The sequence below is a fragment of the Marinomonas sp. genome (genome assembly GCF_039940335.1).
Classification (GTDB): domain Bacteria; phylum Pseudomonadota; class Gammaproteobacteria; order Pseudomonadales; family Marinomonadaceae; genus Marinomonas.
Genome location: NZ_JBDVGW010000013.1, coordinates 346,029 through 461,371, shown reverse-complemented (window position 1 = coordinate 461,371; position 115,343 = coordinate 346,029). Strand labels below are relative to the sequence as shown.

Annotated in this window: 112 protein-coding genes and 5 tRNA genes (2 of these 117 cut by a window edge); 78 read left to right on the top strand and 39 right to left on the bottom strand. The window is 44.7% G+C overall.

Annotation, left to right across the window (positions count from 1 at the left end):
• From ccmE to ABJF92_RS11805, 9 genes are all read left to right on the top strand, one after another.
• Positions 1-196, top strand: the final stretch of a protein-coding gene (gene ccmE / locus ABJF92_RS11845; protein ID WP_446815997.1) for a cytochrome c maturation protein CcmE. Its footprint begins 230 nt before the window's first position; only the last 196 of its 426 coding nucleotides appear in the window; its start codon lies beyond the left edge, outside the window; it ends in the stop codon at positions 194-196.
• Positions 197-258: 62 nt separating this feature from the next.
• Positions 259-2,208: a heme lyase CcmF/NrfE family subunit gene (locus ABJF92_RS11840; protein ID WP_446815996.1), complete on the top strand. Its 1,950-nt coding sequence runs from the start codon at positions 259-261 to the stop codon at positions 2,206-2,208.
• Positions 2,201-2,713, top strand: a complete 513-nt coding sequence (locus ABJF92_RS11835) for a DsbE family thiol:disulfide interchange protein (protein ID WP_446815995.1) — start codon at positions 2,201-2,203, stop codon at positions 2,711-2,713. The genes ABJF92_RS11840 and ABJF92_RS11835 overlap by 8 nt, the downstream gene beginning before the upstream one ends.
• Positions 2,706-3,125 carry a cytochrome c-type biogenesis protein gene (locus ABJF92_RS11830; RefSeq protein WP_446815994.1) on the top strand — a complete coding sequence of 140 codons (420 nt, stop codon included), beginning with the start codon at positions 2,706-2,708 and terminating at the stop codon, positions 3,123-3,125. Before ABJF92_RS11835 ends, ABJF92_RS11830 begins: the two co-directional genes overlap by 8 nt.
• Positions 3,122-4,303 (top strand): tetratricopeptide repeat protein, encoded by a 1,182-nt coding sequence (locus ABJF92_RS11825; protein ID WP_446815993.1) that lies wholly within the window; start codon positions 3,122-3,124, stop codon positions 4,301-4,303. Before ABJF92_RS11830 ends, ABJF92_RS11825 begins: the two co-directional genes overlap by 4 nt.
• A 64-nt stretch (positions 4,304-4,367) precedes the next feature.
• Entirely contained in the window at positions 4,368-5,417 is a 1,050-nt protein-coding gene (gene zipA, locus ABJF92_RS11820) for a cell division protein ZipA (protein ID WP_446815992.1), read from the top strand.
• Between the two features lie 77 nt (positions 5,418-5,494).
• Positions 5,495-7,531, top strand: coding sequence for an NAD-dependent DNA ligase LigA (gene ligA, locus ABJF92_RS11815; RefSeq protein WP_446815991.1), 2,037 nt, complete (start codon positions 5,495-5,497; stop codon positions 7,529-7,531).
• Positions 7,532-7,768 carry a YheU family protein gene (locus tag ABJF92_RS11810; protein WP_446815990.1) on the top strand — a complete coding sequence of 79 codons (237 nt, stop codon included), beginning with the start codon at positions 7,532-7,534 and terminating at the stop codon, positions 7,766-7,768. It begins immediately after the preceding gene.
• An 80-nt stretch (positions 7,769-7,848) separates the two neighbouring features.
• Entirely contained in the window at positions 7,849-8,295 is a 447-nt protein-coding gene (locus tag ABJF92_RS11805; RefSeq protein WP_446815989.1) for a DUF302 domain-containing protein, read from the top strand.
• Between the two features lie 84 nt (positions 8,296-8,379).
• Here the strand turns inward: ABJF92_RS11805 and cysE are convergent, their stop codons facing one another.
• Positions 8,380-9,210, bottom strand: coding sequence for a serine O-acetyltransferase (gene cysE, locus ABJF92_RS11800; protein WP_446815988.1), 831 nt, complete (start codon positions 9,208-9,210; stop codon positions 8,380-8,382).
• Between the two features lie 105 nt (positions 9,211-9,315).
• On the opposite strand from cysE, the gene ABJF92_RS11795 reads away from it, so the two are divergent.
• Positions 9,316-9,645 (top strand): hypothetical protein, encoded by a 330-nt coding sequence (locus tag ABJF92_RS11795; RefSeq protein ID WP_446815987.1) that lies wholly within the window; start codon positions 9,316-9,318, stop codon positions 9,643-9,645.
• A 78-nt stretch (positions 9,646-9,723) separates the two neighbouring features.
• On the opposite strand, the gene mnmC is transcribed toward ABJF92_RS11795, so the two are convergent.
• Together mnmC and ABJF92_RS11785 are read right to left on the bottom strand one after the other, a co-directional pair.
• Positions 9,724-11,733, bottom strand: coding sequence for a bifunctional tRNA (5-methylaminomethyl-2-thiouridine)(34)-methyltransferase MnmD/FAD-dependent 5-carboxymethylaminomethyl-2-thiouridine(34) oxidoreductase MnmC (mnmC, locus tag ABJF92_RS11790; protein WP_446815986.1), 2,010 nt, complete (start codon positions 11,731-11,733; stop codon positions 9,724-9,726).
• Positions 11,723-12,274 carry a peptidylprolyl isomerase gene (locus ABJF92_RS11785; RefSeq protein WP_446815985.1) on the bottom strand — a complete coding sequence of 184 codons (552 nt, stop codon included), beginning with the start codon at positions 12,272-12,274 and terminating at the stop codon, positions 11,723-11,725. The genes mnmC and ABJF92_RS11785 overlap by 11 nt, the downstream gene beginning before the upstream one ends.
• Before the next feature lie 90 nt (positions 12,275-12,364).
• Here ABJF92_RS11785 and ABJF92_RS11780 point away from each other — a divergent pair, with 90 nt between their 5' ends.
• Positions 12,365-12,646, top strand: a complete 282-nt coding sequence (locus ABJF92_RS11780) for a SelT/SelW/SelH family protein (RefSeq protein WP_445975195.1) — start codon at positions 12,365-12,367, stop codon at positions 12,644-12,646.
• Positions 12,647-12,694: 48 nt separating this feature from the next.
• Here the strand turns inward: ABJF92_RS11780 and ABJF92_RS11775 are convergent, their stop codons facing one another.
• Complete coding sequence (locus ABJF92_RS11775) at positions 12,695-12,997, bottom strand: YciI family protein (RefSeq protein ID WP_446815984.1); 303 nt, start codon at positions 12,995-12,997, stop codon at positions 12,695-12,697.
• Positions 12,998-13,108: 111 nt separating this feature from the next.
• On the opposite strand from ABJF92_RS11775, the gene ABJF92_RS11770 reads away from it, so the two are divergent.
• The 6 genes from ABJF92_RS11770 to ABJF92_RS11745 all read left to right on the top strand — a co-directional run bounded on the left by ABJF92_RS11770 (position 13,109) and on the right by ABJF92_RS11745 (position 18,463).
• Positions 13,109-13,960 (top strand): PHP domain-containing protein, encoded by an 852-nt coding sequence (locus ABJF92_RS11770; protein ID WP_446815983.1) that lies wholly within the window; start codon positions 13,109-13,111, stop codon positions 13,958-13,960.
• A gap of 84 nt (positions 13,961-14,044) precedes the next feature.
• A complete protein-coding gene (locus ABJF92_RS11765; RefSeq protein WP_446815982.1) occupies positions 14,045-14,665 on the top strand; it encodes an L-threonylcarbamoyladenylate synthase in 621 nt (206 codons plus the stop codon).
• Positions 14,666-14,769: 104 nt separating this feature from the next.
• Positions 14,770-15,672, top strand: a complete 903-nt coding sequence (gene rluB, locus ABJF92_RS11760) for a 23S rRNA pseudouridine(2605) synthase RluB (protein WP_446815981.1) — start codon at positions 14,770-14,772, stop codon at positions 15,670-15,672.
• A 41-nt stretch (positions 15,673-15,713) separates the two neighbouring features.
• The gene (locus tag ABJF92_RS11755) at positions 15,714-16,169 is read left to right on the top strand and encodes a DUF1499 domain-containing protein (RefSeq protein ID WP_446815980.1); all 456 of its coding nucleotides are present in this window, start codon (positions 15,714-15,716) and stop codon (positions 16,167-16,169) included.
• A 48-nt stretch (positions 16,170-16,217) separates the two neighbouring features.
• Positions 16,218-16,946: a response regulator gene (locus ABJF92_RS11750; RefSeq protein WP_446815979.1), complete on the top strand. Its 729-nt coding sequence runs from the start codon at positions 16,218-16,220 to the stop codon at positions 16,944-16,946.
• 5 nt (positions 16,947-16,951) lie between these two features.
• Positions 16,952-18,463 carry an ATP-binding protein gene (locus tag ABJF92_RS11745; RefSeq protein WP_446815978.1) on the top strand — a complete coding sequence of 504 codons (1,512 nt, stop codon included), beginning with the start codon at positions 16,952-16,954 and terminating at the stop codon, positions 18,461-18,463.
• A gap of 26 nt (positions 18,464-18,489) precedes the next feature.
• Here the strand turns inward: ABJF92_RS11745 and ABJF92_RS11740 are convergent, their stop codons facing one another.
• On the bottom strand, positions 18,490-19,416 hold the full coding sequence (locus tag ABJF92_RS11740) for a LysR family transcriptional regulator (RefSeq protein WP_445975187.1): 927 nt from the start codon (positions 19,414-19,416) through the stop codon (positions 18,490-18,492).
• A gap of 88 nt (positions 19,417-19,504) precedes the next feature.
• The gene (gene argF / locus ABJF92_RS11735; protein WP_446815977.1) at positions 19,505-20,410 is read right to left on the bottom strand and encodes an ornithine carbamoyltransferase; all 906 of its coding nucleotides are present in this window, start codon (positions 20,408-20,410) and stop codon (positions 19,505-19,507) included.
• A gap of 228 nt (positions 20,411-20,638) precedes the next feature.
• On the opposite strand from argF, the gene grxD reads away from it, so the two are divergent.
• The gene (grxD, locus tag ABJF92_RS11730) at positions 20,639-20,968 is read left to right on the top strand and encodes a Grx4 family monothiol glutaredoxin (protein WP_446815976.1); all 330 of its coding nucleotides are present in this window, start codon (positions 20,639-20,641) and stop codon (positions 20,966-20,968) included.
• 54 nt (positions 20,969-21,022) lie between these two features.
• On the opposite strand, the gene ABJF92_RS11725 is transcribed toward grxD, so the two are convergent.
• Positions 21,023-21,970, bottom strand: coding sequence for a LysR family transcriptional regulator (locus ABJF92_RS11725; protein ID WP_446815975.1), 948 nt, complete (start codon positions 21,968-21,970; stop codon positions 21,023-21,025).
• A gap of 111 nt (positions 21,971-22,081) precedes the next feature.
• A complete protein-coding gene (locus tag ABJF92_RS11720; protein WP_446815974.1) occupies positions 22,082-22,963 on the bottom strand; it encodes a LysR substrate-binding domain-containing protein in 882 nt (293 codons plus the stop codon).
• A 395-nt stretch (positions 22,964-23,358) separates the two neighbouring features.
• Here ABJF92_RS11720 and ABJF92_RS11715 point away from each other — a divergent pair, with 395 nt between their 5' ends.
• Complete coding sequence (locus ABJF92_RS11715; protein ID WP_446815973.1) at positions 23,359-23,964, top strand: YitT family protein; 606 nt, start codon at positions 23,359-23,361, stop codon at positions 23,962-23,964.
• Positions 23,965-23,993: 29 nt separating this feature from the next.
• Here ABJF92_RS11715 and ABJF92_RS11710 read toward each other — a convergent pair whose 3' ends face one another.
• Positions 23,994-25,235 carry an SO_0444 family Cu/Zn efflux transporter gene (locus ABJF92_RS11710; protein WP_446815972.1) on the bottom strand — a complete coding sequence of 414 codons (1,242 nt, stop codon included), beginning with the start codon at positions 25,233-25,235 and terminating at the stop codon, positions 23,994-23,996.
• A complete protein-coding gene (zntR, locus tag ABJF92_RS11705; RefSeq protein ID WP_446815971.1) occupies positions 25,219-25,686 on the bottom strand; it encodes a Zn(2+)-responsive transcriptional regulator in 468 nt (155 codons plus the stop codon). The genes ABJF92_RS11710 and zntR overlap by 17 nt, the downstream gene beginning before the upstream one ends.
• Before the next feature lie 252 nt (positions 25,687-25,938).
• On the opposite strand from zntR, the gene ABJF92_RS11700 reads away from it, so the two are divergent.
• From ABJF92_RS11700 to ABJF92_RS11655, 10 genes are read left to right on the top strand one after another with little or no spacing between them, the layout of a single operon-like run.
• On the top strand, positions 25,939-27,711 hold the full coding sequence (locus ABJF92_RS11700; RefSeq protein ID WP_446815970.1) for an ATP-binding protein: 1,773 nt from the start codon (positions 25,939-25,941) through the stop codon (positions 27,709-27,711).
• Positions 27,708-29,066, top strand: a complete 1,359-nt coding sequence (locus tag ABJF92_RS11695; RefSeq protein WP_446815969.1) for a cobyrinate a,c-diamide synthase — start codon at positions 27,708-27,710, stop codon at positions 29,064-29,066. The genes ABJF92_RS11700 and ABJF92_RS11695 overlap by 4 nt, the downstream gene beginning before the upstream one ends.
• Before the next feature lie 9 nt (positions 29,067-29,075).
• Entirely contained in the window at positions 29,076-30,227 is a 1,152-nt protein-coding gene (locus tag ABJF92_RS11690; protein ID WP_446815968.1) for a cobalt-precorrin-5B (C(1))-methyltransferase, read from the top strand.
• Positions 30,224-31,003 carry a precorrin-6A/cobalt-precorrin-6A reductase gene (locus ABJF92_RS11685; protein ID WP_446815967.1) on the top strand — a complete coding sequence of 260 codons (780 nt, stop codon included), beginning with the start codon at positions 30,224-30,226 and terminating at the stop codon, positions 31,001-31,003. Before ABJF92_RS11690 ends, ABJF92_RS11685 begins: the two co-directional genes overlap by 4 nt.
• A 16-nt stretch (positions 31,004-31,019) precedes the next feature.
• Positions 31,020-31,658, top strand: a complete 639-nt coding sequence (locus tag ABJF92_RS11680; protein WP_446815966.1) for a precorrin-8X methylmutase — start codon at positions 31,020-31,022, stop codon at positions 31,656-31,658.
• Positions 31,658-32,980: a precorrin-6y C5,15-methyltransferase (decarboxylating) subunit CbiE gene (gene cbiE / locus ABJF92_RS11675; RefSeq protein WP_446815965.1), complete on the top strand. Its 1,323-nt coding sequence runs from the start codon at positions 31,658-31,660 to the stop codon at positions 32,978-32,980. Before ABJF92_RS11680 ends, cbiE begins: the two co-directional genes overlap by 1 nt.
• Positions 32,980-33,726, top strand: coding sequence for a precorrin-2 C(20)-methyltransferase (gene cobI / locus ABJF92_RS11670; RefSeq protein ID WP_446815964.1), 747 nt, complete (start codon positions 32,980-32,982; stop codon positions 33,724-33,726). Before cbiE ends, cobI begins: the two co-directional genes overlap by 1 nt.
• Positions 33,723-34,532, top strand: coding sequence for a cobalamin biosynthesis protein (locus ABJF92_RS11665; protein ID WP_446815963.1), 810 nt, complete (start codon positions 33,723-33,725; stop codon positions 34,530-34,532). Before cobI ends, ABJF92_RS11665 begins: the two co-directional genes overlap by 4 nt.
• Entirely contained in the window at positions 34,517-34,813 is a 297-nt protein-coding gene (locus ABJF92_RS11660; protein ID WP_446815962.1) for a YkgJ family cysteine cluster protein, read from the top strand. Before ABJF92_RS11665 ends, ABJF92_RS11660 begins: the two co-directional genes overlap by 16 nt.
• Positions 34,814-34,834: 21 nt before the next feature.
• A complete protein-coding gene (locus ABJF92_RS11655) occupies positions 34,835-35,170 on the top strand; it encodes a thioredoxin family protein (protein ID WP_446815961.1) in 336 nt (111 codons plus the stop codon).
• Here the strand turns inward: ABJF92_RS11655 and ABJF92_RS11650 are convergent, their stop codons facing one another.
• Positions 35,171-35,410: a hypothetical protein gene (locus ABJF92_RS11650; protein WP_446815960.1), complete on the bottom strand. Its 240-nt coding sequence runs from the start codon at positions 35,408-35,410 to the stop codon at positions 35,171-35,173.
• Positions 35,411-35,618: 208 nt separating this feature from the next.
• Here ABJF92_RS11650 and ABJF92_RS11645 point away from each other — a divergent pair, with 208 nt between their 5' ends.
• Complete coding sequence (locus ABJF92_RS11645; protein WP_446815959.1) at positions 35,619-36,545, top strand: N-acetylmuramoyl-L-alanine amidase-like domain-containing protein; 927 nt, start codon at positions 35,619-35,621, stop codon at positions 36,543-36,545.
• A gap of 5 nt (positions 36,546-36,550) precedes the next feature.
• Here ABJF92_RS11645 and ABJF92_RS11640 read toward each other — a convergent pair whose 3' ends face one another.
• Positions 36,551-36,970, bottom strand: a complete 420-nt coding sequence (locus ABJF92_RS11640; RefSeq protein WP_446815958.1) for a DUF2721 domain-containing protein — start codon at positions 36,968-36,970, stop codon at positions 36,551-36,553.
• 282 nt (positions 36,971-37,252) lie between these two features.
• Between ABJF92_RS11640 and ABJF92_RS11635 the strand changes: the two genes are divergently transcribed.
• Complete coding sequence (locus tag ABJF92_RS11635) at positions 37,253-38,839, top strand: ABC-F family ATPase (protein ID WP_446815957.1); 1,587 nt, start codon at positions 37,253-37,255, stop codon at positions 38,837-38,839.
• A gap of 60 nt (positions 38,840-38,899) precedes the next feature.
• Here the strand turns inward: ABJF92_RS11635 and ABJF92_RS11630 are convergent, their stop codons facing one another.
• Both ABJF92_RS11630 and rarD read right to left on the bottom strand, forming a co-directional pair.
• Complete coding sequence (locus ABJF92_RS11630; RefSeq protein ID WP_446815956.1) at positions 38,900-40,528, bottom strand: methyl-accepting chemotaxis protein; 1,629 nt, start codon at positions 40,526-40,528, stop codon at positions 38,900-38,902.
• A gap of 159 nt (positions 40,529-40,687) precedes the next feature.
• Positions 40,688-41,545 (bottom strand): EamA family transporter RarD, encoded by an 858-nt coding sequence (gene rarD, locus ABJF92_RS11625; protein ID WP_446815955.1) that lies wholly within the window; start codon positions 41,543-41,545, stop codon positions 40,688-40,690.
• A 254-nt stretch (positions 41,546-41,799) separates the two neighbouring features.
• On the opposite strand from rarD, the gene ABJF92_RS11620 reads away from it, so the two are divergent.
• The 11 genes from ABJF92_RS11620 to ABJF92_RS11570 all read left to right on the top strand — a co-directional run bounded on the left by ABJF92_RS11620 (position 41,800) and on the right by ABJF92_RS11570 (position 52,886).
• Entirely contained in the window at positions 41,800-44,217 is a 2,418-nt protein-coding gene (locus ABJF92_RS11620; protein WP_446815954.1) for a putative bifunctional diguanylate cyclase/phosphodiesterase, read from the top strand.
• A 27-nt stretch (positions 44,218-44,244) separates the two neighbouring features.
• Positions 44,245-45,180: a 2-hydroxyacid dehydrogenase gene (locus ABJF92_RS11615; RefSeq protein WP_446815953.1), complete on the top strand. Its 936-nt coding sequence runs from the start codon at positions 44,245-44,247 to the stop codon at positions 45,178-45,180.
• Positions 45,181-45,233: 53 nt separating this feature from the next.
• Positions 45,234-45,581 carry a 5-carboxymethyl-2-hydroxymuconate Delta-isomerase gene (locus ABJF92_RS11610; protein ID WP_446815952.1) on the top strand — a complete coding sequence of 116 codons (348 nt, stop codon included), beginning with the start codon at positions 45,234-45,236 and terminating at the stop codon, positions 45,579-45,581.
• A gap of 47 nt (positions 45,582-45,628) precedes the next feature.
• Entirely contained in the window at positions 45,629-46,594 is a 966-nt protein-coding gene (locus tag ABJF92_RS11605) for a phospholipase A (protein ID WP_446815951.1), read from the top strand.
• A gap of 73 nt (positions 46,595-46,667) precedes the next feature.
• A complete protein-coding gene (locus ABJF92_RS11600) occupies positions 46,668-47,252 on the top strand; it encodes a hypothetical protein (RefSeq protein ID WP_446815950.1) in 585 nt (194 codons plus the stop codon).
• Positions 47,253-47,403: 151 nt separating this feature from the next.
• Positions 47,404-47,919, top strand: a complete 516-nt coding sequence (locus tag ABJF92_RS11595; RefSeq protein WP_446815949.1) for a phosphatase PAP2 family protein — start codon at positions 47,404-47,406, stop codon at positions 47,917-47,919.
• The gene (locus tag ABJF92_RS11590; protein WP_446815948.1) at positions 47,916-49,010 is read left to right on the top strand and encodes an MJ1255/VC2487 family glycosyltransferase; all 1,095 of its coding nucleotides are present in this window, start codon (positions 47,916-47,918) and stop codon (positions 49,008-49,010) included. The genes ABJF92_RS11595 and ABJF92_RS11590 overlap by 4 nt, the downstream gene beginning before the upstream one ends.
• A 292-nt stretch (positions 49,011-49,302) precedes the next feature.
• Positions 49,303-49,986 (top strand): GTP cyclohydrolase I FolE, encoded by a 684-nt coding sequence (gene folE, locus ABJF92_RS11585; RefSeq protein ID WP_446815947.1) that lies wholly within the window; start codon positions 49,303-49,305, stop codon positions 49,984-49,986.
• A gap of 85 nt (positions 49,987-50,071) precedes the next feature.
• Entirely contained in the window at positions 50,072-50,350 is a 279-nt protein-coding gene (locus tag ABJF92_RS11580; protein WP_446815946.1) for a hypothetical protein, read from the top strand.
• A gap of 64 nt (positions 50,351-50,414) precedes the next feature.
• Positions 50,415-51,611 carry an MFS transporter gene (locus ABJF92_RS11575; protein ID WP_446815945.1) on the top strand — a complete coding sequence of 399 codons (1,197 nt, stop codon included), beginning with the start codon at positions 50,415-50,417 and terminating at the stop codon, positions 51,609-51,611.
• 72 nt (positions 51,612-51,683) lie between these two features.
• Positions 51,684-52,886, top strand: coding sequence for an MFS transporter (locus tag ABJF92_RS11570; RefSeq protein ID WP_446815944.1), 1,203 nt, complete (start codon positions 51,684-51,686; stop codon positions 52,884-52,886).
• Here the strand turns inward: ABJF92_RS11570 and ABJF92_RS11565 are convergent.
• Positions 52,883-53,806 (bottom strand): AraC family transcriptional regulator, encoded by a 924-nt coding sequence (locus tag ABJF92_RS11565; protein WP_446815943.1) that lies wholly within the window; start codon positions 53,804-53,806, stop codon positions 52,883-52,885. The two genes, ABJF92_RS11570 and ABJF92_RS11565, sit on opposite strands and share 4 nt — an antisense overlap.
• 200 nt (positions 53,807-54,006) lie before the next feature.
• Here ABJF92_RS11565 and exaC point away from each other — a divergent pair, with 200 nt between their 5' ends.
• Positions 54,007-55,524, top strand: coding sequence for an acetaldehyde dehydrogenase ExaC (gene exaC / locus ABJF92_RS11560; protein WP_446815942.1), 1,518 nt, complete (start codon positions 54,007-54,009; stop codon positions 55,522-55,524).
• Positions 55,525-55,607: 83 nt separating this feature from the next.
• Here exaC and ABJF92_RS11555 read toward each other — a convergent pair whose 3' ends face one another.
• Both ABJF92_RS11555 and ABJF92_RS11550 read right to left on the bottom strand, forming a co-directional pair.
• Complete coding sequence (locus tag ABJF92_RS11555) at positions 55,608-57,155, bottom strand: alanine/glycine:cation symporter family protein (protein WP_446815941.1); 1,548 nt, start codon at positions 57,153-57,155, stop codon at positions 55,608-55,610.
• Between the two features lie 11 nt (positions 57,156-57,166).
• Entirely contained in the window at positions 57,167-57,607 is a 441-nt protein-coding gene (locus ABJF92_RS11550; RefSeq protein WP_446815940.1) for a universal stress protein, read from the bottom strand.
• A 449-nt stretch (positions 57,608-58,056) separates the two neighbouring features.
• Between ABJF92_RS11550 and ABJF92_RS11545 the strand changes: the two genes are divergently transcribed.
• The 4 genes from ABJF92_RS11545 (at position 58,057) to ABJF92_RS11530 (ending at position 63,054) form a co-directional block, all read left to right on the top strand.
• Entirely contained in the window at positions 58,057-59,439 is a 1,383-nt protein-coding gene (locus ABJF92_RS11545) for an L-serine ammonia-lyase (protein ID WP_446815939.1), read from the top strand.
• A 344-nt stretch (positions 59,440-59,783) separates the two neighbouring features.
• The gene (locus ABJF92_RS11540; RefSeq protein ID WP_446815938.1) at positions 59,784-61,355 is read left to right on the top strand and encodes an inorganic phosphate transporter; all 1,572 of its coding nucleotides are present in this window, start codon (positions 59,784-59,786) and stop codon (positions 61,353-61,355) included.
• Between the two features lie 221 nt (positions 61,356-61,576).
• Entirely contained in the window at positions 61,577-62,347 is a 771-nt protein-coding gene (locus ABJF92_RS11535) for a hypothetical protein (protein WP_446815937.1), read from the top strand.
• 86 nt (positions 62,348-62,433) lie between these two features.
• Complete coding sequence (locus ABJF92_RS11530; RefSeq protein WP_446815936.1) at positions 62,434-63,054, top strand: LysE family translocator; 621 nt, start codon at positions 62,434-62,436, stop codon at positions 63,052-63,054.
• 1 nt (position 63,055) lies between these two features.
• Here ABJF92_RS11530 and ABJF92_RS11525 read toward each other — a convergent pair whose 3' ends face one another.
• Together ABJF92_RS11525 and ABJF92_RS11520 are read right to left on the bottom strand one after the other, a co-directional pair.
• On the bottom strand, positions 63,056-65,011 hold the full coding sequence (locus tag ABJF92_RS11525; protein ID WP_446815935.1) for a DNA topoisomerase III: 1,956 nt from the start codon (positions 65,009-65,011) through the stop codon (positions 63,056-63,058).
• 85 nt (positions 65,012-65,096) lie between these two features.
• Complete coding sequence (locus tag ABJF92_RS11520) at positions 65,097-65,306, bottom strand: hypothetical protein (RefSeq protein WP_446815934.1); 210 nt, start codon at positions 65,304-65,306, stop codon at positions 65,097-65,099.
• 192 nt (positions 65,307-65,498) lie between these two features.
• On the opposite strand from ABJF92_RS11520, the gene ABJF92_RS11515 reads away from it, so the two are divergent.
• Positions 65,499-66,119: an FKBP-type peptidyl-prolyl cis-trans isomerase gene (locus ABJF92_RS11515; protein ID WP_445975144.1), complete on the top strand. Its 621-nt coding sequence runs from the start codon at positions 65,499-65,501 to the stop codon at positions 66,117-66,119.
• Positions 66,120-66,187: 68 nt separating this feature from the next.
• Here ABJF92_RS11515 and ABJF92_RS11510 read toward each other — a convergent pair whose 3' ends face one another.
• The 9 genes from ABJF92_RS11510 to ABJF92_RS11470 all read right to left on the bottom strand — a co-directional run bounded on the left by ABJF92_RS11510 (position 66,188) and on the right by ABJF92_RS11470 (position 75,167).
• A complete protein-coding gene (locus ABJF92_RS11510) occupies positions 66,188-66,604 on the bottom strand; it encodes a GNAT family N-acetyltransferase (RefSeq protein WP_446815933.1) in 417 nt (138 codons plus the stop codon).
• A gap of 10 nt (positions 66,605-66,614) precedes the next feature.
• Positions 66,615-67,820, bottom strand: coding sequence for a JmjC domain-containing protein (locus ABJF92_RS11505; RefSeq protein WP_446815932.1), 1,206 nt, complete (start codon positions 67,818-67,820; stop codon positions 66,615-66,617).
• Positions 67,821-67,902: 82 nt separating this feature from the next.
• Positions 67,903-69,276, bottom strand: coding sequence for an adenylosuccinate lyase (purB, locus tag ABJF92_RS11500; protein WP_446815931.1), 1,374 nt, complete (start codon positions 69,274-69,276; stop codon positions 67,903-67,905).
• 149 nt (positions 69,277-69,425) lie between these two features.
• Positions 69,426-71,645 (bottom strand): NADP-dependent isocitrate dehydrogenase, encoded by a 2,220-nt coding sequence (locus ABJF92_RS11495; RefSeq protein WP_446815930.1) that lies wholly within the window; start codon positions 71,643-71,645, stop codon positions 69,426-69,428.
• A gap of 282 nt (positions 71,646-71,927) precedes the next feature.
• Positions 71,928-72,560 carry a high frequency lysogenization protein HflD gene (hflD, locus tag ABJF92_RS11490; protein ID WP_446815929.1) on the bottom strand — a complete coding sequence of 211 codons (633 nt, stop codon included), beginning with the start codon at positions 72,558-72,560 and terminating at the stop codon, positions 71,928-71,930.
• 23 nt (positions 72,561-72,583) lie between these two features.
• On the bottom strand, positions 72,584-73,705 hold the full coding sequence (mnmA, locus tag ABJF92_RS11485; RefSeq protein ID WP_446815928.1) for a tRNA 2-thiouridine(34) synthase MnmA: 1,122 nt from the start codon (positions 73,703-73,705) through the stop codon (positions 72,584-72,586).
• 68 nt (positions 73,706-73,773) lie between these two features.
• A complete protein-coding gene (locus ABJF92_RS11480; RefSeq protein ID WP_446815927.1) occupies positions 73,774-74,175 on the bottom strand; it encodes an NUDIX domain-containing protein in 402 nt (133 codons plus the stop codon).
• On the bottom strand, positions 74,108-74,818 hold the full coding sequence (locus ABJF92_RS11475) for a pseudouridine synthase (protein ID WP_446815926.1): 711 nt from the start codon (positions 74,816-74,818) through the stop codon (positions 74,108-74,110). The genes ABJF92_RS11480 and ABJF92_RS11475 overlap by 68 nt, the downstream gene beginning before the upstream one ends.
• Before the next feature lie 97 nt (positions 74,819-74,915).
• On the bottom strand, positions 74,916-75,167 hold the full coding sequence (locus ABJF92_RS11470; RefSeq protein WP_446815925.1) for a cold shock domain-containing protein: 252 nt from the start codon (positions 75,165-75,167) through the stop codon (positions 74,916-74,918).
• A gap of 322 nt (positions 75,168-75,489) precedes the next feature.
• Between ABJF92_RS11470 and clpS the strand changes: the two genes are divergently transcribed.
• Together clpS and clpA are read left to right on the top strand one after the other, a co-directional pair.
• On the top strand, positions 75,490-75,837 hold the full coding sequence (gene clpS / locus ABJF92_RS11465) for an ATP-dependent Clp protease adapter ClpS (protein ID WP_446815924.1): 348 nt from the start codon (positions 75,490-75,492) through the stop codon (positions 75,835-75,837).
• A gap of 21 nt (positions 75,838-75,858) precedes the next feature.
• Entirely contained in the window at positions 75,859-78,120 is a 2,262-nt protein-coding gene (gene clpA, locus ABJF92_RS11460) for an ATP-dependent Clp protease ATP-binding subunit ClpA (protein WP_446815923.1), read from the top strand.
• 75 nt (positions 78,121-78,195) lie between these two features.
• On the opposite strand, the gene infA is transcribed toward clpA, so the two are convergent.
• Both infA and aat read right to left on the bottom strand, forming a co-directional pair.
• Positions 78,196-78,414 carry a translation initiation factor IF-1 gene (gene infA / locus ABJF92_RS11455; protein ID WP_012070936.1) on the bottom strand — a complete coding sequence of 73 codons (219 nt, stop codon included), beginning with the start codon at positions 78,412-78,414 and terminating at the stop codon, positions 78,196-78,198.
• A gap of 259 nt (positions 78,415-78,673) precedes the next feature.
• Complete coding sequence (aat, locus tag ABJF92_RS11450; protein ID WP_446815922.1) at positions 78,674-79,639, bottom strand: leucyl/phenylalanyl-tRNA--protein transferase; 966 nt, start codon at positions 79,637-79,639, stop codon at positions 78,674-78,676.
• A gap of 306 nt (positions 79,640-79,945) precedes the next feature.
• Here aat and ABJF92_RS11445 point away from each other — a divergent pair, with 306 nt between their 5' ends.
• The 7 genes from ABJF92_RS11445 (at position 79,946) to cobA (ending at position 88,241) form a co-directional block, all read left to right on the top strand.
• Positions 79,946-80,806 (top strand): hypothetical protein, encoded by an 861-nt coding sequence (locus ABJF92_RS11445; protein ID WP_446815921.1) that lies wholly within the window; start codon positions 79,946-79,948, stop codon positions 80,804-80,806.
• A gap of 123 nt (positions 80,807-80,929) precedes the next feature.
• Positions 80,930-83,707: a DNA translocase FtsK 4TM domain-containing protein gene (locus tag ABJF92_RS11440; protein WP_446815920.1), complete on the top strand. Its 2,778-nt coding sequence runs from the start codon at positions 80,930-80,932 to the stop codon at positions 83,705-83,707.
• A 30-nt stretch (positions 83,708-83,737) separates the two neighbouring features.
• Positions 83,738-84,352: an outer membrane lipoprotein chaperone LolA gene (gene lolA, locus ABJF92_RS11435; protein ID WP_446815919.1), complete on the top strand. Its 615-nt coding sequence runs from the start codon at positions 83,738-83,740 to the stop codon at positions 84,350-84,352.
• Entirely contained in the window at positions 84,352-85,707 is a 1,356-nt protein-coding gene (locus ABJF92_RS11430; RefSeq protein WP_446815918.1) for a replication-associated recombination protein A, read from the top strand. Before lolA ends, ABJF92_RS11430 begins: the two co-directional genes overlap by 1 nt.
• Complete coding sequence (gene crcB, locus ABJF92_RS11425) at positions 85,704-86,075, top strand: fluoride efflux transporter CrcB (protein ID WP_446815917.1); 372 nt, start codon at positions 85,704-85,706, stop codon at positions 86,073-86,075. Before ABJF92_RS11430 ends, crcB begins: the two co-directional genes overlap by 4 nt.
• A gap of 67 nt (positions 86,076-86,142) precedes the next feature.
• A complete protein-coding gene (gene serS, locus ABJF92_RS11420; protein ID WP_446815916.1) occupies positions 86,143-87,444 on the top strand; it encodes a serine--tRNA ligase in 1,302 nt (433 codons plus the stop codon).
• A 53-nt stretch (positions 87,445-87,497) separates the two neighbouring features.
• Positions 87,498-88,241, top strand: a complete 744-nt coding sequence (gene cobA / locus ABJF92_RS11415; RefSeq protein WP_446815915.1) for a uroporphyrinogen-III C-methyltransferase — start codon at positions 87,498-87,500, stop codon at positions 88,239-88,241.
• Between the two features lie 44 nt (positions 88,242-88,285).
• Here cobA and ABJF92_RS11410 read toward each other — a convergent pair whose 3' ends face one another.
• The 6 genes from ABJF92_RS11410 to hpf all read right to left on the bottom strand — a co-directional run bounded on the left by ABJF92_RS11410 (position 88,286) and on the right by hpf (position 90,852).
• On the bottom strand, positions 88,286-88,606 hold the full coding sequence (locus ABJF92_RS11410) for a TusE/DsrC/DsvC family sulfur relay protein (protein ID WP_446815914.1): 321 nt from the start codon (positions 88,604-88,606) through the stop codon (positions 88,286-88,288).
• Positions 88,607-88,610: 4 nt separating this feature from the next.
• Complete coding sequence (locus ABJF92_RS11405) at positions 88,611-88,892, bottom strand: DsrH/TusB family sulfur metabolism protein (RefSeq protein ID WP_446815913.1); 282 nt, start codon at positions 88,890-88,892, stop codon at positions 88,611-88,613.
• A 2-nt stretch (positions 88,893-88,894) separates the two neighbouring features.
• Positions 88,895-89,242 carry a DsrE family protein gene (locus ABJF92_RS11400; RefSeq protein ID WP_446815912.1) on the bottom strand — a complete coding sequence of 116 codons (348 nt, stop codon included), beginning with the start codon at positions 89,240-89,242 and terminating at the stop codon, positions 88,895-88,897.
• Positions 89,243-89,245: 3 nt separating this feature from the next.
• Positions 89,246-89,638 carry a sulfurtransferase complex subunit TusD gene (gene tusD / locus ABJF92_RS11395; protein WP_446815911.1) on the bottom strand — a complete coding sequence of 131 codons (393 nt, stop codon included), beginning with the start codon at positions 89,636-89,638 and terminating at the stop codon, positions 89,246-89,248.
• A 97-nt stretch (positions 89,639-89,735) separates the two neighbouring features.
• The gene (locus tag ABJF92_RS11390; protein WP_445975120.1) at positions 89,736-90,395 is read right to left on the bottom strand and encodes a Bax inhibitor-1/YccA family protein; all 660 of its coding nucleotides are present in this window, start codon (positions 90,393-90,395) and stop codon (positions 89,736-89,738) included.
• 145 nt (positions 90,396-90,540) lie between these two features.
• Positions 90,541-90,852, bottom strand: a complete 312-nt coding sequence (hpf, locus tag ABJF92_RS11385) for a ribosome hibernation-promoting factor, HPF/YfiA family (RefSeq protein ID WP_446815910.1) — start codon at positions 90,850-90,852, stop codon at positions 90,541-90,543.
• Positions 90,853-91,087: 235 nt separating this feature from the next.
• On the opposite strand from hpf, the gene ABJF92_RS11380 reads away from it, so the two are divergent.
• The 12 genes from ABJF92_RS11380 to ABJF92_RS11325 all read left to right on the top strand — a co-directional run bounded on the left by ABJF92_RS11380 (position 91,088) and on the right by ABJF92_RS11325 (position 99,331).
• On the top strand, positions 91,088-91,912 hold the full coding sequence (locus ABJF92_RS11380; RefSeq protein ID WP_446815909.1) for a DnaT-like ssDNA-binding domain-containing protein: 825 nt from the start codon (positions 91,088-91,090) through the stop codon (positions 91,910-91,912).
• Complete coding sequence (locus ABJF92_RS11375; protein WP_446815908.1) at positions 91,848-92,633, top strand: replication protein P; 786 nt, start codon at positions 91,848-91,850, stop codon at positions 92,631-92,633. Before ABJF92_RS11380 ends, ABJF92_RS11375 begins: the two co-directional genes overlap by 65 nt.
• 110 nt (positions 92,634-92,743) lie before the next feature.
• The gene (locus ABJF92_RS11370) at positions 92,744-93,385 is read left to right on the top strand and encodes a response regulator (RefSeq protein WP_446815907.1); all 642 of its coding nucleotides are present in this window, start codon (positions 92,744-92,746) and stop codon (positions 93,383-93,385) included.
• 16 nt (positions 93,386-93,401) lie between these two features.
• Positions 93,402-95,225: an excinuclease ABC subunit UvrC gene (gene uvrC / locus ABJF92_RS11365; protein WP_446815906.1), complete on the top strand. Its 1,824-nt coding sequence runs from the start codon at positions 93,402-93,404 to the stop codon at positions 95,223-95,225.
• Between the two features lie 41 nt (positions 95,226-95,266).
• Complete coding sequence (gene pgsA / locus ABJF92_RS11360; RefSeq protein ID WP_446815905.1) at positions 95,267-95,827, top strand: CDP-diacylglycerol--glycerol-3-phosphate 3-phosphatidyltransferase; 561 nt, start codon at positions 95,267-95,269, stop codon at positions 95,825-95,827.
• A 96-nt stretch (positions 95,828-95,923) separates the two neighbouring features.
• Positions 95,924-95,998 (top strand) — tRNA-Gly (locus tag ABJF92_RS11355).
• Between the two features lie 23 nt (positions 95,999-96,021).
• Positions 96,022-96,095 (top strand) — tRNA-Cys (locus ABJF92_RS11350).
• A 10-nt stretch (positions 96,096-96,105) separates the two neighbouring features.
• Positions 96,106-96,192, top strand: a tRNA-Leu gene (locus tag ABJF92_RS11345).
• A 408-nt stretch (positions 96,193-96,600) separates the two neighbouring features.
• Positions 96,601-97,326 carry an outer membrane protein gene (locus tag ABJF92_RS11340; RefSeq protein WP_446815904.1) on the top strand — a complete coding sequence of 242 codons (726 nt, stop codon included), beginning with the start codon at positions 96,601-96,603 and terminating at the stop codon, positions 97,324-97,326.
• A gap of 329 nt (positions 97,327-97,655) precedes the next feature.
• Positions 97,656-98,162 carry a hypothetical protein gene (locus tag ABJF92_RS11335; RefSeq protein ID WP_446815903.1) on the top strand — a complete coding sequence of 169 codons (507 nt, stop codon included), beginning with the start codon at positions 97,656-97,658 and terminating at the stop codon, positions 98,160-98,162.
• A gap of 123 nt (positions 98,163-98,285) precedes the next feature.
• On the top strand, positions 98,286-98,714 hold the full coding sequence (locus ABJF92_RS11330; protein ID WP_445975103.1) for an acyl-CoA thioesterase: 429 nt from the start codon (positions 98,286-98,288) through the stop codon (positions 98,712-98,714).
• Between the two features lie 221 nt (positions 98,715-98,935).
• Positions 98,936-99,331 (top strand): hypothetical protein, encoded by a 396-nt coding sequence (locus ABJF92_RS11325; protein WP_446815902.1) that lies wholly within the window; start codon positions 98,936-98,938, stop codon positions 99,329-99,331.
• 160 nt (positions 99,332-99,491) lie between these two features.
• Here ABJF92_RS11325 and ABJF92_RS11320 read toward each other — a convergent pair.
• Positions 99,492-99,576: transfer RNA gene (locus tag ABJF92_RS11320), tRNA-Leu, on the bottom strand.
• 69 nt (positions 99,577-99,645) lie between these two features.
• Positions 99,646-100,872: an EAL and HDOD domain-containing protein gene (locus ABJF92_RS11315; protein WP_446815901.1), complete on the bottom strand. Its 1,227-nt coding sequence runs from the start codon at positions 100,870-100,872 to the stop codon at positions 99,646-99,648.
• A gap of 171 nt (positions 100,873-101,043) precedes the next feature.
• Here ABJF92_RS11315 and ABJF92_RS11310 point away from each other — a divergent pair.
• The 7 genes from ABJF92_RS11310 (at position 101,044) to ABJF92_RS11280 (ending at position 112,875) form a co-directional block, all read left to right on the top strand.
• Positions 101,044-101,119 (top strand) — tRNA-Ala (locus ABJF92_RS11310).
• 102 nt (positions 101,120-101,221) lie between these two features.
• Positions 101,222-104,581, top strand: a complete 3,360-nt coding sequence (gene recC / locus ABJF92_RS11305; RefSeq protein WP_446815900.1) for an exodeoxyribonuclease V subunit gamma — start codon at positions 101,222-101,224, stop codon at positions 104,579-104,581.
• The gene (gene recB / locus ABJF92_RS11300) at positions 104,581-108,270 is read left to right on the top strand and encodes an exodeoxyribonuclease V subunit beta (protein ID WP_446815899.1); all 3,690 of its coding nucleotides are present in this window, start codon (positions 104,581-104,583) and stop codon (positions 108,268-108,270) included. The genes recC and recB overlap by 1 nt, the downstream gene beginning before the upstream one ends.
• Positions 108,257-110,170, top strand: coding sequence for an exodeoxyribonuclease V subunit alpha (gene recD, locus ABJF92_RS11295; protein ID WP_446815898.1), 1,914 nt, complete (start codon positions 108,257-108,259; stop codon positions 110,168-110,170). The genes recB and recD overlap by 14 nt, the downstream gene beginning before the upstream one ends.
• A gap of 209 nt (positions 110,171-110,379) precedes the next feature.
• Positions 110,380-111,387, top strand: a complete 1,008-nt coding sequence (trpS, locus tag ABJF92_RS11290; protein ID WP_446815897.1) for a tryptophan--tRNA ligase — start codon at positions 110,380-110,382, stop codon at positions 111,385-111,387.
• Between the two features lie 13 nt (positions 111,388-111,400).
• The gene (locus ABJF92_RS11285; protein ID WP_446815896.1) at positions 111,401-112,264 is read left to right on the top strand and encodes a Tim44 domain-containing protein; all 864 of its coding nucleotides are present in this window, start codon (positions 111,401-111,403) and stop codon (positions 112,262-112,264) included.
• Between the two features lie 104 nt (positions 112,265-112,368).
• Entirely contained in the window at positions 112,369-112,875 is a 507-nt protein-coding gene (locus ABJF92_RS11280) for a chemotaxis protein CheW (RefSeq protein ID WP_445975095.1), read from the top strand.
• Positions 112,876-112,946: 71 nt separating this feature from the next.
• Here the strand turns inward: ABJF92_RS11280 and ABJF92_RS11275 are convergent, their stop codons facing one another.
• Positions 112,947-114,245 carry an inosine/guanosine kinase gene (locus tag ABJF92_RS11275; RefSeq protein WP_446815895.1) on the bottom strand — a complete coding sequence of 433 codons (1,299 nt, stop codon included), beginning with the start codon at positions 114,243-114,245 and terminating at the stop codon, positions 112,947-112,949.
• Positions 114,246-114,327: 82 nt separating this feature from the next.
• Here ABJF92_RS11275 and ABJF92_RS11270 point away from each other — a divergent pair, with 82 nt between their 5' ends.
• On the top strand, positions 114,328-115,095 hold the full coding sequence (locus tag ABJF92_RS11270) for a HesA/MoeB/ThiF family protein (protein WP_446815894.1): 768 nt from the start codon (positions 114,328-114,330) through the stop codon (positions 115,093-115,095).
• Between the two features lie 153 nt (positions 115,096-115,248).
• Positions 115,249-115,343, top strand: the start of a protein-coding gene (trxB, locus tag ABJF92_RS11265) for a thioredoxin-disulfide reductase (RefSeq protein ID WP_446815893.1). The gene runs 859 nt beyond the window's last position; the window shows 95 of its 954 coding nt (coding positions 1-95); it begins with the start codon at positions 115,249-115,251; the stop codon falls past the right edge of the window.

Sequence of the window (115,343 nt, the reverse complement as noted above, 5' to 3'; positions counted from 1 at the left end):
GGTAACGGATTTTAAACACCAGCTTAGTATTCGTTATCAGGGGATACTGCCAGATCTTTTTCGAGAAGGGCAGGGCATTGTGGCTCAAGGAATATTAACAAAAGAGGGGGTATTGGAAGCGCAACAAGTATTAGCTAAACATGATGAAAACTATATGCCCCCTGAAGTCACCGAAGCGTTGCAAGAAGCGAAATAAAAAATTGTTATATTTAAAAAGGTCGAAAATCGACATATTGTATTTTATCCATTAGGCAACCCATGATACCGGAAATAGGTTTTTTCTCTTTAATACTGGCATTGTTTTTTAGTCTGAGTTTGGCGATCTTGCCCATGCTGGGTTATTACTTAAAGCAAGAGGTATTACAAGCCAGCGCGCCCCCTTTAACTCTCATTGTGGGCGGCTTGGTAGCACTAAGTTTTTGCATTCTTGCTTGGGCTTTTTTGACCGATGACTTTTCGGTTTTATACGTCAGTTTAAATTCCAACAGTCAGCTGCCAACGGCTTATAAATTCAGTGCCTTATGGGGGGGGCATGAAGGTTCCTTATTGCTATGGGTGCTGGTGTTATCGGCTTGGAGCTGTGCTGTTGCATTAAGATTAAAGTCTTTGCCTGCAGAAATGGGCGACGTTGTACTAGCGGTGCTAGGTATGATCACCTCTGGCTTTTTATGCTTCTTGATCTTTACCTCATCTCCCTTCACACGAATTTTGCCCGACAGTCCACTGGATGGCAGCGACCTAAACCCTTTGTTACAAGACTTTGGCCTGATTGTTCACCCACCCATGTTGTATATGGGCTATGTAGGATTTTCTGTTGCTTTTGCGTTTGCTATAGCCGCTTTGATTACGGGGCACTTGCATGCTCAATGGGCTCGCTGGGTTAGACCTTGGACAAGCAGTGCTTGGGCGTTTCTCACCCTTGGTATCGTGCTGGGAAGCTGGTGGGCATACTACGAGCTTGGCTGGGGAGGGTGGTGGTTTTGGGACCCCGTCGAGAATGCTTCTTTCATGCCTTGGTTGGCTGGTACGGCTCTGTTGCACTCGTTAGCGGTTACCGAAAAACGGGGTGTCTTTAAGAGCTGGACTCTGCTGTTGGCCATTTTTACGTTTAGTTTATCCCTATTAGGAACCTTTTTAGTTCGATCAGGCATTTTAACCTCTGTGCATGCCTTCGCAGCGGACCCAAGCCGAGGCACTTTTATTCTCGTCTTGCTAGTGTTGTTTATTGGTTCGAGTCTGGTGCTCTATGCCGCTCGGGCCAACCAAGTTCGCTCACAAGTAGCCTTTGGTTTCTCGGGTCGAGAGGCTTGGCTGCTATTGAATAATATCCTATTAACGGTATTAACCTTAACCGTGCTTTTAGGAACCTTGTATCCGCTGGCGTTTGATGCCTTAGATCTAGGCCGAATTTCGGTAGGGGCGCCTTATTTTAATACTGTATTTACCCCCATTGCCTTGCTGCTGATGGTGTTTATGGCCATAGGTCCTTTATCCAAATGGCATAAGACTCAGCCGAAACTATTGCTTAAATCTATAACAGTCGCTGGAATTATCGCCCTGATTCTTACCGTAGGGACGGCCTACTTTTATGATTTCTCTTGGCTTGGTGGCATCAGTGTCTCTGTGGTGTTTTGGGTTACTCTCTTAAGCGCTAAAGACTGGTTGCAGAAGGTAACAGCTGGGCATAAAGGTATTGTCTATCGTGCCCGGCATTTACCCGCCAGTTATTACGCTATGTTGATTGCTCATTTGGGTATGGCGGTAAGCTTGTTCGGAATCATTATGGTCAGCCTAAACAGCGAACAGTCGATAGTACGTTTTAGTGTGGGAGACACCACGAGTCTTGCTGGTTACGAGTTTCATTTTGATGGTTTAGCGCAAATTAAAGGGGCGAATTATCTATCGGAGCGGGCGCAAATTTCTGTCTATAAAAACGGCCTGGAAGTTGCGATTATGCACCCTGAAAAACGTTTTTTTAGTACCCGTCAGCAAGTCATGACGGAAGCCGCCTTAGACCCAGGCTTTACCCGAGACCTATATGTATCTCTTGGTGAAAAACTGGAAGACAATGTATGGGGGATGCGTATTTATGTTAAATCCTTTGTCCGTTGGATTTGGTTGGGTGGACTCATGATGATGCTAGGGGGATTTTTAGCTGCGATCGATAAACGCTATCGCCTTGCTAAAGGGGGTAATCATCATGGCTAGAGTATTACGCTTCATTCCCTTATTGATATTTATCGGCTTGGGTTCGGTTTTTTATGTGCAACTGGATAAAAATAGCCAGTATGTACCTTCCGCTTTAATAGGGAAAACGGTACCGGAGTTTACCCTTGTGGATCTTTATTCGAATGAGTTGATCCGCAATGCGGATTTACCTAAGACATCTTATATTATTAATTTTTGGGGTACATGGTGCCCAGCCTGTCATATTGAGCATCCTTTCTTAGTGGCATTAGCAAAACAAGGCGTTACCATTATTGGCATTGATTATAAAGATGAAGCAGTTGCTGCTAGGGAATGGCTTGAGGAAAAACAAAACCCGTATCAGCGAGTACTAATGGATGAATTGGGTGATTTTGGCTTGGATCTTGGGGTAACAGGTGCCCCAGAAAGTTTCATTGTCAATGCTCATGGGGTGATTACTTATCGTCATCAAGGGGTGATTAATGCCTCTAACTGGCAAGAAATTAAGCGGTACTTAAATGAATAGAGGGTTGTGTTTTATTTTAGTGTGTTGTGCTTTTTTTGCTTTCCAGCTTAAAGCTGAGGCGGGAGATTGGCAGAGCTTTAGTTCAAGTTTGCATGAAACCCGCTACCAGCATTTGATTGAAGAGTTACGTTGTCCTAAATGTCTAAATCAAAATCTTGCGGATTCAACGTCAGGTATTGCCGTCGATCTTCGTCACCAGGTTTATCAAATGATAGAGGGAGATAAAACTGACCAAGAGATTATTGATTACATGGTGGCGCGTTACGGAGAGTTTGTTTTATATCGCCCAGTGAATAACCTGACAACCTACGCTTTGTGGTATGGCCCTTTTATCTTGTTACTGATCGGTGGTGTGGCGTTCTTTTTGGTCATAAAACGCAGTCGGAGTCGTCAAGGGAGAAGAGACTCATGATCATTGCTTACGTTCTCATGGCCTTACTGATTATAGTAAGTGTTGGTTGTTTACTGAGGGCTTTATCTAAAGCTAGCAATAATGGTCAAAGTGAATCGCAATCAAAGCATGAGCGTGCCATTAAAGACAGTATTATCGAGGAAGAGCAGCGTGGGCGTTTAAGTCAAGATGAGCGCGAGCGACTTTTATTAGATCTTGAGTATGAGAACGCTCTTCAAACTCAGCATAAAATTAGATTCAAGGCAGCAAAGCCAAAGAGTTTGCAGTTGATCTGGTTAACAGTACTAGCGTTTATAGTGCTGGGTAGTACGGTGATGTATCAGCACTTAGGCTATAGCAAAGAAGTTGTTTTTCATCAGCAACTTGACGCTAACCGCCTAACCCCTGAAGCGGTGCGAGACTTTATCCAATATCGTAGTCGCCGTTACGATCGCGCGGCAGATTGGTACTACGAAGCTACAGATTTCATGAGCACGGAAGACTACCCATTGGCGGTCGCTGCCTTTGAGCAAGCTCTCAAGAAATTGCCTGCCAATGATGAAGGCCGTATCACCTTAATGGCGGAATATGCTCAAGCGATCTTTTACGCACAAGATAACCAAACCAGTCCAAAGCTGGAGGGAATTGTCGAAGATATCCTCGAGCAAGAGCCTGCTCAAGCCACGGCTTTAGGCCTAAAGGGTGTCATAGAGTTCGACCAAAAAAATTACTTGGCGGCGGTGCTCGCCTGGCAAGAAGCCATACGTTATAACAGTGACTCTATGGAAAGGTTAGCCTTGCTGTCGGGTATTAAAACGGCTCGAGAGTTAGGTAGCATTAGTTATCAGACTGCTCCCGCTATTATTACTGACAGCTTATTGGTGAATTTAGACTGGGACTCTCAAGCGATTCAATGGCATGAACAAGATGTTTTGTTGGTGTATGCCTTGGCGGAAGGAGAGGCAATGCCCATTGCCATACAGAGGGTAATGGCGTCCGAGGCGGATAAACCGATTTTATTAACCAATTTAGATACATTAATGCCAACGGTGTCTTTAGCGAATGTAGAAAATGTTGATTTGGTGGTGAAATTATCCAATTTGAATGAAAAAGATCTCACAAAGGGTCAAATAATTGGTATAAAAAGCCATGTAAAACCCAATAGTAAGCAGATTTTTGTAATCAAGCTCGGCTTATAATTGAAACCTGAGCCGCTTCGCTTGATAATAACAGCAACTTTATTGATGTAAGTCGGAAAATGTAATGGAATTTAGTTTACGTGAGTGGCTAATCTTAATTGGTGTTGTCATTATCTTGGCCATTTTGGTTGATGGATTTCGCCGTTATAAAAAAGGTCAGGCTCTAGCACAGGAGCCTGATGATGATTTTGTTGACCCTGATGAACTCATCAAAGAGGCGGTACTCAAACGTGAGCTACCTAATGGTGGTGCAAGACCCTTGCGCCCAAAGCCAGACTCTACCAGTCCTACCAATAACGCTTTCGAAAATGCTCGTAAAACTGCGAATGCACCGTTAACTGAAATGCCCCATAAGGTGGATGCCGGACCGACGCTAGATCGTGGTGAAGAAATGCATCTTGATGAGCTGGCTTCTCTTGTGCCTGATCGAGACTATGGATCAAACGATGTGGCTTCTCAAGACTATTCTGATACCGAATATGATGGCTACAATAGTGTCGATGACTTTGATGCGGAACTAGATGGTGAGTATGAAGAGGCTGAGTCTACCGATATAACGGCCACCGTACCTCATTCTGACATGGACTATGAACGCAGCTATTCTTCTGTGGATATTGACCAAGTAACACCTCAAGGTGTGTTACTTGAAGAGAATGAGCGTGAAGAAGAGGACGAAGCAGAAATTGAAGAAGTCATCGTCATCAATATCTTTGCTCCCGAGGGTGCCGCTTTTTCCGGAATGGAGTTGCTGCAATTGGTCTTGAACTGCGGTATGCGTTATGGCGATATGGACATATTTCATCGTCATGAAGATGGCTTCGACCGTGGTCGAGTGCAGTTCAGTATGGCGAATGCAATTGAACCGGGTACTTTTGATCTGGATACCATGGGTGAAAAAGACTGTCCTGGTGTTAGTTTCTTTATGGGCTTGCCTGGTCCGAAAAATAGCATGAAGGCTTTCGACTTTATGTTGGAAACGGCGCAAACCATCGTAAGAAATCTAGGTGGTGAGCTAAGAGACGAAAGACGCAGTCCAATGAGCGACCAAACCATTGCCCATTGTCGTCAAAGAATACGCGATTTTGAACGCCGAAAATTGACCCGCCGTAAATAAAAAATCTCTATTAAATCTGGGCCCTACGGGGCCTTGATTGTTTATACCTATTATTACCACCCCTGTTTGAGTGTTTTATGAGTCAAGATACAGACAAGTTATATCAGCAAATGTTGACGTTAATTGAGCAACTAAATGACTACAGTTATGCCTATCATGTAAAAGATCAACCAAAAGTACCTGATGTCGAGTACGACCGTTGTTATCTTGAGTTGCAAGCCATAGAACAGCAGCACCCAGAATGGTTACAGAATAACTCACCCACTCAGCGGGTGGGTGAAAAGCCGGATAATGGTTTTGTTAATGTGGCTCATAGCGTTCCTATGTTGTCGTTAGATAATGCGTTTGATAACCCAGCCTTAGAAGATTTTGACCAGCGTATTCGCAAACTTTTAAATACCGATAAAGTGCAATACTGCTGTGAGCCGAAATTAGATGGAGCAGCCATTAGTTTGCGCTATGAAGATGGTGTCTTGGTGCGAGGCGTGACGAGAGGTGATGGGCTATCAGGGGAAGATATTACCTCCAATATTAAAACCATTCATTCTGTGCCATTGAAGCTTCGCACTAAAAATCCCCCGGCTGTGGTAGAGGTGCGTGGTGAAATTTATATGCCTAAAGAAGGCTTTGAAAAGCTGAACAAACTAGCCCTGGAGAAGGGCGAAAAAATGTTTGTTAATCCGCGTAATGCGGCAGCAGGTAGTCTACGTCAACTAGACCCTAAAATTACCGCCGCACGCCCTTTGGTGATGTGTGCGTACTCTATTGGTTACGCAGAAGGCTGGCAACAGCCTGAGAGTCATTATGATGGTCTAGTGCAGTTAGGTGATTGGGGCTTTCGAATTAACGATCTGATGATGCAGGTTGAGGGAGCGCAGGCTTGTATCGACTATTACGACAAGCTTAACGAGCTACGAGGCAGCCTGTCTTACGATATTGATGGTATTGTCTATAAAGTGGATCAAATTGCCTTACAAAACCAATTAGGCTTTATTGCACGAGCGCCGCGCTGGGCCATTGCACGAAAATTTCCAGCCCAAGAGGAAATAACGCAAATTGAAGATGTGGACTTCCAAGTGGGTCGAACTGGTGCTATTACGCCAGTTGCCCGTCTAAAACCAGTCTTTGTCGGTGGCGTTACGGTTTCTAATGCCACTTTGCACAATAAAGATGAAATTGCTCGCCTTGGTATCGAAGTAGGTGACTGGGTTATTGTGCGCCGTGCTGGTGACGTTATTCCGCAGATTGTTCAGGTGCTGACTGAACGTCGCCCAGAACAAACCAAAGCGGTAAGCTTCCCCGATGCCTGTCCTGTTTGTCAGTCAGGTTTAGAGCAAGTGGAAGGGGAAGCCGTCATTCGTTGCACAGGAGGGCTAGTATGTGGCGCTCAGCTAAAAGAGTCTCTTAAGCATTTTGTGTCGCGTAAAGCCTTAGACATTGATGGTTTGGGCGATAAGCTAATTGAGCAATTGGTAGATCAAGGCTTAGTGAAAACCCCAGTCGACATCTTCACTCTGGACAATAAGAAAGACAGCTTGCTAAACATGGAGCGCATGGGGCAAAAGTCTGTTGAAAAGTTACTGGCTTCAATTGATAAAGCGAAACATACCCAGTACAACCGCTTTGTTTACGCCTTAGGCATACGCGAGGTAGGAGAAGCCACTGCCCGAGCCTTAACCAAGCATTTTGATGCGCTTGATGAGTTACTAACAGCAAACCCAGAAACACTGATAGAGGTGGATGATGTGGGTCCTGTGGTGGCACAACATGTTAGCTATTTCTTTGCGCAAGCGCAAAACATCGACACCATTCAAGGCTTATTAAGAGCAGGGGTTGAGTGGCCGAAAAAACAGCAGTTACCCGAAAGTGAGCAGCCTTTGTTGGGCAAGATCTACGTGGTGACAGGCTCACTAAGTCGCTTTAGTCGTGATCAAGTAAAAGACAAGCTTCAGCAGCTAGGGGCGAAAGTCAGTGCTTCGGTATCGGCAAAAACAGACTGCTTGGTGGCGGGTGAAAAAGCTGGATCAAAACTGGCCAAAGCGCAAAATTTGGATATTCCTATCATGGATGAAGAGGCCGTTATTGCAATGCTCACTGAACTAGGAGCCATTTAATTGGATACTTTAATCCCTTACGACAGTATTAATCCGGATACGCTCATGACCATCTTAGAGGACATAGTAACCCGAGATGGCACAGATTATGGTGATTATGAGCTGTCGAGTCAGCAAAAGTGTCAACAAGCTCTGAATAGCTTAAAAGCGGGTGATGCGGTACTCTTATTTGATACGGAAAGTGAAACCATTAAACTCTTACCGAAAAGTGAATTAGCGGCCTATGATAGATTTTGAGGCTGAGACGTGTTTTATAAGGAATGCAAAGTAAGCATTAATAACGTCACATGAGTGACCTAAGAGCAATGGAGTGAAGTATGTTTAGACTTTGTATCGTTGGTGTGATGCTGTGTGCATCTTTTGCAAGCCAAGCCGCAGAAGGTGTTTTGTCTATTAAAAGCCAATACTCAGTGCAAGAAACAGCCGATAAATTTGTGAGCTTAGCCGAATCTAAAGGCCTCAATGTGTTTGGCCGTATTGATCATAGCAAAAACGCGGAGCAAGCGGGCTTGTCTCTTCGACCGACCCAAGTGATTATTTTTGGTAACCCAAAAGTAGGTACACCGTTAATGCAATGCGCCCAAAGTCTGGCCATCGATTTGCCACAAAAAGTGTTGGTTAGCCAAGATGAAAATCAACAGGTTTGGTTATCTTACAACGATCCGCAGTATTTAAAGCAGCGTCATGATATTAAAGGCTGTGACCCAGTGATCGAGAAAGTATCACAAGTATTGAGTGGTCTAGGGAAGGCCAGTGTGCAATAAAATATTGCTGATGAGAAGATAAAAAAAGAGAAAGTCCTATGGCTTTCTCTTTTTTATGAAGGCTACTTTCTTTTTTTATGAAAGTTATTTGTCGCTGCATTCACGCAAGCAGTGATTGATATTATGATCCATCGCCAAAGCAGGTTCTTGTTCCGTATTGTGGCCAACGACTTTAGCGGGAACACCCGCTACGGTGGTGTGATGTTCGACCGCTTCAAGCACCACACTGCCCGCGCCGACTTTGGCACCAACCCCCACTTCAATATTACCCAAGATCTTCGCGCCGGCACCAATCAGTACACCGGAGCGGATTTTAGGATGACGATCTCCGTGTTCTTTCCCTGTACCGCCTAGGGTGACGGATTGTAGGATAGAGACATTGTCTTCAATAACACAGGTTTCCCCCACCACAAGACCCGTAGCGTGATCGAGCATGACGCCACCCCCTATGGTTGCTGCTGGGTGAATGTCCACACTGAAGGCCATCGACATCTGACCTTGCAAGTACAGAGCGAGACTCTTACGGTTATTTTTCCATAACCAATTCGCTACTCGATAGGTTTGCAGGGCGTGAAAGCCTTTAAAGAAAAGTAACGGTGTAGTAAGTGTCTCGCAAGCCGCATCACGGTCTTTAATGGCCACAATGTCTTGCTCGATAAAACTGACAATATTAGAGGCTTCATCGGCCATAGCCTCTTCAAAGACTTCGCGTAGAACCATAGCGGGAATGGAAATACTGTCGAGCTTACTGGCCAGTAAAAAACTTAAAGCGGAACAGAGGCTATCATGGCGTAAAATAGTGGTATTAAAAAAACTTGCTAAGATAGGCTCATCTAGGGCAAGCTTTTGGGCTTCTTGTTGGATACTTTGCCATAATGTACTAGCGGCCGTGACAGGGTTTTTTAGATGACTCAAGAGACTATTTACCTCAGTGGATTTTTGTCTAAGAATGTAGGTTATAAGGATCACAACAAACAATACAAGGGGCAATGTTAATTTTGCTCAATATTTGGAGATGTTATGACTCAAAAAAACGTGGCTGAAGCGTTAAATGTATTTTATGAACTAAAAGCAGCCCTAGAAAACGCTTACTGGGAAACCAATGATATCAATCAGAAAGATCGCTTCTTTTCAATGAAGTCCATGTTACAGGATGAACTGGATGAGTTGCATAAACTCAGCCTACAAGACCATAGCTACCCCTATGAAGCGATTAATCCAAGTGTGCCGAGACTGAAAGTTAGGTTGCAATCTTTGTTGGAAAACCTGGACAATATTGTTTATCGCCCAGAATCATTCCAAAGTTTGGCGGAGCTTATCCCTAAAACAACGGATCTATTTGATGCCTAATGGCTTGGTTTAGTAGGACGATCAGCACACTCATACCTTGTCGATAAAAGTGTGCCTCAATCGTCCTCAATGAGTTATTTAAGTCATCTTGTTTTGCTTTAATTGTCGTATGACAAAGCGGGTAGGATGCAATTTATAAGCAATCTCTTGCTCCAGCGGTGATGGTGTGCCAGCCACTAAATCCGCCAGATAGACTCCGCTCAATGGTGTGGAAATCAAGCCTCTCGAACCATGTCCTAAATTTAAATACAGACCTTCATCTTGCTCGCAAACATCATCTGTTTGCCACTTGGCATTTCGTGTTAAAGGCTGATAGATCTCCACTAGTTTTCGCTGCTGAAAGCTAGGGCCCACTATGGGGGCATAATCACTCACAGCACAACGGAACGACACTCGCCCTTGGCAATCTTTGAGGGCAAAACTGTCGTCAGCGACTTGCAGCATACGGGTCAAAATTTTCAGATTTCTTTGATGGCCTTCTTCACGTATCGCTTCCTCCTGATCATGCAAATCGTAGGTCGCACCAAAATGCAGGGTGTTATCTAATAGAGGAGAAGCATAACCAAGTTCACACAATACCTTATCGAGCTTTTGGGCCGTTTCCACACTGGCAGGCTGTGTTTGTAAATTGGCTTTATTAAAGTCGATAAAAGAGACTTGCCCTCGAATGGGGTGGATGGGCATTTTAGGGCTAAATTTCAGCTGGTTAGAATCGTTAGCAGTGCACAGAATAACATGAGAAAAGTGCTCTTGCTGCTCAGCTGAGTGAGCCAGCCAACGCTTGGATAAATCCGTGCAAGCCGCTACTTTCTCAAGGTCAGTTAGCTCACGGTTAAGTACAACACTAATGTTTTCGTGGGCCAGTAATCGTTCGCATAAATCCTTAGGTTTTACCCAGCCGGATAAAGGCAACAATAAACTGCCCGGACGCTCAGGGTATTTTTTAAGTATGTTTTCTGGGTAGAGCTTGGCTTGAATCAGCTTTTCAAACTTATCGGCTTCTTGTGAGTTTTTAGGAATCTGTACTAAACCGCATTGTTGCCAAAATGCTTGCCCATCCTCTGTACTTAACTGATTGTACAAGCGGCTAGCGTACAAATAAGCACTGAGATAAAAGCGATTGATTGGTGTGTCTTGTGAGGCTAGCTTAGGGTAAAGCATTCCCTGAGGGTTGCCTGAGCCAGCATTTGCTATGCTGCTGGCTTTCTCCCAAACGCTTACCTTAAAACCACGCTTAGCGAGTGCGTAGGCAGTATTGGCGCCAGCTAAACCTGAGCCGACTACCAATACCCTTGGAATCTCTAACTCGTCATTATGGCGGACATTAAACCAAGCTTGTCCTTGCGTCATGCGTTTGGTGAAAGGCTGATCGTCATGGTTTAACTCACCTATGGCCATTTCTCGCTTAATGCCAAAGGCTTTAACTTTACGAACGTCAAAGCCCACGTTCTGTAAGCCTCTGCGCACAATACCGGCAGCGGTGAAGGTAGAGAAACTGGTTCCCTTATGGCTTAGGCGTCGTATGTGCTGGAACAATAAATCCGACCACATTTCGGGGTTTTTACTGGGGGCAAAGCCGTCTAAAAACCACGCATCCACATTGGCGTTTAATTGCTCAAAACCACTGGCAGCTTCGCCAAACCAAAGGGTTAGTTGGATGCGGCCTGCGGCGAGTTCGATGCGATGAAAGCCGTGACAAACGTCTGGATAGGCTTGGATCAAAGCGTCGCTGTATGCTTTAAGGGAAGGCCACATGGCCAAGGCTTTACTTAAAGCGGCTTTGCTTAAGGGGTATTTTTCCACAGAGATAAAATGCAGGGTTTTATCCGCTGGGCTTTGTGCCTCAAAGGCTTGCCAAGCGCATAGAAAATTCAGTCCTGTACCAAAGCCTGTTTCCGCAATCGTAAAATTCGCTTGGGTAAGTGTCTGCCAGCGCTGATAAAGCTGATTGTGCTGTAAAAAAACATAACGTGTTTCTTCCAATCCAGACTCTTTGTCAAAGTACACATCATCAAATTGACTGGAATGGGGAGCACCATCTTCGCCCCAGCTTAACGCTGGGGCAGATAAGGAATAACTAGTTAACACGCGTAATACTCTCGATAACCACAGGTTCGCTCGGCACATTTTGATAAGGGCCAACGTTACGTACAGTCACCCCTGCAATACTATCAACCACTTCTAGGCCACTGATTACATGTCCAAAAGTTGTGTAACCTGCGCCGCCACGAGCACCGTGGTTAAGAAAAGGGTTATCTACATGGTTTATAAAGAATTGTGAGGTGGCACTGTCTGGGGCTTGGGTGCGAGCCATAGCAAGAGTGCCGCGATTGTTCGCTGGGCTATTGTAGCCTTCATAGGCAATTGGCTGGTGAACATCCTTACGGCCTAAGTTGCTGTCAAAGCCACCCCCTTGGATCATGAAACCACGAATGACGCGGTGGAAAATTGTACCTTCATAAAAACCTTCATCCACGTAGCGCAAGAAATTAGCAACGGTATTTGGTACAACTTCGTCGTACAATTCGACACGAATGTCGCCTTTATTGGTGGTGATATTGACCTCTGTAGCTTGGGCGAATCCACTTAGAGCCAAGAGAGCAGAGCATGTGATTAAAAATTTGCGCATAATAGACTTCCTAGTTAAATCAATTTACTAATAGTATTGGCTGACTTATGGACTGCCAAGTCGTTTTAAACATTATCGGAGAACTCCCCTGTGCGAACCGCTCAAGTAGAAATCGAATATTGTACCCTATGTCGTTGGATGTTACGCGCTGCGTGGCTGTCTCAGGAGTTACTCACCACCTTCGATGATGACATTAAAAGTGTCACACTACTGCCGACCCAAGGAGGGATTTTTAAGGTGCGAGTAAATGGTGAAGAAATCTGGTGTCGTAAAAAAGAAGAAGGTTTTCCCGAGGCGAAAGTTCTGAAGCAACGTATGCGAGATGTCATTGACCCTGAGCGTGATCTTGGTCATTCGGACGTAAAAGCCTAAAAAATTAAGCCCTCTTAAGCCAAAGGCGGAGGAGGGCTTTAAGTCTCATTAGTTAGGAAAAACTTGTTTAAAAGGTTTTACTTCAACCGATGCGTAGACCCCAGCGCTAACATAAGGGTCAGCGTCCGCCCAAGCCTGTGCATCTTCTAGACTGGCAAATTCTGCAACCACCACGCTACCATTAAAGCCTGCTTCCCCAGGGTTGTCCGAATCGATCGCTGGGTTTGGCCCTGCTAGTACTAAACGGCCTTGGTCTTGTAGGCTTTGTAATCGTGCTAAATGCTCAGGGCGAGCCCCTAGGCGGGCGCTAAGGCTATCTTTGATATCTTGTCCAACAATGGAGTACAGCATGCTTATTCCTTATTTACGGGTAGAAAATCGAATAGTATTTTCATATAAAAACTAATTTATGTATGCTGGGATTATGATAACCACCAATCCCCTTAAAGAACAGCCTACTTTATGCCTGAAACCGAGCGTTACCGAAAAGTCGATTTACATTCACATTCCGTTTGTTCAGATGGGCGTTTAACCCCTACTGAATTAGTAGATTTAGCAGTAGAACAACAAGTTAGTTTGTTTTCTCTGACGGATCATGACTCTATCGCTGGGTTAGAAGAAGCAAGACAAAGGGCGCAACAAAAAGGCTTAGTTTTTATTAATGGCGTGGAGCTATCCACCCAATGGAAAGGCATTCCTTTACATATGGTGGCGCTGGACTTCGACCTTGATAATCATATTTTGCAGCAACTGGTGGCTAACAATCAGCAGGTGCGAATGGGTAGAGCGCGAAGCATTGCGGATTTGTTGATCAAAAAAGGCTTGCCGGATTTATTCGACGAAGCGGTTGAGCGGGCCGGTAAGAGTCAAATAGGACGCCCCCATTTTGCCAGTTTATTGGTCGAAAAAGGTTTTGTTAAAGATGCCAATAAAGCCTTTGACCGATACTTAGGAAATAAGCATCTAGGCAAACTACGAGATGTTTGGCCTGAGCTTGAGACGGTTTTAAGCGCTTTAGCGGATCAAAATATGGCGCTCGTGTTGGCTCACCCTAAACGTTATCCATTAACCGTCACAAAGCTAAAGCGCTTGCTGGCGGATTTCAAACAGTGGGGCGGTAATGGGATGGAAGTTGCCTCTGGCAATGAGCGACCTGACCATGTGCGTTTATTGGAGCGTTTGTCGGTAGAATTTGGCTTAAAGGCCTCTGTGGGAAGTGACTATCATGGCCCATTTGGCCCTTGGATGCAGGTGGGAAAGTATACCCAGATTCATGAAACCAGTGTGCAACTGGTATGGCAAAATTGGCATTAGTACTCACAGATCGGCATGTAATTTGCGTACTAATAAAGCTTTATACGTTATGATCAGCGGATTGCTTATCAGGAGAGACCTTTCGTGAGCCAGTTTTTTCAAATACACACAGAAAACCCTCAAACGCGCCTAATAAAGCAGGCCGCAGAGGTGATTCGCCAAGGTGGTGTGATTGCTTACCCAACGGATTGTGGGTATTCATTAGGTTGTCATCTCGGGGATAAAAGTGCCTTAGAGCGCATACGTGCTATTCGGCGATTGGATGACAAACACAATTTCACTTTAGTCTGTCGAGATTTGTCGGAAATCTCCACTTATGCACGTTTTGATAATCGCCTTTATCGATTGCTTAAAAACAATACGCCAGGGCCTTATACCTTTATTTTTAGCGCGACTTCTGAAGTGCCTAGACGCCTGCTGCACCCGAAGCGGAAAACCATCGGTATTCGTATTCCAAATAACCGCATAGTGTCGGCGTTATTGGAAGAATTAGGTGAGCCGATTATGAGTGTTTCGCTGATTCTTCCAGGGGAAAACGACACCATGACGGACCCTTATGATATTCGAGATACCCTAGAACACGCCTTAGATTTAGTGATAGACGGTGGTTACTGTGGTATTGAACCCACCACAGTGATAAAAATGGAAGCGGATAATATCGAAGTGTTGCGTGAAGGGGCTGGAGATATCACACCATTTACATGAAATGGGCAATATTCTGGTATTAAGGGCGGCCTTGAGCGCATATAATGTCCCCTTTATAGATATTTAAAATAGGTTGCTGAGAAGCATTCCCCGAAGAGGTTGTAATGGACGAGAAATTACAAAAAGTTTTAGCGCGAGCGGGTCAAGGTTCCCGTCGTGAAATGGAAGCCCGTATCCGTGAAGGCCGTGTATTGGTCAACGGTGAGGTCGCCACCTTAGGTGATCGTGTAAGTTTAACGGATGAAATCCAGTTGGACGGTTACCCTGTGAAGGTGACAGAAGCAGGCGAAGGTCGCCGAGTGATCATTTATAACAAACCAGAGGGCGAGGTATGTACTCGTAAAGACCCAGAAGGTCGCCCTACTGTGTTTGATCGATTGCCTAAGTTACGCGGTGAGCGCTGGATAGCGGTAGGCCGATTGGATATTAATACCTCAGGTTTGTTACTTTTTACAACGGACGGTGAGTTAGCCAATCGCTTAATGCACCCATCCACCGAAATTGATAGAGAATACCTTGTGCGCGTCATGGGTGAAGTGACCGAAGAGCACACCACGGCCCTTAAAAAAGGCGTCATGATGGATGATGGTCTGGCCAAGTTTACCGATATTGTTGATGGCGGCGGCGAAGGTATTAACCGTTGGTTCTATGTTTGCCTAATGGAAGGCCGCAACCGTGAAGTACGCCGTTTGTGGGAGTCCCAAGGGGTAAAAGTAAACCGCTTGAAGCGTGTGCGTTTTGGTCCAGTATTCCTGCCGTCTAAAGCGAAAGTTGGACGCTGGGTAGAAATGGAAGAATCTGAAGTTAACTCTTTGTGTGCCATGGTGGATTTGAAAGTTGCTGCCATTAAGCCAAAAACACAGCAACAAAAGCTGGAAGTGAAACGCTCTAAGAACAAAACATCCGCTGGTGGTGCGGGTGCTCGTCGCCCTAAAGGGTTTGATTGGCAAAGTAATGATAAGCAAGAATTTAAACCTAAGAAACCGGGCAAAAGATCGTTCCGTTAATTGTTAGTCTAGGTAGTTGATAAGTTAGGAGAAGTATTTACATGGTTAGAGGAATAGCCTTTTTTATTGCGCTTTTAGTGGTTGGTTTTTTTGCCTATGTTCACTACTACAACGAGCAGCCCAATGATCTAGGTGTCACCGATGGTCTGTTAAAAGCTTGTCCTACTTCACCTAATTGTGTGTCGAGCCAGGCAGACAGAAGTGATGAAGTGCACTATGTTGAGTCAATTATCTATCGAGAGAATCGTAAAGATGTGCAATTATCTCTCGAATCATTTTTGTTAAACCAAGGTAACGCTCGTGTTGTGAGCAGCACTTTAGGGTATGTTCACCTGGAAATAAAAAGTAAGTACATTGGTTACATCGACGATGTAGAGTTTTATTTGCCTGAGGCAGACAGTGTTATTCACGTACGTTCAGCTTCTAGAGTGGGCTACTCAGATGTAGGTGTAAACCGAGAGAGAGTAGAGCAGGTTAGGGCTTTTCTGGCACAATAATACTGCTGGCGATGATTTTAGACCCAGATAGAAGATTAAGGAAGTCTAATGAATTTGGATGAAAAACAGTCAATTTTGATCGTGGAAGACGATGAACGTCTTGCTTCATTGACTCAAGAATATTTACAGAAAAATGGCTATACAGTGGATATCGAAGCTGACGGCCGTAAAGCAATTAGCCGTATCGTTGCAGAAAAACCTTCTTTGGTTATTTTGGATTTGATGTTACCGGGTGCAGATGGTTTTACCGTATGTCGCAATGTACGTAATGACTATCAAGGTCCTATCTTGATGCTAACGGCCAGAAGTGATGATGTAGACCAGATTCTAGGCCTAGAAATTGGCGCTGATGATTATGTTGCCAAACCTGCCAAACCTAGAGTCTTACTTGCTCGTGTGCAGTCTCTATTGCGCCGTAGTAGCCAAGACGTAGAAGTGAGTGCTGGCAATAGCAAAGATGAGCCAAACCTAACATTTGGTAACCTGACAATCGATAGTTCTCGTCGTGAAGCTTGGCTATTGGACGAAGAAGTCGAACTGACCAGTGCTGAATTTGATCTGTTATGGCTATTGTCTAGCAATGCAGGCCGCACTATGAGCCGAGAAGAAATTTTCGGTGAGTTGCGAGGCATTGAATACGACGGTCAAGACCGCTCTGTTGATGTTCGTATTTCTCGTATTTCTCGTATTCGCTCAAAAATCGGTGATGACCCAATTCATCCTCGCCGCATTAAAACGATTCGTAGCAAAGGTTACCTATTCGTTAAAGAGATATAGTCTTTATGCGAGTGGAAATTTGGCGATTGTATCGCCACTTAATAATAACCGGCGGCATCATAGCGATTTGTTGTTACATCGCTATGATGCTGTTCGAGCGTCGAATCAATACAATTCGTGTTGAGCGGTTGTTGTGTGTGGATGCACACGTTAGTTCTGCTATGTTGTTATCGGGTATCGAGTTCGATGCTCATTTGTCACAATTTAGCTGGACGCTTCATGTCTCCGAGCCATCTGTAGCTCAAGCCGTTCAAAATATTCACACGCATCAGTTAATTGCCCATCTAGAAAACAGCTACCAATCTATTGTTGGTCCTAAAGAGGCGCCCCTAGTAGAAGGGGAGCTTAATAGTGTTAAAAGCATTCTTTATCTTGAGTCCTTGTTGCTTAAGTTACTTAACTCTAGCGAATTGAGCTATGCCCAGAAACTGGATTTGCTGAGCAAGATACCTTGTGTGACGGTAAGTCTATTTGAAACACAAGCACCAGATGGTGTCATGAATGGCACATTATCCAGCGGAGCATCAGCTGGTGAAGGGGCTTTTATTTGGTCATCTGAAGGGGTAAGTCATCTGGTTTCCGTGGAAATCTATCACCCCGGTATTTCTTTTAAGTACATTGTTGTGTTCGTGGTGGTGATTGCTTTGCTTGCCATGTTGTTGGTTATTTGGCGCGAGCTTTTAGTTTTGGATCGGAAACGCCAAAGCTTCGAAAGCATTACTCGAGAAATCGCTCGTGGTCGCAGTGCGGTAACGGAAGAAGTGGCTGACAGCAGTGGTACATTGAAAGAGCTGGCCTATTCGTTTGACTCTATGTCCTCCCATATACAGCGCTTATTGAAAGTGCAACGAGAGATGATAAACGCCATTTCTCATGAGCTGCGCACACCCATCGCTCGTCTTAGATTTGGGCTGGAAGTGTTAAAAGATGATGTAGATGAGGCCGCTGTTACTACCATAGATGGGTTAGAAGGCGACGTCGAAGAACTTAATACGCTGGTGGATGAGGTGCTGACCTACGGTAAGCTTGAAGATGGTTCTTTGGCGCTACATTTTGCCAGTGTCAGTATCTACCACATAGTGGAAGAGATTCTGGAGCATAATAAAACCTTGCTCCAACATCTTGCACTGGAAGTTAACGTTCCTGAAGATGTAAACGTCAATGCCGATGAACACCATTTGCGACGAGCCCTGCAAAATCTTATTTTGAATGCGTCCAAATACGCTTCCAGCAAAATCTCCATCAGCTTCACCTTAGATGAAGAGCGCTGGCAACTGGATATTGAAGATGATGGCCCAGGCATTCCGTTTGAAGACAGAGATAAGGTATTTATACCCTTCCATCGTTTAGATAACAGCCGTACCCGTGCCTCGGGAGGTTATGGATTAGGTTTGGCAATTGTTCAACGGATTGCCTTTTGGCATGGTGGGGCTGTGCTAATTGATGAAAGCGAATCTGGCGGTGCCAAATTTAGTCTGATTTGGTCCCGTAAGCAGCATCAAAACTCCGTGTCTTAACACTGTTATAAGGTTTTAGCTGCGGTTTATAAATCCGCAGCTAAAATCCCTTTCAGGTTCTTAAAGCAGGTTTTAGACGCTGTGTTAATCAGGTCGTCCATGTAGGCGTTATTACGCTGATCTTTGCGAATGGCTAGGTAGAGCTTACACCAAACCCCTTCTTCCCCCAGTGACTTAGTAATGACATATTGGCGATTGGTGTATTCCGTTAGTGCCCAATTTGGCAAGCAGCTTACCCCTCGACCACTGGCAATCAGTTGCATCATCATTAAGGTCAATTCGCTATGACGTATTTTGGCTGGTGATACCCCAGCTGGAGTAAGAAAGTGCTTAAAAATATCCAAGCGTTCAGTTTCTACCGGATAGGTGATCAAGGTTTCATTGGCAAAATCTTCTGGTGTTAGAAATTCTTTTTTCGCCAGCGGATGGTGGCGGGATAAAGCCACTTGAGATTCGTATTGGAACAGAGGAATGTATTCGATATTGGGCAAATCTTGCGGGTCTGAAGTCACCACTAAGTCCAAGTCACCTCGTGCAAGCGCCGGCAGCGGCATAAAGTTAAATGCCGTTGATAGGTCGAGTTCAACATCTGGCCAGTGCTCACGGAAATGGTCTATGGTCGGCATCAACCACTCATAACAACTGTGACACTCGATGGCGATGTGTAGGCGGCCACTTTCACCTTCAGCAAAGCGTTGAATGTCTCTCTGGGCGGAGCGAAACGACAATAATACGTCATCTGCTAGTTGCAGTAAGCGTAATCCTGCGCTGGTGAAGCGTACCGGCTTGGTTTTGCGAATGAATAAAGGACAGCCCAGTTTCTCTTCTAAATCTTTGAGTTGGTGGGAGAGGGCAGATTGTGTGAGATGCACACGTTCTGCAGCTTCCACTAAGCTGCCAGTCTCTCTTAGGGCGGTTAAGGTCTTTAGGTGGCGAACTTCAATAATACTCATAATGATTCACTTTACGAGAGTTTCCTTCAATATAGAATCAACAAAAAAGCCCGTGACAGTGCGTCTTACGGGCTTTTTGGATTATAACTTATTTCGTTAGCAAAAACTCAAGCAAGGCTTTTTGAGCGTGCAAACGGTTTTCTGCTTCATCCCACACGACAGAATCTGGGTCATCCATCACTTCAGCGGACACTTCTTCACCACGGTGAGCGGGTAGACAGTGCATAAACAAAGCATCGGCATTGGCTTTGTCCATCAACTGACGATTTACCTGGAAGCCTTCGAAGTTTTTCATTCGTTGATCTTGCTCATCTTCTTGCCCCATGGACGCAAACACGTCTGTGACAATCAAATCTGCACCAACTGCGGCTTCGGTTGCACTGTGTACCATGGTGACGCGATCTTGGTGAGCTTCTAGTAATTCTGCATTGGGTTCATAACCTACAGGGCAGGCCACCACAAGTTGGAAATCCAATAATGCGGCTGCGTTAATGTAGGAATGGCACATGTTGTTACCATCGCCAACCCAAACCACTTTTTTGCCTGCTATTGAGCCACGGTGCTCGTGATAAGTCTGCATGTCCGCCAGCAGCTGGCAAGGGTGGAAGTCATCGGTTAGAGCGTTGATCACAGGCACAGAAGAATACTTCGCAAAGGTTTCTACCGTCGCGTGGTCAAAGGTACGTATCATCACTGCGTCAACCATGCTGGAAATGACGCGTGCACTGTCTTCAATAGGCTCGCCGCGTCCTAATTGAGTATCCCGTGGGGAAAGAAACAATGCATGACCGCCAAATTGAGCCATGCCTGCTTCAAATGACACTCTTGTGCGTGTCGAGGACTTTTCAAAAATCATGGCGAGTACGCGATTTTTTAGTGGCTCAAATCGGGTGCCTTCTCGGTGGATTTTCTTCAGCTCAGTCGCGCGTGAAATAAGTTGTTTGAACTCGTCTGAGGAAAGATCTTTGAGAGTAAGAAAATGTCTTGGTGACACCGATAGCTCCTTAAATTAACTTTTGAAAAGGGAATCGACCAATTTAATATACTAGGGCAAGGGAGTAAAGGGGGGATTAAAGAAGAAATTCGTCGCATATGGAAAAAACAGGGTTGTAAATCTATTGCCAAGCCCCATAATCTGAAGCAACTTTTTAAAATATTCTATTGCTTGCCCAGCTAGGCTTTAGCCTTGGGTAACAGACACCCACTACAGTGAGGATTTTACATGAGCACTACTATCGATACGATCAAAGAACAAATCAGCAGTAATGACATATTGTTGTACATGAAAGGTAACCCTCGCGCGCCTCAGTGTGGGTTTTCCTCTCAAGCGGTACAAGCTTTGATGTCTTGCGGTGAGCGTTTTGCGTTTGTCAATATTTTGGACAATCCAGATATCCGTGCTGAGCTGCCAAAATTTGCTAACTGGCCGACTTTTCCACAGTTATGGGTAAAAGGTGAGCTAGTAGGTGGTTGTGACATTATTGTTGAAATGGCTAATAATGGTGAGTTACAGACTGTGATCAAAGAAGCCGTGGGTTCTGAAGAAGAGTAAACAAGCTTCTGATCTCTAAAGCGCGCATCAGCAATGGTTGATGCGCGTTTTTTTTTAGCTTTTTGCCTGTAACTCATTAGCCACTTGAATGACCTGTTTACGAAACCAAATATGGCTGGCATCGTGGTGCAGGAGTGGGCTCCAGATCATTTTGAGTTCTATTTCAGGAATATGGAAGGGTGGCTCGACAATCACTAGGTCTGGATTGTTACGATTCACCATGGCGACTTTTCTGGGTAAGGTGGAAATCAAATCCTGCTCTAAAGATAGGTGCATAGCGGTGTGATAGCTGCGAGTAAATACCCGAATGCTGCGAGTTTTCCCCAGTGCCTGTAGGGACTCATCAACCCAGCCAAGCTTTTGCACATCGGTAGGGTCCATGCCCACCCCAATACCAAAGCCTGTTTTACTTACCCAGATATGTTGGGAGCGCAAATAAGCGTCCAAGTCCAAATTGTTTCTAAGTGGGTTTTTTGAACTCATTACACAGACAAAAGTGTCTAGCCAAACATTTTTTTGATGGAAAGACTGGGGGAGTTCTTCAAAACGGTTGATGGCCATATCGATTTTCCCTGCTTCCACATCGTGAAAGGTCACATCACTTGGCGTCATAATATCCAGCGTTACCCCCGGGGCCTGTTCACGCAAGCGGTTTAGTAAGCTAGGAATGACAGTGGAAGTGGCGTAATCACTCGCCATGATGCGAAACACACGGGTACTGGTTTTTTCATTGAAGTCGGCTTCTGGCTGCAGGGCCTCTTCTAGTTCCAGCAAGACTTTACGAACAATAGGTTGTAAGCGTAGGGCTTTCTCGGTTGGTTTCATGCCCTCACTGGTGCGAACCAGTAGAGGGTCGCTTAGCAGGTCCCGTAAGCGCTTTAAACCATTACTCATGGCAGGTTGGGTAATGTTTAGCTTATTGGCCGAACGGGTAACATTACATTCCCTAAGCAGCACATCTAAGTATATGAGCAGATTGAGGTCAATCTTATTAATATTCATAAAGCCTATTTTCTTTTGCGAAGAAATAACTGGGATGAATCAATTGTAGGGGGCTATCTGTAAAGGTCAACTGCCTACAAAGAGTTTATTTTATCGTCACAGCTTGGGTGGCTAGGGAGGGGTGATCAACTGCTGACATTGGTTCACAAAAAACTGCGCGTTTTGAGTGAGAGCTGTGCTTTTGGGCGTCACGATCAATAGATTACGGTGTAAGGCTAATGGCGTTTGATAAAGTCTGATTAGGCCTGAATTCAGCTCTTGGGAAACCGCCATGCGAGATAGGCAGCCTAAGCCCATTTGGTGGATGACCGCTTGCTTGACTGCTTCCATGTGGGCTAATGAGAGCACTACATTAAGATTAGGGATTTTTGCTGCGGTGGCTTGTTCTAGAATATTGCGCGTGCCTGAACCTGCTTCTCGCATCACCCAATCAGCTTGTTGCAAATCTTCCCACTCCAGCTTCTCGTGACGGCTTTCGGTGGCCGAGCCAAACACCACTAGCTCATCTTTTAGCCAGGTTTGCGTCATTAGCTCGGCGTGTTGGCAGTAGCCTTCGATAAACCCGACTTCTGCTTTACCTGTTAGTAATTGCTGAATCACACTTTGGGTATTGCCTATGTCCAAATTAAAGCGAATGTTTGGGTGCTGCTTTTTAAAATTAGACATCTGTTTGGGCAATAAATAGTTGCCAATACTGACACTGGCGGCCAAATGCAGAGAACCACTTAACTCATCCGCATTGCCCATACTTTCAATTTGTTCTATTTGGCTGAGTACCGCTCTTGCTTGAGGAAGTAAGTGACGTGCTTGAGGGGTGATTTGTAGACGTTTACCATGGCGCCTAAATAATGGACGACCGAGGAGTGCTTCAAGCTCACGCAACGCCTGACTGGCAGCGGGTTGACTGATGTGTACCAAATCGGCCGCTGCGGTTACTGAACCTGTGTGGACCACAGCTTCAAAAATTTGTAATTGTCTTAGTGTGATTCTCATGAAGCCATTGTAGCCGTTTTTTAATTTCTATGAACAGTCCAAAGATCAATAAGTTATGTTTTATTATGTGAGTCGGTTTTAAAGTTTAGGGCGACCCTAGAAGCTTGATTGGAGGCGGGCAGCATTTGATGTTTGTAGTTAAAATGTGCGCTATGATCTTAACTATGTGCTGAAATGGTGCGAAAATACGGGATATCTCAAAAAATAAAAGGTGTATTTCGTGGCTTTTAACGACATAATGCCCTTTCGTTTTTTTGGTACGCATTATGCTAATCATTTTAGTATGTGTGGACAAAAAACATAGAGTTTGTTCTGCGCACCGGGCTTTCAAAAGAAGCTAGCGTATAAACCGCCACCTTAATCAAGAGTTAAGTTGGCCATGTGAAGGACTTGTTATGAATATTACCCATCGTTGGCTGTCGATTGTCGAGGGCTGTCTGCTTGTGGCTTTAGGGCTGCATATTTTAAATGCTGCTGGTTTACTGATTAGTGGTACCGCTGGAATCGGTATGATTCTGGGCAAATTTACCGACCTGTCTTTTGGTCAGTTATTCTTTATTCTTAATATGCCGTTCTACATATTGGCTTGGCGTGCGCTAGGAAAATCTTTTGCTTGGCGAACCTTTGTCAGTATTAGCTTGCTATCTGGTCTGTCTGAGCTGATGCGCTTCTATATTCATTTGACCATTGACCCAATTTTGTCAGGCATCTTAGGTGGCATGTTAGTGGGTTTTGGTTTGATCATTTTGTTCCGTCACAATGCTTCTTTAGGTGGTCTTAATATCTTAGCGGTTTATCTGGAGCGTCGTTTTGGATTTCATGCGGGCAAGACTACGTTAATCGCCGATCTCGGTGTGTTAGTGGCGGCAGTTACCGTGTTGGACTTGAGTCATTTACTCTACTCCTTATTGGCTTTCTTGTTATTAAGTTCTGTTGTGGGGCGTTACCACCGACCACCTAAATGGGCGCAAGTACCCAAAGCCAATGAAGCGAGCAGCTAAGGCTCGCTTCAAGGTCAGCTAGTGAAAAACTATTTGTTAAAGCGTGACTGACCTTTTTTGATTAAAGACATCATCATTAGGATGGCTAACACTAGGCCGCAACTAACAGTTAGCCATTGAGGCAGTAGCTCATGCTCAGGTCCAATTTGAGGCATGACGGAAAAACCAAATGCCGTGACCAGAAAATCCGTTAAAAATCCAAATAGTAAAGCACCGCCGAGTACACCCGCTAAATATCCTCCTAGTGCTCGTTTGCCCAATTCTTTGGATACCACTCCTAGTGTTGCAATATTCGTGGCAGGGCCTGCCAACATGAAAACCAACACAGCACCTGGTGCAACCCCTGCAATCAATAAACCTGCGGCAATAGGAGTGGATGCTGTGGCACAAATGTACATAGGTATCGAAATGATCACCATGACCAACATGGCCAGTAAACCGTTCCCCCAGGACGCCAGAAAGTCATCTGGTACATAGGTTTGGACTATGGAAGCAAAGCTTAAGCCAATTAAGAGCCACACGGCTGTGTCATCTATGAGTTCCGTCGCACTATAGCGAAGTCCAGTGACCACTTTGCCTAAAAAGTTTGGCTGCTTTTGTAAGGGCTCAGTTTTTTTAGACCGCCCACAACTTGATGCTGGTTTTTCTGTATTGCCTTGGGTGCTTGAGCAACATGAACCTTGAGAAGTTGTTGGCACTGATGGCTCAGGTACTGCTTTCGTAGAACAACAAGCTGATTTTTTGGTGGCTTGTAATGATGCTTGTGTTGCGCAGCAAGAAGCTTTTTCACTGACTAGCGGTTTCGGCTCGGATGTTGAGGAACAGCTTGATGGCCCTTTGGTCGTATCCTCAGTGACAAGTTTGTTGTTTCTGCTGTCCTCTCGGCCCACAAGTAATCCTGCCAAAATCGCACTAAAAATCGCCGCTACGGGACGAATCACAGCCATAAAGGGGCCAAGTAAGACATAGGATACGGAAATAGAATCTATGCCTGTTTCTGGTGTGGATACCATAAAAGAGGTTGTCGCGGAGCGAGACGCGCCAGAGCGACGTAAACCTATGGCGGCAGGAATGACGCCACAGGAGCATAAGGGTAATGGTGCACCTAATAACGCCGCTTTAATGGTTGTCATTAAACCGTGACCACCTAGTTGCTTGTTCATCCAGTTCATGGAAATGAACATTTTTAGCATGCCTGCTAATACTAGGCCGACAATGAGCCAGGGGGCGGATTCAAGAAATAAATCGAGGAAATTATTCAGCAACGACATCTTGTTGCTCCTTGAATTCATGGGAGTGATTTTCTGAACGTACCTTGGTTTCGCCCGTTTCCAACGCTTCTAGAATGGTGCAATGAACAGCGCTTACATCACCTCCGCAACAAGCATCCGATAATCGTTGTAGAGACAGTTGGAAGGCTTGTAGCTCGGCGATTTTTTCTTCCACCGCTAGTCGTTTGTGGTCCACTAGGGTTTTCACATCGGCACAAGCGTTATTGGCTTTATCAATCTCGATCGACAGCAGCTCTTGTATTTCGTTTAAGCTAAAGCCAACCGCTTTTGCTCTTAGGATAAAAGACAGAGTTTGTTTGTCTTGCTCGGTATACAAGCGATAGCCAGCCCTAGAGCGTTCGCTAGGAACTAATAGCTGGTTTTTCTCATAAAAGCGCAAAGTGTCCTGATTGATATCAAAGTGCTTGGCTAATTCACCGATACGGTACATACCATACCTCGTTGTTTTGGTTTCAAGATAGATGAAGTATAAACCTTGGAGGTAACTCCAAGGTCAAGGATTTTCTTTGGATAAGTTTCATTTATGTCATTAAATTTTATTCATGATGACGGGTGGCGTATCAATTTGACTTGCAAGGGGGGCAAAGATACTGTCAAACAAGACAAAGCCTAGGCAAAAACTCTACAATAGCAGGTTATGAACAGGCTCTTACGCCCCCCATCATTTAAGAAAGGTTTAGCAATGCAGAGCTTAGCCCATAGCAATTTTCCATTTACGGCCGTCGCTGGGCAGGAGCCGTTAAAACTGGCGTTAATTCTTTGTGCCATTAACCCGACCATTGGCGGTGTGTTGATCAGTGGCCCAAGAGGTTCTGCTAAATCTACTTTGGCAAGAGGGCTTGCTGGGGTGATGCCGGCGTTGCAGGAGGATCAAAATGTGCCTTTTGCCACCTTGCCATTAGGCGCTAGTGAAGACCGCTTATTAGGCGCTCTGGATTTAGAGCAAGTTTTACAAGAAAAGCAGGTGGTTTTTAAGCCCGGCTTGTTAAGTCAGGCTCATGGGGGTGTGCTTTATCTAGATGAAGTGAACCTTCTATCCGATCATTTGGTGGATCAGCTATTGGATGTTTCCGCCAGCGGCGTCAACCGTATTGAACGTGATGGCATGAGCCATCAACATGATGCTCGCTTTTTGTTAGTAGGTACTATGAATCCCGATGAGGGTGAGCTAAGGCCACAATTACAAGACCGTTTTGGTCTGATGGTAGAGCTTTACAATCAATACAGTTTGGAAGAAAGGGTGCAGATCGTGCGTTTAAGAGACGAGTATGATCAAGACCCACAAGCTTTCTGCGAAGCTTTCAAATACAAGCAGAAAAACCTCAAAACCAGCATCCGCCAAGCCAGAGAAGTTTTGCTGCAAGTTCGCTGTAGCGATGATTTGCGTTTAGAGATTGCCAAGCGTTGTCAACAAGCCCGAGTGGATGGAGTGCGGGGCGATATTGTTTGGGTGCGTGCTGCGATGACTCATGCGGCCTGGCGCGGTGATAAACAAGTGCTAGCAGAAGATGTAGAGGCTGTAGAAGAACTGGTACTGGCCCACCGTCGACAGCAACAAGCGCCACCGTCTCCGCCATCAAACCCATCGTCTCACAGGCCTTCGAGTCCGCCGCCGTCTCCTCAATCAAAGCCGCTTGATGGCCAAGCTGAGAGTCAAAATACTCAAGGGGAGTCGGAACAACCGACCTCTGCTGGAGAGTGGGGGGCCATGCCGCCACAAGCTCAAGAGACGAGTGCTGCTATTCGTGTAAAAACTGATGCCTCGAAAGCTCAAGGAAAATCATCCTTTTCCAAAGCCATTGCGGGTGGTAAAGCAAAAGGCCCCCATGAGGGCGGTAATATAGACGCACAATCGAGTGGTGAGGGAATTGATTGGTTCCGCAGTTTGATTAAACAACCCCAAGAATGGCCACCAAAGCATTTGGTTCATAAACGAGATAAAACAGGCCAGAGTTGTTTGCATCTGGTGTTAGTGGATACCTCCTCGTCCACCCTGAGCCAAGGAAGCTTTGGTTTTGCGAAAGGGGTGATTTTAGACATAGCCGAGCGCGCTTATTTAGCTCGAGAGCAAATTAGTATTTTAGGCTTTGGCCAAGAAGGGGTCACTTCTGTACTGCCGCAAGTGAGAGCGCCAAAAGAAATCACCGCACTGCTGGATAATTTACAGGCGGGCGGCGGTACACCTTTTCGAGTGGCCATCGACAAAGCCAGCCAATATTTACAGCAGCAACACCAACGTAACCCAGGCTTACAAAGTCATACCTACATTTTAACAGACGGTCGTACCCAGGCGGATGTGTCTGATTTTGCCGTAGGGCAACGTTCATTGTTGGGAAATCGAGTGCTGATAGACACGGAACATGCACAGATTAAACGTGGTCGTGGTGAAGAAATCGCTCAACAGCTTGGGGCGGAATACGTTTTACTAACTTCGATATTAGAGACAGGTTTATGACAGTGAAAACAGTCGAGTGTCCGGCGCTTTTTTTAACCGCTCCGGCCTCAAATCAGGGCAAAACCACCATCACTGCAGCTTTGGCGCGTTACTTTACGGAGCAAGGTAATGTGGTGCGTGTTTTTAAAACTGGTCCAGATTATCTTGACCCACAGATTTTAGCGCAAGCCTCCAAACAGCCTGTCGAGCAGCTGGATATTTGGATGGCAGGAGAAGACTACTGCCAGCAAAGGCTCTTTTTGGCGGCGCAAGAGGCCGACCTTATCTTGGTTGAAGGCGCTATGGGAATGTTTGATGGAGAGCCTTCCAGTGCAGACCTAGCCGCGCGTTTTGGTATTCCCATGGCCATCGTCATGGATGTGAAAGGCATGGCGCAAACCGCTGTCGCTTTAGCGACTGGCTTAGCAAGCTTTAGGTCGGACATAGAAGTAGCAGGCTTAATTGCTAACCGATGTGGAAGCGAGCGTCACGCCGAGTTAATACGAGATGCCTTGCCTGAAAGTCTGCCTTTATTAGCCAGCTTAAAAAGGGATGAGCTGATTGTTTTACCTGAGCGTCATCTTGGCTTGGTGCAAGCAGATGAAGTGGCGGATGAACTGGAAGAGCGTTTTAGCGCCGCGGTGGTTTGGTTACAACAAAGCAATGATTGCGCCCTGCTTAGCTTACCCAAAGCGGTAACCTTTTCAGCCAGCGATACCGAGACACCAGTAGAAGAGATAGAACCCTTACTGGCGAATAAAACCATAGCTGTCGCCAAAGATGCTGCGTTCAGTTTTATTTATGATGCCAACATTAAAGCCCTACAAAGTTTAGGGGCCAGCATCGTGTATTTCTCGCCCCTTAAAGACAATACCTTACCCGATGCCGACGCTCTTTGGTTGCCCGGTGGTTACCCCGAATTGCATGCAAAGGCCTTGTCCGAAAACCTTAGTATGCGCCAAGCCATCATGGATTTTCATAAAACAGGGAAAGCCATTTTGGCGGAATGCGGCGGCCTTTTATACAGTTTGCAAAGCCTAACGGACTTACAAGAAGGGTGTTATCCGATGACGGGAATCTTGGCGGGTCAAGGGGCTATGCGAGGTAAGCGTGGCTGTCAGGGGATGCAAACCGCAATTTTGCCACAAGGGGATATACGTGGCCATGCCCATCATAGGTCTCGCAGTGATAACACCCCAACACCCGTGGCGTTTGGCCGTCGTCAAAGACACCCAGCCCCTGGCGAAGCGATTTATCAAGAAAAGGGCCTAACGGCTACGTATTTGCACTTATTCTTCCCTTCGAACCTTGCTGCAACGGCGCAGGTGTTTCTGGCTCAAGGGGCACAAGAAGCCCTTATGGCAGATGTAGGGTAGAGGCAGAATATGTGGCCTGAAAGTTCAGAAACACCCACACTATTACGCAGCGGCTTAACCACAGGTACCTGCGCGACAGCTTGCTGTGTGGCGGCGGCCCAAGCCTTGTTTAGTCATAAGCAAGCCGCCAGTGTGAGTGTAACCTTGCCTAAAGGCCAAGACGTTTCTCTCGATATTATTGATTATCAAACCATTGAAAATGGTTATCGTACGGCGACGATCAAAGACGCGGGGGATGACCCAGATGCCACCCACGGGGCAAAAATCTTTGTTGAATTGTGTCTGTCTAAAGCGCCGGGCGTGGTGTTCCGTGCGGCCAGCGGTGTCGGCACTGTCACCAAAACCGGTTTGTTGTTGGCAGTGGGTGAGCCGGCGATTAACCCTGTCCCTCGCAAAATGATGACTGAGCATTTATTAGGCTTCGCTGATACTTATCAATACCAAGGAGGCTTTGAGGTCTCGGTGGGTGTAGTGGATGGGGACAAAATAGCTCTTAAAACCATGAACCCACGCTTAGGGATTTTGGGCGGTTTGTCCATCTTAGGCACTACAGGTATTGTGCGGCCTTTTTCATGTGCGGCTTACATTGCTTCTATTCATCAGGGAATCGATGTGGCCAGAGCCAATGGATTAACGCACATCGCTGCCACCACAGGAAATGCCAGTGAGACTGCCGTCAAACAATGCTATCAACTTGATGACATGGCGCTCATTGAGATGGGGGATTTTGTGGGCGCTGTCCTCAAACATTTGCGTAAAGTAGAAAACACCAGCCCTCAATTAACAGCGTTAACCCTCTGTGGCGGCTTTGGCAAGATAAGCAAATTGGCGCAAGGTCACATGGATTTAAACAGCCGAGTATCGAGTATTAATCTTGATGCTCTCGGGGATTTGGCCGTTTCGTTAGGAGCACCGGAGCAAGTGCAAGGGCAAATGCGAGGGGCAAACACCAGCGTAGAAGCCTTGTCGATATATCAAAAGTACAGTGCTGAATCCATGGGACCAAGTCTTGCGGATGCGGTTTGTGCTCAAGCATTGGCGTTTGCTAAAGGCTATTTACCAGAGCATATGGCCGTGGAAGTGATTGCTATTGATCGTCAAGGTCGAACCGTAGGTCAGGCGGCTTTTAAGGCGACTGAGTCTAAAGGGGAGGCGAGATGAAGTTACTCTTGTTAGGCGGCACTGCGGACGCTAGACGTATGGCCGATCAGCTACATCAAGCAGGCATCAGTGTGGTCTATAGTATCGCAGGATTAGTGCGAGTGCCGAAAGTAGACTGTCAGTTGCTGGTGGGAGGCTTTAGTCAATTTGGTGGCCTAGCCAAGTATCTGCAAGAGCAGCCTATCGATGCCATTCTAGACATCACTCACCCTTATGCGGCGGCCATGAGCACCACAGCTGTGGCGGCGGCAAAGTCGTTAGCGATACCATGTTGGCGCTTGCATCGCCCCGCGTGGCAAGTGCAATCCGATGATTGCTGGTTTGAGTATCAGGATGATGAGCAATTACTTGGCTATCTGAGCCAATATCATCGGCCTTTATTGAGTGCTGGGCAAATGTCCCAAGCATTGTTAACGCAAATTGCTGCGTTGGATAAGATTGAAACGGTGTTGTGGCGCACGGCTGTGCCACCAAAGTTTGAGTTACCTAAAGGCGTCACTTGGCAAAAAGCCATTGGGCCTTTTGCCTATGAGGATGAACAAAGCTTGTTGGAGGCTCATCAAATCGATGTCATTGTCAGTAAAAACAGTGGCGGTGAGGCCACCTATGCCAAGCTTGACGTGGCACGAGCCAAAAATATCCATTGTTTGCTGCACAAACGTCCCCATTTGCCCACGGCTGATCGACAGTTCAGTGATGCTCAAGCCTGTTATTTGGCTTGTGTTGAAGCATGGGGCGATACCTCTAGAACAAATACCAGTACTGGTGAGCAATAACATTTAAGTAGAGATTATGTACCTTTTTGAAAAAAATCCTCAAGCGATCGAGCAAGACAGTTTTCGACAAATTCGTGAATTAACCGAGTTAAGTCAGTTTGACCGTGATCAGCAACAAGTGGTGATGCGTGTGGTACACAGCTTAGGGCTGCCCGAGGTGGCTCAATATGTACGCTTTAGTGACCAAGCTGTTGCGGCGGGTCGTCAAGCCTTGGCGGCCAAAGCCCCTATTCTGTGTGATGTGGAAATGGTTAAGCAGGGGGTTACTAAGCGCATGATAGAAGGTGAACCTTTATGCTTTTTGAATGACCCTCGTACCGCACAAATTGCCAAAGGGTCTGGGGAAACCCGCTCCATGGCGGCGTTGCAGCTTTGGCAAGAACAGCTTGCTGGCAGTGTGGTTTTGATCGCCAATGCGCCTACTGCTTTATACCGTTTGTTAGAAATGCTGGCACAGGGAGCACCAAAGCCTGCTTTGATCATCGCCATGCCTGTGGGTTTTGTGGGAGCCGCTGAATCTAAGCAAGCTCTTTGGGACGCGCATCAGTCTTTGGGCATTGAATGCATTACCTTGCTCGGTAGAATGGGCGGCAGTGCCGTTACGGCGGCAAGTTGTAATGCCTTGTTACGCTGTAACCTAGGTGAATATTACTGATGGAAATTCATGTAGTCGGACTTGGGGTAAAGGCTCAAGCAGTGCTTTGCCAAGACGTTCAACGCTTGTTGGCGTCATTATCTGCTCACGACAAGGTACTGGGTTCAGTTCGTCAACTTGAAACTCTTGGGGAGATAGCGTATCAAGCTCAGTCCCAGACTTTGCCCAAACTTGCGGAGTTGGCAGATCGCATCGAACATTGGCAACAACTGGGTGTTGAAAAACTTGTGGTGTTGGCCTCAGGTGATGCCCTGCATTATGGCATTGGAGCATGGTTAGGGCGTTTTGTGGATCAACATCCAGCATTAGACTCCATTCGTTACTATGCCAATGTTTCAAGCGTTCAAGAAGCTTGCCATCGTTTGGGCTTGTCTTTGCAAGATGCTCAAGTCGTGAGCTTGCATGGCCGACCATTATTCAGTTTACGCCGTTACCTGCAGCCAAACCGCAATTTACTCTTACTGACAGATCAATTCAGTCAGCCTCAACATATCGCAAAAGAACTCCTACAAGCAGGTCTTGATGACAGCCAAATTCAGGTGTGTGAAGCCCTAGGTTACGATGAAGAAACAGTCACTGCATACACGGCCAAGGAGCTGGCAGAATTGGCACATGAATTTAACCCGCTTAATGTGGTGGTGGTCACCACCAGTCATCAAGCCAGTCTTTACCCAAGTACCCCGGGCATAGCAGAAAGTCGTTTTGTGACCGACAAAGGCCATGGCAAGGGTATGATCACCAAGCGTGAAGTACGCCTAGCGATACTTTCTTACATGGCCCTTGATGCCAAAGATGTGGTTTGGGACATTGGGGCTGGTTGTGGTGGCGTCAGTGTTGAGCTGGCCTACTGGCAAGCAAAAGCAACCGTGTATGGCATTGAGCATCACCCAGAACGATTAGCCTGCCTTGAAGAAAACCGGCAGCGTTTTGGCGTTATGCAAAATCTACAAATTATTGCTGGACGTGCCCCGCAAGCATTGGTGGATTTGCCTCTTCCGAATAAGGTCTTCATTGGCGGCAGTGATGGCACCTTAGAAGAAATGATGAATCAAGTCTGGCGTCTTTTACCTGAGGGCGGTCGCCTAGTGGTGAGCGCGGTAACAGAAACAAGCCGTTGTCAGGTAATGAGCTTTATGACGAGTCGTGATTTAGCCCAAGACGCTGAAGATGATGCCTTACAAATAGCAATTTCGAAGTGTGAGCGTTTGGCAGGGCAGAGAGTCTTCCGCCCCAGTTTGCCAGTAAACTTATATCAATTTATAAAAACCAAAGCGCTTAATAATGAGCCTGAGCAAAATAGTATTAAGGAAACCTTGAGTTGATGAACCCAGAGGATATAACACCATTAAACGGCAAAGGGCGCTTCATTGGTGTGGGAGTGGGGCCCGGTGACCCAGAACTAATAACCTTAAAAGCCTTACGCCTCATTCGCTCGGCTCAAGTGGTCAGTTATCTTGCTAATGGGGAAGGTAGTTCTCAAGCGCGTAATATCGCCTGTGAAGCATTCAAAGACGTGGCCGACTCTCAACATGAAATCGCCATTGTTATGCCCATGTCTACCGATAGAACACTTGCTAACCAAGCCTATGATCGGGGCGCTGAGGAAATCGCTCGCCAGCTTGATGAAGGCCGAGACGTGGTCTTTCTTTGTGAAGGTGATCCGCTGTTTTTTGGCTCTTTTGCTTACTTATTGGAACGTCTAGAAGGGGCGTATCCTTGCCAAGTCATTCCCGGGGTGTCGTCCATTAATGCGGCTTCTTCGGCATTGAATCACCCGCTTACTATTTTAAAAGAATCCTTTGCTGTGGTCAGCGGTCGTCACAGTGCCGAACAAATTGATACGGCTTTGTTGCAACATGACAGTGTGGTTATTATGAAAGCTGGCCGAGCCAGACCCAGAATTCTCACGGCGTTGCGCAAAACCAATCGTATGAGGGACGCCAAGTATCTTGAATACATAGGTCGTGACAATGAGCGGATTGTGCAAGATGTAACCTCGTTAGAAGAGAAAGCAGGCCCGTATTTTTCGTTGTTTGTGGTCACTAAAAGTGAGCGGAGCAGTCGTTGATCAGTATTATTGCCCTTACCCCTATGGGAAAAAACTTGGCTCAGCAGCTGCTTGTACTGTGTCAGAGGCAAGGGTTAGAGTGCCAATTATGGTACAGGCCTAAGCCCTTTACCCAGCAGGTACAGCAAGCTTTCCAACAAGGGCATAAGCTTATATTTGTCTGTGCAACGGGGATTGTTTTTCGAACGCTGGCGCCAGTGTTGCAAGATAAGTATCAGGACCCACCAGTGCTAGTGCTTGATGAGCAGGGAAAATATGTTATCCCGTTGCTTTCGGGCCATGAAGGGGGCGCGAATGACTTAGCCGCTCAAGTTAGTCACATGTTGGGGGCTGAGTTGGTCATGACCACGGCCAAGGCATATGTTAATCCTATTTATACCTTGGGCATGGGCTGTGAAAGAAATTGTGATTTAGCCTACCTTGAAGAGCTGATGCTCGAAGCGCTGGCGCAAAAAGGTTTAACTCCTCAAGATATAGAGAGTCTTACCAGTATTGACCTTAAAGCGGACGAAACGAACCTGATCAAGTTAGCGGAAAAGTATCACTGGCCTTTTGTCACCTACAGTGTGCCTGAGTTAAGCAGTATGGAAACCTTGTTGAGTACTCGCTCAGACTATATCTATAAAACGGTTGGCGTGTATGGAGTGGCGGAGTCGGCGGCTTTGTATGGGGCGAGCCAAATTAGCCAGCAACCAGCAGAACTTGTTTTGGATAAAATCAAGAATGCTAAAGCCACCTGCGCTATCGCTCGCGCTTATTTGCCAACCCAAGAGGGTAACTTGGATGTGGAATGCAGATTAAATTAAAGAATATCGAAGACACGCAGGTTTCTTGTCATCAATGCCAAGCCAGTTGTTGTCGTTTAGAAGTGATGATCATTAGTGACACGGGGGTGCCTGAAGAGCATATTGAAGTGGATCGTTGGGGAGGAGAGACCATGCTAAGACTAGAGGACGGATGGTGTTCCGCTGTAGATAGAGACACTTTTCAATGTACTATTTATGAAAATCGTCCTTGGATATGTCGCGAATTTGAAATGTCTTCATACGAGTGCGTCAAAGAGTTTCAGCCTAATAAATCATTGTAACCGGAAAAAAATGAGGTGAATATGCTGGCGAGTAGCAAGGGTTACAATCATCAATATAGCGAACAAGCACCCAGTTTGGCGGACATTGAACAGTCCCAAGGTTATCTGTTATTAGAGTTTGGTGCTCCTTGGTGCGGCCATTGCCAAGGGGTTGAGCCCTTGTTGCAAAGCGCCTTACATTCTGTTGACGAGCTAACTCATGTGAAGGTCTTTGACGGCAAAGGGAAACGCTTAGGGCGAGTATTTAAGGTGACCTTATGGCCGACTTTGATATTATTGAAAGATGGAGGTGAACTGGCGAGATTGGTGAGGCCTACAGAGCGGTCTCAGATAAAAAGCTGGTTGGCAACGAAGTGATTAGGCTTTGATATCGATTAAGCTGCCTAGGGTACGATCGGACGCAGCGATCACTTTAGCATTTGCTTGCGCTTCTAACTCACTGCTTTTAAGTGCAATTAGCCCATCTTGTAAACGGTTGGCACTCTGGCTTGTTTGTGTCGAAGCTTGTGCAATGTCACTGGCGGCTTGGCTCATGTTATCTTGGCTGCGTTGTAAACCAGCTTGGCCATAAGCAAAGGGGGCAGGGCTAATCTTCATAGAACCTTCTTTGTGTAAATCATTACAAATATGGTTACATATTAAACAATTTTAAGTGTTTTTGCAGTACCTATTCTGCAAGCTATGTTATTTAATCGAATTCACTATTTGCAATCATCAGGTAAGTTTAATTTTGCGAGCAACTCAATTACTAAAATACGTCAGATCTAGCAAAGGTCGGTGGCGATTTTTATGGCTAATCAGCGCTTTGCTTTGGCTCACGGGTTGCGCAACGGTGGAAAAACAAGCTCAACCGGTATCCGCTGAATTCTATACTCTGATGAATCAAGTTTCTGAATCCGAACCAGTGGATGAACGTATCGCTAAGCTTAGTGGTGTTTTACTGGGCATCCCTTATCAAGCGAATGGTCTTGGGGAGGGCGCTTTAGGGGAATTTGATCAAGACCCTTTAGTGCGCTTTGATGTCTTCGACTGTACCACCTTTGTTGAAACGGTATTGGCTGGTGCTTTCTCTCACTCCAATGACGCCTTTTTACATCATTTAAATCATCTGCGTTACCATAATGGGCAAGTGTCTTTTGTAACCCGTAACCATTTCCCCAGCGCTGACTGGATACCGAATAATCAGGCTTATCTATCGGATATTACGGATCAGGTAGCGCAAGGCTCGCTAGCGTATGCTCATACCGTCATCGATAAGAAAGCTTGGTTCCAACACATTGATGAGCAGAGTGTAAACTGTGCGTTGTTGGATGAGGCTCAGTGTCAGGCCTTGATCCAAAAACTACGTCTGTTAGGTCAAGACATTCCCCCACAACCTGTGGTGACACCTTATGTCCCTATTAGTGCTTTATATGTGGGCTTAACCATTGAGCATGAAGCTCAATGGACTGGCTTAGACGAGGCTTTGTTGGCGCGTATTCCTTCTGGGAGTGTGATCAGTGTAGTCAGACCGGATTGGGCTTTGAAAAAGTGGATTGGCACCAATATGAACGTTTCACACCAAGGTTTAGCCATTCGTAAAAATGGCCGTTTATTTTTGCGTCATGCCAGCCAAGAAACGGGTCGAGTCGTGGATGTGGGTTTTGCAGAATACTTTTCCGCGTATCTCGCTTGGTCGTCAATTAAAGGCTTTAATGTTTTACAAGCCAACTTAAACTCTCCTCATCAATAAAGGCTTTAGGGCGTGCGTTTACTTTTATTGCGGCTCAGTTTAAAGCTGCGGTTAAAGTGCTGTAGATGCACGTCTAAGGCATCACAAGAAATATGAATCTCCCTCACAGAAAGGTAGAGAGAAAACATCAGAAAGACCAGACTGGCGGCAAAAATATAGCTACCCGCTTGTTGATATTCCAGATACATAGCCATCATCGACATTACACAGAGGAAAAAACTCATTACACCGGCTTCTTGCATACGGCGAATCAGGTAAATACGTTTGCGTAAATTACTGATTTGCTCAGTCGTGTTGTCATCGCTTTGGGAAGGATCGAAGGTACGAATGATCGAGGCCAAGGTCACAAATCGATTAGTGTAGGCCAATAGCAAGAGGGATACGGCGGGAAATAATAGTGCTGGTGTGGTGAGAGTAATGGTCATAATGGGCCTTTAGTGCATCAGAATGAGGAGCTTAGCAAAGCTATTATTGTACGACTCTGCCTATTTATTAGAAGTCCCCTTGTGAGCAAAGAATATGATTTTCCGTGAAGTAAGGACGAATAGGCGAGGCTTTTCCTTCCATATAGTAAGTATCCGCAGATTCCTTAGCTTTGTGCTCGACATTACTCTGCTAAGTCTCTATATTCGCACCCCTTTGTGTTCATCTTTTGTACGCCTCAATCGGGCGGATGGACTTTCTCGTATTTCTTTAGGGCTTTTCTTTTGATATCCACTGCGAACATCACCATGCAATTCGGCGCTACGCCACTTTTTGAAAATATCTCGGCAAAATTTGGACAAGGCAATCGCTATGGTCTGATCGGTGCTAATGGCTGTGGCAAGTCCACCTTTATGAAAATTCTAAGCGGTGAATTGGTGCCAACGTCGGGCAATGTGTCCATCACTCCAGGTGAAAAGGTGGGGACGCTAAGTCAGGATCAATTTGCGTTCGAAGAGTATTCCGTTGTCGATGCGGTGATCATGGGCGACACAGAATTGTGGAAAGTAAAGCAAGAACGAGATGCTATCTATAGTAAGGCCGAAATGAGTGAAGCCGATGGCATGCGCGCAGGGGAGTTAGAAGCTGAATTTGCCGAAATGGATGGTTACAGTGCTGAAAGCCGCGCTGGTGATATTTTGTTGGAAGCTGGCATAGACGAATCCTATCATTTTGGCCTTATGAGTCAGGTGGCACCGGGTTGGAAACTACGAGTGTTATTAGCGCAATCCTTGTTTGCAAACCCTGATATCTTGCTACTTGATGAGCCTACCAACAACTTGGATATTCATACGATTAACTGGTTGGCTGAAGTGTTGAATCAGCGTAAATGCACCATGATTATTATTTCCCACGACCGCCATTTCTTAAACTCGGTTTGTACTCATATGGCCGACATAGATTTTGGTGAACTGCGTATTTACCCTGGGAATTATGAGTACTTCATGGAGGCGTCTGCCCTTATTCGTGAACAGCTGCTCACAGAAAATGCGAAAAAAAGCGCGGAGATGGATGATCTGCAAGCCTTTGTCAATCGTTTCTCTGCCAACGCCTCGAAAGCGAAACAAGCCAGTTCACGTGCTAAGAAACTTGAGAAAATAGAGTTGGCAGAAGTGAAGCAGTCGAGCCGAATGACGCCGTCTATCAGTCTGAAACAAGATAAAAAACTTCATCGCCAAGCTCTGGTGTTAGAAGAATTTGGGCACGGTTACGAAGACGAGCTGCTGTTTAGTGGCGCGGATATGATTTTAGATGCGGGCTCAAAGCTTGCGATCATTGGTGAAAACGGTGCAGGTAAAACCACGTTTCTACGTTGCTTAATGGCTGAGCTAGAAGCGCAACAAGGAATCATTAAGTGGTCTGAAAATGCTGTAATAGGCTATTGTCCTCAGGACAGCTCTGCAGATTTTGATTGTGATCTTACGTTGTTTGATTGGATGTCCCAATGGCGCACAGCAAAGCATGATGACTTAAAGGTTCGAGCCATGTTAGGACGCCTACTCTTCACCGCAGATGACTTTAATAAGAAAGTGCGGGTTTGTTCAGGTGGTGAAAAAAATCGCCTGCTATTTGGCAAATTAATGATGATGGATTTGAATGTGCTGGTAATGGACGAACCAACCAACCACATGGATATGGAAGCCATTGAGGCGCTAAATAATGCCTTGATCGATTTTGATGGCACCTTGATCTTTGTCAGCCATGACCGGGCGTTTGTCTCTTCTCTTGCGACACGCGTGGTGGAAATTAAAGATCGTAAGGTTATCGATTTTCAGGGTACTTATGATGAGTACTTGGCAAGCTTGTCCTAACCATAAAAAAACAACGAACAAGCTCGCTTGTTCGTTGTTTCTGCCTTACCAATCGCTAGTCTATAGCTTAAAAGTCGACATAACCTTTTGTGTTTGCTTAGACGTATCAGCAAGCTCTTCACTGGTTTGATTGTTTTGTTGAATCAAATCACTGGCTTGTTTAGACAAGTCCATGACTTCTTGATTTAACTGATTCAACGCCTGTACCGCTTTACTCTGGCTTGTCACAGTATCGGTAATGCTGTTACTCGCATGAGTGATGGCGGTGACAGAAGAGGCGATGTCTTGCAAGGAGGAAGCCGTTAAAGTGATGTCATCTGTGGTTTTCTTAGATTGCTCATAACTTGAAGTGATACGTATTTCCGCTTCTTTCGCTCCATCTTGTAAGTTCTTAATCATGGTCTGAATCTCGTCCGTGGAGGACTGAGTACGGCTGGCCAATCCACGCACTTCATCGGCTACCACCGCAAAGCCACGGCCTTGTTCGCCCGCTCGGGCGGCTTCAATGGCAGCGTTTAGCGCCAATAAATTTGTTTGCTCAGCAATGCCACTAATCACGTCCAAAACAGTGCCAATATTTTGAGATTCTTGCGCCAACTGGACAACGGATTTCACGCCAATGTCTAATTCATTAGAAAGGAGATTCAAGGACTCAACGGTTTTGGCAATAGAGTCTTGGCCGAGTTGTGTTTTATCCGCTGTATCTTTGGCAGACTCCAGGGTTGAGTGGGTACTGTCTATAATATCCCCTTTATAGCTGTCCACTTCCATAATCGTATCTGTCATCTTGGCAAACATGATTTCGCGTTTTTGAGTGATTTCACGAGTAGATGACGAGACTTGTTGTAATTCAATACTCTTATTGCCGACTTGATTGTTCAAATCGATGGCACTGGAGAGTGTTCTTGAAAGACGTTCTGCAAACTTGTTGTAGGCGCTGGCAATATGGCTAAGATGATCGCTACCAGATTCTGGCAAGCGAGTACTTAAATCACCATCCCCTTCGGCAATGTTTTGCATCACATTTAGGGTTTGGTTGATGGGGCGTAAAATAGAGTTAAGCACTAAGTAAGAGAGTAACAAACTAAGCACAATGATGACGGCGCTAATGGAAACAAGGCGAGTCGCTTCTGTTTTAAATTGTGCATCCACATCGTCTAAGTAAATGCCCGAGCCAAGGATCCATTGCCATTGTTGAAACCCTTTAACATAAGATATTTTTTCAACTGGCTTTTCTTGGCCAGGTTTTGGCCATAGGTAATCCACAAAGCCTGCGCCATTGTTGGCATTCACTACATCGACAAAAGCTTCAAATATTCGTTTACCGTTCTTGTCTTCTAAACTGGCAAGATCTTTACCATCTAGTTTTGGTGAGACCGAATGCATGACCATATTGGATTGGTAGTCATTGATCCAAAAATATTCATTGCCGCCATAACGAATCTCTTTAATCGCCGCCATAGCTTGTTGTTTAGCTTCATCACTACCAAGCTTACCGGCCTGCTCTTGTTGATAATAATATTGAATCACACCGTAGGCGGTTTCCACTACATGCTGAGTCTTGGTGTATTTCTCATTGAGTAGAGAGGCTTTACTGGCAGCTAAAGAGGAATAGACAACGAACAGAAGGCCAAGGGACAAAAGTCCCACTAAGCCTATGAGGCGTGACTTAATTGAGAGTGAGCGCATAGCATTTATCATTATTGTTTACCCCAACTTAAACATAACTAAATACTACATCAGATTAAGCTAAATGTTACTGTTTTATGCAAATAATAAGGATGCAATAGACAGATTGCTGACAGTGTCTTGCTCTTGTTCAAACTCTGGTGTCTGACTCATTAACCTTTAACGACGCCTTAGGCTATCCCAACTGAAAATGGCCAAAGCGATCCAGATAAAGATAAATGTAATAAGTTTGTATGGATCAAATGGCTCTCCATACACGAAGATAGCTAGTACAAAAAGCATACTCGGAGATAAGTATTGGAAAAAACCGATTACAGAGAGAGGTAATCGCTTCGCTGCGCCAGAAAAAAACAAAAGTGGAGCGGTGGTAATAGGGCCTGCCAAAATTAGAAATAGCCAATCGGAGGTGCCCCTAGTCGCTGGACCTTCCCCTTGATAGCTTAGCCAAAGCAAATAGCCCATCGCAAAGGGGAGCAGTAGGCTTGTTTCTAGGAATAATGAAGTAAGGCTATCGGTTGGTGTTCGCTTATGCAGTAGACCATAAAAACCAAAACTGAAGGCCAAAACCAGAGACACCCAAGGCAGGTAGCCCACGATGAACAGCTGCAACGCAACGCCTATTGCCGCTAAGAAAACGGCAAACCATTTAACCCTGCTGTGTTTTTCTTGTAGGAAAATATAGCCCAGAAAGACTGTGATTAGAGGGTTTATATAATAACCAAGAGAGGTCTCCAGCATGCGGCCATCATTAATCGCCCAAATAAATACCAGCCAGTTTGTGGCAATAAGTACTGTTGTTAACAGTAATGTAAAAAGGTGCTTGGGTTGGCTGATAAGTAGACGAACTCGATACCATTTAGCCATTCCAGTGATAAGTATTAACAGTAAGATAACAGACCAGAGTACTCGGTTAGCAACCATCTCTACAGGTGGAGTATGAGACAGATATTTAAAATAAATGGGTGTTAGCCCCCAGAGACCAAAGGCCAGTAACGCATAGAGATAACCGGTGTTCATATTCATCCTTGAAACGTTAAATATATTGCCAAAATTGACTTATTATTTGCTGATTTATATCAATTTTCTTTGTTTTTGTTTTGTTTTGTAAAGGCTATAATTTCGACATAGGATAGACATGTTAAGCAAACAATCAGATCAACGAACTCTTCAAGATAAGAGTATTATTTACAACATTTTTAAAGATGTAATGACTGTCTTTGATATTTATTTAATCTATCGCCATAGGCGGTCAATGATGCTAGTAAGGCCTAATGAAAAAGCAATTTTTTAAGTCACTTTTTGTAAAACAAGCCATACTAACACTATTGTTTGCCATTCTATTAAGTATATTTAGTAGCTCCATACAGCTATTTAAAGAAACCTTAGCTCTACAAGAAAAAACTCATGACTCTTTCTCCTATTGGATGAAGGTTTTGAATCAGCCATTGTCTATGGCCATTCAACAAGGAGATACATTATCTATTGAGCAACAAATTGCCCCGCTTTTAAACTATCCTGGGGTGTCGCATATTGAAGTGTTTGATGGCGACCAAGGCTTGTTAGCTAAGGCGTATAATACGCAGACCAGTGACAGTGAGTTGAAAAAGGCGATTAACAACATACTGCCGAATTTTAGTGTTTTCCATTCACCTTTGACTTTAAAAAACGTTTCCAATGATATTGGAAGTGTGATGATTTACCCAGATAAAAGCCAAGTGATGGCTGGGTTGATTTCCACCCATGCAGAATATTTCATAAATAGCCTGGTCAAAGATATTATGCTGGCAACGTTCATATCTTTGCTATTTTACGTCATTGTTACACACCCACTTAGACACCTAACTCGATCGCTTTCTGAGATGGGGGAAAATATCCACCGCCCTTTATCTGAAGCTTTTACGCGCCGTCATAAACATGATGAATTGGGTTTATTAAATAAGACATTTTCTCAATTATGGGAGAAATTTAATATTGCCCATACGAAGCTGGAAGAAGTACACCAACAGCAAACCAATATGATCGAATATGCGGCAGACGCCATTCTATTGTTAGATCACCAACATAGAATTCTACTGGCCAACGCAACGGCTGCAAAAATGCTAGGCATTGATCAACGTTCATTAACGTGCCTAACCCTTGACGACCTATCGACATCTACTGACTGGTCAGATTTTTCTGAAGCCCTTAAAAACATTCAAATAAATGAAAACAAAACCGTTGAGATTCAACTATCTACTATGTCTGTTGATATTCCGGTTGAAATTCACCTGGCGAAATATGCCGTGGGAGAAAGCAATGAAACCTTGCTATTAATTCGTGATATTACTGAGCGTAAGGAATCGCAGGAGCATATTGAGCGCTTGGCCTATTACGACCCGCTAACCAACCTACCTAATCGTCAGTTTTTACTAGAAAAGCTTGAAAGTTATCTTGAGCACGCTAATCATCGTGGTGCTTTAATACTGTTAGATCTCGACCGTTTTAAAACCATTAATGATTCGTTAGGTCATAACGTTGGAGATCAGTTACTTTGTTCTGTCACCGAGTTTCTAAAACCTTTTGCTTCGTCTAAGGCTACATTAGTAAGGGTTGGTGGTGATGAATTCGCCTTCTTTTTACAGGGACTTGACCCTGACCCTCAAAAAGCGGCTTTTGCCTGTAATGTGTTTATGCAAAAAATTGTCGATGCTTGTCAACGTGTTCGTAGCGTGGGAGTCCATGAAATGCACATCAGTGGAAGTGTTGGAGGGAGTCTATTTTGTGCTGATAAAACTACGCAGACTATTTTGAAACAAGCCGACACAGCCCTGTATCAATCCAAAGCTCAAGGTCGGAATACCTACACGCTTTACCAAGAGGAGATGCAGCATCAAGTGGATGCTCGTTTGGAAATGGAGAAATCTCTCCATAGAGCTTACGAACAAAAGCTATTTGAACTCTATTACCAACCTCAATTGGATCATCACGGGCAGTTGATTGGTATGGAAGCACTGATACGGTGGCAGGATGCTGAGCGAGGTTTTATTTCTCCAGCCGAATTTATTCCAGTGGCAGAAGAGATTGGTCTCATTATAGATATTGGTGCATGGGTCATGGAACAAGCGATTTATCAGGTAGCCGCTTGGCAAGCGGCACAGCAATGGCAAGATGGCTGGAGAATGTCTATCAATGTCAGTCCGATTCAATTTCAGCAAGCCGACTTCTTGCCAAATCTAGAAATGCTATTGAATAAGCATCAGGTCGACAGTCGATGTATTGATTTAGAAATCACTGAAAATATGCTGTTGAATGACTTAGATTCCAGTTTAGAGAAAATGAACCGAGTAAAATCTTTGGGGGTTTACTTATCCATTGATGATTTTGGTACGGGTTATTCATCACTTAAATATTTGAAAAGTTTACCTATTGATCGATTGAAAATTGATCAATCCTTTGTGCGTGACCTGTTAGAAGACAGTAGTGATGAAGCCATAGTTCATGCCATCATTGCCATGTCAAAAGCCTTAAAAATTGAGGTGTTAGCTGAGGGGGTTGAGACATTCGGGCACTTTAATTATTTAAAAAATATTGGTTGTTTACATTATCAAGGCTATTTTTTTGCGAAAGCCTTGTCAGCTGAGAGTTTTGTGAATGACTTTATTTGTCCTCTGCGTCCTGTCCCAATTGAGGATCAATTTGTGTCATCATAGGTGGTTTAATTTATAAGAGATAACGCTATGTTGCCTTACATAAGTCGAAGCCCAAAAAGCGAACAAGCCGCTTGGATAAAGGTTTTATCCGCAGCGATGCCAGAAGAGAAAATCGTTCCTTTTTCACAGCTTACTCAAGCTCAAAAACAAGCCTGTGACCTAGCCATCGTTGCCAATCCTGACCCTAAAGAGCTACAGCAACTCACTCATTTAAAATGGGTTCACAGTACTTGGGCTGGGGTCGAGCGTATGCTGCTTGAACTTGATGAGCCTAGGTTTGATATCGTGCGTTTGGTGGATCCTCAATTAGCCGAAACCATGTCCGAAGCGGTGTTAGCTTGGACTTTATATTTACACAGAGAAATGCCCTGTTATGCCCAACAACAAGCGGCAAGTGTCTGGCAGCCACGAAGCTTTGTGCGTGCACAAGACCGCACCGTTGGAATATTAGGCTTAGGGGCTCTGGGCACAGCAAGCGCTAAACGTTTAAAAGCCAATAATTTTAATGTCATGGGCTGGAGTCGACAGGCGAAAGAGATTGCGGGGGTGACATCTTTTACTGGGGACGAAGGGCTCGCTCAATTGCTGAAGCACAGTGATATCCTAGTTTGTTTACTGCCCCTTACGCATGAAACAAAAGGCCTTTTGGATGCGAATAATTTAGCGCAACTTCCAGCAAAGGCCAGCCTGATCAACTTTGCTCGTGGCCCTATAGTGGATGATCAGGCATTATTAGCCGCCTTAGAAAGCGGGGCTATGAGCCATGCGGTATTGGATGTTTTCAATCAAGAGCCGTTACCTGAAACAAATGCTTACTGGCAGAATTCTAGGGTGACTGTCTTGCCTCATATCTCAGCACAAACTTACCCAATTAGTGCCAGCAAAATTGTCGCAGACAACGTACGTCGATACCGATTAAGCGGTGAAATTCCTAATGCAGTGAATGTACGAATAGGGTATTAATAGCACAGCTTTTTCTCTTTAAATTACTAATAAATCTAAAAAAGGAAGTACTTATGCCTCATTGCATCGTTGAATACAGTCAAAACTTAGAGCAAGAAGTCGCCCCAATTGAATGGCTGGAAGCCGTGAAAACCGCTTGTATCGAGTCGCAATTGTTCTCTATAGAAGACATTAAGTTACGCAGCTTTCCTTATAAAAACTTTATCACGGCAGGCCAAGAAGATGCCTTTGTCCATGTGACAGTTCACCTGTTATCTGGACGTACCGGTGAAGAAAAGCAAGGACTATCAAAACGTATTTTAGATCAGTTATTAGCATTGCCCGTAAAAGGCATCAGTCTGTCTGTTGAAATGCGCGATATGGATAGAGAAGCCTATAGTAAACGTGTGGTCTTGTCATAATAATATGTTCCATTTATGGGCGATTAATACCGAAAAGGGTAAAATGCATGAAAGCCATTTTATGGTGTACAGCAATAGTTTCTAGTTTGGCTTGGTCCGCGCAAGAAAGTGTCGAATTGGTGACTGAGGAAACTCAATCCGTTGAAAGTGAAGAGAGCTATACTCCGGTGGAGCCTCAAGTTCCGGACTCCATTACCAAGCGTGCGAGAGATGCTCAAGGTTTATTTCGTCAACGGGCCATCCGTGAGGCGGCAACAGTTGATAACCCATTTGTATTGACGCCCCATAAACCCACGTATTTTTTGCCTATTTACTACAGCTCAAGATTAGATGAAGAGGCGTTTCTGGGGGCCAGTGAAGCGGATGAGGATTTAGACAATACTGAATTTAAATATCAGCTGAGTTTAAAGTTTCCTATTGTCTATGATGTGGTTGGCCGTAATACCAGTTTGTGGTTGGGCTATACACAGCTTTCCTATTGGCAAGCCTACAATGACACGATTTCGGCGCCTTTTCGGGACACTAACTACGAGCCTGAACTTTTTATTACCACACAGCCTAAAAGTGAGTTCTTAGGTATTAAGCCGGAATATGTCTCCTATGGTGTGGTCCATGAATCGAATGGTCAGTCTGGCGCTTTATCTAGGTCTTGGAATCGTATTTACGTGGATTTCTTATTTGAAAAAGAAAATACCGCAATATCCATTAAGCCCTGGTATCGCTTTCCAGAAAACAGTGAAAATGACGATAACCCAGATATCGATGATTACTACGGCTACGGTGAAATACGTTTATTGCATGTTATTGAAGATTACAGCATTGATGTCTTGATGCGTAACAACTTAGATTTCTCGGATAATAAAGGCGCTTTCCAAATTGGCGTTAACTTTCCTTTATGGGGAAAAAGCCGTGGTTATTTACAGTATTTCAATGGCTATGGCCAATCTCTCTTAGATTATAATAATCACACCCAATCGATTGGTCTTGGCATAATGCTGACAAATTGGTTGTAATGCATGGCTTCTGTAATGATATTGTCATTTTCTGCTTTTAAGGTTAATGGCAACTATCATCAGGAGTACGACCATGACTTTGAAATTCCTACCTGTAGCGACAGGCTTATTTGCACTAACACTTCTTACGGCCTGCGGAACAGAAACGGTTAAGAAACAAGATGTTCAAGCCAGTGTTGAAGAAGCAAAAGCAGCAATTGAACTGAACAATCAAGATTTGTACGAAGTTCACCATGAAGGCCGTATCTATGTATTTGATGATCATGCTACGTATCAAGAATTTCTAGAAGTAGGTGAAACCTCATTCCGTAAAGTGTTCATAGGCGAAGGTCCCAAAGGTGAGACCATTGTTTTTGGTCTAACCAACGAAGACAAAAAGAAAACTTCCGGTATTGCCAGCATGGACATGTACCATGGCGACCTAGCCGGCGCAGATGTTTTCTACGGTGAAATGCGTGTGGAAGGCCGTATTTATGTTTTCTCTTCACTTGAAGAAATGACCACCGCTCGTACCGTTGGTGAAGTACCATTACGCTATACCGATATTGGCGCAGGTCCAAAAGGTGAAACCGTTGTTTACGCTCTAAACGGCGATAACAAGAAAGTAAAACCAGTGGCAATGATTGCTGCATTCCGTCAAATTAATGGTCTTAATTAAGACAGCTAAACCCTTCAAAATATTGAGAACGCCTCGTTTATCGAGGCGTTTTTTATGCCTTGCACCTGTCATCTAAATGTCATTAAACTGCCGCCAAACTGACACCCTGAAGTTTTATTTTAGAGATAAGATAAATGAACTGGGGGTATCTATGAACATACTTCAAAATATTCACGCATTTGATGTACAAACCTTTTATTGGTGTATGGCTCGCAAACACAGAGCAACACTTACCAAGTTTGGTAAAGCGGTTTCCTTTAGTGCTGATGGCCCTTTGTATGTGATGGCTGGCTTACTCTTATGGTGGGCAGGCTTTGAGACCCTTGCATTGGTTCTGGCCTGTGGTTTTACTTTAGAGCGTTGTTTGTATTTTGTCCTCAAAAAAGGCTTTAAGCGTAACCGCCCCGCAGATGCCCTGGATGACTTTAGCAGCTTCATCATTCCATCCGATCAGTTTTCATTTCCTTCTGGCCATACTTCTGGGGCATTTTTCGTTGCTTACTGCTTAAGTGAGTGGTTCCCAAGTTTGAATATGATGCTGTATTTCTGGGCCATGAATGTGGGTCTATCAAGAGTCTTTCTAGGTGTACACTTTCCAACCGATACCGTGGTTGGCGCTCTTTTAGGCACCAGTTGTGCGATTTTCATGATAGGAGTCTTAGTATGAAAATACTGTATGGCGTACAGGGAACCGGTAATGGCCATATAACACGTGCTCGAGCGATGGCGGAAGAACTCAATTTGGCTGGGGTAGAAGTGGACTACGTTTTCAGTGGTCGTGACCCAGAAGACTACTTCGATATGGAGGTTTTTGGCCACTACCGAACATTTGAAGGTTTAAGCTTTGTGGCCCGTAATGGCCAGCTGGATTTACTTGCCACCTATCGTCATGCGCATTTATTTCAGCTTTATAAAGATTGCAAAGCGATAGACACTCGCCAGTACGATTTGGTGATCACCGACTTTGAGCCAGTGGTTGCTTGGGCGGCAAAACAGCAGGGCGTTACCTGCTTGGGCTTTGGTCATCAATACGCTTTTCATCATGATATTCCGCGCTTTAAAGGGAACTGGGTGGCTCAATGGATTATGCGTAATTTTGCGCCAGTCAGTATGCAACTGGGTGCCCACTGGCATCATTTTAATAAGCCTATTTTGCCACCATTGGTACACGTGAATGAAAATAGCAATACGCCCTTGAGCCGTAATGTGTTGGTCTATCTTCCCTTTGAAAACAGTGAAGCCGTGTTTGAGTGGTTAGAGGCGATTCCTGATTATCAGTTTCGCATGCACTGTAAGGATATTGAACCAGGTGTCTATGGTCATATTGAAGTGTTTGCCTTTGCTCGTGAATCCTTCCAAAAGAACCTTGGTGAATGTGAATCGGTATTATGCAACGCGGGCTTTGAATTAAATTCTGAAGCCTTGCAGCTGGGTCGTAAAATTTTAGTGAAGCCGTTGAAGAAGCAGATAGAGCAACACTCAAATGCCTTAGCGTTGGAAAAACTCAAGTTCGCTCAAACCTGTGAGGAGTTAAGTTCTGAACGCATAATTGAATGGTTGGAAAATAGTCAATCTGTACAAGTATCTTACCCTAATGTGGCAAAAGCTGTGGTGGCTTGGTTGGTTTCTACCGAACACATTAGTATTGAGTCTTTGTGTGAAGCGTTATGGGCACGCACGCAAACAAATCACCCTGTGAACTTTAGTTTTCCTTCGTCGAAAAATGCCACTAAAACAAAATATTCTGTGCCCGCTTAAGAGCTGATCGTTTGAGGGGGCGCTTAATCTTGAAGCGCTTTCCCCAAATCTCTCTGTTATCTAGCTTAAACTCTGTTTTTTCACTGAAAGCTTTTGATGATTGAGAAGGAGGCTTTTGTGTGTGAAATAAAGAAAAAAAGCTGAAAAACATTGTTCTTTGCTCAGTGTTGGGTGAACCTCGGTCATATTAGCGGTAGAATAGCCTTTTGATACTGGCGCGAGTCAGTTTTTCACTGCTCTGGCGTAAAGTAATGCGACATAGTAGGTAGGTTATGAGGTCTAGGACAAGGTAATGAAAGCAGCCATTTTAAAACAGAGTCAAATTGATACATCCCTTTACTCTGCAGAAGCCTTACAAGTGCGCCAGGCATTAATCGACACTGGTCTTGAAACGCCAATGATTGATAACGGCCTAAGTAGCGAAGAAAAATACCTGCGTATTAAGAGTGCTTTTGAAGATGTGGTCAGTACACTTGGTTTAGATTTAAACGACGATAGCCTAGCTGAAACACCTCACCGTATTGCCAAAATGTACGTGAAAGAAATCTTTTCAGGGTTAGATTACAGTCAATTCCCCAAAATCACCGTGATAGATAACAAGATGCGCGTGGATGAAATGGTGAAGGTGAGTGATATTAGTTTTACCAGCACTTGTGAGCACCACTTCGTCACCATAGACGGTTTAGCAAAAGTAGCTTATTTGCCTAAGAACAAAATTATTGGCTTGTCGAAAATAAATCGTATTGTGCGCTTCTTTGCTCAGCGTCCTCAGGTGCAAGAACGTTTGACTCAGCAGATTCTAGTCACGCTACAAGCCTTGTTGGAAACCGATAATGTGGCGGTCAGCATTAACGCCGTGCACTATTGCGTGAAAGCGCGTGGTGTGATGGATGCGAGTTCTTCCACTCAAACCACCGCCTTAGGTGGCTTGTTCAAGCGCAGTGATAAAACCCGCAGTGAGTTTTTAGCAAAGTAAAGCTGCCTGAAGGCAGGTTTTAAAGAGTCTTTTATCGGCTCTTTTTTGTGTCTAGAAGTACCATGCTTATCAGCTGGAGAAGAATATGAGTGAGAAGAAGAAAAATACTTGGTTTCCAGCAAAAGAAAACGGCTGGGGGTGGGGGAAACCTCATGCTTGGCAAGGCTGGTTGAGTCAGTTTATTTATCTGATTGCGGTGGCTTTAACCAGTTACCTCATTGATCCAAAAGTAGAGTTACTTAATTGGGTGATTGTGGTGACCATTTTAACCTTATGTTTGATTTTTCTTTATGTCGTTAAAGGTGATGCTCCGAGCTGGCGCTGGAAACGCATCAAGCGCAAAAAAATTAAGCTATTTAAGTAAAACTAAAGATATTCTTTATCTTCCACCTGCTATTAAATGACCTAAAAACGTCAGGGAACACAGGTTGAAAACGTCTAAATTACTGCTCATTATCGCTTATCTTGGCTTCATTAGCCTTGGTTTACCCGATGCGGCCCATGGGGTGAACTGGCCTTTCGTGCGTCAAAGCTTATTTGTCCCTATTGGTTGGTTAGGGTTCGTTATTGCGGCTGGCAGTGTCGGTTATTTAATATCGAGTTTTTTTGTTGGTCAGTTACTGGAGCGTTGGGGGATTGCTTGGTTGCTGAGTCTAAGCAGTTTATTGGTCAGTCTTGGCCTATTCGGTTTTGCTATCAGCCAGCAATTTTATATTTTCTGTCTTTTTGCATCATTAATAGGGTTAGGGTCTGGCGGTATAGATGCTGGGCTTAATGCTTATGCGGCGGAAAACTTTTCTGCCAAGCATATGAACTGGCTACACGCCGCTTTTGGTATCGGTGCGACTCTAGGCCCAGTGATTGTGACCTGGGTGTTAGTACACAGTGATCAGCAATGGCGTTGGGGCTATGCTCTGATTGGCAGTTTGATATTTATCATGGCGCTGGTGTTTGTGTTGTCGAGAAACATTTGGCACAAAAAAACTGCACATGAGTCTACAGAAACAACTTCTCCTGAGGAAAAAGGTTCTCAGTGGCGTCTGCTGAAACATCCGACTGTGCGTTTGCAGATGTTGTTCTTTTTTGTCTATACCGGACTTGAGTTTGGTGTAGGTCAATGGGCTTTTACTGTGATGACGGAAACTCGTGGAATAAGCTTAGCGGCCGCGGGTACTTGGGCTGCTTTGTTTTGGGCTGCGTTGGCTTTTGGTCGAATACTATTTGGTGTTTTAGTTGAGCGTTTTAATGTGGATCGATTGTTAGGTCTTTGTTTATTGGGCGTTGTGGCTGGTGCTGGGTTCTTTAGTTTGGAGCAATCGCCCATCTTTAGTTTTATTGGCTTAGTGCTTATAGGGTTTTGTGCAGCACCGATTTTTCCTTGTATGATCTCACAAACTGCCAATCGCGTCGGTAAAACCCATGCCCCCCATGCCATAGGCATGCAGATGAGCAGTGCGGTCTTGGGTGCCATGACTTTACCCTTTGCCAGCGGCATCATCGCAGAGCATTTTGGTATGAATTATTTGAGCTTGAGTTTTGTTATCTATGCAATAATCATTGCCTGTGTTTTCCATAGGATTCGTCACAGTGATGCCAAGGGGCAAGTGGCTTCCTTGCCTCGATAGATAAACAAAAATACCGACTTATAAGCTCGTCTAGTTCGACGAAGATTTTTATTAAGGATGATAGCAAAGGTGATGTCACCAAAGTATATTGAAATAATTTCTCAGAATTTATTGTTGCTGTGCCTTGTTGTGTTGGGCATAGGGCAGTCCTTTATTTTTGCTTCCCTACCACCGATTGGTCGTGAAATCGGCCTTACGGATGTCCGCATTAGTACGCTGATTACTGTAGGGGCGGCGGCATTCGTAGTGGCCGCTTTCATGTGGGGAGGGATTATTACTCGCTTAGGGCGAGTCCGCTCGGTCATCATTGGCATTGCCTGTTATGCCGTTACCATAGTGTTAACGGGTGTGGTGCTCGAAGAAGCGCTGGCCCAGAATATTTCAGCGGGTCATGCGTATTATTGGGTGTTTGCCTTACGTGTTATCTTCGCGTTTGGTATCGCCGGGGTCTTACCTTCTATTCAAGCCTACTTGGTTGCCCACAGTGATGTGACGCGCCGCAGTGGTACTATCGCAAAAATTGGCGCGTCTTTTAGCATAGGTATGATCCTAGGCCCAGCATGTGCTTCTTTGTTAAGTAATTTTGGCTTGACCGCACCTTTTTACATTATTGGTTTTGTGGCGGCTGTAGTGTGTTTGCTGGTGGTATTTTTCGTACAAGATAGCCAAGATGTGCGCCAGTTTAGCAAGCCACCTAGGCTCAATTGGTTAACTCAACCGGTTATGCCGTTTTTACTCATGTCGGTGTTAGCAATTTTGTCTGTCACGGGTGTGCAGCAAATCATGGGCTTTTTGATTCAAGACAGATTTCATCTAGACGTATCTGAAACCACGAAGCAGGTGGGTGTGGCTATGATGGTGATGTCTTGTTTGAGTATTTTTGTGCAGATGATCTTGGTGCCTAGATTCCAGTTTGGTGTGGTGTTCTTGATCACAACGGGGGTGAGTCTAGGGCTAACCGCACAATTTGCTTTTTTATTTTTAAATTCTTATACGGGCATTCTGGTGGCTATGGGGCTATTTGGCGCAGGCTTTGGCTTTTTGTTTCCCGGTATCCTTACCGCCCAAACCCTATTAGTAAAAGACGACCAACAGAGTCGTTTGGCTAGTGTTAACGCTTCCATGCAAGGGTTGGGTGCTGCATTAGGTCCTGTGACCCTAGCGTCTTTATATCAAGTAGGGATTCATGTGCCCTTTATTTTTCTAGCACTCGGCTTGGTGTTTATCATCAGCGTTTTTCAGTTGTGTCGTAAACGTTTGCTTTCCCCATCTTAGTTGAGTTTTGTTTGGCAAAACTGACGGGGAGAGACACCAAAATGCTGGTGAAAACGACGACTGAAATGACTTAAGCTTTGATAACCTAATTCAAAGCTTACTTCCGTAACCGAACATTTCTCCTGCAGGCGCTGGTAAGCACGGCTCATCCTACGCTGATGTTGATATTCCACCGGTGTGCAGCCAAGCTGACGCTTAAACTCTTGGTAGAAACGACTGCGGCTCATGCAGGCCATCTTGCTTAATTCATCAATGTTCAGGGGTAAGGCGAGATGCTGTTCAATCCAGTGTAAAACACAGGTTAAGCCATTGGCGTCGGGTGTGGCTTGGGTAAAGCACAATAAGGCTTCACGACCGTGGTGTCGTAAAATTCGAGTAATCAATTCACTTACCCCTAAATCCACCAAGAGATCTCTGTCTGGATCATTTTGTACATATTCGCTGGTTAAGCGGTTTAGCACCTGCTGTGTGGCCTGGTTGTGAAGTGTGTGCAGGGGTTGGTAGGGGTTGACCGTTATCTTGCTTGATAGGGGGGAAGTGTTCAATACATCATTCATGCGATCGCACAGCTGCGCGACTCTTTCTTCGGATATTTCTATAGTGAGGCAAGTGGTCGGTTTATCAATTCTTGCTTCTGGAAAGTCGATAAAAACTTCTTCATTAGGCGATAAAATAAAGGATTCATGAGGCATGAAAGGGATATTGCCTCTGTGCTGAGTGTGCATGACCTTGGCTCCCGTAACCATGCCGCAATACAGTAGCCCTTCTGATTTCAAGCTAACTTTTTCTGCCGTTTCATAGGTATCGTAAATACTCAGTTCCGAGTGGGGGCCTGCAAAACTAATACGGTTTTCCACCAACTGTGTCGGCGCTTTTCGTTTGCCATGTAACAGATGATGATTGGAGTATTGAACACTCATTAGCACACCTCTTTTATCTTTATTTTATTGGCGCGATGTTTATTTGTTAGAGGGTCATCATTACGCTTGTTGCCGAGTACGTCAACAAAAATGGATCCATAGGCAAATGATAAAGACTCACAGACAAGTTTTCTTAAGGGCTTAATTTACAGTTAAGCAGGTCAAGACAAGTCGAAAAAAATAACAATAGGAGATTTATTATGATTTATGCCAAACCAGGTAGTGAAGGAAGTGTCATCACGTTTCAATCTGAATACGGGAACTTTATTGGTGGGGAATGGGTTGCGCCGGTAAAAGGGCAGTATTTTGATAATATCAGCCCAGTCGATGGACAAGTTTTCTGCCGTATTCCTCGTTCCACAGAAGAAGATATTAACCTAGCGCTGGATGCCGCCCATAAGGTTCGGGCCGCTTGGGGAAAAACTTCTGTGGCCGCTCGTTCTTTGATGCTCCTAAAAATAGCGGATCGTATTGAACAGCATTTAGAAGCTTTAGCCGTAGCGGAAACATGGGATAACGGTAAAGCGGTACGAGAAACCCTAAACGCAGACATTCCTTTAGCGGTTGATCATTTCCGTTATTTTGCGGGTTGTCTACGCTCCCAAGAAGGCAGTGCTGCAGAACTAGATGAGCATACAGTCGCCTACCATTTCCACGAACCGCTAGGGGTTGTTGGTCAAATTATCCCTTGGAACTTCCCTATTCTCATGGCGGCTTGGAAGCTTGCACCAGCTCTTGCCGCGGGCAACTGTGTGGTTTTAAAACCTGCGGAGCAAACTCCTGCTTCTATTCTAGAGATGGTGAAAATTATTGCCGACCTGCTGCCTGCTGGTGTGCTGAATATTGTTAATGGCTTTGGTAAAGAGGCCGGTGAAGCGCTAGCCACCAGTAAGCGAATTGCGAAAATCGCCTTCACAGGCTCCACGCCAGTCGGCTCACATATTTTAAAATGTGCGGCTGAGAATATTATCCCTTCTACGGTTGAGCTAGGCGGCAAGTCGCCAAATATCTACTTTGCTGATGTAATGCAACAAGAGCAAGCCTTCATCGATAAATGTGTTGAGGGTATGGTGCTGGCATTCTTTAATCAGGGAGAAGTCTGTACCTGTCCATCTCGGGTTTTGATTCAAGAGTCCATGTATGAAGAGTTTATCGCTCTTGCCATCGAGCGTACTAAAAGCATCAAACAGGGGGATCCATTAGATACTGAGACCCAAGTGGGGGCACAAGCCTCTAAGCAGCAGTTTGATAAAATTCTTAGTTACATCGATATCGGTAAAGAAGAAGGGGCAGAATTACTCATTGGTGGTGCTACTCAAGCGGTTAATAACCTTAACGAGGGCTTCTATGTCCAGCCAACCATGTTTAAAGGCTCCAATGACATGCGCGTCTTCCAAGAAGAAATTTTTGGTCCCGTGATTAGTATTACCACCTTTAAAGACGAGGCTGAGGCACTCGCCATTGCTAACGATAGTGAATTTGGCTTGGGGGCTGGGGTTTGGACGAGAGATACGAACTTAGCTTATCGAATGGGGCGTAATTTGGAAGCGGGTCGAGTGTGGATGAACTGTTACCACCAATATCCTGCTCATTCTGCATTTGGTGGTTACAAGAAGTCAGGTGTGGGTCGAGAGACGCATAAGCTGGCGCTAGCGCATTATCAGCAAACTAAGAATATGTTAGTGAGCTATGATATTAACCCGCTGGGTTTCTTTTAGTTTTTAGTTAGGTAGGAAAGAACAAAAAGGCCAAAAGACAATTTGTCTTTTGGCCTTTTTTATTTCAAGAGTTGCTAACTGGATTAATCTTTGTATTTCTTGATTTCACCAGATTTTAGACGTGACATGTAAGAGTTTAGCTCTTGCTTCACGATCGGCATTAGGAAGTAAAGACCGATGATGTTAGCAACTGCCATAGCGAAGATCGCGGCATCAGAGAAGTCAATAACTGGGCCTAAGCTTGCGGCTGCACCGACAATGATGAATAGGCAGAAAATAACTTTAAACGTAAGTTCAGCGTTTTTACCTTCACCAAATAGGTAAGTCCAAGCTTTCAAACCGTAGTATGACCAACTGATCATGGTAGAGAAAGCGAACAATACAACGGCGATAGCAAGAATGTAAGGGAACCAGCTAATGTTAGATCCAAATGCAGCAGAGGTTAGAGCAACACCAGAAGAACCGTCAGCTGTCATGATACGGCCACTTTCAGTTAACACGTACATGCCAGTCGTAGGGTCGACAACAAGCTGCTGAGTAATGATGATCACCAAAGCTGTCATAGTACAAATAACAACAGTATCAATGAAAGGTTCTAGTAGAGAAACAAAACCTTCGGTGATTGGCTCATTTGTTTGTACTGCGGAGTGAGCGATTGCTGCAGAACCAACGCCTGCTTCGTTAGAAAATGCTGCACGTTTGAAACCCTGAATCAAGGCGCCAACAATACCACCGGCAACCCCTAGACCTGTGAATGCGCCTTCAAAGATCTGGCCGAAAGCCCAACCAATTTTATCCGCATTTAGGATTAGGATAATCAAAGCGGCGCCAACGTATAAAATACCCATGATAGGAACAATTTTATCGGTAACGCGAGCGATAGACTTAATACCACCAACAATTACAGCAAATACAAGAGTTGCAAAGATGATACCGGTAATCCAACCTGGGTAATCGCCTGTCAATTGGCTAATTTGAGCATGGGCTTGGTTGGCTTGGAACATGTTACCGCCACCAAAAGCACCTAAAATACAGAAGACAGCGAATAAGCCTGCAAGAATTTTACCGCCAGGGATACCACGTTCAGCAAAGCCTTTCGAGATGTAATACATTGGACCACCAGATACACTGCCGTCTTTGTATTCATTTCGATATTTCACACCCAAGGTACACTCGGTAAACTTAGAGGCCATACCCAGTAGGCCTGCAAGAATCATCCAGAATGTTGCACCCGCACCACCAATCGATACTGCAACGGCAACACCAGCGATGTTACCAAGGCCAACGGTACCAGATAACGCTGTGGCTAATGCTTGGAAGTGACTAACTTCACCTGCATCGTTAGGGTTTGAGTAATCACCTTTAACAAGCGCGATAGAGTGACCAATGTTACGGAATTGTACGAAGCCGAAATACAGAGTGAAAACACTTGCACCGACAACCAACCACAATACGATCCAAGGGAAGCTAGTGCCTGGGATGGGAGCAAAAATAAGGTTAACAAACCAACCTGTTGCAAAACCAAAGGCTTCGTTAACGGCGGCGTCGATACCTTCTGCTTTAGCTGAAGTACTAAGGGCTAAGGCAAAGAAAGCAAACAGAGCATTAAATGGGGTCATAAATTTCTTCATAATAGTCATCCTTAGCTCACAACTGTAACGGGCACATTGGCGCTCATTACCAAGTTCGCAGTTACGCTGCCAAATACTCGTGCACTTAGCCCATGTTCAGATGAACGGGCTACAACGATTTGATCCGCATTTTTTTCAACGGCAATCGTATTAAGTGAATGAGCTACTTTACCGTGTAATACTCGGCCTTCTGCTTTTATGCCATCTTCGACTAACGCTTTTAAAGCAGGCTCGATCACCCGCTCTTTGGCTTTCGCGATTTCTTCCTGACGATGCTTTTTACGCAATGCATTTTCTTCTGTGGTTTGGAATGTATAGGGTGACCACTCGACGACACATACAAGTTCTAGTGTACATTCGTCACCGATTAGACCTGCTAATCGCTTAGCGTAGGAAAGAGCGCGACTACTCGCCTCACTTCCGTCTACACCTACTATGATTGTTGCTGACATATAAAAAGTCCTCTTTTATTAATTCTTATAAAGACTAAAAAGTAAAAATTTAGTCCTTCAGACTATGTTTAAGCAATTCTTATTCCATTATGCGTTAAGTGAGAAGAAATAAGCTTGCAGATAGATCGCACAATTCATCTTTATTGTGCAATGCACCATAGAGTGGCATATATAAAATAAAAAATCCCCATAAAAGCGCTTTTATTTGGGGGAATATGTTAAATAATTAGAGTCTAGTGGTGTTTATAACTGCTTTATTTGTAAGTTTAAGTAACTAGTTTTACTAACCATAGACTAAGCCATAGATTAAACTTTTATCTTTGTGATTAAAGTAACAATTTCGACCGCCTTGTTTCCAATAGGAAATTTTTATTCTAATATGCAATTGATATTGAAAGTTAACCCCCTTGAGTGAGCTATCTCACGATTTAATAGAGTAGGAAGGTGTTATGGCGATTAGTTTATTTGACTTATTTAAGGTTGGTATTGGCCCTTCAAGCTCACACACAGTCGGTCCTATGGTGGCGGCTAATGACTTTGTTCAACAGTTGAAGAAAAACTCACAGCTTGATTCGGTTACAAGAATAAAAACGGATTTATATGGCTCTTTGGGGGCGACTGGAAAAGGGCATGGTACAGGTAAAGCTGTGTTGATGGGCCTTGAAGGGGAATACCCAGACAAAATTGACCCGAATACGGTGGATGATAGAGTTCGTCAAATTACCGACAGTTCTCGTATCCATTTACTGCAGGAGCAAGCCATCGCTTTTAATAGCCAAGCTGATTTGATTTATCACCGCATCGACAGGTTGGATTTCCACGCAAATGGCATGACCTTTATTGCTTATGATGCACATGGGCAGGAAGTACATAAAGCAACTTTCTATTCAGTGGGTGGTGGCTTTATTCTCCAAGAAAATGCTCAGGGTGATATTGAATTAGTAGAAGATAATCGAGTGCTACCTTATGACTTCCATAATGCTGATACGTTAATCAGCTTGTGTAACAAGCATGATATGACGATTGCTGAAATCATGCTAGAAAATGAAAAATGCTGGCGATCAGAGCAAGAAATTAAAGCGGGGATTCTCGCTATTTGGTCGGTGATGAAAGAGTGCGTCACAAACGGCATAGCTCAAGAGGGTATACTTCCAGGAGGGCTTAAAGTCAGGCGCCGTGCGGCGAGTTTATACAGAGATTTAACAAAGAAAACACGTATGGATATGATCACCCCATCCTTAGGTGCTCTGGACTGGGTTAACTTATATGCTCTAGCTGTCAATGAAGAGAATGCGGCAGGTGGTCGAGTAGTGACAGCGCCAACGAATGGCGCAGCAGGCATAATTCCCGCAGTCTTACATTACTATTGGGATTTTTGTCCAAGGTCTGATGAAAAAGGCATCATAGAATTTTTTCTTACCGCATCGGCAGTAGGTTTACTATTTAAAGAAAATGCTTCTATTTCAGGTGCGGAAGTAGGGTGCCAAGGAGAAGTGGGTTCAGCTTGTGCTATGGCTGCGGCTGGCCTTGCGGCCGCCACAGGAGGTACGCCAGAGCAAATTGAAAATGCAGCTGAAATCGGCATGGAACACAATTTGGGCCTGACTTGCGACCCCATTGGTGGATTGGTACAGGTTCCTTGTATTGAGCGTAATGCTATGGCGGCTATGAAGGCTATTAACTCCGCGTCTATGGCGATTCGTGGGGATGGTAAGCACTATGTATCGCTGGATAAGGTGATTAAAACCATGCGGGATACAGGCCGAGATATGAATGATAAATACAAGGAAACCTCAAGAGGCGGATTGGCTGTGAACGTTATCGAATGTTAAAAAATGTACGGTTGGGAAATACTTGTTTCACTGTCTGAAATCTATTCAACTGTTTGATATTTAAGAAAATATATTAACGTCGTAATACGCTTTTTGAAGTGATGTGTTTTCTAAGGCGCCTGATCTTTGGATAAAACGTCAGGCGCCTTTTTTATACCCTAAAACTAGGGGTATATATCTTATTTATCCCAGTGTAGAATGGCGCCCGAAATATATCTTACAGAAATATGACACTGTAGGTGTGTGGTCAAATTATCTCGGGTGTTAGGACGTACACTTTGTTAGTGACTTGCGGATTCGTCATTAAGAGTTTGGCATTAATTTAATTAAGTAGAAGAGCCGGTATGGATCAACAAAATAACCCTAATCAAAATTCGACCCTATTGGGGGGAAATGAGTTTATTCGCGTATTAATCGCCCTAGCATTTATTCTAGTGTCTGGATTTTACGCTTCAACCCTTGGCATTGGTGTTTCTAATGTTTCTATTTTGGCCGTAGCCTCTGCTATCGGTGCTTACATGGCGTTGAATATTGGTGCTAATGACGTAGCAAATAACGTTGGGCCTGCCGTTGGCGCTAAAGCTTTGTCCATGACAGGGGCTATCCTGATCGCAGCTGTTTTTGAAGCTGCCGGGGCAATTATTGCTGGTGGGCAGGTTGTCGGTACGATTAAAAAAGGCATCATCGTTCCAAGTGCTATTGCGGAAGCTGAAACCTTTATTTGGGTGATGATGGCGGCGCTATTAGCGGGTGCTATTTGGTTAAACCTAGCGACTTATCTTGGTGCTCCGGTATCCACTACGCACTCGATTGTAGGTGGTGTATTAGGTGCTGGTATTGCCGCGGGCGGTTGGGACATTGCTAACTGGAATCAAATGATCGCCATCGCAGCTAGTTGGGTAATCTCCCCTGTTTTAGGTGGGCTTATTGCTGCAGGCTTTTTGATCTACATTAAGCGCAATGTCACTTATAAAGGCGATATGCTAGAAGCGGCTAAGAAGACCGTACCTTTGTTGGTTGGGCTTATGGTTTGGGCATTTTCAACGTACTTGATACTAAAAGGTCTTAAGAAGCTTTGGTCGCTTGATATCGTCTCTGCAGGGCTTATTGGTTTTGCTATTGCTCTCACTGCATATTTCGCTGTACGTCCCGTTGTTGAAAAGGCAGCTGCATCGTTGTCAAATACTAAAGATGACGTAAACAATTTGTTCACGCTTCCACTAATCGTTTCTGCGGCATTATTAAGTTTTGCTCATGGTGCGAATGATGTCGCTAATGCTATAGGGCCTTTGGCTGCTATAACCGATGCACTCACCACGGGAGCAGTATCGAGCAAGGCGGCGATTCCTCTTTGGGTCATGTTAGTGGGTGCTATAGGTATTGCGATTGGCTTAGCGCTATTTGGTCCAAAACTGATTCGTACTGTGGGCACAGAAATCACTGAGCTGGATAAAACTCGAGCTTACTGTGTCGCAATGGCGGCGGCGATTACCGTAATCATCGCTTCTCAATTAGGTTTGCCGGTAAGCTCGACGCATATCGCTGTGGGCGGTGTGTTTGGTGTGGGTTTCCTGCGTGAATACCTAAAAGTATCCTATGATAAAAAATTGGCGGCGATCATTTCTCACTCTGAAGATGCAGGCCATGACGGCAAGCAAACACAGGCTTTTGTGGAGCGTTTCAAACAGGCTGGTGTCGAAGAGAAACGTGCGATTTTACGAGAACTTAAACAAGAGCAAGCCTCTTCACCTATTAGTTCACGCGAGCGTAAAGGCCTGAAGAAAGCCACGAAGAAAGAGTTAGTGAAGCGTTCTGCTTTACTGCGAATTGCGGCAGCTTGGGTCATTACTGTCCCTGCGTCAGGTATTTTATCTGCGGCAATCTTCTATATGTTGTTAGGTTATTCATTATCATAAGTGTTCTTAATTGATCCAAAGGGCCAGCTTAGCTGGCCTTTTTTATATGTATTCACCTGTCTGGGTGTGATATAAAAAACATGAGTTGACGTTTGAATGCAGGATATTCGGTACCACTACTTTATGGATGGAGTGCAGCTAGAACCATTAACATACAATGTATCGATTTTTAACTCGCTGGTTTGGTAAGTTGGAGATCGTATAGGACACGTTTTTTACTCATGACAGAAATCGCCATATTTATTCTTTTACTCCTGATAGGAAGCGTTATTGTACTAGCGATAGTGCTGCAATTTAAGGAACAGGCTCGTCAGGAAAAACTGCGCAAGCTAACTCGGCTTGATAATCAATTGAGACTACTGCGCGGTTTTATTGATGATATTCCCTCTCAGTATCAACCGAAAGATATGCGCATTTGGCTGTTTGGTCGGGTCGTAGCTGTTTGTGATGAAATTCAGACATTAAAGTCTGATATCGCTATCGCTAAAAAGCGGACGCGTTTTGCGGAAGAACTCAAGCGTTTTCAAGCTAATGAAGATACACGTCGGCCAAAACCTATTAATGATGAACTTTTGATTAGTGGTTTAAAGCGTTTGTTTGAATCCTTGAGAAGCTATCTATTATTAGCCCATAAAGAAAAGCAGCTGTCGCTAGATGTTGTGCAGCGTTATGAAGGGTTATTAATGCTTTATAAATATCAAGTAAGTGCAGATTTCTATGCTTTTCAAGCCAAACAAGCGTATCTAAATGGTAAGAAAGAAAATGCCATTCAAATCTACAAAGAAGCCATTTCTCAGCTAGCACCTATCAAAGATACTCCACAAGTTTTGCCCATTATTGATGAATTCAATGCTGTCATTGCTGATATTTCAGCAGAGATAACTGCGCCACCAGTAGATGACAGCCTTCCAGATAAAAGCACTGAAGCGCTGGATGAAGAGTGGGAACAGTTCATTGATGAGTCCACTTTTACTGAGAAAAAGCGCTTCTAAAATAAAGGCTTGTGAGCGTTCTTTTTTCGTGATTAACTCGCCAATCGTTAAATTTTTCTTTGCTAATTGATACAGGGAGTTCAATTGTGAACTTTGCGCTTTTGTCGGCATTTATTCCAACTTTCTTTTTCGTCTCGATTACTCCTGGTATGTGTATGACGCTCGCCATGACCCTTGGCATGACTATAGGTGTGAAGCGTGCTTTATGGATGATGCTAGGAGAGCTTGTAGGGGTAGGTGTAGTGGCTGCACTATCCGCATTAGGTGTAGCGGCTCTGCTGTTGAATTACCCAGATGTGTTCACGGTATTTAAATATATTGGTGGTATCTACCTTGCCTATATCGGTGTGCAGATGTGGTTGTCAAAAGGCAAGATGGCCATCAAGCAAGATAGCGAAAATACGGCACAGGTATCTTATTATGACTTGGTTTCCCAAGGCTTTGTTACCGCGATTGCGAACCCAAAAGGATGGGCGTTTTTTGTGGCTTTACTGCCGCCGTTTTTAGATGCCTCTCAGCCATTAGCAGGCCAGTTAACACTGCTTATTGCCATTATCTTAAGCCTAGAGTTCAGCTGCTTATTAATTTATGCCACTGGCGGTAAAACCTTGAAATCCTTGCTTATGAAAAGTGGTAATGTTCGTATCATGAACCGCATTGCTGGCTCGTTAATGATGGGGGTAGGCGTTTGGTTAGCTTTTGGCTAACCTAGGCTTTAGCGGACCTTTTACGAGAAGTCTTAGTGCCTGTTGAGCGTTTTCTACCGGCAGGTCTTCGATAGCTTTTCTTCGTTGCTGGCGGTAGATTTTGTAACGCACTAACCGGGATATCTTTCGACGTTTGTAGCAAATTGTGTAGGTTCAATTCTAGGCCGCTCATGAACGACTCGTAGCTCGTCTCATTGAGACTCATAGCGTTTAGATTCGACTCCCATTGGGCGGTCATATCAGGTGTCACTATAGACTCAGGCAAGCAGTCCGCAAAGCTTCTACCCGTTTTACTGGCGTGAATTTGCTTACCTTCTCTTATCAGAAAGCCGCGTTTAAAAAGTAACTCTATAATACTCGCCCGTGTGGCTTCCGTGCCTAATCCATCACTGTCTTTTAGGATGGCTTTAATTTGTGGGTCGCTGACAAAGCGGCTTATTCCTGTCATGGCGGCCAGCAAGGTTGCGTCGGTAAAAGCTGCGGGAGGCGTGGTAACTTTTTCCTCGACTTGGCCATGGCTACACCACAACTGCTGACCCTTGCTAAGTTTCGGCAGCATGGTTTGTTCTTCATTATTGTCTTTTGTGACCGACTTCTTCGGTAATAAAGTTTTCCAGCCCAATATTGTGGGCGTGTTTCCTTTAGCTTCGAATTGGCCTCCTTCAATCGTCAGTGTTATGGCCGAAGCGAGGTATTCGTAGGGAGGGTAAAACTGCATCAAGTACTGGCGAGTAATTAGTTGAAAAATTTTCTTCTCAGTACTGTTCAATTTTCCTGCTTTATGGGCTTGAGTGGTGGGGATAATAGCGTGATGGGCGCTGACTTGTTTGTCATTCCAAGCTTTGCTGCGGCGTGTAACATCCGCACCTTGAATAGCGGCTTGGAATTCTTCTCCAGACTGGCCAAGCGCTTGCAAAATGGCCTTGGCATCTTGGTGCTGACCACTGGGTAAGTAGCGGCAGTCAGAGCGAGGGTAGGTAATAATTTGATGTCGTTCATACAGGGTTTGGCAAGTGTCGAGAACCTGTTGTGCAGACATTGAAAAAGCTTTTGCAGCATCGATTTGTAAGCTAGATAAATTATAGGGTAATGGTGGCGCTTGCTTTTTTTGCTGGTAGCTGGCCTGGGTCACGATGGCAGGCTTGTCACGGATGCGCTTGGCAACATTTTGAGCCAAGGGTAAACTTAACACTCGCTTTTCCTCGTCCATGTAAGGGGCGCAATGCTCACTAGGTCGCCATTTTGCCTGAAACGCTTCGCTACTCTCTGTGGTGATATGGGCCCAAACTTGGTAAAAATCTTTAGCGACAAAGTTTTCTCTTTGCTTGTCTCGATTGACTACCAAGCCTAATACTGGAGTTTGCACGCGTCCTATGGACAGCACCCCTTGATAACCCGCCTGACGGCCTTTGATGGTGTAAGCCCGTGTCAGGTTAAGGCCATACAGCCAGTCCGCTCTAGCACGAGCCAGTGCCGATCGTGATAAAGCAGAGAACTCACTGTTGCTTTTTAGTTGCCCCAACGATTTCTTGATGGCGCTAGGGGTGAGATCATTCACTAAAAGCCTGTGAGCCGATTTGAGCTTAGTGGCGGGGACTTTACAGTAGTGTAATACTTCATCCACTAGAAGCTGTCCTTCACGGTCTGGATCCCCAGCGTGAACGAGCGTTGTCGCTTGTTTGATGAGTTTTTTCAGTACCCCAAGTTGCTTCTTAGTTTGGCTTTTTTCCTGCCATTGCCATTCTTCAGGGATGATGGGAAGGTGATCAAAATTCCAGCTTTTAAAGGCGCTGTTGTAAATGTGAGGTTCGGCTTGTTCGAGTAAGTGACCAATACACCAGCTGATACAATCCCCATTGGCGAGCCAGATACAACCGTCGGCTTTTTTTTGAGGGGGTGGAAATGCAGCGGCAATGGCGCGTGCTAAGCTGGGCTTTTCGGCGATATAAAGAATCATGGTTACACTTAACTGGTTATTTATACAGTTAAGTGTAACGGACAGGCAGCAATGTGACCAGTGTTAACTCATCACAAAGTGAGAGTTAGCTTGATTGTTCAAAGTTCTCAGTGCTTAAATAACGGCTGGTGGTTTTCTCACTATGGTCGTGATAGCTGTCGAGAATAAAGCAGCTTGCGGAAGAAAATAAAACAATACTCACAAACAATATTCCCCAATAATCCGTCTTTTTACGTTGGGGCTTCAGGTTAAATTGTTGATCAGGGCTGGCTTTTATAAAGCTCTGGCTTTCCATCGAATTATTCCTTGTTCTCAGAATGTAATTCAATATTAATGATAATCAGTATCATTTGCAAACACTATTAATACGATGGTTTTTTTTAATATCTACCGCATACTTTCGTGCAGGCTATCAGCGTGTCGTATCCTGCTTGGCTGTGCTATAATGCGCCCTCAAATTTACATTTACGAATAAGAGAGTTTAAACATGTCAGAACTGTCGTTCGACTCGAATGAAGCTAAAATCGCATACGGCATCGGCCGTCAAATTGGTGATCAACTTCGCGGTAGCGATCTTGGCGAACTGTCTTTAACGCACCTTTTCGCTGCGATTGAAGATGCTTTGAACCAAGCTGAAATGCGTGTTCCTGGTGCTGAACTAGAGGCTGCTTTTGCTGAGCTTCAAGCAAAAATGGAAGAAAAAACGCGCGCTGCTTCTGAAGGCAACGTACAAGCTGGCGAAGCTTTCCTTGCTGAAAACAAAGCAAAAGAAGGCGTGCAGGTAACGGAAAGCGGTTTGCAATTTGAAGTACTTGAAGAAGGTACGGGTGCAACACCTGCTCTAGAGTCTACTGTTCGTGTTCATTACGAAGGTCGTTTAATCGACGGTCAGGTATTCGATAGCTCAATTGCTCGCGGTGAGCCGATCGAATTCCCACTAACTGGCGTTATTGCTGGTTGGACGGAAGGTTTGCAGCTTATGAAAGAAGGCGCGAAATACCGTCTTACTATTCCTGCGGAATTGGCTTACGGTGCACAAGGCGCTGGCGCGATGATTCAACCTTTTTCTGTTCTACAGTTTGATGTTGAGCTGATTGCAGTTGTTTAATTAAACGACTGGCAATAAAAAAGCGAGGCTTGCTAAAGCCTCGCTTTTTTGTATCCGACAAACGTCTATTAAATGTCTCTCATCATTCGAGTGTGCATTTTACCCGCTTCTAAAAAGATCTTACCATCGCCTTTAAAGCCAATCTTTTCATAGAAAACTTGCGCATCTACCTGTGCATTTAAATACACTTGGGAAATGCCCATTTCTCGGGCGACCGAAACTGCCTTATTGATCAGCATTTTGCCAAAGCCTTGGTGACGGTAATTTTCTAGGACGGCCAAGCGACCAATTTGCCCTTGCTCCGTTAAGCGGCAAGTACCAATGGGCACCGCAGTCGTGCCAAAACATACAAAATGCACAGCCTGCTGATCTTCATCGTCCCACTCATCTGCTGGGTCAATTCCTTGTTCGACAATAAACACCTGAGTGCGAACAAAGGTGATCTGTGCTTGGCTGCTGTTCCAATCGGAGGTTAAGGCTTTCAATGGGCTTCCTCTAATCTTCTGTATCGTCTGGGTTAGCAACAAGTTCAATTAATCCCTGTTGCGAAATCAAGAAGCGCACTAGGGGCTCAAGATCGTTATTCAGCTTGAAATCCAACCCAGAAAAATCGAACTCAGTTTGTTCGCAAACCGCTTGCACAAAGGCGGTTAGATCAGAGTGAATGTCGATCTGCTGACCATTACAGAAGACCGCAAGCTTATGGGTTCTAGGGTTATTATAGTAACAAACTCGGGCATCCCCAGGGCGGATAAAGGTTTGCCCCTGGGCCGCTTGCTCAAAAGTCTGATCCACTTCTTGCTGATTCAAAGCCGCCATGTATTCAGGGTATTTGACCTCGCTCATGGTGGTGCCTAGCCATTGGGCAAGACGCTCAGGCTGAGCAATTAATTGGCTCAGCTGATCTGATAAATATTGAATGTCGTCGTCATGTATTTGAGCAGAGTGTTCACGGTTAAAGGTTTCTGGGGCACTGAACCTATGTTTAGGATTAACTTCTTCACAAATTTTATCACGCAAACCTGTTAAGGCATCCTGCATGCTGGGTGCGCGAAAACCAATGGAGTAGGTCATGCAGTCGTCATCTAGGGCACGGCCATTGTGAGCAAAGTTTGGCGGTAAGTAGAGGATGTCACCAGCCTCTAGCGCCCAGTCCATACTTGTATCAATGTTGAAGTTATCGAGGATGTGCAAATCGATGCCTTGAATGGCGCTGTCCTGATATTGCTCTGGGGCTAGTACCTGCCAGCGACGAGCACCGCTTACTTGCACTAGGAATACATCGTATTGATCATAGTGTGGGCCAACACTGCCACCCTTTGTCGCGTAACTTGCCATCACATCGTCGAGACGCCAGCTTGGTAAAAACTGGAACTGTTCTTTCAATGTTTGAATTTCAGGAATCCAGTGATCAACCGCTTGAACTAATAGTGTCCATTCCTGTTCAGGCAAGGAACTAAAAGTGGCTTCATCAAATGGGCCTTGCAGTAACTGCCAAGGCTTGACTCCTTTCTCAATAACAATTCGGGACTCGACCTCTTCTTCCATCGCCATGCCTGCTAGCTCGTTAGCGTCTAGCGGAAGTTCAAAGTTTTGCAGACCTGCACGGATCAATAGTGGCTTTTGCTGCCAGTATTCCTCTAAAAAGGTTTTTGCTGTCATGCCACCAAGTAAGCTTAAAGGCGTGTCTAAATCCATCATGTGTTGATACCGAGAAAAAAGGCTAGAGAGAATGAAAAAGAGCCGATAAATCGGCTCTTTTCTAGAGGCTAAAATTGATAACTTAACCGCGAATGGCTTTCGCTTGTGCGACTGCATTACCTATGTAGTTACCAGGTGTTAACGCTTTTAACTCCGCTTTCGCTTGCTCTGGTAGTTCTAGTGTCTCTACAAAGGCTTCAATGGTCGCTTGATCGATCGTGCGTCCACGAGTCAGCTCTTTTAGCTTCTCATATGGAGACTCGATGCCGTAACGACGCATTACGGTTTGAATTGGCTCTGCCAAGACTTCCCAAGCAGCGTCTAGGTCTGCATTTAGGCGAGGGGCATTGATTTCCAACTTGCTAATGCCTTTTAAGGTCGCTTGGTAAGCAATAAGGCTGTGAGCAAGACCAACACCTAGGTTACGCAATACCGTAGAGTCTGTTAGGTCACGCTGCCAGCGAGAGATAGGCAACTTAGCGCTTAGGTGACCCAGGATGGCATTGGCGATGCCTAAGTTACCTTCTGAGTTTTCAAAATCGATCGGGTTAACTTTATGAGGCATAGTAGAGGAGCCGATTTCGCCCGCAATGGTTTTCTGCTTGAAGAAGCCCATTGAGATGTAGCCCCAAACGTCACGGTCGAAGTCGATTAGGATAGTGTTGAAACGAGCAATGGCATCGTACAGCTCAGCAATGTAATCGTGTGGCTCAATTTGCGTGGTGTAAGGGTTCCAAGTTAGGCCCAATGAGGTAACAAATTGTTCTGCGTGGGCTTGCCAGTCTACATCCGGGTAAGCAGAAAGGTGGGCGTTGTAGTTACCTACTGCACCGTTAATCTTACCTAGGAATTCGACACTTTCGATTTGTTTTAGCTGACGGCTTAAGCGCGCTGCCACATTGGCCATTTCTTTACCAACGGTAGAAGGGGAGGCGGTTTGTCCGTGGGTACGAGACAGCATAGGTTGCTCAGCATGCTCAATGGCTAAATCTTCAATGGCACTAATGACATTTTTTAGCTCAGGGGTGATGCCATCCGCTAGGGCTTCACGCAACATCAAGGCATGGGATAGGTTGTTAATATCTTCAGAGGTACAAGCAAAGTGTACAAACTCAGACACCGCCGCTAATTCAGCGTTATCGGCCATCTTGTTCTTAATGAAATACTCAACAGCTTTTACGTCGTGGTTGGTTGTTCTCTCAATATCTTTGATCGCTTGAGCATCTGCTTCGCTAAAGTTTTCAGCAAGTGCATCTAAAAAGCTGTTTGCTGCAGGGCTTAGGGCAGGTACTTCAATAATTTGCGGGTGATTCGCAAGGGCTTGCAACCAACGAATTTCGACTATGACTCGCATACGTAGTAAACCGTACTCGCTGACAGAGCGACGTAATACATTGGTTTTCGATCCGTAACGACCGTCGATAGGGGAAATTGCGTTTAAGCTAGTTAATTCCATTGAGATTGGGCCTCGAAGAAGGATTTCAGGAAGTCGCTATTATAGGCAAAAGCGCTTAGGGAATACAGGGCAACAGGGAAGGTTAGAGCACAAAAAAGCCCAGATGAAAATCTGGGCTTTGATTGTTGCTATAGAAGCTTGCGAAAAGCTTATAGAGACGCTAATACTTGGTTGAATGTCGCGCTTGGTCGCATCACTTTTTCAACTTCGTTTAGGTCAACATGGTAGTAGCCTTCAAGACCGGCTGGTGAGCCTTGAACGGCAGCAAGTTCTGCGACAATTTTTTCTTCTTGCTCTGTTAACTGCTTCGCTAGCGGGGCAAACTTAGCCGCCAATTCAGCATCGTCAGTTTGCGAAGCAAGTTCTTGTGCCCAGTACATTGCTAGGTAGAAGTGGCTGCCACGGTTGTCCAGTTCGCCAGCTTTACGAGAAGGAGACTTGTTAGTATCCAACAAACGACCGGTTGCTTTATCTAGGGCTTTCGCTAGAGCAATGGCTTTTGGGTTGTCGTTCTTAATGCCTAGCTCTTCAAAAGATACCGCTACCGCAAGGAACTCACCAAGAGAATCCCAACGTAGGTGGTTTTCTTCCATCAGCTGCTGAACGTGTTTCGGAGCCGAACCACCCGCACCTGTTTCGTACATACCACCGCCTAATAGCATAGGTACGATAGACAGCATTTTTGCAGATGTGCCAAGTTCCATGATTGGGAACAAGTCTGTTAGGTAGTCACGTAGTACGTTACCTGTTACAGAGATAGTGTCTTGACCGCGCATGATGCGTTCCATAGAGAAACGAATTGCTTCGTTGTAAGGCATGATGCGAATGTCTAGACCTGTTGTGTCATGGTCTTGTAGGTAAGTCTCAACCTTTTTACGAAGTTGGATATCGTGAGCGCGATCTTCTTCTAGCCAGAATACAGCTGGTGTATCAGATTGACGGGCACGGGTTACGCCCAGTTTTACCCAGTCGCGAATCGGTGCATCTTTAGTTTGACAAGCACGCCAGATGTCGCCTTTTTCAACTTCGTGTTGCATCAATACTTGGCCGTTTTCATCAAGAATGCGCATCACACCGTCTGCTTTCATTTCGAAAGTTTTGTCGTGAGAACCGTATTCCTGTGCTTTTTGAGCCATCAAACCAACGTTTGGTACCGTACCCATAGTGACTGGGTCGAACGCACCATTAGTTTTACAGAAGTTGATGGTTTCTTGGTAAATGCGCGCGTAAGTACTTTCTGGCATAACCGCTTTCGTGTCTTTAGACTTGCCGTCACGGCCCCACATTTGACCAGAGTTACGGATCATTGCTGGCATAGAGGCATCAACGATTACGTCACTTGGTACGTGTAGATTAGTGATGCCTTTGTCGGAATCAACCATCGCAAGCTCAGGACGTGTTTCGTAACAGGCTTCGATAGCTTGTTTGATCTCTTCTTGTTTTGCTTCAGGAAGGGATTTAATTTTGTCGTAAACGCTGCCTAGGCCGTTGTTTGGGTTAACACCGATTTCGTCAAACAACTCGCCGTATTTTTCCCAAACGTCTTTGAAGAAAACCGTTACCGCGTGACCGAAAACGATAGGGTGAGACACCTTCATCATGGTCGCTTTCACGTGTAGAGACCACATGATGTTGTTTTCTTTAGCGTCTTGTAGTGTTTCTTCGAAGAAAGCACGTAGCTGTTTGCAGCTCATGTTCATGCTGTCCAGTACTTCACCAGCGATCAATGGCAAAGATTTTTTCAACTCTACCGAACCGTCTTTAGCAACGAATTCAATACGAACCGTTTGATCTTTGTCCATGGTAACGGACTGTTCAGAAGAGAAGAAGTCCCCGCCGCGCATGTAGTCTGCATGGCTAGTAGACGTCTTTTTCCAAGCACCCATTGAGTGTGGGTTTTTACGAGCAAAACCTTTAACGGCTGCTGGTGCACGACGGTCAGAGTTACCTTGACGTAGTACAGGGTTTACCGCACTACCTAGAAGTTTAGAGTAACGAGACTGTACTTCTTTCTCTTCGTCCGTTGTGGCAGTTTCTGGGTAAGCAGGGATGTCATAGCCTTGCTCTTGTAGTTCTTTAATCGCAGCGTTTAGCTGTGGCAAAGAAGCACTGATGTTAGGTAGTTTAACAATGTTGGCTTTTGGGTCGGCAGTGATGTCGCCAAGGAACTTCAAGCCATCTACGACTTGTTGCTCGCTTGGTAGGCGATCAGAGAATGCTGCAATGATACGACCAGCTAGAGAGATATCGGTAAGTTTTAGTTCTATATCGGCTTCTTTCGCAAAAGCGCCAAAGATAGGAAGCAAAGATGAGGTTGCTAACGCAGGTGCTTCATCGGTCAAAGTGTAATAGATGGTTTGTTTCGACATGTAATTCCCCTAACATTTCAGGCTCTATCGCCCATTGGTTCGAAGGTGACTTTTGGCCGCCATTCCCTTAATTAAGCTGACTGAGCAGATTAAAAATTTGTTCGACATACTACCGAAAAAAAAACTTAAAATACATTGGCTCAAGATATACTCAAAATTGATATCAGTGATTTTAACGATTAGCGTTTCTTTAAGAGTCTTGTGATCAGGTTTTTTTCGATAATTTAAACCTATTGCTAAGCAAAAAAAGACCGAATAATTATCGGCCTTTTTGATGTGCTTTTAATGACGCGCTGCTAATGCATTTAACAGTGCCTTACGTTTGAAGATTAAATGCCAGCGCTTACCGCCCAGTTGTCGCCAAAGCATAGCGGCGCGAATACCCGCCATTAAAATACTGCGCACTTGATTGGCAATGGGCGCCTGTTGTAAGAAACGGCTGTCTCCCTGCACTTGAATACGAAAGGCCAGCTTACTTAAAGTGTCTTGGTACATTCCGGAGATCGACGCCAGCATATTTTCATGCAAAACATCGTCATCGTAATGGCCTTTTTTCTGTTCAATTTGGGAGATTTTCTGACCTATTGTCGACAGCATGTTGGTATCTTTTGACAGCTTACCTTCAAGGTGTACTAGGCTTAACGCGTATCTTAACGTGTCTGGATTGACGCTGTTTCGGTCTTTGCCTAACGCTTGCTTGGCAATGCGACGGCCCAGAGCTAGATTGGTCTGATGATCCCAAGAACCACCGTAGATGTCTTCGGTTGTCTGCGGGTTGAGTACTAAGATACTTTCCACCATAGGGCGAAGCGCATCTTTATCCACCGTACCTGTTTTGGCGAGCGTGGCGACTAATTCAGCGGCTTGAAAAATCGCGCTTAATGCAATGCTTTGCTGCTTTTCTTGACTGTTCACGAATCTACTGCCTGCTGTCTCAATTATTTATTGAATGCTTGGTTGATGATACCGCCACCAAGGCACACGTCATCTAGGTAAAAAACCACAGACTGTCCCGGTGTAATCGCTCGTTGTGGTTCTGTAAAGGCCACTTCAATGCGCCCGTCTTCGGTTTCATAAAGCGTGCAGTCTTGATCCGGCTGACGGTAGCGGCATTTTGCTTTGCAGGTCAGTGGCAGTTCTGGCTTGTGGCGTGCCACCCAGTCAAAATTGTCGGCCATTAAATGGCTCTTGAATAACGATTCATGCTGGCCACCTTGGGTAACGACTAATACATTGCGCTCTAAGTCTTTTTCAACTACATACCATGGATCATCTGAATAATTTGCTAAACCGCCAATACCAAGTCCTTGGCGCTGACCTATAGTGTGATACATGAGACCGTGGTGGCGACCAATTTTATCCCCCTCTAGGGTTTCAATATTGCCAGGCTGGGCTGGGAGGTATTGTTCAAGGAAGTCTTTAAAGCGACGCTCGCCAATAAAACAAATGCCTGTGCTGTCTTTTTTGTTGTGGGTAATGAGTTGAAATTCTTCCGCTAAACGTCTTACTTCTGGCTTTTCAAGTTCTCCCACAGGGAAGAGTGTTTTAGCAATTTCATCTTTGCCCACAGCGTACAAGAAGTAGCTTTGGTCCTTGTTGCCATCAAGACCTTTTAGTAGCAGAGGCTCTCCATCTTTTTCGCCACGGCGCACGTAATGGCCAGTCGCTATGTAGTCTGCGCCAAGAGCTAGGGCGTATTCCAAGAAGGCTTTAAATTTGATTTCTTTGTTACACAAAATGTCTGGGTTGGGAGTGCGGCCAGCTTTATATTCTTCTAAAAAGTGTTCGAAAACATTGTCCCAATATTCAGCTGCAAAGTTGGCTGTATGGAGCTTTATTCCCAGTGTGTTACTGACGGCTTGAGCATCGGCTAAGTCATCTTTTGCTGTGCAATATTCAGTGCCGTCGTCTTCATCCCAGTTCTTCATGAAAAGACCTTCGACTTGATAACCCTGCTGCATCAAAATAAGCGCAGATACGGAAGAGTCGACACCGCCGGACATTCCGACAATGACTTTTTTGGTGCTGTTTACGCTGGGTGTCGCTTGGTTCGCTTTCATGACCTGTGAATTACTCGTTTAACGTTGAGGCTTGGCCTCGAATGAATGTAAGTGGGCTAATGGTATCATTATATTGGTGCTGAATCAGGCGTTAAAAACTGATCCGACATAAAGCATAGGGGTATAATGGGGTTGTTTTGGTAATCTTCAATGCAGGTCATGACCAAGGGGCTGCGAAGCGCGTGTGTCTTGATCTCTGCATGGCTGAGCCAATGGCTGGAAACGATGTCTTTGTCTAATTCGTTAGTTTCACAAGCGACCGCTTCACAAACAAAACAAAGCCTGTGGTAAGTGTCCGCATCGGGGTGCGGTGTAAAACTATAAAGGCCCAGCAGGCCAGTAGGCTTCACTCGCCAGCCAGACTCTTCTAGTGTTTCACGAATCACAGCTTCCATTGCACTCTCATGGTTTTCTATGTGTCCGGCGGGCTGGTTTAGTACCAGTTGACCGTCCTGCCACTCTTTTACCATGAGGTACTTGTCGTCCTTTTTGATGATGGCCGCCACGGTTAGGTGAGGCTGTCTTACTTCTTCGTTGCTCAAACTGTTCAACCTCTTTGGCAAGTATTGGCGAAAGGTCAGTATATTGCCATTGGCCAATCGGGATATTGTCTAGTGTGAAAGGGCCTATAGCGTAACGGATGAGACGTAAGGTGGGAAACCCAACCGCCGCCGTCATGCGTCTCACTTGACGGTTCTTACCTTCTTTTATTTGTAATGAGATCCAGCTAGTGGGAATGCTTTCGCGGTACCTCACTGGTGGGACTCTTGGGTCAAAGTCGGGCTCTTCGATACATTCTGCGATGGCAGGTTTGGTTAAACCATCTTTTAACGTTACGCCTGCTTGCAGTTGTTCAATCGCCTCTTGGGTGATTTCACCCTCTACTTGCACCCAATAGGTTTTAGCCATCTTGAAATCGGGCGAGGCAATGATGTGTTGTAACGGACCGTGATTGGTCAGCAGAAGTAAGCCTTCGGAATCAAAATCTAATCGCCCTGCAGGATAAAAGTCAGCGACGTCGATGAATTGAGCAAGGGTGGTTTTATCCCCTTCAGGTGAGAATTGGCTCATCACGCGAAAAGGTTTGTTAAAGAGAATTAAGTGGGATGACATAAGCTTAATTTAATCACTAGACACAAGAAATAAATGGTTAAGAATAATAGTTTTTTATTCCTAACCATCATAACAACTTATGGGCAAAAGTGCTGTCTTATGCTTGAGCTTGTTGTGTTTCTTGATCGGTTGGGTCTTTAGAAGAGTCGAGAGGGGTGATGTCTATGGCATGGAGTCCGCGGTTACCAGGTTCAACTTGGAAACTAACGTCTTGTCCCGCTTTTAAGGTTTTATACCCTTCGACATTTATAGCTGAGTAATGAATAAAAAGGTCCTCTGTAAATTCGTCACTAATGATAAAACCATAACCTTTGGCGTTATTGAACCATTTGACTGATCCGCGATGCATGAGTTACTCCTTAGTTACTCTAGCCTATATAGGCCCTTTGAATGAAAGCTTAGTTAAAAGGGTTGGTACTTCACAGTTATAATCTAGTCGTCGAAAAATAAATGTTAAAAATTGCAAATTAGGTGTGAATTGTTTCACAGCATTCAATGCTAAAATGGTGCTTTAAGCATAGCTTGCGCATTCAGTTTTTCTACTATTGAGCGTAGAAGCGGATTGTGAATTTGTAAAATCAAACTCATCTGACGTCAGTCTTTACTAGAAAAGTAGGGCGTTATATGTTTGATTTAATGTAGCGTAACTATTTATTGGTAGAGAGTAATTAATGACCAAGAGTAACAAAATTAGATTGGGTGCAGATGACGAGCAGCATGGCCGTCATGATGTTTTGCTGGCACCGGAAGAGACAGAGTTAAAGCCGCCTTCCATGTACCAGGTGGTGTTATTTAATGATGATTATACGCCAATGGATTTTGTCGTATTTGTGCTTCAGCGTTTTTTCTCAATGGATGGAGAGAAAGCCAATCAGGTAATGTTAGAAGTTCATCAGAGGGGTAAAGGTGTGTGTGGTGTCTACCCTTTTGATATTGCAGAAACTAAAGTGGCAATGGTACAACAGTTTGTAGAACAAAATGAGCACCCCTTAATGTGTGACCTACAAAAAGTCGACTGATTTCAGAGTGAGGGAATAGCAATGTTAGATAAAGAACTAGAGCAAACCCTGAATACGGCCTTTAAAGCGGCGCGTGATAAGCGCCATGAATTCATGACAGTAGAGCATTTGTTACTGGCTCTTATAGACAATAAAGCCGCCAGTGGTGTGATGACGGCTTGCGGTGTTAGTTTAGATGTTCTATCTAAAGAGCTTGAAGAGTTCGTAGATAGTACCACCCCACTTATCCCTGAAGACGATGAAGAGCGAGAAGTGCAGCCAACTTTGGGCTTCCAACGAGTTCTGCAGCGTGCTGTGTTTCACGTTCAGTCATCTGGTAAGCGAGAGGTCACGGGTGCTAATGTGCTGGTGGCTATTTTTAGTGAGCAAGAGAGTCAGGCGGTTTATCTATTGAAGCGCCATGATGTTGCCCGTATCGATGTGGTCAACTATGTAGCTCACGGTATTTCAAAATTGGGTGACGGCACTCAGGGCGATACGTACAGTGAAGAAGATTCGGAAGCGGAAGATACTACAACCGCGCCATTGCAAAAGTTCGCCACTAACTTAAATGAAGAAGCCAAAGCTGGCAAAATCGATAAGTTGATTGGCCGTGAATACGAAGTGGAACGGGTGATTCAAACTCTTTCTCGTCGCCGCAAAAACAACCCTCTCTTAGTGGGTGAGTCTGGGGTGGGTAAAACCGCTATCGCAGAAGGTTTAGCTAAGCGCATAGTGGATGGTCAAGTACCTGAAGTTATTGCGGATGGCGTTGTTTACTCTCTAGATTTGGGAGCCTTACTTGCAGGAACCAAATACCGAGGAGATTTTGAAAAACGTCTTAAGCAGCTATTGGGTGAGTTGAAAAAACTCCCCAATGCTATTTTGTTTATTGATGAAATTCACACCATTATTGGTGCGGGCGCCGCCTCTGGTGGGGTAATGGATGCCTCAAACCTTCTAAAACCCGTATTGAGTTCAGGTGGTTTGCGCTGCATAGGCTCAACAACTTTCCAAGAATTTCGCGGAGTGTTTGAAAAAGATCATGCGCTAGCACGTCGCTTCCAGAAGATTGATGTGAATGAGCCGAGTGTTGATGACACTTACCAAATCTTGAAAGGCATCATTAGCTCTTTTGAAGAGCATCATCAGCTTAAGTATGAAGAGCCTGCCCTGTTGGCGGCTGCAGAACTTGCGCAGCGCTATGTGACGGATCGTCATATGCCAGATAAGGCGATTGACGTCATTGATGAAGCGGGTGCCTATCAGCGTTTACAGCCTGAAGAAAAGCGTAAGCAGGTAATTAGCGTGGCAGATATCGAAGACATTGTCTCGAAAATTGCCCGAGTCCCTGTGAGAGCGGTGAATTCAGATGATAGACAAGTACTGTCTAACTTAGAGCGCAACCTTAAAATGGTGGTGTTTGGTCAAGATGGTGCCATTGAGTCTCTATCGGCGGCCATTAAACTCTCTCGTGCAGGGCTTAAAGCAGAGCAGAAACCTATTGGCTCATTCTTGATGGCTGGGCCTACAGGTGTTGGTAAAACCGAGGTCACCAAGCAGCTTGCTCATCAGCTTGGCTTAGAACTTATACGCTTTGATATGTCGGAGTATATGGAGCGCCATGCTGTGTCTCGATTGATTGGTGCGCCGCCGGGCTATGTTGGCTTCGACCAGGGCGGATTGTTAACAGAAGCCGTGACGAAGAACCCTCATAGTGTGGTCTTGCTCGATGAAATAGAGAAAGCGCACCCTGAAGTCTTTAATTTGCTCTTGCAAGTGATGGATCACGGCACATTAACAGATAACAATGGCCGCAAGGCGGATTTCCGTAATGTGATCTTAGTGATGACGTCAAACGCCGGAGCAGAAGAGCTAGCTAAACGCTCGATCGGCTTTTCTAGCCAAGATAACTCGAGTGATGGTATGGAAGTTATTAATCGTACTTTTACACCCGAGTTTAGGAATCGCCTTGATGCCGTCATTCAATTTAATCAATTGGATGAACGTATTATCTTCAATGTGGTGGATAAGTTCTTGGTGGAATTGCAAGTTCAGTTGGACTCTAAGGGGGTACTGCTGACGGTTACTGATACCGCGCGAGGCTGGTTGGCTAACAAGGGTTATGATAGGCAAATGGGGGCTCGACCAATGGCTCGGGTGATCCAAGAGCATTTGAAGAAGCCTTTGGCGGAGCAAATACTATTTGGAGACCTGACTGAAGGTGGGCAAGTGGTAGTGGCCTTAGATGAAAAGCAAGACGTGCTCTCTTTTAGTGTCGAAAAAGAAGCTGTTCTGCACTAACTTAGCTCACAAGACATAAAAAAACCGGACAGGAGTCCGGTTTTTTTATGTCTCATCGTTTGTGATAAACGATGATTAACGTGCGCGGTAAACGATACGGCCTTTAGAAAGATCGTACGGTGTTAATTCCACTTTTACCTTATCACCCGTCAAAATACGAATGTAGTTCTTGCGCATCTTACCAGAGATGTGTGCGATAACAACGTGTCCGTTTTCTAATTCGACACGGAACATGGTGTTAGGCAACGTATCAATGATAGTGCCCTCCATTTCTAAGCCTTCTTCTTTTGCCACAATATGTGTCCTATGGTGTTTAACTAATAGTTAGTAGGCGTCAGCCTAATGGGTATTCGAAGTTAGGGAATGTTTATCCACACGCTGAAGCCAGTGGACTTGTTTGTACCTTCCCTAGAGCCTGATGGCAACGAATAACGTATCAATTGAGCGCTGTAAATGTTTAGTCGAAAACGCTAACGAGCGACGCCTTAATTTTGATCGTGCATATTCTGCCTAAAAAACCACCGTAAGGCAAACTTAGTTGGCTGTTTTGAGGTTAATTCGATACTAAAATCATCAGATCGTCATTTTTCTTAGCTATATCTGCCAGTCTTGTATTTTTGTTTGATGTAGGGATGTGTGCAGCAAGTTCGCCAATAAATTTCGTTCTAGGCATGAGTTTTGCACCAAGCGACAGCATATGCTCAGACTCCACTTGGCAATCAATTAATTTAATGTTGCTCTGGTTGGCCAATTCACAAAGCGTTTTGAGGGCGATTTTTGAAGCATTAGGAACTAATGAAAACATGGATTCACCAAAAAAAACGTCTCCCATGGCGACGCCATAAAAGCCGCCAACAAGTTGTTGATCGAGCCAAACTTCAATGGAATGGGCATAGCCTAAGCTGTGTAGTTTTGTGTAAGCGTTTTGTATGTCACTGCTGATCCAAGTGCCTTCTTTTTGTTCTCGTAGTTGAGCGCAATGGCATATAACCTGCTCAAAAGCCTGGTTGCAGGTGACTAACCAAGCTTGTTTTTTAAGTGCCTTATTAAGAGACCTTGATGTGTGAAAATCACCTGGTATAAGGGTGCAGCGTTGGGCTGGATGCCACCAAAGTATAGGGTCGGGGTCACTATACCAAGGGAAAAAGCCATGTTGGTATAGATGAATTAGGCGCTCAGAGCTTAAATCACCACCGATGGCACATAAGCCTTCAGGGTCTTCTAAAGCACGATTAGCATCTGGCGTATCAAATGGACTTTCTGACAACAAAACTAGTTCAGGTTCAAGGGATATAGGTGACATAAATTTGTAAACCATTGCTTTACAGAAGATATTTATCTTAACAAAAGCTTTCTGTAAGGGAATTGAGAAAAAAAACTTAAAGTTATAGTCTTTTTCGTCGATAGATGAATTAAGCAAAAAAAATCGTTTCTCTTGTGATTTAGATGCACAATTATTGTTGATATCTTGCTCTAATGTGCATGCATTATTCAAAAGAAAAGGTTTTTTTAGGCTCATTGGGTGTTTTTTACTCAAAAAAACGAGATAAATGCAAAAAAATGAAAAAAAAGTGCAAGGATGGCTTGACCCACTATGGAAAACTTGGTTTTAATCGAGGTATTCCGAAACGGTGATTCAAATACCAAACGATTTGCAGTGTTAGGAACGACTTTAAATTTCACTATTGTGTAATTTGTCATAAAAGTGAAATTGATAGGTTTTAGAATACTTGAAATTGTTGATTTACCAACGTTTCTTGTTCAAAGAAGAAACTTACTAATAGGTCTATAAAGACCACATAATATAATTAAAGGGGAATCTTGAATGAAAGCGATTAAACTTGCTTCTGTGTTTGCGGTAACTGCTGTTGCAGCTGCTGTTTCTACTACAACTATTGCTGCAGAGCCAGTTTTCAAAGGTACTGCTGGTCTTAGCTACAAGTCTGTTGATAAGGGTGCTGATTCTGCAGGATCTGAAGGTGAAGTAAACATCATCGGTGATACTGGTCTTGTATATTTTGACCTAGATATGGAAGGTGACTCTACTGGTTCTGACGGTGGTTTCGACCTTGATGAAATCTATGTTAAGCAAGGTGCTGTACAGTTCGGTGACTTCGATGGCTCTATGGGTGATGATGCTGCATTCAGTGCTGGCGTTGAAGAAGATCTAGATGATGCTAAAGAAGATCTAGGTACTGGTCTTGGTATCCGTTACGCAGTAAGCGATGAACTAACCGTTGCTCTTGAAGTTGCAGAAGGTGAAAACAAAGGCGCTATAGCGTTTAACTACGCAACTGATGTTTCTGGTGTTACGTTGGGTGTGTCTGGTGGCGCAAGTTCAGATGAGCATATCCTTACTTTAGGTGCAAGCATTCCTGCAGGCATTGCAACTATCACAGCTTTCTATCAAACAGGTTCTTTTGTTGATACGGCTACTACTGATAAAGATGCAAGCAACTACGGTTTGGGTCTAGATCTTGCTTTAACGGAAGAACTTTCTGCTGCAGTTCAGTACTATACTCTTGATGGTGAAGACTCTGCTGGTGTTGATCGTAAAGACGATGGCCTAGTTGAAGCGACTGTTAACTACACTGTAGGTGATATCCGTTACTTCGCTACATACGTAGATTATGAAGACAAAGCAACTGCAGATTACTCTGTAGTTGGTGCTGAAGCTTCTTTCTAAGATTTCCCTTTCTTAGAGTAAAAGCGAAAGCCAGCCCTTTGGGCTGGCTTTTTTTATGTTAAGCTAGGCAATAAATTCACAGCTTTAATGTGTGTAGCAATTAACATAAATGGGAATGCGATTTTGGCGAGAAGTACAAATGAGTCGGTAAGATCACCAATTAGGGATATGTTTGCCAAGCAGGCGGCTTTTATTGCTGCACTATTGGTGCTGTTTTTTTTGGGGTTGGCAACCTACAGTTATCATCCACAGGATGCCGGTTGGTTCTATTCTGGCAATGGTGGTGTGATACAGAACTCAATGGGGCCCATCGGTGCCATTTTAGCGGATCTCGCCTCAGGATTTTTTGGCAGCCTATTTTACTCCCTTCCTCCTTTATTTCTTTGGGTAGCCATTATTCTATGGCGTAACCCGCATCAATTATTACCCATCAATAATGCTCTGTTGTGTACTTTAGGTATTCTTCTCTATTTGTCTTTTGGTTCCGTGCTGTGTTTTTTACACACGGTTGGTGATCCTAATTTACAATACGGTACAGGTGGCATTTTAGGTCGTGGCTTGGGTGTTATTTTATTTCATTTTATTGGCTATGACGGCGCAACATTGGTGAGTTTGGCGTTGGTGATATTGTCATTTACGTTGCTCTCACAATTACACTGGCTGGCTTTGATGGACTCGGTGGGGGAAAAAGCTTATCGATTCGTAGCGAAGCTAAAAAAGCGTTATCAAGCCTCTAAAGCTGAAAAACGTGATAAGCAAAATGAGCAAGGCGAATCCTATCAAGACGATTTGAATGCGGAAGACGAAGAGCCCGCCATCGTTCGTAAAAAACGCCGTGCGCTATTAGCAGGCCTTACTGGCAATAAAGCTAAGGCTGAAGCAATCGATAATGAACAAACTAAATTGGCTGAAGCTCAGGATTTATCACTTGCTATCAAGAATGAGGCAGAGATTGAGGAGCCAGTCGAATCGGAGTTAGAGAGTGGTAAGGCAGTGTCAAAATGGCGTTCGCTGTTTTCTCGTAAGGAGAAAGTAGGCCAAGACTCAGCTGAGCAAAGAGAATATAACGAGCCTGAGTTTAATGGTTTAGATGACATCTTGTTCGATGAGCAGGATGTCAGTATTGCCGATACCTTATACATAGAGGAGGAATGGGAGTCCACTAAACCAGTATCCCAAGCGCGTGAGCTGAAGAAAGAAGAATTGCCTGCTGAGGATGAGGCCTTTGCCACAGTCAGCGAAGATCAAGCCGATGCATTGTTGTTTGGCAAAACCGAAGAAACACAAAGCTCTCATACCTCTCCAAAAACTGCTGAGATTCCAGCCCACAAACCAACAGTGCGAACTCTTTCTGAGGCTAAACAATTAGATAGCCTGAATAATAGTCCAGACAATTCTAGTGAAGATCATAAGGCCAAAACGTATTCCTTACCAGATCGCTCCGTATTGACGACCCCTAAACCTAAAAAGGGTGGCTACACCGAAGATGAGCTATTAAGTTTGTCTGATTTGTTGGAGCAGCGACTACGCGAGTTCGGAGTAAAAGCCGAAGTCGTTGAAGTAAACCCCGGCCCCGTGATTACGCGTTTTGAAATTCAACCTGCGGCGGGTGTTAAGGTTTCAAGAATCACCAATTTGGCAAAAGATTTAGCCCGTTCACTGAGTGTATTGAGTGTGCGAGTGGTCGAGGTGATCGCAGGCAAATCGACAATTGGTATCGAGATACCAAATCAAGTGCGTGATACGGTGTATTTTGCTGAGGTCATTAACTGCGAAATGTACGATAAGGTGTCCTCTCCCTTAACTTTGTCCCTAGGTCATGACATTTCTGGCGAGCCTGTTGTGGTGGATTTAGCAAAAATGCCCCATGTGTTGGTAGCGGGTACCACAGGTTCAGGTAAGTCGGTTGGGGTTAATGCCATGATCTTAAGTATGTTGCTTAAATCAACCCCAGATGAAGTGCGCATGATCATGGTAGACCCGAAAATGCTAGAGCTTTCCATTTATGAGGGAATTCCGCACCTATTAACGCCTGTCATTACTGATATGAAAGATGCTGCAAATGGTTTGCGCTGGTCCGTGGATGAAATGGAGCGTCGCTATAAGCTGATGTCTAAGCTAGGGGTGCGAAATATTGCTGGCTACAACAAAAAGGTCAGGGATGCTATAGATGCCGGTTCGCCAATCGAAGACCCTTTATGGCAACCTGAAGACGCTATGTTCTCTCAGGACGGTGTGGCTCGTACCGTACCTCATTTAGAGCCTTTGCCTTATATTGTGATCGTGGTAGATGAATTTGCCGATATGATGATGATAGTGGGCAAGAAGGTGGAAGAGCTGATTGCCCGTATTGCTCAGAAAGCCCGCGCTGCAGGTATACATCTTATCTTGGCGACCCAACGACCTTCGGTGGATGTGATAACCGGTTTGATAAAGGCGAATATACCAACTCGAATGGCTTTCCAAGTGTCATCGAAAATTGACTCGCGTACGATTTTGGATCAAGGCGGTGCCGATCAATTGCTGGGAATGGGGGATATGCTCTATTTACCAGCAGGGTTGCCAACGCCAATTCGTGTGCACGGGGCGTTTGTTTCAGATGATGAAGTACATGGTGTGGTTGAAGAATGGAAGCAGCGTGGTGAGCCCGAATACATTAATGATGTGGTGGTGAATCCTGAAGATCTAATGACAGGGGATGACAATGATGAAAAAGATGCCTTGTATGATGAAGCTGTAAAAATAGTGATTGAAACCCGTAAAGCTTCTATCTCTTCTGTGCAGCGTCGCTTAAAAATAGGCTATAACCGAGCGGCTAACCTAGTAGAAGCTATGGAAGCCGCTGGCCTTGTTGGGCCGATGGGAACCAATGGCCAAAGGGAAGTGTTGATCCCCGAATAATCGCTAAACGTTTTAATTTTGGAGAATACCTTGTTGAAAAACATTATCGCTGTATTGGTTGTTGGTTGGGCAAGCGTTACCTACGCGGCAACATCGGCTAGTACCGCTCTAGAATCCGTACTGGAAAAGAATCGAAATATCGAAGGGGAATTTCGCCAGGTCACCTACGATGAGGCAGGTAAACAGCTGCAAGCCAGTGAAGGTATATTTTTGTTAGCCAAACCGAATCAATTTGTTTGGGACACTGTTTCACCTTATCCACAAAGAATTTTGTCTGATGGTGAAAGCATAACTGTCTGGGATGTGGACTTAGAGCAAGCCACGAAGAAGCCGCTAGCGGGTGCCATCGGTAATTCTCCGGCGGCGCTCTTGGGGCAACCGGCGGCGCAAGTGCTGCCTCATTACCAGATTAGCCAATTAGGGGATGAAAAGTTTCGGTTGTCTCCAAAAGAGTCGGATACTCTGTTCCAAAACTTAACTCTATCTTTTCGCAGGGAAGTAATCAGTGCCATGGGCATTGTTGACTCTCTTGGCCAGATGACAGTAATTGAGTTTAAAAATGTCGAGCCTCATGATGGGGTGGCTAAAGAAAACTTCTCGTTAGAGTTACCCGCTAATGTGGACGTTATCGTAGAAGGGCAATAATGCAGGACTTGTTTGCTGAGATGTCATCGGGCGCTTACCAGCCTCTCGCGTCACGCATGAGGCCCACCGTATTGGATGACTACATTGGTCAGTCCCATTTGGTTGGCCCCGGTAAACCCTTGAGACGAATGGTTGAAACCGGTCATTGTCATTCTTTTATCCTATGGGGTCCGCCAGGAGTAGGAAAAACCACTTTCGCACAACTTCTTAGCCATGCGCTTTCGGCGCAATTTATCGAAATTTCTGCTGTTATGTCTGGGGTAAAAGAAATTCGTGCGGCGGTTGAGCAAGCGCAGCAGTGCCGTGCGATGAAGGGCTCTCAGACTGTGTTGTTTGTGGATGAGGTACACCGATTTAATAAGTCTCAGCAAGATGCTTTCTTGCCTTACATCGAAGATGGCACCTTTTTATTCATCGGAGCGACCACTGAAAATCCAGCGTTTGAACTCAATTCAGCACTGTTGTCCCGGGCTCGAGTTTATCGGCTGAAGACTCCCGCAGTAGAAGACATCTCCAAGGTGCTGAATCGCGCTTTGCAAGACGACAATCAAGGTATGGGGCAGAAAGGCCTGCTTATTAGTCGCGAGCATTTAGACATACTCGCTCAAGCCGCTGATGGGGATATTCGTCGTGGGTTAAACTTTTTAGAAATCCTCTCGGATCTAGTTGAGCCAAATGTTGCGGTAAGCCAAGAGCAGCTTGAAGATGTGCTTGGCGGCAGCTTGCGTCGATTTGATCGCAATGGGGATGTGTTTTATGACCAAATTTCGGCCTTTCATAAGTCAGTACGTGGCTCATCCCCAGATGGCGCCTTGTATTGGATGGCAAGAATGCTTGATGGTGGTTGTGATCCTTTATATATCGCTCGACGTTTACTGGCGATCGCTTCTGAAGACATAGGCAATGCAGACCCAAGAGCCCTCCAAGTCGGTCTTAATGCTTGGGATGTTTTCGAGCGTGTTGGGCCAAAAGAGGGTAATCGAGCAATTGCTCAAGCGGCTGTGTATATGGCCTGTGCCCCCAAAAGTAATGCAGTTTATATGGCATTTAGTCAGGCTAAAGCTGATGTAGCCAGTCAGCCAAGTTATGAAGTACCTATCCACCTACGCAATGCACCAACCTCTTTAGCGAAAAGCATGGGGCATGGGGATGAGTATCGCTATGCGCACAATGAAGAACATGCGTATGCGGCGGGGGAGCAATATCTTCCCGAAGCGCTGCAAGGAACTCGATATTATCAGCCAGAGAAGCGTGGTTTAGAGCAAAAAATTGGCGATAAGCTTAATTGGCTCTCCGAGTTAGATGCGAACAGTCCAGTTAAACGTTACCAAGACGTATTTAAGGGCGCAGAATGATGTATTTGATGATTGCCCTAGGCGGTGCCTTTGGTGCTCTAAGTCGCTATGAGATGGGGCGCTGGATCAATGGCTTTTGGAGCTTGCCTTTTCCATTCGCCACATTAGTGATTAATGTGTTGGGTTGTGCCTTGATGGGTATTGCCTTTGTGGTGATCAATGAAAGATTACCTTCCTTGGAAGCTTATCGTCCGCTTATCATGGTGGGCTTTTTAGGAGCCTTCACTACCTTTTCGACTTTTTCTTTAGAAATTGTCGCGCTTATTAACATGCAGGCTTGGCTAAGTGCCATAAGCTATTTATTATTGAGCTGTATATTGGGGGTCGCCGCTTTGGCGATTGGAATAGCGCTCGCGCGATTATTTTAACCCGTTAATTTTTGATTTTTTGCGAACACTAAGTTCGTTGATATTGTTAAAGGATACTGTTGCTAAGATGTTAGACATTAAAGCGCTGCGCGCTGACCCCGAAGCCATTGCCGAGTTACTCAAGAAAAAAGGATACGAACTGGATGTGGCTACTTTTTCTTCCTTAGAAGAGCGTCGTAAAAGCATTCAGGTAGAAACGGAGAATTTGCAGCAGTCTCGTAACTCAGTATCGAAAGAAATTGGCCAAGCTATGAAGGCTGGCGAAAAAGATAAAGCGGCACAGCTAAAAGCCCAAACAGCGACTTTAGGGGATGATTTAGCCGCGGCTAAACAGCAGTTAAATGATGTGCAGCAAGCGATGGACGAACTGCTTGAAGGCATCCCAAATATTCCTCATAGCTCTGTACCAGATGGTAAGACGGAAGACGATAACATTGAGATTCGTCGTTGGGGTGAACCTAAGCAATTTGATTTCGATGCGAAGGATCATGTTGATCTAGGTGAAGCATTGGAGCTTTTAGACTTCGAAGCCGCCGTAAAAATTACCGGTTCACGCTTTGCCGTTATGCGTGCAGATCTCGCGCGTCTTCACCGTGCATTGACTCAATTTATGATCAATACCCATGCGGATGACCATGGTTATTCAGAAGTTTATGTCCCTTATTTGGTGAACGCCCATTCACTAAAAGGAACAGGCCAGCTACCGAAATTTGAAGAAGACCTCTTCAAAGTGCCAGTGGATAAAGAAAGTGGTAATAACGATCTTTATTTAATCCCCACGGCAGAAGTACCTGTTACCAACTTGGTGCGTGACGAAATCCTAAACGATGCAGGTCTACACAAGAAATTTGTTGCCCATACGCCTTGTTTCCGCAGTGAGGCAGGCAGTTACGGACGTGATACTCGAGGTATGATTCGTCAGCATCAGTTCGAGAAGGTTGAATTGGTTCACGTGTGTCGTCCAGATCGCTCTGAGGCTGTGCTAGAAGAGTTAGTGGGTCATGCTGAAGCCATTTTGCAAAAACTAGAATTACCTTACCGTACTGTGATTCTTTGTGGTGGAGATCTAGGCTTCTCTGCTCATAAAACCTACGACATCGAAGTATGGCTTCCAGGTCAAGGCAAATACCGTGAAATCTCTTCTTGTTCAAATATGGGAGACTTCCAAGCGCGCCGTATGCAAGCTCGCTGGCGTAATCCTGAAACGAATCGGCCTGAATTGGCACATACCTTGAATGGTTCAGGTTTGGCGGTAGGGCGTACTCTAGTGGCCGTTTTAGAGAACTATCAGAACGCCGATGGCAGTATTACCATTCCTGAGGTGTTGGTGCCTTATATGGGTGGCAAAACACAGCTAAACAAAGCCTAAAAATTGATTTGAAAGCCTCTTTTAAAGGGGCTTTTTTATAGAGTAGATGCATTATGACGGGTAAGGTTTATTTAATTGGTGCAGGGCCGGGTGATCCTGAGCTGCTGACATTAAAGGCACACCGCTTATTAATCAGTGCTGATGTGGTGTTGTATGACCGCTTAGTGGGAAAAGACATCATTGATCTGATACCAGAGTCGGCAGAGAAAATGTATGTGGGCAAAGCAAAGTCACTGCATAGCTTGCCTCAGGGGGAAATTAACGTTTTGCTGGCCAAGAAGGCACAGGAAGGCAAAATGGTGGTGCGTCTGAAAGGCGGAGATCCATTTATTTTTGGCCGTGGCGGGGAAGAACTTGAAGAGTTAGTGGAAGAGCAAGTGCCTTTTGAAGTCGTCCCTGGAGTGACGGCAGCTGCGGGTTGTGCTGCCTATGCGGGCATTCCTTTAACCCACAGGGATTATGCTCAATCCGTACGGTTTTTAACGGGGCATCTAAAAGATGGCACTACAGATCTGCCTTGGGATGAGCTAGTCCATCCAGCGCAAACTCTGGTTATTTATATGGGCTTGACGGGCTTAGCTGATATCACTCAATCACTCCTAAAATTTGGTATGTCTGCCGCTATGCCGGTTGCCGTCGTAGAAAAAGGCACCACAAGCGAGCAGCGCGTCTTTACCTCCACCATTGCTGATATATGTTCAGTGGTGAATGAGCAGGAGGTGAAATCTCCAGCCTTGTTAATTATTGGCGAAGTGGTTACCTTGCAAGATAAGCTAGAATGGTACGGTAAGTACTAGAAGATATTAGTGTATAAAAAAGGAGTCGAGAGACTCCTTTTTTATTACAGGCAGTTAGCAGGTTTGGGTAATCCGGCGATTTTTGCCGCCAGTTTTGGGGGGCTGCCTGGGAATAATGTCATTAAATAAATACTACGGCCTTTTTCGCTTCCCAATGATTTACTCACCGCTTTTACCAAAGGGCGCATCGCAGGAGAAAGCCCATACTCCTCATAAAAGTTTCGTAATAAATGAATTATCTCCCAGTGTGCATCGCTGAGTGCTACACCTTCCTCTGCCGCCAATTGCTCAGCCAATTCGGCGGACCAATCTGCTAAATCGAGCAGATAACCTTCTTCATCTAAAATCGTTTTATCTAGTGTCATAATTTTACCAGCTAATGTGTCTATCGGCTGCGAGGGTGGTGTCTACCCATTCCATTTCGGAAATTGGGGTGCCTGCATCAGGTTCTAAACCGTAGGCCTCCGCATCGGACTGCAGGAAATACAATGGAATGTTTTTACTCTCTAGCCATGCTAAAAAAGGGGGGGATTGAAGGCGCAATATAGCCTCTTCAATTAGCATAATGGCATCACCTGGCTGCAAACTCTGCTGCCATAGAGCTTCTAATTCAGCAGAATAGGCGTATTTATTGAGTTGAAGGAGCGTCATAATTAAAACCTAAAAACCTGTTGATACTGGCCAAACAGCTGTTGCCATTGTTGCGTTTCAAGTGTTTGTATTCCTTGCCAACTAAGTTGTGGTATAGCTAAGGCTTGCTGGCGTTCAATAAAGACGTTTTCAATATCGTAGAATTCTAAGCCATCTAGCAACTTATTGAGATTCTTGCCGTGGATCGAGTTTGGATTTTGTTTGTTACTCAAAATCGATAAAGCAGGGCCCGAAATACAAAGGTCTACTGCTTGTTCAAAGGTCGCTAACACCAAAGCAAGGTCGAGCCCTTCTTTACAGGCCAAGTTACTAAAAGGATCACTACTTAAGTGAATGAGGGTGTTTTTCATAGATTACCTAAATTGAATAACTTTATTTGTGCTGTTCATGAGTTCAACCAATGTCCCTAGGCCTTCCAGTTGAAATTGTGGCGCTAAATTGAATTGGGTGGCTTCATATCGCGTTGCTTCATCTTTACTCAAAATACCTCGACGAACCGCCGCCGCAATACAAAGATACAGTGGAACTCCATGCTCTTCGCTAAGGCTCTGCCATGCCGCTAATAAATTGACTTCATCTCGTGGTGGTTGAGTGAGCGAGTTGCCAATCTGCACCGCATCTTGATAGAAAAAGACCCCTGTAATCTGCGCGGTAGGGTGCTCAAGGGCACTTTTTATAAAGCGTAAGGCGCTGTGGCAGGCCTTGCTTTGATAAGGGTCTCCAGTCACTAAAAGAGCGTATTGCATGGCGTGATAACCTGATATGGGCTTGTGTTTGGTGTAAAACTAAATTTTACACAACAAAAAGGCCGCAGTCTGCGGCCTTTTGGATTCAAATAAGGAATTACTCGTCGCGAGCCATGCCTAAAAGAGAAAGGATGCTTAGGAACATGTTGTACAAAGATACATACAGGTTCACGGTTGCAACAATATAATTGGTTTCACCACCACGAATAATTTCACTGGTTTGTAGCAAAATGATTGCCGCAGAGAAAAGTGCAAAACCCGCTGAGATAAAGATCTGCAAAGCTGGCATTTGTACAAAGAAGCCTGCGATCACAGCAAACAATAGTACAAAGAAACCAACGGTTATGAAGCCGTTAAGAAAGCTGAAATCCTTTTTAGAAATAAGTGCGTAAGCAGATAGACCTAAAAACGACAAACCAGTAATACCCAAGGCGCTCATAATCAAGCTAGCACCGTTTGAAAGGCTTAAGTAAGCGCTAAGGATAGGACCTAAAGTTAGACCCATAAAACCTGTTAAAGCAAAAACACACAGAATACCTAGAGAGCTATTTTTGAATTTGTGGGTTGCAAACAACAAACCATAAAAGCCCACAAGCGTAATGATCAATCCTGGGTGAGGTAGTTGAAATGCCATGCTTAAACCAGCGGTAAAAGCACTGAATAGCAAGGTTAACGATAATAGACCATAAGTATTTCGCAACGTTTTATTCGCTGTTTGTGACGTATGTGTCGTCGAAAGAGCTTCTGTGTAACGCATTGGAGTGACTCCTATTAGTTTAAAACCTATATAGGGCTAATATGGGGTCGAATGATGCAAAACTCAAGTAGTATTTGGGGGTTGTTCAAAAACTTAACAAAAAAGTACTGCGCCAAATGATAGCGCAGTGCTGTTGGGTAATGGTCTAGGCAAGAGCGGTTTTGTGTTGGCCAGCAGCTATTTTGGTTTTGTGCTTACCTATTTGTCGAGCCAGTTTATCTATCATGGAGTCAATCGCATGGAATAGCCTATCTTCGGAAGATGCTGCAAAAATATCTTTGCCGGGTAAGTGAAGTATTGCTTCGGCTTTTTGGGTTTTGCTGTCTTTAAGAAGGGTAATGTTAATGGAAGTGATTTGGTCGCTTAGTTTGGCGACACGGCCAAGTTTTTCATCAATGTGTGACTTAATCGCAGGGGTGATATCAAGATGGTGGCCAGTAATATTAATGGTATGCATTCGTTTCTCCTCAACAATGAAATAGATAAAACGTGATGTATTGCCTTTAAAACTGATGTCGACTATTCCAGCATAGGGGGCCATTTTGACTCTGTCAATAAATGCCATGTGTTGATGTTTTGCGGTATGACACTAAAAATAGTAGCGCTATTGCGGTGTAATTTGCTCTCGGGTTATCGTGCTAATAGCAAAGGCTTTTGATAGACTAGTACGCTAATTATATGAAGCGAGCTTTATGTTAGACAACGATTATTCACTGCCCATTTCATTATCAATGGCGGCTAAAATTGGTTTAGAAGAGACGGTATTGCTAAGCTATTTAAAGCAGCAAGCCTATCTTGTTGGTGGTATCAGCTTAGCAATAGATATTCATCAGCTGAGCCGACAATTACCCTTTTTGAAAGCACCTCAACTATTGAGGCTGTTGGATAACTTGCAAATAATCCAGCTTATTAGCTATCAACGACAGGGTCAGGTATTGCAAATACAGTTTTCGCCTGCAGATAAAGAAGAGGTGAAAGCACCTATGTCGGCACCTGCCACTCAAATAGGTGAAGACCCTATCACGGCGAAAGTGGATCGACTGCAAAGAGAGTCACGCTCACAAACGGCGCCTGTGACCCCAGGCGTTAGGCCGGTAACGGAAAGAGCCCCAGAAGCTAGGCAGTCAATTCGTCAGGATTATGCGCCAGCCTTGCCGACCGTGAATGACCGTCGTGGAGTAACCGACTTTGATTTGTACTTGGAGCAAAAAGAGCGTTCCCGGCAACCGGATCAGTGGTTGCCTGAGGAAGCGACTTTAGAACAAATTACTCAAGCGGGCATCACCCGTGAGTTTGCGGTTTCTTTGCAAACAGAGTTTTTATTAAGAATTAAAGAACAACGTAAAAATGTAAGAACTTGGAACAGCGAGTTTTTTAAATACGTAAAACGTCAGTGGCAATATAAACAATCGGATCGGTCTTCATATGAAGGAACCTCAGGCAGTTCAAAATTTGGTAAAACCTCTAGAGAACAGGTTAGCGACGCCCTCACCAACATCCACGACACAGACTGGTAATAGTCACTACAGAGACGAGCCAAAAGCCGAAGCCAACGAAGCCGAGCAAAAGACTCGTGTGTTGGTTAACATGCTGTTTGCGCGTTTTAAAGCTATCTATACCCATAAGTTTGCTTCGGCTTACAGCAACCCCGACGAAGTTAAACTGGCAAAACGTGAATGGGCCATTGCCCTAAAAGGCTTTCAAGAACCTTTATTGGCCTACGCTGTTGAGCGAACAAAAGAAGAATACGCTTGGCCACCGACGATTTCCGAATTTTTGAAACTCATTAATACCGCCTACAAAGCTTATGGTTTGTTGGACCCAAGAGCTGCTTACCTCGAAGCCTGTTCATGTCGGGTAGATCCTTTAACTTTTCATTGGCGTCATCCTGCGGTTTTCTTTGCGGCCAGTGATGTAGGTTGGTATAAACTTAAAAGCGAAGAAGAGCGAGTTACTTGGCCCTTGTTCGAAGCCAGTTATTTAAAAATTGTGGATCGAGTGATTGCAGGGGAACGCTTAGTGGTTCCCAAAGTTGTGCTGATAGAAAATCAACAAAACTTAAGTCTTACCGATATAACACAAGCGATTGCAGAAGCGCTTTCTTTACCAGAAGAAGCCATCGCACCATTACTGTATTACACACAAAAGACCTATGGAACGGGGATTCGAAAAGCTTATCGAGCTAAGAGTCAGGAAAAGCTTACTGAAATGGGCTATAAGGGAATCTTGCCAGAATAAAGACGACAAGCGGATCTATGTCGATATTTCTGTTTAGTATGATCGTTGTCTACATAGTTTAATTTGACTGGTCAAAAAGTGGATCAGGGCAAAAGTAGGTCGAGGTAATTATGATAAAAGTTTTGTTAGTAGACGACCATTATATCGTCGTCGATGGTATTCGTCGTGTGCTGGAAGACGTTGATGGCATACAGGTGGTTGATGTGGTTAAGAGCGGTGAAGATGCCGTTAAGCAGTCAAAAACCTTATCTCCAGATGTTGTGCTAATGGATGTCCATATGCCAGGTATTGGCGGCTTAGGAGCCACTAAAGAAATTAAACGTATTTGCCCTAGGGTTAAAGTTATTGCCTTAACCGCATTGGATGATAGCTTGTATCCAGTGAAACTATTAGAAGCGGGTGCTTCTGGCTATATTAGCAAAGGGACGAATTCGGATTGCCTTATTGAAGCGATTCAAGCCGTGGCTCAGGGTGGACACTATATTTCAAATGACATCGCTCAAAAAATGGCGCTGTCTAAAGTCTCGTTGAATGGTCAAGGTTCTCCATTGGAACAGTTGTCAGATCGAGAGCTACAAGTTGCCCAAATGATCATAGACTGTAAAAAACCGCATGAGATTGCCGAGCAACTTGTGGTTAGCCCAAAAACCGTCAGTACCTATCGTACCCGAATTTTTTCTAAGTTAAACATAGAGGGTGATGTGGAGCTGATGCACCTTGCCATGCGTTATAAAGTATTAGGTATGGGGTAACACCCCAGAGGTTTGTTTGAGTCCATTAGAGTTTGATGCGAAACACTTTATTAGCCACCTGACGACCCGACCAGGTGTGTATCGCATGTATGATAAGAAAGGGGACTTGTTATACGTAGGTAAAGCGAAAAACCTCAAAAATCGAGTGTCTAGCTACTTTCGTGGTGCTGGTTTAACCACCAAAACCATGGCTTTGGTGAGTAAAATTGATCACATCGAAACCACCGTGACGAAAAGTGAAACGGAGGCTTTGTTACTAGAGCAAACGCTGATCAAACAACATCGGCCTCCCTACAATATCTTGCTTAGAGACGATAAATCCTACCCCTATATTCTACTCTCAGAACATCGTCATCCGGCGTTACTATTTCGTCGCGGCACGAAAATTGAAAAAGGCACATTGTTTGGGCCTTTTCCTAGCGGTACAGCAGTCAAAGAAAGCCTGAACACCATGCAGAAGGTTTTTAAGGTGCGTCAATGTGAAGACTCAACTTATGCAAACCGTTCTCGACCTTGCTTACAGTATCAAATCAAGCGGTGCTCAGGGCCTTGTGTGGGGCTGATAGAAGATAGCGAGTACGAAGCAGACGTTCGACATGCCAATATGTTCTTGCAGGGTAAGAATCAGCAACTAAATGCCGAGATTACTGAGCAAATGACGGCTGCAGCCTCGGATATGGAGTTTGAACGAGCGGCTGAGCTACGTGATCAAATTATACAGTTACAACACATTCAAGAGCAGCAGCACGTGTACGGACAAACCGGCGAAGCCGATGTTCTGGCCTGCATTATTCAGCCGGGTGGCCTATGTGTGCACGTAATGATGGTGCGTCGAGGCAAGGTTGTAGGCAGTAAAAGTTACTACCCTAAAATGCCAATAGAAGTGAGCGAGGCCGAATTACTGTCGACTTTTATCGCGCAGTTTTATTTGAGTGGTGCGCAGGAGTTGCCTAAAGCTTTGATTCTCAGCCATGAGTTAGAAGACACAGAAATTTTAACGGCGGGAATTTACGAAACTACACAAAAACGCATCGAAGTGTTGCATAATGTTAGGGGGCAGCGTGCTAGGTGGTTGGATCTTGCTAAATTGAATGCTGAGCAAGGTTTGCAATCGCGATTAGCAGATAAGCGCAATCACTTTAGTCGAGTGGCGGCTTTGCAAAAGGTATTGGGCTTTAGTGAGCCACCGAGTCATATGGAGTGTTTTGATATCAGTCACTCAAGTGGTGAAGCAACCGTTGCATCTTGTGTGGTTTTTGGTCCTAACGGTCCCGATAAAAAACGTTATCGCTCTTTCAACATTGAAGGTGTGGAACCTGGGGATGATTACGGGGCCATGAAGCAAGCTTTAACTCGTCGCTATAAACGGGTCAAAAGTGGTGAGCTTGAGGCTCCGGATGTGTTATTGATTGACGGTGGTAAAGGTCAACTAACCCAAGCTGAAACCGTCTTGAAAGAGTTAGGCTTGGTGGACATATTCCTTTTAGGCGTCGCCAAAGGGGATACTCGAAAACCGGGGTTAGAAACCCTTTACATAGGCTCGAAAGAGGATGAAGTGGTTCTGCCTCCTGATTCTGTGGCGTTGCACCTCATACAACACATACGAGACGAGGCGCACCGCTTTGCAGTAAAAAGTCACCGTCGCAGAAGAGATAAAAAGCGCCGACATTCTGCTTTGGAAGAGATTCCAGGCATCGGCCCAGGACGACGCAAAGAGTTGTTAACGACTTTTGGTGGTTATCAAGAAATTCTATCTGCGAGCCAAGAAGAAATTGCCAAAGTGAAAGGCATAAGTGCTAATAAAGCCGCTGAAATTTACAATCACCTTCATAAAAACTGAGCCAATTACTTAGGCTTAACTTTAACAACATTAGGAAAACCATGAACATACCTAACATCTTAACGTCAGTACGGATTTTTATGATTCCGATCCTCGTGGCGATTTACTATTTGCCATGGGAAGGTCGTTATTATGCCTGCGCTGTGATCTTTGCTTTAGCGGCTATTACAGACTGGTTAGATGGCTATTTAGCGCGTAAATTGAACCAGACAACCCCCTTCGGTGCTTTCTTTGATCCGGTGGCGGATAAGGTCATGGTATCGGTAGCTCTGGTCATGTTAGTGGCCAGTTATGCTCACCCATTATTAACCTTGGCAAGTGCCGTGATAGTCGGACGAGAGATTGTTATTTCAGCGCTTCGTGAGTGGATGGCTGAAATGGGTAAACGTGCAAGTGTTGCCGTGTCATATGTTGGCAAGTTGAAAACAGCTATGCAGATGTTAGCAATATTCATTTTATTAGGTACACCACCAGGCTCAACCTGGGCATTTATCGGACAAAGTGTACTAGTAGTAGCAGCCTTGTTAACTTTATGGTCCATGTATGTCTACTTAAAAGCAGCATGGCCAGAGCTAATGCCTAAAGAGTCGAACGAAAAGTAACCAAATATAAAAAAAGTCGCTAAGTTAGTTATTTATTTGGTTTTTTTCCTTGACCTAAGCTCAGAAATTCATAGAATATGCACCATCTTTTGAGACGCGGGAATAGCTCAGTGGTAGAGCACAACCTTGCCAAGGTTGGGGTCGCGAGTTCGAGCCTCGTTTCCCGCTCCATCTTAAAAGAGTTCTGATAGTTAGGCCGGATGGCAGAGTGGTCATGCAGCGGACTGCAACTCCGTGAACGCCGGTTCGATTCCGACTCCGGCCTCCATATCAGAAATGCCCGGGTGGTGAAATTGGTAGACACACAAGACTTAAAATCTTGCGATAGAAATATCGTACCGGTTCGATTCCGGTCCCGGGCACCATTTATGGTGCCTTTTTTTTTGCCTGCACTTTCTTATCTAGTTCAATCCCTTTAAATATCGACTCTCCAGCATTTTCTTAGTGTTACTTCAAATTGTCAGATTTTCCGCTTATATGCAGTCTTTTCTAAAATTCTGCATCGAAACTGCACTGCACATTGCACCGGAGAATATTCAATAACGTCTATTGAACCTTCAGACTTATTTTATTTATCTCTCGAGTATTTAGTCAAAAAAGTATTGATTTTTCTGCTAGCGTTTAAAATTTAAAATTAATGAGGATGGTGCAAGGTTGTCATAATAAAGATTGAATTTGATGTGTATTCTGCTAATAATTAAAGTTGTAAGGGAGTGTAAACAGTAAACGGATTTTCTTAAGTTATCTAAAGCTGAAAACTAAGTAGGTCTTTTATGAGTTTAAATGTAATGAAAAAAGCCATAATGGCTTCTAGCCTTTTATATACTTCCGCCAGTCTGGTCGCTGCACCCCAATTTTACGGTGTTTTAGAGCTTGGTAACTCGAAAAGTAAATTTTCCAATATAGATACTTCTATTGCTAAATCCACAGCAACAACTGACGTAATCAGTGACTCTGATAGCTCTTCTTTTTTTAGTGTCGGTGTTGGTATTGACTGGGAAAATAGCCCGCTTAGATCTGAAATTGTATATACATCGTTTGGTGATCAGAGCTTTATAGATGATACTGTTTTTGTTAGTAGTACTGCTAGTAATGAGCGAACTACTACCACGATTAAGCAAGAGTCGTTCATGTTTAATACTTTGTACGATATCGATATTAAAAGTAATGTTTTCAAACCTTATGTGGGCGCAGGTGTTGGTGTGCTGAGATCAGATGTTAGTGCAAAGCAGTTAGATTCACCTGTAGGTACTGGTAGATCAGCTTCTTTTGCTGAGGTCTCTGATACAAATTTTATGTGGAGCCTAGTGGTAGGTGCAAATTATAAAGTGACTGAAAAAGCGGCGCTTGGATTTGGTTACCGTTACACTGATGCTGGAAAAGTGAGTACAGGGAACAATTGTGTAGGGTCTGATGCCTTTATCTGTGATACTGATGAACAGCATTCCGCGGATCAAAAGTCTAATTTATTGTTTGCTAGTATGAATTACTATTTTTAATAGTTGAATATTATCAATAGATAGCTCGTAGAATCGTATATGTGAATTTAGCCTTTACTATGTCCACTACACTAAAATCGCACCATTTATGGTGCCTTTTTTTGCCTCTGAATTATTGATCCTTCAAATCAAGTCCCTCCTTCTTTCTGTTTACTCTGTTATTTTAATGTTCTGTAACGTGTTCTGTGATTGTTTGTAACTGAAATAGCACAAACTGTGTGCTTTTGTTTCTGTCTCTTGGTTTGTCTCAGTTATCTGTGCGTTAATACACACATTGAAGTTTAGTTATTGTTTTGTGTGTGGTTGTGGGCTTTACAGGCAGTCAGGATGTGGCTACCACAATGGGGGTTGAGCAGGGTAGCTATATTGTACGGGGATATGAAGTGAATAAATTCAAAGATTTTTTAGAAAAAGGCGCGCTTTTTCAACTGGCCAAAGTGGATGTGTCGCTTTGCTCTGAGGGTCGTTTAACTCTAGATGAAAAACACCAGCCCGATTTTTTCTGCCTGATTTGCAATGAAAGCAACAAGCATGATCTTGTTGCTGATGAATCAAAAAATCACCTTGCTACTGATACCTTGGACTTAACCTTTAGTTGTCGCCAGTGTGTGAGTGCTTTTAAACATATTTCCTTGCGAGTATTAAGCCCTAGAGGTATTTGCACGCACTATGATCATGGCCGCAAAATGAGTATGCAGAAGCTCTCTGATTCCGTTTCTTTATGTACTACAGGAATCAAGGTGAACAATAGAGTCAATGGTTTGTTGAGTCGGTTTCCACATAACCATCCTATTCGTGGTTATGAATATGAGTTGGATACACAGAAAACGCAGTAATTAGTGATAACCCTTTAAAATTTCTTAGGCCGCTTATAGAGCGGCTTTTTCTTGTCTGGTATTTGCTCAAGCTTTCTTGCTAGTATTTGATGATAGGCACAACCAAAGCTTCAAAGGATGCATATGTCTGAGTCAAATGAAAAATCTAAGGTAAGGCTAACGACACGTACGGTGGCAATGCCAAGTGATACCAATCCAGCAGGTGATATCTTTGGTGGCTGGGTTGTATCGCAAATGGATATCGCGGCAGGGATATGTGCGGGCCAGCGTGCACAAGCTCGTGTGGTTACGGTAGCAATCGATAGTATGAGTTTTATTAAGCCGGTAAAGGTGGGGGATATATTGGGTGTGTACACCTGTGTGGACTCAGTAGGGCGAACATCGATGAATGTTAGAGTTGAGGCTTGGGTGCGGCGTGGCCGCATTGGTCAGCGTGAAAAGGTGACTGAGGCCATGTTCAAATTTGTTGCCATTGATGAAGAGGGAAAATCTACCCCGATACCAAAAGTAGAAGATCTACCAGATTATGTGAATCACGGTTTTGATGATTAAATTCATGGTAATTAGACGAAAAAAGCGATTAATAAATTAATTGCTTTTTTTATGTGACTTGATAAAAGAGTATTCACACAAACCTGAGTTTAAGTCCGAAGTGCGGCACTTATCACTGAGTTTAGGGCTATTAAGTGAGGTGCTTTTGCTTCGCTGATTCTACAAAGGAAAGTTCTATGGCTTATCTGGTTCGATTTATCCTTAAGTTAAAAGAAGCCTTATTGAAGAATACATCACACGCAATATCTGGAGTCGACACAAAGTGCAATGAAGTGAGTGGGAATGCGTCACTAACATCGCGAACTATATTGCAGAAAGAAGTTGCTGAGATCCTGAACAAACAATTTAAGGATGCAAAAATAAAGCAACGAAACTCCCATAACTGGGGAAGTATCGGTTCGAAAGTTGAGCGAGCAGCATTACAGTGTGAAGGGATCATAACCTTAAGGTGCGAAGAGAGTTTGTCGGAGTACTTTGAAAGAGTGTTACCAGCGCTGAGATCGTTAGCTGAATCCTATCGGATGGATACAAGTGACGAAGATGGCTACGCACTAGGTACGGTACGTGAAGTAGAAAATGCCCTAATCTCTTATTTTGAAGCCATGAAGGAATGCTAAGGGGTGAAAGAAGCAGTCTTATTCTTAGAGCCAATATAGGGCGATGATTATATGAACCGCCTTCAAAAGCCAGATGCGAAGAGGGTTGGACTAAATATAAAAGGGGCAATCCCAGGAACAACAAAGCCCTAGCTAAAGAATAGCTAGGGCTTCATCTAAATGGTACCAGTAGGCGGACTCGAACCGCCACGCCTTTCGGCAACGGATTTTGAATCCGTCGTGTCTACCAATTCCACCACACTGGCTTTGAAAAAGGTGATGCGTATTTTAGGGTTTTTTATAACCCTGTCAATCATTTGCAAAAAATAAATGTGTTATTTGAGTGAATTGATGACATTGCTTGCCCAAACAATAGATTCGAGAAAGGCAAGGTTGAGTTTTTGCCTTTCTTGATCACTTAGTTTGTTGAGTCTAGACCACTTTTGCCCTTCACAACTAAGGGTCTGTTTTAATATTTCGCCTAGGTTGCCAGACCCAGATAAGATGGCAGAGCTGATCTCATTAGATAATGCGATTTGTTTCAAGATGACACGCTTTTCTACCCCGAAAAGGGTATCAATTCCAGATAGAAGGCCTGTTGTGAAAGCTGCATCAGTGAGTTCTGGGTATTTATCTTCACAGATTTTTTGGCAGCAGCTGCCTCGCGCCAAAAGGATTTTAAATATAGATTTTGGCTGGTCAGAAGAAGAGGTTAAGGTAATCAATAATGCCCATTTCTTGAGTTCCTTAAGGCCGATAAGAACCACCGCATCTTTAATCGAGTCAACTTTTTTACTCAGCCCGCAGACAGGGTTGTTGAGTATGCGGAGCAACTGAAAAGACAAGGTAGGATTTTGAGAGACAAGGGCTGATATTTGCTCAATTGAAACATCGGCATCTTGCAGTGCGTTAACCAAGGACATGGCGCCGTGAGTGGCAGTATCAACCACTTTACCTTTAACCAGTTTTGGTCTTTGCAAATAGTAGCCTTGAAAAAGTTCAAACCCCATATCTTTGCACACATCAAACATTACTTGGTTTTCAACTTTTTCTGCCAGTAATGTAATTCCCATGGCTTTTAGTTCAGCGATTTGTTTGGCAAAACGCACTGGGTGTGTATGCAGAACATCTACCTTTACAATAGAAACCCAGGGCAATAATGCTTTGTACCCTTCGCTAAACTGATAGTCATCTAACGCGAAAAGGTAACCAGCCTTATGCCAAGTTTCTACTGCTTCAACAAACTCAGGAGTAAGTTGCTGGTCTTCAAGTATCTCGATATAGATGGACTTAGGGTCAATCGGAATGAAAGCATCCGAAAGCAGCACCCCTGTCGTCATATTAATAAAAAAAGGCTTTTGTAGCTGAGACTCCAGCATGGTGATACCAATGCATAAGTTTGCCAGTACTCTATTGGTTGCCTGATTTCCATCAGACACATTGGCGTGTGAAGGACTGTCCTTTTCACGGAAAAGTAACTCGTAACCAAATATTTCATTGCTCAATGAAAGTATCGGCTGTTGAGCCATCATTAGATCATTCAATACGTCAGGAAAATCCATAATTCAATTATATTGTGAGTTCAGAAAGAGCAATATACCATGTGTTTTAAAGGGAGTTTGTGAAAAACAAACACATGTTAAAGACTTTAATTTCCTTAAAGTTACGATTTCTTACAATTATTTATTGACAGGTTTTTTCCTCAGCCATAAAATGCTCGGCGATTAATTAGTGGGGCTATAGCTCAGCTGGGAGAGCGCTTGCATGGCATGCAAGAGGTCTGCGGTTCGATCCCGCATAGCTCCACCATTAATTTCTTCAAATCTCCCTTCTTTTTTATATCTCCCAAGGTTAGGCTTGTGATTCGCGTTTTAAATGCGATGACACTAGTGTTTTACATGGGATGTTTTAATGTTTCAGCTATATACTGGCAACCGTTTAGAAGATTTGGCAGCATTACTGGCTAAGATTCTGGCACTTTCTCCTCCGCAAAATCCATTTGATGACGAACATATTTTGGTGCAGAACCCAGGTATGGCTCAATGGCTTAAAATGTATCTGGCAGACTCTCATTCAGTTGCCGCAGGACTTGCTTTTCCACTTCCATCGACATTTGTTTGGAAGGTTTTTAGTCAGGCCTTAGAAGATATCCCCCAACAAAGTGAATTTAATAAGCCGTTTCTAGTGTGGCGCTTAATGCGTTTGCTGGACGCTCGCCTGCTAGACGAAGAATTCTCTGCACTGAATTGGTACTTGCAAGAAGATGATACGCAGACTCGCCGTTATCAGCTTTGTAGCAGTGTGGCTGATATTTACGATCAATACCTAGTGTACCGTCCTGACTGGATTGCAGCATGGGAAGCAGGTCACATAGAGGATGAATCTTTAAAAGACTTATTTGCTGAGCAGCCTTGGCAGCAAATTTTATGGCGAGATTTAGTGACGGATATTAGTCAGCAGGGCAGTTCTCTCTATCATAGAGGCAATTTGATCGAAGCCTTGCAAGAAGCCACTGTGTCCCGAGAAAAACCTACAGGTATACCGGAAAGGATTTTCATTTTTGGCGTATCTTCGTTGCCGCCGAATACTCTTGAATCACTGCGAGTGTTAGCAAACTCTGGTTGGATAGAAGTACATTTATTTCTCCAAAATCCTTGCCGGTTTTATTGGGGCGATGTAGTCGACAAACACTACCTTGGTAGGGTCATCAAACGTCAAGCGCTCAAGCCAGGCCTAGGCACCGATAGCTTACACCTTGATGCTAACCCTTTATTGGCCAGTTGGGGACGTTTAGGACGGGACTATATTGCCCAGTTACAAGATATGGCCGATAACGAAATAGAGGTGTTTGAAGATTACTCAGACGCCTCGCAAGCAAGCTTATTGCAGTACGTTCAGCAAGATGTGCTAGAGCTTGAAAATCACGGCGCCAAACAGGAACGAAGCCTAGATTATGCGGATGCAAACTATCGCCATAAAGTCTTGGTGGACGATCAAAGTGTGCGCGTGCATCTGTGTCACAGTCCTCTACGAGAAGTGGAGGTGCTTCACGATCAATTGCTCGATATGTTTGAAAAGAACCCTCAACTGACGCCAAAAGACATTATTGTCATGCTTCCTGACGTGAACGCCTATAGCCCTTTTGTTAAGGCCGTGTTTTCTCAGGCTCAAGGTCACAAACACATTCCTTTTGCGCTGATTGACCAGTCAGGAAATTTAGAAAACCCTATGGTTGACGCCTACCTATACCTGCTGGGATTAGGTGAAAGTCGTTTTACCTTGTCCGAATTAATCAGTGTGTTGGAAGTGCCTGCGGTGTTAGCTCGCTTTGAGCTAGACGTTGAGGAATTAGAGCGCATTCGTCAGTGGTCGGTAGAGGTTGGTGTGCGTTGGGGGCTAGATGAAAAGACCGCTGCCTTACACGATTTGCCTACCCAATCTTCCCATACGTGGCTGAACGGCATTCGCCGAATGCTGCTGGGGTATGCCATGGGACACGATTATATTTGGCAAGATACCTTGAGCTATGGCGACGTGGAAGGCTTAGAGGCGGCAGTGGCAGGTAAGCTTGCTGAATTTTTATCGAAAATTAGCCAAGCACAACAACAGCTGCAGCAAACCATGGGGCCGTCCCAATGGGTTTCCAGTTTATACAATTTGGCAGAAGAATTTTTCGCGGTAGCAGAGGATGACGGCTTCATGCCGTTGCTAACCAAGCAACTAGAAACCTTAACCTTACAATGGCAGCAGGCATTTTTCGATGAGCCCTTAGAAAGCAATGTGATGCGACAGTTGCTTGGACCCATGTTACAAGAGGCACAAGGCGGTCAAAGGTTTCTAGCAGGCAGGGTGAATTTTTGTACGCTGATGCCGATGCGTTCCGTGCCCTTCAAAGTGATTTGTGTTCTGGGATTGAATGAAGGAGATTACCCTCGCAGTGTGGCCCCTATGGGCTTTGATCTCATGGTGGGAGACTATCGTAGTGGTGACCGTAGCCGCCGAGAAGACGACAAATACCTGTTTCTTGAGGCCCTCATGTCGGCACGAGATTGCTTCTACGTCAGTTATGTTGGACGCAATATCCAAGATAACAGCGAAAAGAACCCTTCTATATTGGTCAGTGAGTTATTGGAATACATTGGCCAAAGTTGTGTGTTCCATGGCGATGAAAGCTTAGCGCCAGATGACGCCCAAGCAGCTTGCTTGCAGCGTTTAATTGTTGAGCACCCTTTGCAGCCCTTTAATATTCGCTATTACCAAAATGACTCTGCCGATAGGAATGCCTTATACAGCTTCAATGAGCATTGGTTGCTGGCGGTGAATGGAGATAAAACTCCTAAGGTTGATGTCAGTTTTGAGCCTTTACAGAGCTTCGAGCAGGATTCACCTGAACTGCCCTTAGAGGAGCTTAGTCGTTTTATCTCTCATCCCGTTCGCTATTTTACCCAACGTAGATTGAAAGCTTATTTGTCTTTCAAAGAAGAGGAAGAGCTTGAGGACGAGCCTTTTGCCTTATCCGGTTTGGCGGGCTACCAGCTACGCAATGACCTTTTGCAGGCCATGTTAGAAAACAAAGAAGCAACCTACTTGCAAAGGCTCGCACTGCAAGGGGCGCTACCCTTTGGTGCGTTTGGGGAGTTAAGCCTAGCGCAAAACAAAAACGAATGTGAGCAGCTCGTTGAGTTGCTAAAAAGCTATCACCTAGAAGATCTAGAGGCAGCAGAAGTCAACTTTGCATTAGCTGGGGCGACGATACAAGCTTGGCTAGACAAACCCACAGCCACCACTCGTTTGTCCTATCGTATTGGCGATGTGACAGCCCATCAAAAAATCCAAATTTGGCTAGAGCACCTTGCTTTGTGTGCTCAAGGTACGCCAATGCAGCATCATCTCATTAACTTATCCAGAAAGAGTCGAAAGCTATCTCAGTTGGCTTTTACTTTACTAGCGCCAAAGGACGCTCATCCTCATCTCACGAACATTTTAAGCCTATTGAAAACGGGTCTGTGTCGTCCGCTTCCCCTGCCGGCAAAAAGCGCAGACGCTTGGTGCAAAAGTTATTGTTCCTCTAAAGCGGCGGAAGATACAGAGCTTGCTTGGCAAGCTGCTGTGAGTACTTATCAGTCATCAAGTGCTTTTGATAATGGTGAAGGCGAAGATGCCTATTGGCGACGGTATTACCCAGACTTAGAGCCCCATAGGGCGGAATTTGAGCACCTATGCGAAACCATTTGGTTGCCCATGCATCGTCATTTGGAGGTATTGGATTAATGGATGAATCAGCTGTTTCTCAGGATTTACCTGTGAGCTTATTGGACGCGCAAAGCTTTCCCTTGTATGGCAAGCGACTCATTGAAGCCAGCGCTGGCACAGGGAAAACCTATACCATTGCGAACCTATACCTGCGTCTTTTGGTGCCAACGGGTTCCCAAGGCGATTTAGGGCAGGCGTTAACGGTCGATCAAATTCTAGTGGTTACCTTTACAGAGGCCGCAACAGCAGAATTGAAAGCGCGAATTCGTTCAAGAATTCGAGTGGCAAGAAAAGCACTAATGCTCGCCCAAAGTGATGATGCTTTCCTTGGGGCTTGGCTGGCTCAAATGACGGAGTTGCAGCGCAAAGAGGGCATTGAAAAGCTGCTTTATGCGGAAAAACAAATGGACGAGGCGGCGGTTTTTACCATCCATGGTTTTTGTCAGCGAATGCTCAGTCAAAATGCCTTTGAAAGTCGTATGTTGTTTCAACAGAGTATTGAAACGGATGAGCAAGTGCCTTTGTCTATGGCGGTGAAAGATGTATGGCGCAAAGCGTTCTATCCTTTAAGTACTGTTCAAGCGTCTGTTATTCAGCCTATCTGGTCTTCTCCTGAGGCGCTTCTAAAAGATTTATATCTGCTTAATAACCAGCCTGATGCCAAATTGGCCATCGAAAAATATGATTGGCAACAAGCGATAGATCAAGCGCAACAACAAATAGCTGCGGTACGTAAAGTCTGGTTAAGCCAGCGACAGGACATTCTTGATGCTCTGAATTCAAGTGACATTAAGCGCACTTTTTGGAAAGACCCAGACAAGCACGCTCAAGCAATGGATCGTTGGGCCCTGTCACCACAGTTTGAACTAGATGAAAGCCTCATAAAGTTTGATGCGAGCGAACATTACGAATCCCGTATTAAAAAAGCGGGTCAGCCTCCGAGCCACTCGTTTTTTGAACAAGTGCGAAGCCTACGAGAAACCTTTCCAGATCAAGCCCGTTTAAAAGCCGTTTTGTTGGCGCATCTTTGGCAACAAGTACAAGAGCGCATGAAACGCTGGAAGCACAGCACCCAATCGCTAACCTTTACCGACCTGCTGACGTCTTTGGATGTGGCTTTGGCTCAAGAAGAGAGTGATAAATTGGCGGCACGGATACGTCACCTTTACCCGATTGCTTTGATTGATGAGTTTCAAGATACCGACGCCGTCCAATACCGGATATTTTCCAATGTTTATGCTCCCGCGAAGAGTGATCAAAATCAGCTGGGTTTGATCATGATAGGCGACCCAAAACAAGCCATTTATGCGTTTCGTGGCGCTGATATTTACACTTATTTGGCTGCCAAAAAACAAGTAGACAGTGTTTATTCTCTAGCGACCAATTACCGTTCTTCAGCAGCCATGATCCAGTCGGTAAATCAGCTGTTTAGTAGCCAAGAGCAACCCTTTCGCGTAGCGGGTATTCCGTTCGTTCAGGTACAAGATAGGGGCATAAATGGCGGCTTTGTACGGGGTCACGACACTCAGTCTGCTCTGCAGTTTCTTTATCAAGCATCGGAAGATTCCGTAAGCGCTAAAAGCTATATGCAGACCATGGCTGAGACGTGCGCTGCCCACTTACATGAGTTGTTGCTGGAAGGTCAACAAGGGCAGGCCTTGATTTCTGGTCAAGGGGTACGGCCAAAAGACATTGCTTTGTTGGTAACCAATTTTAATCAGGCGAATCATCTAAAGTTCGCTCTGAGAGAGCGAGGCATTGCCAGTGTTTATCTAAGTGATAAAGGTTCGGTGTTTGAAACCGTTGAAGCCCATGAGTTGCTTATTATTTTGACCGCTGTGTTAGCCAATGGGGATGAGTTTAAACTACGCTCGGCTCTTGCTACGGCACTCGTACAATGGAGCCTAGCGGATTTAGATACCTTGAATCATGATGATTTAGTCTATGAAAGATGGGTGCAGGCGTTTCAGAATTATTTACGTTTGTGGGAAGAGCAGGGCTTGTTGCCTATGTTGCGCACTTTTATGGCCGATGTGGATCTTGCGCAAAACATGCTTGGTCAAGTGGGAGGGGAAAGACGCTTAACCGACTTCTTGCACCTGTGTGAAAAATTGCAGCAAAAGTCCCAAGAGCTGGAGTCCAAAGAAGGGGTACTCCGTTATTTACGGCTAGCGATTCAAAACCCCAATGGTGCCAGTGACGAGCAAAAAATCCGTTTAGAAACTGATGCGGAACTGGTACGTATTGTGACCATACACAAGAGTAAAGGTTTGGAATATCCTCTCGTTTATTTACCTTTTGCCTTTACGCCTTATTCTCGCCGTGAAAAATCCGCTTTATACCATGATGCAGACCAGCAGCTGTGGATTGCTATCGACCCTGATGAAGAACAAAAGGCAGCCCATGAAGAAGAACTCTATGCGGCGGAAGTTCGCTTAGCTTATGTTGCGTTAACCCGCTCCAAAGAAGCGTGTTTTATTGGCGCTATGGAAGTTGGTAAAGGGGCGACGAAAACCCGTGGTGCTGTGTCTGAAATTCACTTAAGCGGTGTGGGGGCTCTTGTAGCAGAAGGTGAGCCCTTGGATGCAGGAGATTTATACGCAAGCTTACAAAGGCTATCAGAGAGTTCACCTAAAGAGCACATTGCCCTTGTGGATATGCCTCAAAAAGCGGCTGAGTTGCCTAGATTTAGCTTGCAAGAACAAGAGTCAACAAAGGCCCAGGCTCGAGATTTTAACGGCCGAATAGAGCGAGATTGGTGGGTTGGCAGTTATTCCTCTTTAGTGGTGGAAAGCAAAAGTCATCATGACGAAAGCTTACCTGGTCTAGATGAAAATGTAAGGTTCATGGAAGATAAGCTTGATGCTGCACCAGAGGCTGAAATATTGGCTGAGGTTGAGCCGGTTGAAAGCCGTTTTACTTTTCCGAAAGGAGCTAAGCCCGGCACCTTCTTACACGATACCTTAGAGGGTAAAGGCTTACAGCCTAAAATTAACCAGCCAAGTTTTAAAGACTTACTGCAGGCACGGCATCAAACGACACTAGCAGAATACTACCAACGCCAAGGCTATGCAGAATGGCAAGAGGTGCTCAATACCTGGTTGGTGGATATAGTGAACACAGAGTTACTCGAAGGTGTCAGTTTAGGCGCGTTGCCAGTAGAACAATGTCGTAAAGAGATGGAGTTCTTTATACCGGTGGGGGGGATGAATGCTTTGCAACTGGACGCCATTGCTCGACAATATGATCCGGTATCGCGCCAAGCCCCAAGCATTCAGGACCGTCCTCTCAAAGGTATGTTAAAAGGCTTCATTGATTTGCTTTTTGAATGGCAAGGGCGGTATTACGTTTTGGATTATAAATCTAACTATTTAGGCGATACCTTTGCCGATTACAGTGAACCGCATTTGCAGGACGCCATTGCAGAGCATAGGTACGATTTACAATATCAGCTCTATACCTTGGCGCTGCATAGATTGCTCAAGCAGAGATTGCCAGATTACGATTATGACAAGCATGTGGGCGGTGTTGTTTATACTTTCCTAAGAGGCATGCAGGTCGGAGAAAAGACAGGTATTTACACCTCAAGATTGAGCTTTGCCCACGTGGAAGCATTGGACTTGTTGTTTCAAGGCAAAGCCACAGAAAATTCGCCAACAAAAGCGGCCATAAAGAGCGATGAGGTGGTGCAATATGGACTTTTTTAATCAGCTCGACGCGACAGAACACAATTCACAGTCAGCCGTTCTAAAGCAGGATTGGTTGGCTGAATGGCAAGCCAAAGGCGTGCTTCGTGCCATTGATCGCCAATGGATAGAGCAGCTAAGCCAGCATGCCGGGGAAGACAATTCGGCCTTGCTGGTAGCGGGTAGCTTATGCAGCGCTTTTCTGGGCGCAGGCCATATCTGCATTGATTTATCGGTTATTTGGCAATCTTCCGTCGAGAATTTACCCATTGAAACGCTACGTTCTGTTTTGCGTGAGGTTGGCGTACAGAGTTCTTCTGACTGGTGTGAGAATCTAAAAAGCAGCGCGTTAGTGGGGGATGGCAATAGCGAAGCGGCCACACCTTTGGTGCTGGTCAATCAGCGTTTGTATTTATACCGCTACTTTCAGTACGAGCAAACACTTATTCATTACCTAGATAATCAACTTAATAGGCCGGCTTTTCCTATCGACAGTGCTTTGTTAGCAAAACTTTTTGAAGCCTCTAATGCAGAGCCAGATTGGCAAAAAGTCGCGGTGGCCAATGCGGCGAGCTTAGGCTTTTCGGTGATTAGTGGAGGGCCAGGTACAGGGAAAACAACTACGGTCACCAAACTGTTGGCGTTGCTGGTTGCTCAAGCTATGAATGACGGACAATTATTAAAGATTGCTTTAGCTGCCCCTACAGGAAAGGCCGCTGCGCGGCTGACAGAGTCTATCACTCGTGCCAAAGAATCCTTGCCTTTAAGTGCTGAAATTACGACGGCTATACCTGATCAAGCCAGTACCTTGCATCGCCTACTTGGCAGTAACTTTGGTCGCAGTCGTTTTAAACACAATGAACAAAACCCATTACACCTTGATATCTTGCTGGTGGATGAAGTTTCCATGGTTGATCTCCCTATGATGGCTAAGCTCATTGAAGCCTTACCTAAGCATTGTCGCCTGATCTTGCTAGGGGACAAAGACCAATTGGCTTCTGTGGAAGCTGGCAGCATTTTAGGAGATATGACTCATGGAATTGAAAAAGCCTACTTTCAACCAGACTGGGCTGATTATCTCGCACAAGTCAGCCAGCAACCGTTACAAGCCTTCGGTAATCCTCAGGCTCCTAGAACTAGCCGCGCTTTAACCTTGTTGCGTACCAGTTATCGATTTTCCAAAGACAGCGGCATAGGTCGCTTAGCTAATGCGGTAAACATAGGTGATAAACGAGCTGTAATGTCTTGCCTAAATGCCAACTTAGGGGATGTGCAATGGCGCCCTAGCCAAACAAAACCCATTCAGAGTGATATGGCTGAGTTAGCCAATGGCTACGATGATTATTGGCAAGGCGTTCGAGACAATGCTCCCATTGCCTGTTTGTTTGAGAAATTTTCTGCTTTTCAAATACTCACCGCAGTACGCCAAGGGGAATGGGGTGTGGAGCATATTAACCGTCAGCTAGAAGAGTATTTTTTCAAACGAGGGCGGATTAAAGACTTACATACTTGGTACCCTGGAAAAGCCGTTATGCTTACTCGAAATGATAAAGGGCTCAATCTATTCAACGGTGATATTGGCTTATGTATGCCAGATGAAAATCACCGTTTGAGGGTTTGGTTTATGCAGCCCGATGGTAGCTTCAAAGGTTTGTTGCCCAGTCGTTTAAGCGAATTCGAAACGGTCTTCGCCATGACAGTACATAAATCCCAAGGTTCGGAGTTTGAACAGGTCATTCTTTTATTACCTGTTACTTCATCACCTGTATTGACTCGTGAGTTGATCTACACAGGGATTACCCGCGCGAAGCAGGCGTTTGCCCTTTGGGGGCCAGAGTTGTTAATTCATGAAGCGGTCGATAGGCGCGTTCAACGTTATTCAGGGCTTAAGCCGATACTCTGGCCAAGGGAAGCGACTTGATAAAGTAAATTTCATCACCATAAAGTGAGTATTGTAAAAAAACATTTATAAATTCATGAGTTAGTTAAAGTATTTGCAACCCTAGTGAAGATGAATAGTGTGATCTAGAGGATAAATAAAGATACAATCAAGGCATTACGAACCATAGTTTCTTTGTGGTAGGGTAAGCGCAAATTACATATTTTAGAGAGCAGGAAAGAGTAGTAGTAATGGCTAAAGAGATCGTTTTAACAGGTGTAACAACCACAGGTATACCTCATTTAGGTAATTATGCAGGGGCGATTCGTCCTGCTATTGAAGCCAGCAAAAATCCAGAGGCAGAAGCGTATTTTTTCTTGGCAGATTACCATGCATTGATCAAATGTCAGGACCCTGAGCGAGTTAAAGAGTCTCGTTTAGCCATTGCGGCGACTTGGCTTGCTTGTGGTCTAGACACTGATAAAGCGACCTTCTACCGTCAATCCGATATTCCTGAAATTGCTGAACTTAACTGGCTACTTACTTGTGTCACCGCTAAGGGTTTGATGAACCGTGCCCATGCTTATAAAGGTGCGGTGGATGAAAACATCGCTAACCAGCAAGACCCTGATTTCGGCATCACCATGGGATTGTTTTGCTACCCAGTACTCATGGCGGCTGATATCTTGGCCTTTAATGCCCATAAAGTGCCAGTAGGGCGAGATCAAATTCAGCACATTGAAATGGCTCGTGATATCGCAGGCCGTTTCAACCACTTATTTGGTGAGCATTTTGTGCTACCAGAGGCCGTTGTTGGCGAAGAAGGTTCTATCTTAAAAGGTCTAGATGGCCGTAAGATGAGTAAGAGTTATAACAATACGATCCCGTTGTTTGATACTGAAAAGAAACTGCAAAAGGGCATTAATAAGATCAAAACCAATTTGTTGGAACCAGGTGAAGCCAAAGACCCTGATGACTCAATTGTTTTTGATATCTACAAAGCCTTTGCTACACCGGAGCAGGTGTTAGAAATGCGCCAGAAATTTGCTGAGGGTATTGCTTGGGGTGAAGCGAAAAAGGAACTCTTTGCGTTGATCAATGGTCAATTAAGTGAGCCTCGTGAAAAGTACTTTGAATTGATGGCCAATCCTGCCCATGTGGAGGAAGTGTTACAAGCCGGTGCTGCGAAAGCTCGTGCTCGTACCCAAGAACTAATTTCAAACCTACGCAGTGCGGTGGGTTTAGTGAATTTTAATTAAGTGGAGTAATCCTGTGAAAACTAGTGTATTTGCCATGTTAATGGCGTTTGTTTTAGCAATAGGTGCCGGCGGTTATAGTGCTGAAGTGCAAGCCAAAAAGTTTGGTGGTGGTAAAAGCTTTGGTAAAAGTTTTTCCATAGCGAAACCTAAAAGCGCGACTTCATCGACGAATAAAGCTACTACGGGTGCTAATTCTACGACTAAAAAAGGCGGCTTTTTGGGCGGCTTAGGTGGTGGTTTATTAGGCGGTCTATTGGTCGGTGGGTTGTTTGCTACGCTATTGGGTAGCGGTGCATTTGAAGGCATTTCTTTCGGTGACATTCTACTGTTTGCTGTCATTGGCTTCTTAATCTACAAGTTCTTTATTGCGCCGAAGCGCCGTGCAGCGCAGGCGCAAGCAGGCACGAATGGTATGTTCCGTGAAATGCCTAACTCAACCCGCGATAACGTTCAGCCTTCGCCAATGGCAGGTATGTCTGGGTTTGGAGCTCAGCCAGAAATGCAATTTCCACCGGGCTTTAATGAGCAAGCATTTGTCGCGGAAGCTAAAAATCATTACATCGCCTTGCAGAAAGCTTGGGATGATAACGACTTTAATGAAATTCTCGACTATGTAAGTCCAGAACTTTACAACATGTTGGTGAAAGAACGCGCCAACTATGGTGACGACAAACCTCGTACAGAAGTCATTTCCCTAATGGTGGAATTGGTTCGTGGTGAGTTTGTTGGCTCAACAGCTTCTATCTCATTGCAATTTTCTGGTTGGATTAAAGAAGGTGATCAAACGTCTGATACCAATGAAATCTGGCACCTAGAGAAAAGTATGAGCGAAGCGAATGCTAATTGGACTATTGTTGGTATCCAACAAGAGAGTTAATTAATTCGCTGTTTTGCTCGTAAACTCATCTTGATTTATCTAAGATAGAAACATCAAGATGAGTTTCACTCTTCTCTAAATTAAATCGAATATGGATGCGAGCCATGTCAGAACTAGCAACTATTAATGAATCCAATAAAGCCGTTGCTGAAAGCAAAAAAGGCGAATTACTGCAGTATCTAACGTTCAAACTAATTGATGAGACGTATGGCATTAATGTTATGCAGATCAAAGAAGTTTTAAGATACAGTGAAATTGCCCCAGTCCCTGGAGCGCCTTCATACGTGCTAGGTATTGTTAATTTACGCGGTAATGTTGTTACGGTAGTTGATACGCGGGCTCGTTTTAGCTTGCCGGAGTGCAGCATTACAGACGACACTCGTATTATTATTATCGAACACGATGGTGAACAGATTGGTTTGCTGGTGGACGCGGTACAAGAAGTGTTTTACCTATATCAAGGTGAAATCGAGCAAAGCCCAAGTGTTGGTAATGATGAAGCACTGAAATTTATTCAGGGTGTTTATCAAAAAGACGACGAGCTCGTGATTTTGCTAGAGCTTAATCGTATGTTCGAAGCCAATGAAGCTTTGGGTATCGAATCTATGTAATAACCTGTTTGGTTGTTGCAGAAAAAAGCCATGCTTTGCATGGCTTTTTGCGTTTTAAGCCGTGCTGGGTATTATCTTTCCCAGTAGCTTTCTTCCAAGCTGTCTTCTTTTTCAGGCAAGCCTCTCGATAGACGAGAAGCATTTTGTGCCAAGATTTCATAGCTCACACGATTCGAGTATTTACAGATTTGAGCAAAGGACGAATAAGCCAAGAAAGGCGCCACATGCTTGCTTGAGTTTGGAATGGCTTCCTTATGAAAATGATTCGCAGAAATATCATGCAGTAAGGCAGATAGTGCACCATCGCCCGCGCCATTGGTGTTGCGGATTTTTTCTGGCCCACCCATGTAGGGGTCAATATGGGAAAATACTTTAATCGGTTGTTTGCAGTTAGCTCGCAACATAGGGCGGCTGAACTCCCAGCGGTTAAAGTCAGCAAGGCTACCGGATTTAATGGGATTGCTGGTTTCACGCTTCACCGTCTCATCCGTATGGCCACATAGGTATAGACCTTCAGGGCCAGCGGTCAGTAGCACCACATCAACATGGTCTAAGATGGCATCGGCGGCCAGTAATGGGTCTGAAAAACCTGTTAGGGCTTCTGCTTCTAGCTCATTCATCGCCAATACATTGACGTCACGCTTGATGATCTCAAGTAATTCTTCACGGTTTTCTTCCACCAAATGCTTGGTGCCTAGTGTTAAAATGGTGGGCACATTATGTTGACTCGCCAATTGTAAGGCTTTTAGCATGGCTTGCTTAATAGGCTTATCTTGATGGCGCAGAGGGTAGGCACAAGTAACCAGTGCTGCGGCGCCAGCAATGATGTTCTCAGGAATGTGGTCACTGTCTAGCTCGTCCATGTCTCCAGGCGCAATGGCAAAGGTGCGCTCACCATCTGGTGTGATAAGCGTGATGCCGCGGCCAATATCGCCGGTTACCCCTTGTAAGTGGTTCATGTCTACCTTGCTACTGGTATGGCAAATATAATGATAGGCTGGAGAACCAAGGGCTATGTTTGAAGACATGACACCCAGTAGTACAGATTTATCGTCTGCTAACACCGAATAGTTATGAATCGTATTGCCTATGGTGCCACCGGCAAAATGATCCGAAATTGATTGCTCAGCGGTAAGTTGTTCATAAATAGCTGAAGCGGTTTCGGCATCTACTAGGTTGGATAAACCCTTTTGTATTTTATAATGGGTCAGGAACTCATCGCTGACGTTGGCAACAACGTCGACAATGGTTTCGTCTAGCCCAACAATGTATGAATCTTTATCGGGTCGTACTTCCGAAGTCGGCAGTGTGGGTTTTGCTTGAGAAACGGGGAAGTAATGTTTAAGTTTGCGTCTGCCTGGAAATTTCATAGTTGGGCTCATTGATAAGTAATGGCTGATTTTAACAAATTATTTTAAGTTCGGCACAACTCATCTGATAAGTAAGGTAAAAATGAACGAATTAGAACTGGACCGTTATAGCCGCCAGCTATTGCTTGCGAACTTTGATGTGCAAGGCCAGCTTGCCCTATCCGAAGCGAATATTCTGATTATTGGTTTAGGTGGCTTAGGGAATATTGCCGCAACCTATTTAGCAACCGCAGGGGTAGGGCATTTACAGCTGGCTGATGACGATAAAATTGAGGCCAGTAATCTACCCCGCCAAGTGCTTTTTGATGAAGCGCAATTAGGTGACTATAAAGCGCAAGCCGCCGCTCAACAAATCGCTAAGAAAAACCCTACGGCTAAAGTGACGGTCTTAACAGAGCGCTTGGCAGGCGAGGTTCTAGCGAGCTGTGTCGCCAGTGCCGACGTGGTGTTGGATTGCTGTGATAACTTTGCTACCCGCCAGCAGATCAATCGAGCCTGCTTTGCGCTTAAAAAACCATTAGTAAGTGCTGCTGCGATTCGTTGGGAAGGCCAATTAATCAGTTTTCGCTTCGATCAGCAACAAAGTCTCTGCTATGAGTGTCTATACCCAGAATTATCAGATCGACAACTCAGTTGTAATGAAAGCGGTATTATTGGCCCTGTGGTGGGCAGCTTAGGAGTACTGCAAGCCTTAGAAGGCTTGAAAATTGCCAGTGGCTGCGGGCAAGTGGAGCATGGCTTACTAAAACTCTTTGATGGCTTTGCTGGGCGCTGGCGAGAGTTACGTTTAACTCAAGATAGCCAATGTGTGGTCTGTGGGAGCCATCACGCCAGTAATGTCTCAGGCTAAACCTTGAAACTTCATAGAGTGCCCCTATTTTAGTTATTAAGATTTTTCGCTAAGTTTTTTAGCCTTTTTTCGTTAGAATCACCTCAAGACTTTTAGCCCGACCATTTTATTGTGTACTTGGTTGGGCATTTACCTATTTACCGGAGCAATTTTATGAGCGATGTAAAGCACGCTAAGTTAATGATTTTAGGATCAGGCCCTGCAGGTTATACCGCAGCCGTTTATGCGGCCCGTGCCAATCTTAGCCC

Bases quoted from the DNA above. Each gene is read 5' to 3' on its own strand.
- ABJF92_RS11840 (WP_446815996.1), top strand. From the start codon at position 259: ATGATACCGGAAATAGGTTTTTTCTCTTTAATACTGGCATTGTTTTTT.
- ABJF92_RS11835 (WP_446815995.1), top strand. From the start codon at position 2,201: ATGGCTAGAGTATTACGCTTCATTCCCTTATTGATATTTATCGGCTTG.
- ABJF92_RS11830 (WP_446815994.1), top strand. From the start codon at position 2,706: ATGAATAGAGGGTTGTGTTTTATTTTAGTGTGTTGTGCTTTTTTTGCT.
- ABJF92_RS11825 (WP_446815993.1), top strand. From the start codon at position 3,122: ATGATCATTGCTTACGTTCTCATGGCCTTACTGATTATAGTAAGTGTT.
- zipA (WP_446815992.1), top strand. From the start codon at position 4,368: ATGGAATTTAGTTTACGTGAGTGGCTAATCTTAATTGGTGTTGTCATT.
- ligA (WP_446815991.1), top strand. From the start codon at position 5,495: ATGAGTCAAGATACAGACAAGTTATATCAGCAAATGTTGACGTTAATT.
- ABJF92_RS11805 (WP_446815989.1), top strand. From the start codon at position 7,849: ATGTTTAGACTTTGTATCGTTGGTGTGATGCTGTGTGCATCTTTTGCA.
- ABJF92_RS11795 (WP_446815987.1), top strand. From the start codon at position 9,316: ATGACTCAAAAAAACGTGGCTGAAGCGTTAAATGTATTTTATGAACTA.
- ABJF92_RS11785 (WP_446815985.1), bottom strand. From the start codon at position 12,274: ATGCGCAAATTTTTAATCACATGCTCTGCTCTCTTGGCTCTAAGTGGA.
- ABJF92_RS11775 (WP_446815984.1), bottom strand. From the start codon at position 12,997: ATGCTGTACTCCATTGTTGGACAAGATATCAAAGATAGCCTTAGCGCC.
- ABJF92_RS11770 (WP_446815983.1), top strand. From the start codon at position 13,109: ATGCCTGAAACCGAGCGTTACCGAAAAGTCGATTTACATTCACATTCC.
- rluB (WP_446815981.1), top strand. From the start codon at position 14,770: ATGGACGAGAAATTACAAAAAGTTTTAGCGCGAGCGGGTCAAGGTTCC.
- ABJF92_RS11755 (WP_446815980.1), top strand. From the start codon at position 15,714: ATGGTTAGAGGAATAGCCTTTTTTATTGCGCTTTTAGTGGTTGGTTTT.
- ABJF92_RS11750 (WP_446815979.1), top strand. From the start codon at position 16,218: ATGAATTTGGATGAAAAACAGTCAATTTTGATCGTGGAAGACGATGAA.
- ABJF92_RS11745 (WP_446815978.1), top strand. From the start codon at position 16,952: ATGCGAGTGGAAATTTGGCGATTGTATCGCCACTTAATAATAACCGGC.
- ABJF92_RS11740 (WP_445975187.1), bottom strand. From the start codon at position 19,416: ATGAGTATTATTGAAGTTCGCCACCTAAAGACCTTAACCGCCCTAAGA.
- grxD (WP_446815976.1), top strand. From the start codon at position 20,639: ATGAGCACTACTATCGATACGATCAAAGAACAAATCAGCAGTAATGAC.
- ABJF92_RS11725 (WP_446815975.1), bottom strand. From the start codon at position 21,970: ATGAATATTAATAAGATTGACCTCAATCTGCTCATATACTTAGATGTG.
- ABJF92_RS11720 (WP_446815974.1), bottom strand. From the start codon at position 22,963: ATGAGAATCACACTAAGACAATTACAAATTTTTGAAGCTGTGGTCCAC.
- ABJF92_RS11715 (WP_446815973.1), top strand. From the start codon at position 23,359: ATGAATATTACCCATCGTTGGCTGTCGATTGTCGAGGGCTGTCTGCTT.
- ABJF92_RS11710 (WP_446815972.1), bottom strand. From the start codon at position 25,235: ATGTCGTTGCTGAATAATTTCCTCGATTTATTTCTTGAATCCGCCCCC.
- zntR (WP_446815971.1), bottom strand. From the start codon at position 25,686: ATGTACCGTATCGGTGAATTAGCCAAGCACTTTGATATCAATCAGGAC.
- ABJF92_RS11700 (WP_446815970.1), top strand. From the start codon at position 25,939: ATGCAGAGCTTAGCCCATAGCAATTTTCCATTTACGGCCGTCGCTGGG.
- ABJF92_RS11695 (WP_446815969.1), top strand. From the start codon at position 27,708: ATGACAGTGAAAACAGTCGAGTGTCCGGCGCTTTTTTTAACCGCTCCG.
- ABJF92_RS11690 (WP_446815968.1), top strand. From the start codon at position 29,076: ATGTGGCCTGAAAGTTCAGAAACACCCACACTATTACGCAGCGGCTTA.
- ABJF92_RS11685 (WP_446815967.1), top strand. From the start codon at position 30,224: ATGAAGTTACTCTTGTTAGGCGGCACTGCGGACGCTAGACGTATGGCC.
- ABJF92_RS11680 (WP_446815966.1), top strand. From the start codon at position 31,020: ATGTACCTTTTTGAAAAAAATCCTCAAGCGATCGAGCAAGACAGTTTT.
- cbiE (WP_446815965.1), top strand. From the start codon at position 31,658: ATGGAAATTCATGTAGTCGGACTTGGGGTAAAGGCTCAAGCAGTGCTT.
- cobI (WP_446815964.1), top strand. From the start codon at position 32,980: ATGAACCCAGAGGATATAACACCATTAAACGGCAAAGGGCGCTTCATT.
- ABJF92_RS11660 (WP_446815962.1), top strand. From the start codon at position 34,517: ATGCAGATTAAATTAAAGAATATCGAAGACACGCAGGTTTCTTGTCAT.
- ABJF92_RS11655 (WP_446815961.1), top strand. From the start codon at position 34,835: ATGCTGGCGAGTAGCAAGGGTTACAATCATCAATATAGCGAACAAGCA.
- ABJF92_RS11650 (WP_446815960.1), bottom strand. From the start codon at position 35,410: ATGAAGATTAGCCCTGCCCCCTTTGCTTATGGCCAAGCTGGTTTACAA.
- ABJF92_RS11640 (WP_446815958.1), bottom strand. From the start codon at position 36,970: ATGACCATTACTCTCACCACACCAGCACTATTATTTCCCGCCGTATCC.
- ABJF92_RS11630 (WP_446815956.1), bottom strand. From the start codon at position 40,528: ATGCGCTCACTCTCAATTAAGTCACGCCTCATAGGCTTAGTGGGACTT.
- rarD (WP_446815955.1), bottom strand. From the start codon at position 41,545: ATGAACACCGGTTATCTCTATGCGTTACTGGCCTTTGGTCTCTGGGGG.
- ABJF92_RS11620 (WP_446815954.1), top strand. From the start codon at position 41,800: ATGAAAAAGCAATTTTTTAAGTCACTTTTTGTAAAACAAGCCATACTA.
- ABJF92_RS11615 (WP_446815953.1), top strand. From the start codon at position 44,245: ATGTTGCCTTACATAAGTCGAAGCCCAAAAAGCGAACAAGCCGCTTGG.
- ABJF92_RS11610 (WP_446815952.1), top strand. From the start codon at position 45,234: ATGCCTCATTGCATCGTTGAATACAGTCAAAACTTAGAGCAAGAAGTC.
- ABJF92_RS11605 (WP_446815951.1), top strand. From the start codon at position 45,629: ATGAAAGCCATTTTATGGTGTACAGCAATAGTTTCTAGTTTGGCTTGG.
- ABJF92_RS11600 (WP_446815950.1), top strand. From the start codon at position 46,668: ATGACTTTGAAATTCCTACCTGTAGCGACAGGCTTATTTGCACTAACA.
- ABJF92_RS11595 (WP_446815949.1), top strand. From the start codon at position 47,404: ATGAACATACTTCAAAATATTCACGCATTTGATGTACAAACCTTTTAT.
- ABJF92_RS11590 (WP_446815948.1), top strand. From the start codon at position 47,916: ATGAAAATACTGTATGGCGTACAGGGAACCGGTAATGGCCATATAACA.
- folE (WP_446815947.1), top strand. From the start codon at position 49,303: ATGAAAGCAGCCATTTTAAAACAGAGTCAAATTGATACATCCCTTTAC.
- ABJF92_RS11580 (WP_446815946.1), top strand. From the start codon at position 50,072: ATGAGTGAGAAGAAGAAAAATACTTGGTTTCCAGCAAAAGAAAACGGC.
- ABJF92_RS11570 (WP_446815944.1), top strand. From the start codon at position 51,684: ATGTCACCAAAGTATATTGAAATAATTTCTCAGAATTTATTGTTGCTG.
- ABJF92_RS11565 (WP_446815943.1), bottom strand. From the start codon at position 53,806: ATGAGTGTTCAATACTCCAATCATCATCTGTTACATGGCAAACGAAAA.
- exaC (WP_446815942.1), top strand. From the start codon at position 54,007: ATGATTTATGCCAAACCAGGTAGTGAAGGAAGTGTCATCACGTTTCAA.
- ABJF92_RS11555 (WP_446815941.1), bottom strand. From the start codon at position 57,155: ATGAAGAAATTTATGACCCCATTTAATGCTCTGTTTGCTTTCTTTGCC.
- ABJF92_RS11550 (WP_446815940.1), bottom strand. From the start codon at position 57,607: ATGTCAGCAACAATCATAGTAGGTGTAGACGGAAGTGAGGCGAGTAGT.
- ABJF92_RS11545 (WP_446815939.1), top strand. From the start codon at position 58,057: ATGGCGATTAGTTTATTTGACTTATTTAAGGTTGGTATTGGCCCTTCA.
- ABJF92_RS11540 (WP_446815938.1), top strand. From the start codon at position 59,784: ATGGATCAACAAAATAACCCTAATCAAAATTCGACCCTATTGGGGGGA.
- ABJF92_RS11535 (WP_446815937.1), top strand. From the start codon at position 61,577: ATGACAGAAATCGCCATATTTATTCTTTTACTCCTGATAGGAAGCGTT.
- ABJF92_RS11525 (WP_446815935.1), bottom strand. From the start codon at position 65,011: ATGATTCTTTATATCGCCGAAAAGCCCAGCTTAGCACGCGCCATTGCC.
- ABJF92_RS11520 (WP_446815934.1), bottom strand. From the start codon at position 65,306: ATGGAAAGCCAGAGCTTTATAAAAGCCAGCCCTGATCAACAATTTAAC.
- ABJF92_RS11515 (WP_445975144.1), top strand. From the start codon at position 65,499: ATGTCAGAACTGTCGTTCGACTCGAATGAAGCTAAAATCGCATACGGC.
- ABJF92_RS11505 (WP_446815932.1), bottom strand. From the start codon at position 67,820: ATGATGGATTTAGACACGCCTTTAAGCTTACTTGGTGGCATGACAGCA.
- purB (WP_446815931.1), bottom strand. From the start codon at position 69,276: ATGGAATTAACTAGCTTAAACGCAATTTCCCCTATCGACGGTCGTTAC.
- ABJF92_RS11495 (WP_446815930.1), bottom strand. From the start codon at position 71,645: ATGTCGAAACAAACCATCTATTACACTTTGACCGATGAAGCACCTGCG.
- mnmA (WP_446815928.1), bottom strand. From the start codon at position 73,705: ATGAAAGCGAACCAAGCGACACCCAGCGTAAACAGCACCAAAAAAGTC.
- ABJF92_RS11480 (WP_446815927.1), bottom strand. From the start codon at position 74,175: ATGGTAAAAGAGTGGCAGGACGGTCAACTGGTACTAAACCAGCCCGCC.
- ABJF92_RS11475 (WP_446815926.1), bottom strand. From the start codon at position 74,818: ATGTCATCCCACTTAATTCTCTTTAACAAACCTTTTCGCGTGATGAGC.
- ABJF92_RS11470 (WP_446815925.1), bottom strand. From the start codon at position 75,167: ATGCATCGCGGATCAGTCAAATGGTTCAATAACGCCAAAGGTTATGGT.
- clpS (WP_446815924.1), top strand. From the start codon at position 75,490: ATGACCAAGAGTAACAAAATTAGATTGGGTGCAGATGACGAGCAGCAT.
- clpA (WP_446815923.1), top strand. From the start codon at position 75,859: ATGTTAGATAAAGAACTAGAGCAAACCCTGAATACGGCCTTTAAAGCG.
- aat (WP_446815922.1), bottom strand. From the start codon at position 79,639: ATGAGCCTAAAAAAACCTTTTCTTTTGAATAATGCATGCACATTAGAG.
- ABJF92_RS11445 (WP_446815921.1), top strand. From the start codon at position 79,946: ATGAAAGCGATTAAACTTGCTTCTGTGTTTGCGGTAACTGCTGTTGCA.
- ABJF92_RS11430 (WP_446815918.1), top strand. From the start codon at position 84,352: ATGCAGGACTTGTTTGCTGAGATGTCATCGGGCGCTTACCAGCCTCTC.
- crcB (WP_446815917.1), top strand. From the start codon at position 85,704: ATGATGTATTTGATGATTGCCCTAGGCGGTGCCTTTGGTGCTCTAAGT.
- serS (WP_446815916.1), top strand. From the start codon at position 86,143: ATGTTAGACATTAAAGCGCTGCGCGCTGACCCCGAAGCCATTGCCGAG.
- cobA (WP_446815915.1), top strand. From the start codon at position 87,498: ATGACGGGTAAGGTTTATTTAATTGGTGCAGGGCCGGGTGATCCTGAG.
- ABJF92_RS11410 (WP_446815914.1), bottom strand. From the start codon at position 88,606: ATGACACTAGATAAAACGATTTTAGATGAAGAAGGTTATCTGCTCGAT.
- ABJF92_RS11405 (WP_446815913.1), bottom strand. From the start codon at position 88,892: ATGACGCTCCTTCAACTCAATAAATACGCCTATTCTGCTGAATTAGAA.
- ABJF92_RS11400 (WP_446815912.1), bottom strand. From the start codon at position 89,242: ATGAAAAACACCCTCATTCACTTAAGTAGTGATCCTTTTAGTAACTTG.
- tusD (WP_446815911.1), bottom strand. From the start codon at position 89,638: ATGCAATACGCTCTTTTAGTGACTGGAGACCCTTATCAAAGCAAGGCC.
- ABJF92_RS11390 (WP_445975120.1), bottom strand. From the start codon at position 90,395: ATGCGTTACACAGAAGCTCTTTCGACGACACATACGTCACAAACAGCG.
- hpf (WP_446815910.1), bottom strand. From the start codon at position 90,852: ATGCATACCATTAATATTACTGGCCACCATCTTGATATCACCCCTGCG.
- ABJF92_RS11380 (WP_446815909.1), top strand. From the start codon at position 91,088: ATGTTAGACAACGATTATTCACTGCCCATTTCATTATCAATGGCGGCT.
- ABJF92_RS11370 (WP_446815907.1), top strand. From the start codon at position 92,744: ATGATAAAAGTTTTGTTAGTAGACGACCATTATATCGTCGTCGATGGT.
- pgsA (WP_446815905.1), top strand. From the start codon at position 95,267: ATGAACATACCTAACATCTTAACGTCAGTACGGATTTTTATGATTCCG.
- ABJF92_RS11340 (WP_446815904.1), top strand. From the start codon at position 96,601: ATGAGTTTAAATGTAATGAAAAAAGCCATAATGGCTTCTAGCCTTTTA.
- ABJF92_RS11330 (WP_445975103.1), top strand. From the start codon at position 98,286: ATGTCTGAGTCAAATGAAAAATCTAAGGTAAGGCTAACGACACGTACG.
- ABJF92_RS11315 (WP_446815901.1), bottom strand. From the start codon at position 100,872: ATGGATTTTCCTGACGTATTGAATGATCTAATGATGGCTCAACAGCCG.
- recC (WP_446815900.1), top strand. From the start codon at position 101,222: ATGTTTCAGCTATATACTGGCAACCGTTTAGAAGATTTGGCAGCATTA.
- recB (WP_446815899.1), top strand. From the start codon at position 104,581: ATGGATGAATCAGCTGTTTCTCAGGATTTACCTGTGAGCTTATTGGAC.
- recD (WP_446815898.1), top strand. From the start codon at position 108,257: ATGGACTTTTTTAATCAGCTCGACGCGACAGAACACAATTCACAGTCA.
- trpS (WP_446815897.1), top strand. From the start codon at position 110,380: ATGGCTAAAGAGATCGTTTTAACAGGTGTAACAACCACAGGTATACCT.
- ABJF92_RS11280 (WP_445975095.1), top strand. From the start codon at position 112,369: ATGTCAGAACTAGCAACTATTAATGAATCCAATAAAGCCGTTGCTGAA.
- ABJF92_RS11275 (WP_446815895.1), bottom strand. From the start codon at position 114,245: ATGAAATTTCCAGGCAGACGCAAACTTAAACATTACTTCCCCGTTTCT.
- ABJF92_RS11270 (WP_446815894.1), top strand. From the start codon at position 114,328: ATGAACGAATTAGAACTGGACCGTTATAGCCGCCAGCTATTGCTTGCG.